The sequence below is a fragment of the Lelliottia nimipressuralis genome (assembly GCF_004402045.1).
In the GTDB taxonomy this organism is placed as follows: Bacteria; Pseudomonadota; Gammaproteobacteria; order Enterobacterales; family Enterobacteriaceae; genus Enterobacter; species Enterobacter chinensis.
The window spans coordinates 1-100,524 of sequence record NZ_SOMG01000001.1; the positions used below are offsets into that span (position 1 = coordinate 1).

Here is a 100,524-nt window from a genome sequence, read left to right on the forward strand (position 1 = left end):
TCCCTGATGCATCCGTAGCTCAGCTGGATAGAGTACTCGGCTACGAACCGAGCGGTCGGAGGTTCGAATCCTCCCGGATGCACCATTTACTATTTCTGAAAGCAGTTCCCTGATGCATCCGTAGCTCAGCTGGATAGAGTACTCGGCTACGAACCGAGCGGTCGGAGGTTCGAATCCTCCCGGATGCACCATTTACTGTTTCTAAAAGCATTTCCCGATGCATCCGTAGCTCAGCTGGATAGAGTACTCGGCTACGAACCGAGCGGTCGGAGGTTCGAATCCTCCCGGATGCACCATCTTCCCTTTCTTTGTTTATTCCTTCGACGTTCCGTCAGCAATCACACTCTCAATCAGCGACAAAAAAAACCTTTTGCGATAAAGTAATGCTTTGTTAATCGTTTAGCGAGAGCACGATGTACGCACAGTATGACGGTTTGATCTTCGATATGGATGGCACCATCCTGGATACCGAACCCACGCATCGTCAAGCCTGGACTGACGTCCTGGGCCGCTACGGTATGCGTTTCGACCTTCAGGCGATGATTGCCCTTAACGGATCCCCAACCTGGCGTATTGCGCAGGCCGTGATTGAAATGAATCAGGCCGATCTCGACCCGCACCTGCTCGCGCGTGAAAAAACCGATGCGGTAAAAGCCATGCTTTTAGATACCGTACGCCCGCTTCCGCTGATTGATGTCGTGAAAGAGTGGCACGGACGTCGCCCGATGTCAGTGGGGACGGGCAGCGAAAGCGCGATTGCAGAGGCTTTGCTCAACCATCTTGGCCTGCGCCACTATTTTTCTGCCGTGGTTGCCGCCGATCATGTTAAAAATCACAAGCCCGCACCAGACACCTTCCTGCTCTGTGCAGAATTAATGGGTGTCCCGGCGGAAAAATGCGTCGTGTTTGAAGATGCCGATTTCGGTATTCAGGCCGCGCGTGATGCCGGCATGGCCGCGGTGGATGTGCGCTTACTGTGAGTGACGCGCTGTCACTTGCCTCATTATTCGCCAGCAGTTTCTTAAGCGCCACGCTGTTACCGGGAAATTCGGAAGTGGTGCTGGTGGCGATGCTGTTGTCCGGCGTAAGTCAGCCCTGGTTGCTGGTATTAATAGCAACAATGGGTAATAGCCTTGGAGGGCTGACTAACGTTATTCTTGGACGTTTCTTTCCGCTACGCGAAAAATCGCGCTGGCAGGAAAAGGCAGTCGGCTGGCTAAAACGCTATGGCGCTGCCACGCTGTTATTAAGCTGGATGCCTGTAATAGGCGATTTGCTGTGTCTGCTGGCGGGATGGATGCGCATCTCCTGGGGACCGGTGCTCTTTTTTTTGTGCCTTGGCAAGGCGGTGCGTTATGTCCTCGTGGCATGGGCAACGCTGCAGGGTATGACGTGGTGGCACTAATTGGTGGAATGAATAAGCGACCTTCAATCGTCAACCATTACAATTATGCTGAGTAACATTACTTTGACAGGCGGGAGGTCAATTTGATCCCGGACGTATCTCAGGCGCTGGCCTGGCTGGAAAACCACCCTCAGGCATTGAAGGGTATTCAGCGTGGTCTTGAGCGTGAAACGCTGCGCGTTAACGCGGACGGTAGCTTAGCGACGACGGGTCACCCGAAGGCGTTAGGCTCGGCGCTGACACATAAATGGATCACAACCGATTTCGCTGAAGCGCTGCTGGAGTTCATCACCCCAGTAGAGGGTGATATTGATCATATGCTAACGATCATGCGCGATATCCATCGCTACACCGCGCGTAACATGGGCGACGAGCGTATGTGGCCCCTCAGCATGCCGTGTTATATCGAGCAGGGCCAGGAGATTGAGCTGGCGCAGTACGGCACGTCAAATATCGGCCGGCTGAAAACGCTCTATCGCGAAGGACTGAAAAACCGCTACGGCGCGTTGATGCAGACCATCTCTGGCGTGCATTACAACTTCTCGTTGCCGATGGCATTCTGGCAGGCGAAAGGGGGGGAAACCGATAAAGACGCGATCTCGGAAGGCTACTTCCGCCTGATCCGCAACTATTACCGTTTCGGTTGGGTGATCCCGTATCTGTTCGGCGCATCGCCTGCTATTTGCTCATCGTTCCTGCAGGGGAAACCGACCACGCTACCGTTCGAGAAGACAGAATGCGGGATGTACTACCTGCCGTATGCGACCTCTCTGCGCCTGAGCGATCTCGGTTATACCAATAAATCGCAAAGCAATCTCGGTATTACGTTTAACGAATTGCACGAATATGTGGCAGGATTGAAGCGGGCGATCAAAACCCCGTCGGAAGAGTACGAGAAAATCGGCCTCGAAAAAGACGGTAAACGTCTGCAGATCAACAGCAATGTCCTGCAGATTGAAAACGAGCTGTATGCGCCTATTCGTCCTAAGCGCGTGACGCGCAGCGGTGAAACGCCGTCGGATGCGCTGCAGCGCGGCGGGATTGAATACATTGAAGTGCGCTCGCTGGATATCAACCCGTTCTCACCGGTTGGCGTTGATGAACAGCAGATTCGCTTCCTGGATCTGTTTATGGTCTGGTGCGTGCTGGCGGATGCGCCGGAAATGAGTGCAGACGAACTGCTTTGTACCCGTACAAACTGGAACCGCGTGATTCTGGAAGGGCGTAAACCGGGTCTGACGCTGGGTATCGGCTGTGAAACGGCACAGTTCCCACTGACCAAAGTCGGTAAAGATCTGTTCCGTGACCTGAAGCGTGTTGCCAGGACGATGGACAGCATCGACGGTGGCGACGCGTATCAACAGATTTGCGACCAGCTGGTGGAATGCTTTGATAACCCGGAACTGACGTTCTCAGCACGCATTCTGCGTTCTATGATTGATCAGGGCATTGGCGGTACCGGACGATCGCTTGCGGCGGAATACCGTGAGATGCTGATGCAGGAGCCATTAGAAATCCTGAGCGAAGCGGATTTTGTAGCGGAACGCGATGCGTCCGTTGCGCGCCAGAAAGAGGTTGAAGCGGCGGATACGGAGTCGTTTGAGGCGTTTCTGGCGAGGCAGGCTTAAGCAGAAAAGAAAAAGGCCACATCGCTGTGGCCAAAATATACATCTCTGAATTCAGGGATGATGATAACAAATGCGCGTCTTTCATATACTCAGACGTGCATTCTGTAGAAGAGTTCAGTTTATTTTAAAAAAAATCACTATCGGAGGTGACGTATGCCGTTATTAGATAGCTTTACTGTCGACCATACCCGTATGGAAGCACCTGCAGTCCGCGTGGCGAAGACCATGCACACTCCGCACGGCGACACGATCACCGTATTCGATCTGCGTTTCTGCGTACCAAACAAAGAAGTGATGCCAGAGAAAGGCATTCATACGCTGGAGCACCTGTTCGCCGGTTTCATGCGTGACCACCTGAACGGCAACGGCGTTGAGATCATCGATATCTCTCCGATGGGCTGCCGTACCGGTTTCTACATGAGCCTGATTGGTGTGCCTGATGAGAAGCGCGTCGCGGATGCCTGGAAAGCGGCTATGGAAGACGTGCTGAAGGTGAAAGAGCAGAACCAGATCCCTGAGCTGAACGTTTACCAGTGCGGCACTTACCAGATGCACTCTCTGGAAGAAGCGCAGGAAATCGCGCGTCACATCATCGAGCGTGATGTTCGCGTGAACAGCAACGAAGAGCTGGCCCTGCCAAAAGAAAAACTGCAGGAACTGCACATCTAGTATTGTGCCTGTGGATGCCCGGTGGCGCTTCGCTTACCGGGCCTACATTGTGTTGGTGCCTCCTTTGACCACAACCGCAACCTTCTCCTTTACCCATCGCCCACTCGTTCCGTTTGCGCATGACTACCGTCATGGTGAAGGCGAGCCGTGGCACCAGCACGACTGCGCGCAGCTGTTGCATAGCCTGAGTGGGGTGGTGAGGGTGGATACCGCGTCTGGCTGTTGGGTGGTTCCGCCCGGGCGGGGCGTTTGGCTGCCTGCGGGCACCCGGCACTCCCTGCGTATTACCGGCAACGTGGCGGCGCGAACGCTGTTTATAGATCCGCTGGCCCGCGCCGATCTGCCCGCAACGTGTCAGATCGTGCAGATCTCACCGCTGTTACGCGAGCTGATCCTCGCGTCGCTTTCGCTTCCCGAATCGTATTCGCCAGGGAGCCGCGACGAACGGGTGTATGAGCTGATTCTTGATGAACTCCGCCTGATGCCGGTGCTGCCGTTTAATCTGCCAGAGCCGCAAAGCGAACCGTTACGCAGGCTTTGCCAGCAAATTCAGCAGGCCCCAGGGGAAAGCTGGAGCTGCTCCCTGTCAGCGAACCTTATCGGCATGAGTGAGCGTACCCTGAACCGTCACTTTCAGCAGCAGACAGGTTTGCATTATAGCGAGTGGGTGAGAAGGGCACGTTTACTGGAAGCGCTCCAGCGGCTGGCGCAGGGCCAGCCTGTGTTACGCGTGGCGCTGGAACTGGGCTACGGCAGCCACAGCGCCTTTACGGCAATGTTTCGTCGGGTGATGGGGACTTCCCCGAGCGATTATTTCAGGAACGACTGACCGCGTTGAACAGTGCCTGAATGGACGCGCGCGCCACATCGCTGTCAATCCCCACGCCCCAGCGGCTGCTGCCGTCCTGGAACAGACAGCGAATGTACGCCACAGAGCGGCTGTCGCTGCGTTCACCCAGCGTATGTTCGTGATAATCCTTAATCACGAACGGCATGTTAACCCAGCGGCTTACGCCACTCGCGGCGGCGGACAGCAGCCCGTTCCCCTGGCCATCAAGCTGACGCGTTCCGCCTTGCGTGGCTACGCTTGCCGTCAGGCGCAACTGACCGTCCTGCTGGCTATCGCTGCGGTACGACTGAAGGGCAAAATGGGGTGTTTCCACCAGTCCGTAGCGGCTGCGAAAAAGCTGCCACAGCGTATTCTGCGTCATCTCTTTACCGTGTTTGTCCGTTTCCTGCTGCACATGCTGGCTAAAATCTTGCTGCAGGGCGCGGGGTAATTTCAAACCGTGATTCTGCTCAATGAGCCAGGCGCTGCCGCTTTTTCCGGACTGACTGTTCACGCGGATGACCGCTTCGTAGGTACAGCCGATGTCCTGCGGATCGACGGGCAGATAGGGCATCTCCCAGCGTTCGCCGGGCTTGCGGGCATCAAATCCTTTTTTAATTGCATCCTGATGGGAACCGGAAAAAGCCGTGTAGGCCAGGCGTCCAGCCCACGGATGGCGCGGATGTACCGGCAGCTGATTACAGGCTTCCACCACGTCTACCACCCGATTCATATCGCTGAAGTCCAGTGCAGGGCTAATCCCCTGGCTGTAGAGATTCATCGCCAGCGTGACCAGACAAACGTTGCCCGTGCGCTCGCCGTTGCCAAACAGGCAGCCTTCCACGCGGTCGGCGCCAGCCATGATGGCTAACTCTGCGCTCGCCACGCCGGTGCCGCGATCGTTATGCGGATGCACGCTAATGCAAACATCCGCGCGGCGGCTAAAGCGGCGACAAAAATATTCAATCTGGTCGGCATACACGTTCGGTGTACTCACTTCGACGGTGGCCGGTAAGTTGATTACCATTGGGCGTTCGGCGCAGGGCTGCCAGATTTCCGCCACCGCTTCACAAATCTCCAGCGCGAATTCTGGCTCGGTAAAGCAGAAGGTTTCCGGCGAGTATTCGTATTGCCAGCGGGTTTCAGGATGCTCTTCACACAGCGTGCGGATAAAGCGCGTGGAGCGCGTTGCCAGCTCGATGATTTGCGCTTTCTCCATGCCAAATACCAGACGGCGGAACAGCGGGGCGGTCGCATTATAGAGGTGTACGGTGGCCTGTTTGGCACCGCGCAGGGACTCAAAGGTGCGGACGATCAGGTCTTCCCGTGCCTGGGTTAACACCTGAATGGTGACATCCTCCGGAATGCGGTTCTCTTCAATCAGTTGGCGAACAAAGTTGAAATCCGTCTGCGAGGCCGAAGGAAAGGCGACCTCGATCTCTTTAAACCCGCAGCTCAGCAGCAAGTCCCAGAACTGCAGCTTGCGCGCGCTGTCCATCGGCTCGGCAAGGGCCTGGTTGCCGTCGCGTAAGTCGGTGGAGAGCCAGCGCGGCGCGCGGGTGATGCGTTGCTCCGGCCAGCGACGGTCGGGCAGGGAAAGCGTGGGATAGGGCTGGTACTTGTCGGCGGGTGTGTTCAGCATGATGCGCTCCTGTTGTCTTTTCACTATCGTGAAGGGATTTCAGGAGCGCTGCTTTATCGGAACTGACAATCGCTGTCGCGTTCTGGACAACGGTCGCGATGGTTGCCGGGTGGCGGCTACGCCTTACCCGGCCTACAGGACTTGTAAGCGCAGCGCCACCCGGCAACCAGCGCAGAGGACTAGTGTGCGCCACCACCCCCGCCACCGGCACCGAACGGCGGTCTGGCAAACCACACCAGCCCCAGCAGGACGATAAAGATCCCTGCCGAAATCCAGAAAATCTCGTTGGCAGAGATAATCAGACCCTGGTTGGTGATCTGCTGGGCGATCCAGCCTGACGCCTGCTGCTCCGTCATCCCCATGCCCTCAAGCTGGCTATACATCTGTTGAGCATTGGGGTTGAACGGGTTCACCGCCTCGGTCAATTGCGCATGGTGCAATGATTCACGGTTGGTCCACAGCGTCGTAGTAATGGACGTCCCAATCGAGCCCGCCAGCGTTCGGGTAAAGTTCGACAGGCTTGATGCCGCCGCCATACGCTCAGGCGGTAAGCCGGAAAGCGTGATGGTGGTCAGTGGCATAAAGAAGCACGCCACGGCAAAGCCCTGAATAAACTGCGGCCACGCGGAGGCGCCAAAGTCCATTCCCGGTTCGAACGTGTACGCACGCCAGTAGAAGCAGACCGCGTACATGATGAAGCTGAACGTCACCAGCCTGCGCATGTCGAGCTTGTGGGCGAACCGGCCGATAATCGGCGACAGCAGGACGGGGATCACCCCGACAGGCGCGGAGGCAAGGCCTGCCCAGGTGGCGGTATAGCCATATACCTCCTGCAATAGCTGCGGCAGCAGAACGATCGCGCCGAAGTAGAGCATGTAGGCGAGGCTGATACACAGACAGCCAATGGTGAAGTTTCGCGACTTAAACAGCGACAGGTCGACTATCGGGTTGTCGTCCGTCAGCTCCCAGACAATCAGGAAACTAATGGCGACGACGGCGACCACCGTCAGGACGATGATTTCCGAAGAGGCAAACCAGTCGAGCTCTTTACCGCGGTCGAGCATGATCTGCAGGCTACCAATGCCGACAACCAGTAACGCCAGTCCCACACCGTCAATGCGCCGCTGTTCAGTACGCGTTTCGCGACCGCGCAGAGACTGCAGCGTCATCAGTACCACCAGCGCACCAATGGGAACGTTGATAAAGAAGATCCAGCCCCAGTGGTAGTTATCGCTGATATACCCGCCCAGAATTGGCCCGCAAATCGGCGCAACAATCACGGTCATCGACCACAACGCCAGCGCAATAGAGCGTTTTGCCGGTGGGTAGTTGTTCAGCAGTAAGCTCTGCGACAGCGGAATCAACGGCCCGGCAACAATCCCCTGGATGACGCGGAAGAAAATCAGCATCGTCAGGCTGCTGGACATGCCGCACGCCCAGGAGGCGAGAACGAACAGTACCGTTGACCAGAGGAACAGCTTCACTTCACCGACGCGCTTCGCCAGCCAGCCGGTGATCGGAATGGAGATGGCGTTTGCCACCCCAAACGAGGTAATAACCCAGGTCCCCTGGCTCAGCGACGAGCCAAGGTTCCCGGCGATCGTGGGGATCGCCACGTTTGCGATGGTGGAGTCCAGCACCTGCATGAATGTCGCCAGCGACAGCGCAATGGTCATAATGACCAGCTGTGCGCCTTCCAGCGGTTTTTGCGGCTTTTGCTGTTGCATAACGCTCACCTTCGGCTTAACCGGCGTTTGCCTTCACGATGTCATCGATCAGCTTGTTGACCGGATCGAGGCTAATTTCACGGGCGTTACTTTCATAAGCCGGGCTGCTACGCACCTGGCTTGCCAGGATCTGACCGTCGCGGTTGGCGGTGTCGACCGTCACAAGCGTTGAGAGGCCGATACGCAGCGGGTGATCCGCCAGCTGTTTGGCATCCAGTTCAATACGTACAGGCAGACGCTGAACCACTTTGATCCAGTTACCGGTGGCGTTCTGCGCCGGCAGCAGGGAGAAGGCGCTGCCGGTCCCCATATCCAGACCGACCACTTTCCCGGTGTACTTAACGTCATCGCCGTAGATGTCGCTGACGACCGTCGCGGTCTGGCCGATACGCATATGGGCAAGCTGCGTCTCTTTAAAGTTGGCATCTACCCACAGATTGTCCGCCGGCACGACTGCCATCAGCGGCGTGGTTGGGCTAATTTGTGCCCCTGGCTGGACGGAACGACGGGAGACATAGCCGGTCATCGGGCTGACGATTTTGGTACGCTGCAGGGCAAGCCATGCGTTGCGGACTTCGGTCGCCGCCTGCTGTACGGCTGGCTGGTTTTCCAGGCTGGTGCCCAGCACCATCGCCTGGTTAGCGTTGTACTGTTGAATAGCCACATCCAGCTGTGCCTGAGCGCTGGCAACGGCGTCGCGCGCGTGCTGCAGCTCTTCACGGCCAATCAGGTTGGCGGTGCCGAGCGGTACGCGACGGTTCAGGTCGCTCTGCGCCTGTGCGAGTGCGGTTTTCTGCACGTCGATGTTGGCCTGCAGCTGTTTACTGTTGATCATCAGCTGGCGGGTCTGACGGACGCTGGAGGCCAGCGCGGTCTGTGCTTTCTCAAACGCCTGCTGGGCGTCGGTTGGATCGAGGGTCACCAACACATCGCCTTTTTGCACAAAGTCGGTATTGTCAGCCCAGACTTTCGTCACGCTGCCCGACACCTGCGCCATAATTTGTACCTGGTTCCCTGCCACGTAGGCGTCGTCAGTCTCTTCAGCATGACGCAAGACTAAAAACCAATAGATCCCATATGCCACGGCAATAATGATAAAGAGCAAGGTCAACAGAAGAAGGGCGCTCTTACGTTTGCCTTTCTTGTTGGCCGGTTGCTGCGGGGTAGTGCTCTCCGCATTTGCGCTCATTGTAGTTCTCCACGATCTTCTTATTTTCACATCGGCTGAGCCGACCTGTTGTCAGAAAGGCCAGCAGTGTGACGTGCTGGCCTGTCGGTTTTCTTATAAATCTGGAATGTTGAGCGTGTCGTCGCGTTAGCGCAGCGCCTCAAGAACGGCGCCGTCTTCATCCATCTGATCCAGACGGGTGAGCAGCTTGCGAGTGATGTGCTCAAGCTGGTCGCGCTCGGCGGAGCTGAGGGCAGACCAGAGTTTGTGCAGGCAATTGTGCTGAGGTGGCAGCACCTCGCGCAGGAACTGGTGACCTTTATCGGTCAGTTGCAGATGCAGGCAGCGGCGATCGTTGTCGCTTTCACGGCGCTCGATCCAGCCACGCTTTTCAAGCTCATCGGCAATACGGGTCGCATTGGTACGGGAGGAGCCCAGCGCGCAGCTCAACTCGGAAGGCTGAATGCTGTGGTTTTCCTGAGACTCCAGCGTAATCAACGCCATAAACAACGTCTCGTTAATCCCTTGAGCTTTCAGCATTTTATTACGGTTTTCCAGTAGCTTACCCTGCATGTGCATGCACAGGCGAGTCAGCAGGATTTCCTGATACGGGAAGTCCTCATGGCGACTGGCGCGGAATTTAAGCATTTGTTCAATGGGCGTAAACGAACTATCCATTTGGGCATAACCTCATTAATTACAGCCGATATAGTAACGATGGTGACAAATAATGTAAATGAATTATTTGTGCGGTTATATCCGCCAAATTAATATCACCATCAGAAAGCGCCGGGTAAGTCCGTGACCCGGTGAGCACAGAAAGCGTAGGGTGTGAACCCGCTGGAGAGAGGATGTGAGGACGGGGGTCTGAACTATTCATGCCGATTGTAAATATGTCACCCACATTAAAATTTCTGGGATAAATGATTACGTTTACATTAACAGACTGAAGGGCCTCTTTACACCCTAAGAGGCCCAACGCAATGTAAAACTTAATGAATTGCATCCTGACGATGGTAGCCGCGCCACCATACAAGAAGGTTGAGCGCGGCGACGATGGCCCCTATTCCGCACACGCCGGACCAGCCGGCATGCTGCCACGCTGAGGCGGAAATGAGCGAACCCGCTGCGCCGCCAATAAAGTAGCTGGTCATGTATCCGGCCGTGAGGCGGTTACGCGCCTCAGGCTTCACGCGATAAATCACGGTCTGATTGGTGATGTGAACGCCCTGCACGGTGAGATCGAGCACCAGAATACCGACGATCAGCGCCAGCACCGAGACGTGTCCGTACCAGATCGCCGCCCAGGAGAGCAGGAGTAAAACCAGCCCTGCGGAGGTGGTCAGGTGGGATTTGCCCTTGTCGGCCAGCCCGCCTGCGGGACGTGCGCCCAGTGCACCTGCGGCACCGGCCAGACCGAACAGGCCAATCACCCCTTCGGAATAATTGAACGGCGGGGCGGCAAGCAAAAACGCCATCGACGTCCACAGAATGCTGAAGTTAGCGAAGGTGAAACAGCCCAACAAGGCGCGGGTGCGCAGGAGTTTATCCTGCGTGAACAGGCTGAACACGGAGGCCAGAAGCTGCGGATAGTTCAGGTGGTTTTCCTGCTTCACCTTCGGCAGGCCGCGCCACAGCGCCAGGGCCATAACCACCATCAATACACTTGCCACCCAGTAAACGGTGCGCCAGCCACCGAGGCTTGCCAGCAGCCCAGCAACGGTACGCGCCAGCAAAATCCCCAGCAGCAGGCCGCTCATAATGGTGCCCACTACCTTGCCGCGCTTTTCCGGAGAGGCGAGTGTCGCGGCGAGTGGTACCAGGATTTGCGCCACCACGGAGAACAGCCCCGTTAGCGCGGTACCGACGATCATCATCGTCAGCGACTGGCTGCTGGCGGTGATCAACATCCCGCCGGCGGCCAGCAAAGTCATGGAGACGATCAGCATTCGTCGTTCAAACATATCGCCAAGCGGCACCAGGAACAGCAGCCCTGCGGCATAGCCAAGCTGCGCGGCCGTAACGATAAAGCCTGCGGAGCTGGCAGAGAGGTTGAACGCGCGGGCGATGGTGTCGAGAAGAGGTTGCGCGTAATAGTTGCTGGCGACCGCCAGACCCGTTGCCACGGACATTAAAAGGATGAGTGAGGGGCTAAGCCCTTGAGTTGTTTTGGTCATGGGTTTCAGGAATCATTAGTTGAGTGATTATTTTTCCGGAAACCATAATAACCAATGATGGTGAATGTTGGGGGATTGTTATGTGTGTGTTTGTGCGGTTTAACCCCTCACCCTAACCCTCTCCCGAAGGGAGAGGGAACGCTAACACCCTCTCCCTTCGGGAGAGGGCTGGGGTGAGGGAAAATGTTTTACTTCTGCGCCTCAAGCGCCTCTTTCACCCAGCCATCAAACTGCTGCTGGTGGGCTTTTATCCAGCCGTCGACGTGACCTTTGACATCGGCCTCAGACGATTTGCCCGCATGCATCATCGCGTTCTGGGCGTTGATGTCCGCCAGCGGCAGCTTCATCACCGAGAACAGCTTCGCCGCCGCCGGGTTTTTCTCCGCCCAGGCTTTGTTCGCGACGATGTGCATCGTGTTCACCGGGAAGCCGTAGTTCATGCCGTTCGGCAGTTTGGTGTCGATATCTTTCTGCTCGCCCGGCAGGGAGGAGAACGGTACCTGTAGCCACACCACGTCTTTACCCGGCTTCAGCACGTCGCTGACCCAGTACGGCGTCCAGGTGTAGTAGATAACCGGTTTGCCCTCTTTGAAGCGGGCAATGGTGTCGGCCATCATCGCCGAATAGTTGCCGTGGCTCACGTCGACGGTCTTCGCCAGGTCGAAGGCTTTGTTCTGGTGGTTAATCACCGCTTCACAGCCCCAGCCCGGCGAGCAGCCCATCATGTCGGCTTTGCCGTCACCGTTGGTGTCGAACAGTTTGGCGATCTTCGGATCTTTCAGCTGTGCAATATTGGTGATGTGATACTGGTCGGCGGTTTTCTTGTCGATCAGATAACCCTGCGCCGCACCGGTCACGAAGGTGCCCTGACGGTAGAATTTCTTATCACCGCCCGCGGCGGCATACATATCGTCATGCAACGGCTGCCAGTTAACCGCGGTAAAGGTGGCATCACCGGAGGCAATCGAGGTGTAGCCCACGTTATAGTCCACTTCACTTGGCGTGTTGACCGTATAGCCCAGTTTTTCCAGCGCACGGCTGACGATCAGGGTCTGGAAGCTCTCTTCCGAAATGGTGCTCTGCACCGGCTGTACGGTAATGCCTTTGCCCGGCAGGTCCGCCGCAAACGCGCTGGTGGAGACAAGGGTCGCAAACGCTGTGGCAAAAAGTACGTTATGTCGCATCGTTGTTCCTTATTTTGTGAATGGACGGGTGAGTAACCCGATAGGGCCGGTGGTATACCAGCGACGATTGCCGCGACTGCGTGAATCACGACCGACAGCCTGGGTCAGGCGGTCAAGAATAATGGCGAGGATCACAATCCCGACGCCGCCGACGGTTGCCAGCCCCATGTCGAGACGGCCAATGCCGCGCAGCACCATCTGCCCCAGACCGCCTACGGCGATCATCGAGGCAATGACGACCATCGACAGCGCCAGCATCAGCGTCTGGTTAACCCCTGCCATGATGGTCGGCATCGCCAGCGGGAGCTGAACCTTAAACAGCAGCTGGCGCGGGCTGGCGCCGAACGAGCGTGACGCTTCGATCAGATCCGCAGGCACCTGGTTTATTCCCAGAATGGTCAGACGAATAATCGGCGGCAGGGCGAAGATAATGGTCACCACCACTCCCGGCACGTTACCGATGCCGAACAGCATCACGATCGGCACCAGATACACGAACGCCGGCGTGGTCTGCATCGCATCCAGCAGCGGACGAATAATCTTCGCCGCCCGCGGGCTGCGCGCCAGCCAGATCCCCATCGGCAGGCCGATCGCCACGCAGAAGAGCAGGGCGGTCAGCACCAGCGCCAGGGTGATCATCGCCTGCGACCAGGCGCCAATCGCGCCGATGGCAATCAGCGAGATCAGCGTGGCGATCCCCATCCCAGCGCTGCCAAACTGCCAGGCGATCAGGGAAAACAGCACGATGGCCACCGGGGCCGGCATGCCCAGCATCAGCTGCTGGAAACCGTTGAGGATGTAATCCACCGGGACGCGGATCCCCTGGAAGAGCGGACGAAAGTGCGTGACCACCCAGTCGATCCCCTCCGTGACCCAGCTGTCCAGCGGGATCAGCGTCTTGTGGAACGGATCCATAATATTGAAGTGTTCTGGCGCAGGCGCGGGTGCGCTGTTCAGCCAGTCTGCCGCACCGCCGCCGTCGGCAGGCGCTGGCGTGGAACCCCACGCGTCGGCAGATTGCGCAGCGCTGTCCGCTGCTTCAGGTGTACCCCACGGGTTAGATTGATCGGTCATTGTTTGCCCCCTCGCGATCTAAAGCCTGCAGCAGCATGCGTTTTGAGATGATGCCGACGTACTGTTGTTCCTCGCCCACGACCGGCACGGCGCACGGCGCCTGACCCACGTGAGAGAGCAACTCGCTGAGCGGCGTTTCGGCGTCCACGGCAAGCGGAGCGTCAATTAGGGCCGCATCGATTCCCTGGTTTTCGCTAAGGGCGGTTTTCAGAGAGTCGATGGAGACAATGCCAACAAATTTATTGCCGCGTTCAACCAGATAACCGTATTCACGGTCTTCGTCCTGCAGCAGCTTAAGGGCTGAGCGCGGGCCAAAACCTGGCGTTTTACGGATAATGCCGTTTGGCGTTCGACGGGCGATATCTTTGGCGCTAAAGACCTGGCTAATATCCACGCCGCGGAAGAAGGTGCGGACATAATCATTGGCCGGATTATTGAGAATTTCATCCGGTGTGCCGACCTGCACCACTTCACCATTTTGCATAATGGCAATACGGTCGCCAATACGCATGGCTTCATCCAGATCGTGGGAAATAAATACAATGGTTCGCTGATGTTTAGCCTGTAATTTTACCAGCTCATCCTGCATCTCGGTGCGAATTAATGGATCGAGAGCCGAGAAGGCTTCATCCATTAATAATATGTCCGGATTAATGGCTAATGCGCGGGCTAATCCTACGCGCTGGCGCATACCGCCGGAAAGTTCATCCGGGTACGCATGCGCATAATTCTCCAGCCCAACCTGACGCAGCGCATCAAGAGCTTTTTCCTGACGTTCCTGAGCGGGTGTGCCGGCTAATTCCATACCAAAGGCGGTATTATCCAGCACCGTCATGTGCGGCATTAGCGCAAATGACTGGAACACCATCGCAATCTTCTTTCTGCGCACCTCGCGAAGCTCTGCGTCTGAGATTCTGGCGATATCTACGCCGTCAATCAGCACCTGTCCGCGGGTGGGTTCAATCAGGCGATTGAGAAGGCGAACCATAGTGGATTTACCCGAACCGGATAATCCCATGATGACAAAAATCTCGCCTTCTTCAATGGCCAGACTGGCGTCTTTAACGCCAAGCGATAGCCCAGTTTTTTCCAGAATTTGCTCTTTCGAAAGGCCTTTCTCAATATATTTGAATGCGCGCTGCGGATGCTCGCCAAATACTTTATAAAGATTTTTCACTTCTAATTTAATTGCCATGCAATAGAGAGTGTCCTGTTATTTGTTTATGTCGATATGATTACCATGGTAAATTGTTAACGGGCATAACCCTAACATACTGAGAATCTGAGACAACCCTGGGTTTGCTTATGATGTGAATTTTCAGGGAAGCGAAACGGCTGAATTTCCCATGAGTAAAGGGCTGAGCGCGATTTGAATTTTTCTCAATTTTTTGCTGCAGCATCGGGAAATTTCGCCTGAATCGAACGGTTCAGGCGAATATGACGCGGAAATGACAGTGTAGTTGTTTTGTAAATATTAGAGAGAAAATTGTTGGGTTTATATTAAATTAACGAACGTTAGCGTTTATTAAAAATCCCAGTCTTCATCCTTCGTTTCCACCGCTTTGCCTATCACATACGATGAACCCGACCCGGAGAAGAAATCGTGGTTTTCGTCGGCGTTGGGCGACAGCGCGGCCAGAATTGCCGGGTTCACCTCCGCCATCTCAGGCGGGAATAGCGCGTCGTAACCGAGATTCATCAGCGCCTTGTTGGCGTTGTAGCAGAGGAAGGCTTTCACGTCTTCCTCCCAGCCGGTACCGGCGTACAGTTCCTCGGTATAGCTCAGCTCGTTGTCGTATAGATCCATCAGCAAATCGAGCGCAAACCCTTTGAGTTCCTCACGCTTTGCCTCGCTGACTTTCTCCAGTCCTTTCTGATACTTATAGCCGATGTAATACCCGTGTACCGCTTCATCGCGGATGATAAGCCGGATCAAATCGGCGGTGTTGGTGAGCTTACCCCGGCTCGACCAGTACATGGGAAGCCAGAAGCCGGAATAGAAGAGGAAGGATTCCAGAAACACGCTGGCGATCTTCTTCTTCAGCGGCTCGTCGGCCCGGTAATATTCCAGCACCAGATCCGCCTTTCGCTGCAATGACTCGCTCTCTTCACTCCAGGCGTAGGCGGCGTCCACGTCTTTGGTCTGACACAGCGTCGAAAAAATCGAGCTGTAGGAGCGGGCGTGCACCGCCTCCATAAAGCTGATGTTGGACATTACCGCCTCTTCGTGGGGTGTAAGCGCGTCACGCATTAGCGCGGGCGCCCCCACGGTATTCTGAACGGTGTCCAGCAGCGTCAGGCCGGTAAAGACGCGTATCGTCAGCTGCTGTTCGGCGTGGCTGAGCGTTTGCCAGGCCGGGATATCGTTAGAGAGCGGGACCTTTTCCGGCAGCCAGAAGTTGCTGGTCAGCCGGTTCCACACTTCCAGATCTTTGTCGTCCTGGATCTTGTTCCAGTTAACGGCGCTTACGCGTGACAGTTTCATCCTTTCTCCTTACAGCGCGCAGGACACGCAGCCTTCAATTTCGGTGCCTTCCAGCGCAAGCTGGCGCAGGCGAATGTAGTAGAGTGTTTTAATGCCTTTCTTCCAGGCGTAGATCTGCGCCCTGTTGATATCCCGTGTGGTGGCGGTATCCGGGAAAAACAGCGTCAGCGACAGCCCCTGATCCACATGTTTTGTCGCCTCGGCATAGGTATCGATAATTTTTTCCGGGCCGATCTCATACGCATCCTGATACAGCGCCAGATTTTCATTAGTCATAAACGGCGCTGGGTAGTAGACGCGCCCGGTTTTGCCTTCCTTACGAATTTCAATTTTTGACACTATCGGGTGAATGCTCGACGTGGCGTGATTGATGTAGGAAATCGAACCGGTCGGCGGTACGGCCTGCAGGTTCTGGTTGTAGATGCCGTAGTGCATCACGTCATCACGCAATTGCTGCCACATCTCGCGCGTGGGCAGAACGATCCCGACGCGGGTAAACAGCTCACGTACTCGCGCCGTTTTTGGCTGCCAGTCGCCTTCAAGGTATTGGCTGAAATACTCCCCGCTGGCGTAGCGGGACTGCTCAAAGCCCGCGAAGCGCTGGTTGCGCTCGCGCGCCAGCATCATCGAGGTGTGCAGCGCATGCCAGGTTATGGTGTAAAAATAGAGGTTGGTGAAATCCAGCCCTTCCGGGCTGCCGTAAGCAATACCTTCCCGCGCCAGATAGCCGTGCAGGTTCATCTGCCCGAGGCCGATGGCGTGCGACGCGGCATTACCCGCTTCAATAGACGGCACGCTGCGGATGTGGCTCATGTCCGACACCGCCGTCAGGCCGCGAATGGCCGTTTCCACCGTGCGGCCAAAGTCGGGGGAATCCATGGTATGGGCGATATTCAGCGACCCGAGGTTACAGGAGATATCTTTGCCGATATCCGCATAGTCCAGGTTCTCGTCATAGCTGGACGCGCTGTTGACCTGCAAAATCTCCGAACACAGGTTGCTCATGTTGATGCGCCCGGCAATCGGGTTCGCGCGGTTCACCGTGTCCTCGTACATGATATACGGATAGCCGGACTCAAACTGGATCTCCGCCAGCGTCTGGAAGAAATCGCGGGCGTTGATATATTTTTTGCGAATACGATCGTCGGCCACCAGTTCCTCGTAGAGTTCGCTGATGGCCACGTCGCCAAAGGCTTTGCCGTAAATCCGCTCAACGTCATACGGCGAGAAGAGCGCCATGTCGGCATTCTCTCTGGCGAGCTTAAAGGTGATATCCGGGATCACCACCCCCAGCGACAGAGTTTTGATGCGAATTTTTTCGTCGGCATTTTCGCGCCTGGTGTCCAGAAACCGCAGAATGTCCGGGTGGTGCGCATGCAGATAAACGGCGCCCGCGCCCTGGCGCGCGCCAAGCTGATTGGCATAGGAGAACGCATCTTCCAGCATCTTCATCACCGGGATCACGCCAGAGGACTGGTTTTCGATGCGCTTGATTGGCGCGCCCGCTTCACGCAGGTTGGAGAGCAAAAACGCCACGCCGCCGCCGCGTTTGGAAAGCTGCAGCGCAGAATTCACCGCACGGCCAATCGACTCCATATTGTCTTCGATGCGCAGCAGGAAGCAGGAGACCAGCTCGCCGCGCTGGGCTTTGCCGCAGTTGAGGAAGGTCGGCGTGGCGGGCTGGAAGCGCCCGGAGAGGATCTCATCGGTTAGCTGCTCCGCCAGCGCTTCATCACCCTGGGCCAGCGTCAGCGCCACCATCACCACGCGATCTTCAAAGCTTTCTAAGTAGCGTTTACCGTCGAAGGTCTTCAGGGTGTAGCTGGTATAGTACTTCCACGCGCCGAGGAAGGTCTGGAAACGAAAACCGCTGGCGTGGGCGCGTTCAAACAGTCTTACCACGAAGGAGCGATCGTAGCGGACCAGGACGCGCTCCTCGTAGTAGCCCTCTTTAACCAGATAGTCGAGACGCTCATTCTGGCTCGCGAAGGTCACGCTGTTGGGCCGCACATGGGCGGCGAAAAAGGCGTCCACCGCCTCTCTGTCTTTATCAAACTGAATGCGCCCCTGACGATCGTAGAGGTTAAGCATCGCGTTTAATGCGTGGTAATCCGGCGTCGCCTGAATTACCCGTTCTGCGGTTGTCGTTGCCAAAATTCGTTCACTCCTTTACGCACGTTTTCGACGTCCTGCTGTGTCCCCATCAGCTCAAAGCGATAGAGGTACGGCACGCCGCATTTTTGAGAGATGACGTCCCCGGCGCGGCCAAAGGCATCGCCGAAATTGCGATTGCCCGCCGCGATCACGCCGCGAATCAGCCCGCGGTTATGAGGATCGTTCAGAAAGCGGATCACCTGACGGGGGACGGCCCCCGCCGTACCGCCGCCGCCATAGCTGGGCACCACCAGAATGTAAGGTTCCTCTACCCGGATCCGCTCCCGCTCGTTCAGCGGAATGCGCACCGCAGGCAGCCCAACGCGCTCAATAAAACGGAGCGTGTTTTCCGAGCTGCTGGAGAAGAAAACCAGCCCACTCATGCCCGAGCGGCCTGAGCGCTCAGGCGGTTGATCATGTCCGGGCGGAAGCCAGACCAGCTGAGCTCCCCGGCGACAACAACCGGAAGCTGACGGAAACCCTGCGCACGTAGGGTATCGGCGGCCTCGGGCTGCTGGTCAATATTCACCATCTCAAAAGCCACTCCGCGGCTTTCCATCGCGCGTTTTGTGGCGTGGCACTGAACACAATCGTTACGAGTGTAAATAATAATGCTCATGATTCGTATTTCCATTTAAAATGAGAGAGCGGCGCGAATCATCGCGTCAGGTTGTGTGTATCTTGCTAAAAGGAATACTAGATGTAGTTGTCTTAAGTTTCAACCATACAAGATATGGGAAATTTAGATTGATGTCGCCTCTATGATGAGCTCAGCGGGGCAGGGCAGGCTGTACGGGTTTTTCAGGCCATCAGGCAAAGAAGAGCCCCGACAGCCACTGACCGCCGGGGCAGAAAAAACGTGTGAGGGGGCGTTATTTACGCAGGCTGAGCAGGGCACCTACGAAGATACCGACTGCCGCGACTGTGCCCAACGTACAGAGCGGTTTTTCACGCACGAACGTCGTTGCGCAGCTCACCGCATCGCAGGCCGCCTGAGTCGTCCGCGTGCGTCCGTTCAAACGCGCGCGGGTTTCACGGAGCAGAGACTGAGCCTTACGTTTTGCGGCATCCGCTTCGTCCTTTGCGTCGGTTCCCCAGGATTTCAGCACTTCTTCCAGCGTGTCCGCTAATTGGCTGACATCATTACGAATATCCTGAGCGTCGTCATTAATATCGTTTCGGTTCGGTCTGTTAAACATACGATCCTCCGTAATTTTGCGTTCCCGTTCAGTTTAGTTCAGAAATTTAATATCTGAAGCGCATCACGCGTTATCCGGCAGTTTATGGATTATTCTGAAAGCCCTGCTAATGCTGAATACTGTAAGGTTGCCGGGCAGGAAAAGATAACGAGGAAAAGATATGTATTTACGACCTGATGAGGTGGCGCGCGTTCTTGAAAAAGAGGGATTCACCATGGATGAGGTGACATCAAAAGCGTATGGATATCGCCGTGGCGAGAATTATGTTTACGTTAATCGTGAAGCAAGAATGGGACGTACCGCTCTCATTATTCACCCGACGCTGAAAGACAGAAGTCTGTCCTTTGCTGAGCCTGCCTCGGATATTAAAACCTGCGATCATTATCAGCAATTCCCGCTCTATTTAGGCGGAGAAACGCATGAGCATTATGGTATTCCGCATGGCTTCAGCTCGCGTATGGCGCTGGAGCGGTTTTTGAAGGGACTGTTTGGCGACGTACAGTAAATTTGCGACTGGCGTGCGCCAGTCGCTTCACATCACGCTTTTGCCTGGCTGTACTGGCTGACCTTAAACAGGCGGCGACAGTAGTCGAGGAAATAGCCGTATACCGCACCCATCAGCATTGAAATCACAATATTCGAACTGACCGCCGCAGCAATCTGGTGCCAGTCCGCACCTACCGTCAGCAGAATGGCCACGTAAACCGGAGACTGGAACGTTACATACGCCAGAACGTCCGCCAGGTTTTTCACCCAGCCTGCAGGGCTGATACGCCGCGCGATGCGCATTACCGCATCGCGGTATAAACCGTAAGGCCAGGCAATAATAATATTGACCGGGATCGCCACCAGGCGAGAAGAAAGTGACTGCTCGAAGGTCATTCCGGAGAGGAATATTTCAATCAGCATGTTCACGACGGAACAGTAGACAACCATCGCGAAAGTATCCGCTACCGCATGGCGAAGGCGTGATTGCGGTGAGAACATGTCTGAACTCCTTGAGAAGAACACAAAAGAAACGATTTTCCCTAAGCAGTTAGTGCTTTAGGTTGGTTTGTTTGACATGTATAGCGTATATCTCTGCGTTTGAACTAACAACTAGTGATTAATCTTTATTTAATCGCGTTTTGTCCACAAAACTCTCTAAAGTTGATTGTTTTTTGTTCGGTTCGTTATAATCTGTCTCGCTTAGCAATTTTTATATAAAAATCATATGCTTGATATTCACGGGGCTGAGGTGCGGATCGTCTTTCGTATGGGTAGCGAAGAATGCTGATATTTGGATTAAAGCTGACCATTTATATTGACGTCAGTATTGAATTCGCACGTATCCTACATGCGTCATAAGGTAATATTACTGGCGATATTTAAACATATTGACATTATTGGCGGGGCGGCCCCGCGGGTAGATATTTCGACAGAAATGAATTATTCTGTTGGGGATTTATCTATTTACCCTAAAGAAAAGGTTTTCAAATAATATGTCTTTGACGTTACAGAATCTTAATAATATCCGAACTCTGCGTGCCATGGCCCGCGAATTATCCCTGGACGTTCTTGAGGAAATGCTGGAAAAGGTCAGGGTCGTTGCCGAAGAGAAACGTAGTGAACTGGCGGAATTAGAGCAGCAACGCGCTGAGCAGCAGGAGAAAATTAATGCTCTGCTGGAACTGATGAAAGCCGATGGTATTTCACCGACAGACCTGTTGGGCTCTGAGCTGGTGCAGGCAGGCAAGCCAGCGAAAAAGCGCAAGCCGCGTGAAGCCAAATACCGCTTTATTGACCAGAACGGTGAAGAGAAAACGTGGACCGGCCAGGGCCGCACGCCGAAGCCTATTGCCAGCGCGCTGGCGAACGGTAAATCACTTGATGATTTTCTGATGTAATGCGTGAACCGGGCGGAACACTCCGCCCGGTTAACTGTTCAGCAGACGCCAAAATCACCGTCTTCGGTATACAGCGACAGATCGGTGGCTTTAAGGGTATATGTCTCACCTTGTTCATTGCTGGCCTGTACCGCCACAATGCTGTCACCATTCACTTCGAGCACTTTCAGCTTCGGGCCGCCTTTAAGCGGTTGCACATAATCACCGACAGAAAACATATTACCTCCTCATCGTTTTAGCGATCTTCACCTTAGCCCACGTACGACGGCGGGTACAGCGTATTTCATCGATTACTGCTTATGAGGTACGCCGGTTCCAGGGCATCACTTTGAGCAGTCGCGCCATACCGCAAAAACCCGTCACCCCCGCGAACATCAGCCCGGCACCCACGAAACCGCTGAGCAGGAAAAAGCCGCTTGAGACGCTATAGCCCAGCACCACACCGCAGAGAATGAGCAGCCCGGCGGCAATTTGCACCTGACGCATCAGCGGCAGCGGCTGGGATTTGTCTTCGACAGTCTGAAGCCCGGCCTGCTTCCAGCCCTGAATGCCACCTTCGACCACAAATGCCTCGGCGGGCGCGGCAGCCTGTGCAAGGCGATCGGCATTCCCCGACGTTCGGGCGCCGGACTGGCAGTGAAAAATTACCGTTTCACCCGCGTGCGCTTTAAGCCCGTCGGGTAGGGTAGCCAGCGGCACCGACTGCGCAACGGGAATATGCTCGCGTGCGTACTCGTCGGCATCGCGAATATCAATCAGTTTTGCGCCTTCAGCGACGCGGGCACTGGCCTGGTGCGGGGAAAGAAGAGGAAGTGACATGGCGGCTCCTTACGGGCAATAAAGGGTTTTCAGGGTGCTGATAAGCTGATGTACCGCATCGTTTTTAATGAAATAAAGAATGCGCTGCGCGTCGCGGGTGCTGTCGATAAGACCTTCCTCACGCATGCGCGCCAGATGCTGTGACGTAGCGGAAGGACTGAGCCCCGTCGCACGCGCCAGTTCCCCCGCGCTGGTGCCGGGGGCACCGCAGAGCGTGCAGAGGATCAGCAGCCGACGCGGGTTGCTCATCGCTTTTAAGAGTGCGGCGGCCTGCTCAGCGCTGGCCTGGAGTTGTTCAAGTTCAGTCATTGTAGTTTAGTATTTGCTTAATTAAGTAAATGCTAAACTAATTTGTGGCTTCGCGCCACAGGAGATCGCTATAGATGTGGGTCAGCACCCCTGCTGGGCCAAACTGCTGTTTGATCCAGCGCGTCACCTGGCCGGTCGCGGCATGCTGCGTGGCGAGCAGCATGCGCGAGTCCTGACGCGGGTTATTAATTCGTCGCGTCACCAGCAGCCCCGCCTCTACCGCCTCACGTGCCATATGCTCCGGTAAAAAACCTATCCCTTCCCCCAGGATCTGGCACTGACATTTGGTGTTAAAGTCCGGTACCAGAATCGCCTCCTGTCCGTGCAGCAGCCAGCCGACCTTCTTATTAATGGTGTGCGCGGTATCTTCCACCATAATGTTGGGGTACAGGCGCAGCTGGCTTTCCGCTATCGGTTCCGGGACGAAGGCCAGCGGATGTTCCGGCGCGATGGCGAACACCCAGCGGATGGCGCCGATCTCGGTGTAATCAATCCCGCCGCCGTCGAGCAGCGTGTCCGGCGCGCCAATGGCGATGTTGGCCTGGTTGTTAATGATGGAGTCCCAGACGCCGTTATACACCTCGGTGGTGACGGTGATCTGGCAGGTAGGGAACTGCTTTTTCAGCACCTGCAGCAGCCGCGCGGTATGGCGCGGCGTGTACAAAAGCTGATTGATACAGATGCGCACCCGCGCCTCGATGCCCTGAGAAATGGTATCTATGCCGCGCTTGATGGCATGAAAATCATTCAGCAGGTCGGTCGCTTTGCGATAAAAGTAAAACCCGGACTCGGTCAGCTCAATGCTGCGCGTGTTGCGGACAAACAGCACCACGTCCAGCCCGGTTTCCATCCGCTTGATGGTGTAACTGATGGCCGAGGTGGTAACCCCCAGCTCGGTTGCCGCCTTGCTGAAGCTGCCGAAGCGTGCGGCGGTGGTAAAGGCCAGCAGGTTCTCTTCGGTAAAGATGGAATTCATATCGCTGCTCCCGTGAGCCATCAGTTTTGAACATATTTTAACAGCGCCGTTACAATGCATTTGACGTCGATCACAGTTCTGACGTTTAACGCGAGGCCGCGAAATATAAGGCTTCGTCAGGCATAAGCAGAATGCAGCTCTGAGCGTAAAAAAGCCCGAAAACATAAGGAAAAGGTTGCACGGCCGCACGTTTTGGCTGAATTGTTGAATTTAACTCAATAATGAATTGACTGTCGATGAATCATTTTTAAGCGGATTCTTTTATGACCAGGCTGTTGCTATTCTCAGGTCAACAGAAATAAAAACATCGGGAGTCTGAATATGTCTGCAACTGAACTCGTTACTGAATTTCTGCTGGCGGCAGAAGAGGGCAATAGCGATGCGCTAAAAGCCTGTCTGGAGAAAGGCGTGGATATTAACGCCACCAACCGCCAGAAAAGAACGGCGGTTATTATTGCCAGCCTCAAAAAGCATTATGCCTGTGTGGAGTTATTAATTGCTGCCGGTGCGGATATTGATAAACAGGACCAGACCTGCTTTAACCCCTTCCTGATTAGCTGCCTGACCAACGATATCACCCTGCTGCGCCTTGTCCTTCCGGCAAATCCGGATCTTGACCGCCTGACGCGCTTTGGCGGCGTGGGCATTACGCCTGCCAGTGAAAAAGGACACGTGGAGATCGTGCGCGAGCTGCTGGAAAAAACCGACATTAACGTCAATCACACCAACTTTGTCGGCTGGACGCCGCTGCTGGAAGCCATCGTGTTAAACGACGGTGGCGCGAAGCAGCAGGCGATCGTGAAGCTGCTGCTGGATCACGGTGCGAACCCGCACATGACCGATAAATACGGCAAAACCCCGCTCGAGCTGGCGCGGGAAAAAGGCTTCGATGCGATAGCCGACCTGCTGCTGGCGGCGGGCGCGTAAAGCAATCGGTCAGCCGCCTCCGGCTGGCCGTTAATTTAAAAAGCGTATTTACCGACGTGCATTTTGCACGACGGCGGCCCCCTTTTATCCGCAAACAGGTGCAAATAATGCCAACGAAAATCGTGATTAAAAAGAACACCTATTTTGACTCCGTTTCATTAATGTCCGTTTCCACCAAAGCCAATAAATTACCGGGCGTCGAGCAAGCCTTTGTGGCTATGGCGACGGAGATGAATAAAGGCGTCTTAAAAAATCTCGGGCTATTAACGCCGGAATTAAATGAGGCTAAAAACGGCGACCTGATGATCGTTATTAAAGGCGACGCGGCCAATGATGAAACCCTGGCCGCTATTGAGGCGCTGTTCACCCGTAAAGAGAGCGCAGGCTCCCATGAAGCGCGTTACGCCACAATTGCCAGCGCCAAAGCCCATCGTCCTGACGCAAACCTCGCGGTCATTTCGGTCAACGGTACCTTCGCCGCGCGTGAAGCGCGTCAGGCGCTGGAAAACGACCTCAACGTGATGCTGTTCTCCGACAACGTGTCGCTCGACGACGAGCTGGCGCTGAAGCAGCTTGCGCACCAGAAAGGGCTGCTGATGATGGGGCCGGACTGCGGCACCGCCATTATCAACGGCGCGGGGCTGTGCTTTGCCAATGCGGTACGCCGCGGACCGATTGGTATTGTCGGCGCATCCGGCACCGGCAGCCAGGAGCTGAGCGTGCGCATTCATGAGTTCGGCGGCGGCGTGTCGCAGCTGATTGGCACCGGCGGGCGCGATCTCAGCGAGAAAATTGGCGGCCTGATGATGCTGGATGCCATCGGAATGCTGGAAGCCGACGAGGAGACTCAGGTCATTGCACTCATCTCCAAGCCGCCGGCCCCGGCGGTAGCTGAGAAAGTGCTGGCCCGCGCGCGCGCCTGCCGCAAGCCCGTCGTCGCGTGTTTCCTCGGCCGCAGCGAACCGCACGCCGATGAAGACGGCCTGCAGTTCGCACGCGGTACCAAAGAGGCGGCCCTGAAGGCCGTCCTGCTCACCGGCATCAAAAAAGAGTCCCTTGACCTGCATCCGCTCAACTGGCCGTTGATTGAAGAGGTGCGCGCCCGCCTGACCCCGCAGCAGAAGTACATTCGCGGCCTGTTCTGCGGCGGCACGCTGTGCGACGAGGCGATGTTCGCGGCACTGGAGAAGTTCGACGACGTCTACAGCAACATCCAGCCGGATCCGACTAAACGGCTGAAAGACATCAGCGTCAGCCAGGCCCATACCTTCCTCGACTTTGGCGATGACGATTTCACCAACGGCAAGCCGCACCCGATGATCGACCCGACCAACCGCATCAGCCGCCTGCTGCAGGAGGCCCGCGACCCGGAAGTCGGGGTAATTGTGATGGACTTCGTGCTGGGCTTTGGCGCGCACGAGGACCCTGTAGGGGTGATGCTCGACGCCATTAAAGAGGCGCAGGCGATTGCAAAAGCCGATAACCGCCCGCTGGAAATTCTCGGCTACGTGCTGGGTACCGATCAGGATCCACAGCAACTGGCGCAGCAGTGCCAGTTGCTCACCGACGCCGGCGTGATTTGGGCCAGCAGCAGCACCAACACCGGATTACTGGCCCGTGAATTTGTCTGCAAAGGGGAGAAAGCATAATGACGACCTTATTTAACCAGCCGCTGAACGTGATTAACGTGGGAATTGCGATGTTCAGTGACGATCTCAAAAAGCAGCACGTTCCCGTCGCCCAGCTCGACTGGACGCCGCCGGGGCAGGGCAACATGCAGGTTGTCGAGGCGCTCGACCAGCTGGCTGAAAAACCGCTGGCGGAGAAAATCGCCGCCGCCAACCAAATAGCCCTTGAGCGCATTATTCAGTCTCATCCGGTGCTGGTGGGCTATGACCAGGCCATTAACGTTGTGCCGGGGATGACCCGCACCACCATTCTGCACGCCGGTCCGCCCGTCTCCTGGGAGAACATGTGCGGGGCGATGAAGGGCGCGGTCACCGGGGCGCTGGTGTTTGAAGGGCTGGCGACGGATCTGGAGGACGCGGCAAGGCTGGCGGCTTCAGGCGACATCACCTTCTCGCCGTGCCACGAGCACGACTGCGTGGGCTCCATGGCGGGCGTCACCTCCGCGTCGATGTTTATGCACATCGTTGAGAACAAAACCTACGGCAACCGCGCGTTCACCAACCTCAGCGAGCAGATGGCGAAGATCCTGCGCATGGGCGCCAACGACCAGAGCGTTATCGACCGCCTGAACTGGATGCGCGACGTGCTTGGCCCGATGCTGCGCGACGCCATGAAGATTATCGGCGAAATCGACCTGCGCCTGATGCTGACCCAGGCGCTGCACATGGGTGACGAGTGCCACAACCGCAACAACGCGGGCACCACGCTGCTGATCCAGGCGCTGACGCCGGGGCTGATTCAGGCGGGCTACCCGGTGGAGCAGCAGCGCGAGGTGTTTGAGTTTGTCGCCAGCAGCGACTACTTCTCCGGCCCGACGTGGATGGCGATGTGTAAGGCCGCGCTGGATGCCGCTCACGGCATTGAGTACAGCACCGTGGTCACCACCATGGCGCGCAACGGCTACGAGTTCGGCCTGCGCATCTCCGGCCTGCCGGGGCAGTGGTTCACCGGCCCGGCGCAGCAGGTGATTGGCCCGATGTTCGCGGGCTATAAGCCGGAAGACTCCGGGCTGGATATCGGCGACAGCGCCATCACCGAAACCTACGGCATCGGCGGCTTTGCAATGGCAACGGCCCCGGCGATTGTCGCCCTGGTGGGCGGCACGGTTGAGGAAGCCATCGACTTCTCGCGCCAGATGCGCGAAATCACCCTCGGCGAAAACCCAAACGTCACCATTCCGCTGCTTTCGTTTATGGGGATACCGACCGCCATCGACATCACCAAAGTCGCCGGCACCGGCATTCTGCCGGTCATCAATACCGCCATTGCCCATAAAGATGCGGGCATCGGCATGATTGGGGCGGGCATCGTTCACCCGCCGTTTAGCTGTTTTGAAAAGGCGCTGTTGACCTTCCGCGATCGCTACTTTTTATAAGGCATGCATCCATGAAAAACATGAAACTGGAGTGGAAAAGAGGTGACTGGGCGGCCTATTTCGGGTTGATGACCAACAACCTGACCAATTTGCTGACCATGATGGGGCTGCTCATTTTTGTCGTCGGCATCCCGAAGGAGATTGTTTATGGACGTATCGCGCCGGCCTTCGGGCTGGCGGTGCTGGCCGCGAGTATTTGCTACGCGTGGTTCGGCATGCAGATGGCGCGTCAGACCGGGCGCACGGATGTGACCGCGCTGCCGTCCGGCCCCAGCGCGCCGTCGATTTTTACCGTGACCTTCCTGGTCCTGATGCCGGTATACCAGCAAACGGGCGATGCGGAGTTCGCCATTCAGATTGGCCTGGTGTGGTGCTTTGTTGAGGCGATGATCCTGGCGGGCGGTTCGTTCCTTGGGGAAACCATCCGCAAGATGATCCCGCGCACCGTGCTGCTGTCGTGCCTGTCCGGTTTGGGCCTGCTGCTGCTGGCGATGAACCCGATGCTGCAGGCGTTCGAAGCGCCCACCGTGTCGTTCATCGTCCTGCTGCTGATCTTCATTAACTGGTTCGGCAAAAAGCCGATTTTCGCCAGAATCCCGACCGGTCTGCTGCTGCTGATTGCCGGCACGGCCCTGGCGTGGATCTCCGGTCTGCAAAGCCCGGACGCCATCAAAGCCTCGATGTCGTCGTTCGGCTTTAACCCGCCGCAGGTGCATGTGGAAGGTTTCCTGCAGGGCCTGCCGCACGCGCTGCCGTATCTCGCCTCGGCGGTTCCGCTGGGCCTGGCAAACTACATCTTTGACCTGGAGAACATCGAAAGCGCCCACGCGGCGGGGGATGCCTACCCGACGCGTAAGGTGATGCTGGCGAACGGTCTGGCCTCCATGCTCGGCTGCCTGATGGGGAACCCGTTCCCGGTGACGGTCTACGTCGGCCACCCTGGCTGGAAAGCGATGGGCGCGAGCATCGGCTACACCCTGGCCTCCGGTTTGACCATGTTCATCGTGCCGCTGTTCGGGCTGGGGGCTTTTATGCTCGCCATCATTCCGATGACCGCCATCGTGCCGATTCTGGTGTTTATCGGCGTCGTCACCGCCAACCAGGTGGTAAGGGAAACGCCCAAAGTCGAGGTTCCCGTCATCTTCATCTGCCTGTTCCCGTGGATCGCCAACTGGGCGCTGACCATGATGAACAGCGTGATGGGCGCGGCGGGCACCAGCGCGGCGAAAATCGGCACCGACGTGCTGCACAGCAAAGGCATCTACTACGAAGGCCTGATGCATCTCGGCAACGGCGCGCCGCTCGCCAGCATGCTGTGGGGCTGTATCGCCATCTTTGCCATCATCAACAAACCGCTGCGAGGAGCTGTCGCCGCCGCCGTTGGGGCGCTGCTGGCGCTGTTTGGCGTGATCCACGCCCCGGTGGTCGGCTTTGCTGAAGGCAGCTCGCTGATGTTCGTCACGGCCTACCTGATGATGGGCGGCATGTTTGTGGTGAAGCATTTTCTCGATAGCCGGGAAGTTGCGAGCGCTGAATCTGGCACCGTTGCGAAGGAAAACGTATGAAAGAGCTTATGGTCGTCGCCATTGGCGGCAACAGCATTATCAAAGACAACGCCAGCCAGTCTGTTGAACATCAGGCGCAGGCGGTAAAAGCGGTGGCAGAGTCGGTGCTGGAGATGCTGGCATCTGACTATGACATTGTGCTCACGCACGGCAATGGCCCCCAGGTGGGGCTGGATCTGCGCCGCGCTGAAATTGCGCATGAGCAAGAAGGGCTCCCGCTGACGCCGCTGGCAAACTGCGTGGCGGACACGCAGGGCGGTATCGGCTACCTGATCCAGCAGGCGCTAAACAACCGCCTGGCCGCGCGCGGAGAGCAAAAAGCGGTCACGGTCGTCACGCAGGTAGAGGTGGATAAAAACGATCCCGGTTTCACACACCCGACGAAACCGATCGGCGCCTTCTTCAGCGAGGCGCAGCGCGATGAACTACAAATCGCCCACCCGGACTGGCGTTTTGTTGAGGATTCTGGCCGGGGCTATCGTCGCGTGGTGGCCTCACCCCAGCCGCTGCGGATTGTGGAATCGGAGGCCATCAAGACCCTGACGCAAAAAGGCTTTGTGGTGATCGGCGCGGGCGGCGGCGGGATCCCCGTTGTGCGCTCGGCGCAGGGCGATTACCAGAGCGTCGATGCGGTGATTGATAAAGATCTCTCCACCGCGCTGCTGGCGCGCGAGATCCGCGCCGACGTGCTGGTGATCACCACCGGGGTGGAGAAGGTGTGCGTCAACTTCGGCAAGCCGAACCAGCAGGCGCTGGACACCGTCACCGTGGCGCAGATGACGCGCTATAGGGAAGAGGGCCATTTCCCGGCGGGCAGCATGCTGCCCAAAATCGTCGCCTCGCTGGAGTTTTTACACCACGGCGGCAAGCGCGTGATTATCACCTCGCCGGACTGCCTGCCCGCGGCGCTGCGCGGGGAAACCGGTACCCATATTGTTAATGAAGGAAGATAAGATGAGTGAAAATAAAAGCCGCCGCGAATTCATCAGCCAGAGCGGCAAAATGGTCACCGCCTGCGCGCTGTTTGGCGCGACCGGATCCGTCGCGTATGCTGCTGACTCAGCAAAGCCAACCTGCGAGACCGGCAAACCGATGAACATCACCGCGAAAAATTACTATCTGGACAACGTGCTGCTCGAAGCCGGGTTTAACGTTGATGGCAGCGTGGCGACAAGCACTTGCACCGAGCTGAAAACGCTGGAAATCAAAGACGGGAAGATCGTCGCCCTGCGCGACAATAAAAGCCACGCGGACGCTACGCTGCCGCACTATGACGCCGGCGGTAAACTGATGCTTCCGGCGATGCGCGACATGCACATCCACCTGGATAAAACCTTTTACGGCGGTCCGTGGCGCTCCCTGAACCGCCCGGCGGGCACCACCATTCAGGACATGATCCGCCTCGAGCAAAAATTGCTGCCGGAGCTGCAGCCGTATACCCAGGAGCGGGCGGAAAAGCTGATCGACCTGATCCAGTCGAAAGGCTCCACCATTGCCCGCAGCCACTGCAATATCGAGCCGACCTCCGGCCTGAAGAATCTCGAAAATCTGCAGGCGGTTTTGTCGCGCCGTCAGCCCGGCTTTGACTGTGAAATCGTCGCTTTCCCGCAGCACGGGCTGCTGCTGTCAAACTCAGAAAAACTGATGCGCGAGGCGATGCAGGCCGGAGCGCACTACGTGGGCGGGCTGGATCCAACCAACGTTGACGGCGCGATGGAGAAATCCCTCGATCTGATGTTCCAGATTGCGCTGGACTACGACAAAGGCGTGGACATTCACCTGCACGAAACCAGCCCGGCGGGCGTGGCGGCGGTGAATTACATGGTGGAAACCGTGGAGAAAACGCCGGCGCTGAAGGGCAAACTGACCATCAGCCACGCCTTCGCGCTGGCGACGCTCAACGAGCAGCAGGTGGATGAGATCGCCACCCGCATGGCGGCGCAGCAGGTGACCATCGCCTCCACCGTGCCAATTGGCACGTTGCATATGCCGCTGAAGCAGCTGCGGGATAAAGGCGTGTTTGTGATGACGGGGACCGACAGCGTGATCGACCACTGGTCGCCGTACGGTCTGGGGGACATGCTGGAAAAAGCCAATCTTTATGCCCAGCTCTACATCCGCCCGAACGAGCAAACGCTTTCCCGCGCATTAGGTATTGCCACCGGCGACGTGCTGCCGCTGAACGACAAAGGTGAACGCGTGTGGCCGAAAGTGCAGGACGACGCCAGCTTTGTGCTGGTGGACGCCTCCTGTTCCGCCGAAGCCGTGGCGCGTATCTCCCCACGTACCGCGACGTTCCATAAGGGTAACCTTGTCTGGGGCTCGGTGGGCTAATGTGGTGCCGGGGGGGGGCTTCGCCTTACCCGGCCTACGGTTCGGAGATTTTGTAGGTCGGGTAAGGCGAAGCCGCCACCCGACAATGCAGTATACTGCTATGCACATTCTTAAAGAGGGATCTGCCATGGCACAAAACATCTACGACAACCCGGCGTTTTTCGAAGGCTACGCCCAGCTTCCGCGCTCGGTGCAGGGTCTGGACGGCGCGCCGGAGTGGCCCGCGCTGAAAAACATGCTGCCCGATCTAACCGGCACATCGGTTGCCGATCTCGGCTGTGGCTACGGCTGGTTCTGCCGCGCCGCGCGTGAACTGGGCGCGTCTGAAGTGACCGGCGTGGATATCTCGGAAAAGATGCTCGCCCGCGCCGCTGAGCTAACTCATGACGCCCGGATCCACTACCAGCGTAGCGATCTCGAATCGCTGACGCTTAACGAGAACAGCCTCGATCTGGTCTATAGCTCCCTGGCGCTGCACTACCTGCCAGAGCTGGACACCCTGTTTGCAAAGGTTCAGCGCGCGCTCAAGCCCGGCGGTAGCCTGGTCTTTTCGATGGAACACCCGATTTACACCAGCGCCACGCGCCAGGGCTGGCTGACCGACGATAACGGCGAGCGGTTCTGGGGGGTGAATCACTATCAGGACGAAGGCAAGCGCGTCAGCAACTGGCTGGCAGACGGGGTGATCAAGTACCACCGCACGCTGGGCACCACGCTTAACGCGCTCATCAGGGCCGGATTAACGATAAGCGAAGTCAACGAGTGGGGACCAACGCAGGCGCAGATTGACGCCTGGCCCGCGCTGGCTGAAGAGGCGGAACGCCCGATGCTGGCGTTGATCGCCGCGCGTAAGGCTTAATACCCGACCTTATACACCCGTCCGCTCTGCACGCCCTCCACGCTGCGGCGATAGGCTTGCGCCACGGTCGCCGCGGGGACGCTTTCAAAGCCCGGGAAGAAGCCGTCGTAGGTTTCGACGGATTCGGTGAGCACAGTCGGGCTAATCAGGTTGATGCGGATCCCGCGCGGCAGTTCACAGGCCGCGGCGCGAACAAACCCTTCCAGCGCGGCATTCACCGTGGTGGCATTCACGCCCTGGGCAATCGGCTCGTGCGCCACGATGCCGCTAATCAGGGTGATCGAGCCGCCTTCGTTCAGATAATGCTGGCCGGTCAGTGCCAGGCGCACCTGCCCGAGCAGTTTATCCTGCAGGCCCTGATTGAAATCGCTGTCCTTCATGGTCGCGAGTGGGCCAAAGTAGAGGCCACCGCTGGCGGACACAATGGCATCCACCGGGCCGATTTTCTCAAACAGCGCCTGGACGCTCGCCTGCGACGTGATATCCACCTGATAGTCGCCCTGCGTGCGGCCGACGCGGATGACCTCGTGACGACGACCCAACTCTTCCGCTACTGCACGACCGACCGTACCGCTGGCACCAATAATGACGATTTTCATAGCCGACTCCTTATGTTGTGAGCCTTCATTCTTTAATAAATTAAAATGCAGATAAACTGGGCTAAAGTTAGAAGATTACTAACCAGGGGTTTGGAATATGGATAAGCTTCGCAGCATGGAGACCTTTATTGCGGTAGTGGAAAGCGGCAGTTTCACCGGCGCGGCGGCACGGCTGGAGATGTCGGCGGTGATGGTGGGGAAGTACGTTGCGCTACTGGAATCTCAGCTCGGCACCCGCCTGCTGGAGCGTAACACGCGTCGCCAGAGCCTGACCGACGCCGGACGGGTCTATTTCGACGAGGCGAAGCGGGTGCTGGAGCAGGTGGCGATTGCCGAAAGCGCGGTTGAACGCCTGCGTGTCGCACCGTCTGGTACCCTGCGGGTGACGGCGCCCACCTCGTTTGGCGGCAGCGCCATCGCGCCGTTGACGGCCACCTTTTTGCAACGCTACCCGGACGTGCGCGTTGAGCTGGATCTGACCAACCGGATGGTGGATCTGGTGGAGGAGGGCATTGATCTGGCCATTCGTATTGGCGATATTCACAACGACGATCTGGTGGCGAAATACCTCTGCCCCTACCGGATGGTGATCTGCGCCGCCCCGGACTATCTGGCGCGCTACGGTACGCCGCAAAACCCTGCCGACCTGGTGGATCATCTTTGCCTGTCCCACAGCGTGTGGACCGCACGCAACGAGTGGCGACTGCCGGGTGTTGAAGGTGAGGTGCGCTGGAAGCGGGATGCGGTCTTAAGATGCAACGACGGCTACGGTCTGCGGATGGCCGCAAGAGCCGGGGCGGGGCTGCTTCTGCAGCCGGAAGTGCTGGTGGCGGAAGATCTGGAAAGCGGCAGGCTGGTGCGGGTGCTGGAGGAGTACATTCCGGCGCCGAGACCCGTGCACCTGCTGTGGCGCCAGGATTTACGGCCACTCCCTAAGCTTACGGAATTTATCGCCCATATTCTGCTAAGATTGGGCACAATATAAAAAAAGAAGGTAAGCAAAGAATGTCTGTGAATAAACTCGCCAGCAGCGCGCAGGGCCTGCAATCATCTGCCATCCGTGAATTATTAAAACATAGCAAAATGGCCGGCGTCATTTCGCTGGGTGGGGGGATTCCTAACCCAGCTTTGTTCGATCGCGAAGGCCTGAAAATTGCCGCTGATGCCGTATTATCACAGCATTTTGGTGAGGCCTTTCAGTACGGCCTGACCGAAGGTGTGCCTGGGCTGCGTGAAGAAATTCAGCGCATCTGTGAAGGGCGCGGCATCCGCTGCAAGGCGGATGAGGTGGTTGTGACCTCTGGTTCGCAGCAATCGCTCGACGTGCTGGCGCGCGCATTGATTAACCCGGGCGATATCGTTGTCGTTGAGCGTCCAACCTATCTTGCCGCGCTGCAGGTATTTGGCCTGGCGCAGGCGAATTTTGAATCCGTTGGCACCGATGGCGACGGAATGAACGTCGACGAGCTCGAAGCGCTGGTGGCCAAAAAAGCCATTAAAGCGGTTTATATCGTTCCAACCTTTGGTAACCCTGGCGGCGTGACGCTTTCTGAAGCGCGTCGTAAAAAGCTGGTGGAACTCTCGAAGCGCCATGATTTCGTGATTATCGAAGACGATCCGTACAGCGAAATTAACTATACCGATGAAGTCTTCCGCCCGTTAATTGCCCATGCCAAAGATATCGGCAACGAAGAGAACGTGGTGTATACCTCGACCTTCTCTAAAATTCTTGCGCCGGGCACCCGCGTAGGCTGGGTGCTGGTGCCGGAGTGGCTGAAGCGCGCGGTGGTGAACCTTAAGCAAACCACCGATCTGCACACCAGCACGCTGTCGCAGCTGATGACGTACGAATACCTGAAAACCGGCCGTCTGGCCGATCAGATCAAAACGATCCGCGAAGCCTATCGCCAGAAATACCAGACGTTCGCAACAGAACTGGAGGCGGAACTGGGCGATGTGATGTCGTTCCACAAGCCGAAGGGCGGCATGTTCCTGTGGGCGAAGATGAAAAATGGTAGTAATACCACTCGCTGGCTGGAAAAAACGTTAAGTAACGGCGTAGTATTTGTGCCGGGCGAATTTTTCTACTGCAATGAGCCAGACCATTCGACGCTGCGTATGTCGTTTGTTACGCCAACGGATGAAGAGCTGAAAGAAGCAGTTCGTCGCCTGAAAAAATCGCTGTAAAAGACCTGCGCATAATGGCGTTCCTGCCGTTATGCGCAATACGCGTTCAGGGCGGCAGGGGCCGCGATCGTCCATGGAGATCTCCATGTTTGAATTTCTGCTCGGTGTCGTTACGCACACGCCCGCCTGGGTGTGGGTGCTGTTTATCTTCCTTATCTCCCGCGGCATTAAAGCCCGCAAGCCCGCCACCGTTACGCTGGAGCGGCTTGCCATCATTCCGGGTATCTTTCTTATCTGGGATATCTACGATCTTGTGGTCTATCGCACGCTGACTCCCGAAACTGTCGCATTGTGGACGGCGGGGATCCTTGCCGGTGCAGCGCTGGGGTATTTCCTGATTAAGCAGGCGCTTATCACCCGCGCAGAGGCGCCACGCAGCCTTTACCGCCAGGCAGACTACACCGCACTGCCGTTTATGATGCTGGCATTCGGGGTGAAGTATGTGCTGGGCGTGATGAGCGCGATCTCTCCCCAGACGATGCAGCAGCCCGCTATGAGCGCGCTGGCGATCGTCTCCGGCGGCGTGTTTGCCGGCGTGTTTCTTGGGAAGTTTGCGCGCTATGTTGGGGTGTATAACAGTGCCGCGCCGCGCCCGGCGGAGTGAGATCTCCGCGCCTGTTCGGGTCAGGCAACATCCGGCTGGCCAGATTTTCGCTTAGCCATGACTTCCGCAACGGTCTTTATACGGCTTAACTCCTCCTGCGTCCGGGAGTTAGATTGCGCTTCCCAGATATCAACGTTCAGCTGTAAGTTCAGCCAAAATTCAATAGTGGTATCAAAGGCTTTTGCCAGTTTTATCGCCATATCGGCAGTAAGCTTGCGATTGTTATTGACCAGCGCACTGATGGTATTGCGGTGTACATTAAGCATCTCCGCCAGATCGCTGATTTTCAGATTGAGCGGTTCAAGATACTCGTACTGCAACACGTCGCCCGGCGTGGTGGGTTTGCGGAGTGCCTGTTGAAGTGTCATAGGTGATGCCTCACTTGTGTTGCGTGTACCTGTGTGGAGAGAGGTAGAGATCTTCTGCTTTACCCTCTTTCCAGAGAAATACGAGCCTGTATTGCCTGTTTACCCGGATTGAGGAATATTCCTTCAGCGGAGGATTCAATGCTTCATACATATTGCCCGGTGGCGATCGCAAATCCCGGTGCGAGGTAGCTGCGTTGATGATGTCGAGCTTTCTCGCAAGCGCTGTCTCCAGATTTGAAGGAATAACATTGCTCGATCTACCGTAAAGAAAAAAATCCTCAAGCCATTGATCCCGAAAATGATTAATCATAATACTGGTAAGCTCCAGTCCATGAAGCTGAGTGAATAGTAATGCACTCTTGCACTGTGCGCAAGTGCATTTTGTCTGCGGGTAATATTACCCAGGTGATGGCTGAAGGGAAGTGGGATGCATGACTAAAGGTTAATTCTTCGAGGTGGATTCCACTTCTTGCGTGCGGTTTAATGCCCGGCGGCGCTGTGCTTGCGCGGGCCTACGGGCATGTAGGCCGGGTAAGGCGAAGTCGCCACCCGGCAATCCATGCTCACCGTTCCCTCAGCGCCTCCTTCGCCCGGTTAAACGGCTTAATCAGATAATCCAGCACCGTTTTCTCCCCGGTCTTAATGTCCACCGTCGCTATCATCCCCGGCACAATCGAGAAGTGCCTGCCCGCCTTATTCACCAGGTAGTCCTGGCCGGTGCGGATAAACACCCGGTAATAGAACACCTCCGGCTTGGCTTCGTCCTGGATGGTATCCGGGGATATCGTCTCGACCACGCCGTGCAGCCCGCCGTAAATGGCGTAATCGTAGGCGGTGATTTTGACCAGCGCCTCCTGGTTCGGATGGATAAAGGCGATGTCGCGCGGCGACAGGCGGGTTTCAATCAGCAGGTGATCGTCCACCGGGACAATTTCCATCAGCTCGCCGTTGGGTGGGATCACGCCGCCGATGGTGGTGACCTTGATGTTTTTCACGATCCCACGCACCGGGGATTTTACCGTCAGACGGGTGACGGAATCCTGGCGGCCTTTGAGGATGGCGGAGACCATATCCACCTCCGCGTTGGCTTTGGAAAGCGCCTCGCGTGCCTGAACGTAATACTGTGAACGCACGTCGGTGAGCTTCAGCTCCAGGTCACTTTTCTGTCGCTGCAGGCGGAGGACCTCCACGTGGCTGGCGGCGCCGGTTTTCACCAGCCGCTGGGTGATGGCCAGCTCTTTATTGGCGAGATCGAGCGCGGCGCGCAGCTCCCGCTGCGTATCCTCCAGCTGCGCGCGGCGGGAGTTGTAGAGCCGCGTTTCGGCGGCGATCAGATCCGGCCACTGCGCCAGCGAAGGGGGGAACTTCAGCGGCAGATCGTTCACCTCGGCATTCAGACGTGCGCTGGAGGCCAAAGACGCGCGGTAGCGCGCCGCGCTTTCGCCGACGTTCGACTCGGAACGCGTCGGATCGAGCCGCGCCAGCACCTGCCCGGCCTGCACCTGATCGCCCTCGTGGACGTTCAGCTCGGTGAGGATCCCGCCGTCCAGCGACTGTAACACCTGCTCGCGCGAGCTAGGAATCACCTTCCCGGAACCGGTTGATACCTCATCCAGCACGCCAAACCACGCCCAGACGCCCAGCACCACAAACATCAGCAGCGAGAAGATCACGATCCGTCGCGCGCCGGTGTAGCCGCTTTCGGAGTCGAGGGCGTTATCCAGATCGTCCATTGCGGCAACGTCACGCTGACTGATTTTCATTTTTCCACTCCCGTCCGGTTGCTGCCTGCTGCTGCTGTTGCATGCGGCTGTTGTTCAGCGCCTGAGCTTTTGGCGCGTCCATCACCAGCATGCCCTCCTTGAGCACCACGACCCGTTCCACCAGTTCCAGCACCGGTACGCGGTGGGTGGCGACGATCAGGGTGCGGTGGCCGAGCCAGTCGCCCAGCCGCTGGATAAATTCCCGCTCGGTGTGCTCGTCCAGCGAGGCGGTGGGTTCATCCATCAGCACGATATTCGGATCGCGCAGGAGCATACGCGCCAGCAGAATCGACTGGCGCTGACCGCCTGAGAGCCCCACGCCGTTTTCCATGATCGGGTAGTCCAGCCCCTTGGGCAGCTTCTGCACGAAGCCCGCCGCGCCGGTCAGTTCCAGCGCTTCGAAAATCTCTTCGTCGGTGGCGCGCGGCATGCCGAGGGTGATGTTTTCGCGCAGGGTGCCGTAAAACAGCCGCGCGTTCTGAGTCATAAAGCCGACGTTGCGCCGGACGTCGGCGACGTCGAGGTGCGGCAGGCTGAAGCCGTCGAGCCGCAGTTCGCCGGCCGCCAGATCCATCCCGCCCGCCATGGCCTGCAGCAGGGTCGATTTCCCGGCGCCGTTGCGCCCGAGGATCGCCACTTTTTCGCCCGGCCTGATCTCCAGACGGTTAATGCGCAGCGCCATGCGCGGATCCTCCGGGTGATAGCGGAACTGCGCCTGTTCAAAAAGATAGTGCCCGCGCAGCACGTCCTGGCGAATTGGCGTCTCTTCGCGCTGGTTCTCGGTGGGAAGCTGCATGATGCTGTCCAGCCCCTCTTTTGCCGCTTTGACCTGCTGCCAGCGGGCCAGCACGCCGCACAGCGTCGCCATCGGGGCAATCATGCGGGAGGCCAGCATCGACGCGGCAACCACCGAACCGGTGGTCAGGGTGCCGTCGATCACCATCGGCGCGCCGACCACGATCACGGCGGCGTAAACCAGGCTCTGGATGGTCATCCCCCAGCTGATCAGGTTCTGCGTCAGTTCGCGGGTGCGCAGGCCGGATTCCGCGGTGATCTGGATATAGCTGTTCCACTGCTGCAAAAAGCGGTTTTCCGCCTGCATCAGCTTGATGTCCTCCAGCCCCTGCACGCTCTCCACCAGCACCGCGTTGCGCAGGGTCGATTCATGGGCTGACTGCTTCGCCAGCTCTGCCAGCTTCTTCTGCAGCAGCAGGCCGGGCAGAACCATGATCACCGCCGCGACCGGCGCGATCCACGCCAGCTGCGGAGCGATGATCGCCAGCACCACCACGAACAGTAAAAAGAAGGGCAGGTCGACAATCGTCGAGATGGTGGACGAGGTCACCATCTCGCGGATCTGCTCCAGCTCGCGCAGCTGGGAAATAAAGCTGCCGGTGGAGCGGGGAATAGCGCTGTTGCGCAGCCGCAGGGCGTGGCCGAAGACGCGATCTGAAACGCGCATGTCCGAGCGTTTGCCCAGCAGATCCATAATGTGCCCGCGCGCCACGCGCAGCACGAAGCCAAACAGGGTGGCAATCAGCACCCCGATGGTCAGGACGTAAAGCGTCGGGTAAGACTGGGCGGGGATCACCCGGTCGTACACCTGCATGGAAAAGACGATCCCGGAGAGCGACAGCACGTTGATAAACAGCGCGGCGAGCATCACCCAGCTGTAGGGCCGCAGGTCGCGCATCACCAGCCGGTAGAGCCAGTCCGGGCGATATTTTGAGATGTAGGCGTCCACGCGGCTGTCCTTCAGCGCGGCGAGAGGTCGCAGGGCAATAACGTGGCGGATGGCGGGCAGCATCGCTGTCATCGACAGCCGGTTGGTGTAGGTCTCATCGCCGAAAAAGCTGACCTCCAGCGTATCGTCTCCGTCGAAATGCTCGATCACGCCGACCCTGCCGTCGTCCATCGCCACCACTACCGGCAAACGCCAGCTGTTGATCGCCTCCTGGCCGCCGGTAAGCAGCTGAAACGACAGCCCCGCCTCGCGTGCCAGCTGGGTGAGGGCGGGTACCATCGGTTTGCCCTTCAGCCACGGCGCACCCGCCAGCAGCGCGCCGGGAGAGCAGGCGACGCGGTAGCGCGTGGCGACAAAGCCAAAGGCCTGTGCCCACTGGGCCAGGGCCTCATCCGTCATGTTTTCACCTTGCGGGATATCACGCTGCTTCATGGCTGGATCTCCACGGTCTGGATGGTGCGGTTATCAAGGTCAAACGCATGACGCAATTGTCCGGTGTTATATAAGCAGTTGAGCTGGAGCTGGTGCAGTTGACCAAGGGTCTGCTGCTGGGTGAAGCGCGCCTGGTAGACCTCCTGCTCGGCGTTGAGCACGTCGAGCAGCGGGCGCGAGCCGAGATCGAGATACTGCTGCTGGTACAGCTCGCGGGTGCGGGCGCTGAGCGCTTCCTGGCGGCCCTGAATTTGCAGCGTACTTTGCAGGCTCATCACCTGGCTGCGGGCTTCAAGCAGTTTCTGGCGGACATCAAGACGCGTGCGCTGAATGGTGGACTGCGCCGCTTCCACCGCGTGTCCGGCGGCGTTACGCCGGGCGGTGAGGCCGCCGCCCTGATAGAGCGGCATCTGCACTTTTACCCATGCGGAATACTGGGTGCGATCCCGCGTGTCGCTGCCCGCATAGCGATCGTTCATGTAGTGGCGCACCTCCGGCTCCAGCGAGACGGTTGGCGTCATCTGCGCGTCAGCGTAGTCGAGGTTAGCCTGCGCGACGTTAGCCTGCGCCCAGGCGGCGAGTACCGCGGGAACCAGACGGTCGTCCGGCTCGGCGATGTTGCAGCTCCGGCCCAGCTTTTGCGGGAAATCATTGCTGATCGCGTTCAGGCTGTTCCAGCCGAGAAAGCTCATCAGCGTGGCGCGGGCGCTGTCCAGGCTGGCCTGGTACTGCATCAGCTGGGCGCGCGCGCCTTCGATACGGGCATCGGTTTGCACAACGTCAGAGAGCGAGGTGGCCCCTTCGTCATTACGCTGGCGGGTCAGCGTGCCGATGGAGGAGAGGGCCTCAAGCTGCTCTTTGGCGGTATCCACCATCTGCTGCCACGTTTGCACCTGCACCATGGCGATGGCGGTATCGTGGGCGATGGTGTCGATGCTCACCAGCACGTTGGCCTGCTGCTGGGCAACGCCGGCGCTCTCGGCGCGCACCTGGCTTGCCACCTTGCCGAAATCGTAGAGCATTTGTGAGAGAGAAAGCACCAGCGACGGCGTAAAGCCGTTCTGGTCGCCGTCGTGGGAGTAACCGTTGTCCACGCCGGCATTAATCTGCGGATAGTATTTTGATTTAGCGACGTCGACCTCTTCGCTCTGCTCGTAGAGTTTTCCCACCGCTTCGCTGATGGCCGGGTGCCAGGTGACGGCACGGTTGACGGCGTCGCCAAGCTGTAACGAACCGGGAGCGGCTTTGCCAGCCACCGGGGCCACACGGCCGTTGAGCGAGGGGAGTTCCTGCGTTTCGCGAAGCTGTCCGGTATTGATCGTTGCCGCCGGATTCGCGCACAGAGCGGGCACAGATATCAGGCAGCACGAGAGCCACCAGTAAGGCATCTTCATTCCCATGTCATGTCCCTAATAAAATAAGTACAGCTTTATTGTTATGCCCGGGCGCTGCGCGCCCGGGTCAACTGTTGCAGGTGCTATCAGGTAATGATGTGTTGCTGGTTAACAAGCTCGTCGTAGGTGGTCTGAACGCCATCAAGCGTAACGAGTGCAGTATTAGTGTAGGTGCCCCCTGCACCGTCACGGTCGATGGAGATCACGGTATTGCCATTACTATTAGTGACATGGAGATAATTTCCGAGCGTCGAGGCGCTACCGTTCCAGCCCACCAGCAGATCGCCGATGTCGATTTTGTCCCCCTGCGCCAGCGAGAAGCCGTTCCAGTGATCGCCCACGGTGCTGCTGACGTTACCCGCCGTGGCATTCCCCACCGTACTGTTCAGCACCTGGTAAATCAGCGTATCGCCGTAGGCCGTGCCGGTGATGGCGTCGTTATGCTCCGAGCTGATGAACTGCGGCGCCATATTGATGGTCAGCGTGGCGGTATCCGTGTTGCCGTTGGCATCGGTCAGGGTGTAGTTGAAGGTCTCCTTCGTGGTCATGGTTGAGAGCGATACCCCGCTGTTGAGGGTATAGGTGTAATGGCCGTCCGCGCCGATCGCCAGGATGCCGTAATGGCCGGTGATGTTCACCGTTGCGCTGCCGGTGTACGGATCCAGCGTGGTGGCCACGCCGTTGTAGTCGGTCACGCTCAGGCGGGTATCCACCGAGTGCAGCTGATCCAGCACGCCGCCAGAGTCTGTTCCGTCGAAGATATTGCCGTTAACGGTATGGCTGCCGGTGACGTCGAAATCACTCAGCGAGTAGGTGGTGCCGTTTACGCTCGGGGTAATGGTGATGTTCCCGACGCTGAGCCCCGGTACGCTGCCTGTATAGCTCAGCGTATAGGTCCCGGCGTTGAGATCCAGCCCGGTCAGCGGGACGTCGATACTGCCGCCTACCAGAGGAATAAGTGCCAGAGAGCCACCGCTGAAGGAGCCTGAGCGCACAACATTGGTACCGTCGCTGATTGACCAGTTCACCGTGAGTCCGCCCAGCGCCAGCACCGAGGCCACGTCAAAGTGCAGCGACGCGTTATGCAACGCAGTGTTTGGATCCACCACGAAGGTCCCGTTCCCGTTGCCCTGGGTGGGCGAGAACAGCGCCGTCGTCCAACTGGCGGTACCCACGGTAGTATCCGAATAGGCAGACGTGTGGTGCACCGAGGTGAGGTCCATTGTGGTGCTGACATCGTTAACCGCATTCATCGCCTGCGCGGTTGGGGTGATGTTAAGCGATGCCGTATCCTTCGAGCCGTCAGGCGCGGTAACGGTATAGACGAAGGTGTCCGGCGTGCTGATATGGTCCGCACCCACGCCGCTTCTCAGGGTATAGGTGTACTGACCGGACGAATTAATGGTCAGCGTGCCGTATTCCCCCTGAATGTCGGTTGTTCCACTGCTGTTGACCGTCACGCCGTTCACTTCCGTGACCACGGTACCCGCCGGAACAGGGTCATTCGCCAGTACATCGCCCGTGGTCGCCTCGCTGATACTCGCCACGCTGTAGACATGATCCTGCAGGACGCTCAGCGTGTAGCCCGTCAGGACGGCGATCCCCGAGGCGGTATTGAGTAAGAACAGGTACTCCCCGGCAGGTAGGTTAAGCGTCAGCTGAGGCGAGGTGCCTCCCAGCAGCGGGGCGCGCAGCCAGCCCGACTCGACGCGGACCTGCTCGAAGGTCTGGGTCGCATTGTTGAACTTATAGACGTACAGATCGAACACCGATGCCAGCGCCACGCCGCCCACGGAGGCCTGGATGGTCATGGTGCGGGTGGTGCCTTCCTCCACGTTATAGATAATGGGGTTGGTCATGTCGTCCAGCAGATTCAGCCCCAGCGTGTTGCCGAGATTAATGCCCACCAGAGTAAAGCCGCCCTGAGATGACGCACCGTTATTAATCTCGCTTACGGTAGTGTCAAAGGTCAGCGAGGCCGTGTCGTCCACCGCCACAATACCGTTGACTACCGTACCGGCACCGAGCGACAGCACCAGGTTCGCCGACGCGCTCACGCCGTTGTGGGTGATGGTGTAGGTGAAGCTCTCCGTGCGGCCAATGATCGCGGCGCTGGTGTCGGTCAGGCTGTAGGTGTAGCTGCCGTCGCGGTTAATGGTCAGCGTACCGTACTGGCCCTGGATCACCGTGCCGTCGGCGTTCACGCTGGTGGTCACGCCCAGCGCGTTAGTGACCGCAGAGATAGTGGTTCCTGCTGGAGCGTTGTCGCTGCCGGCGGTCGGATCCGTATCCAGGATCACGTTGCCGTTGAGGCTGGTTTCACCTGTGACCGTACCCGGACCGGTCTCTTTCACCGCCACATCAAGGCTGGTGTAGGAGCCGGTTGCAAGTAGGTTGGTGTTATAGCTGAGCACGCGATAGTCGCCGTCGGCCAGCCCGCTCAGGTTCAGCGACACGCCGGTGGCGCCCAGCGTCAGCAGATCGGCAAACTGCGGTTGGCCGGTATCTACCACGGTGGTCCAGGCGCCGTTGACGTAATGCTGAACCACCAGCTCAAGGGTGTTGAGCAGGGAGAGCACCGCCCCCGTGGCGTTGGCATTCACTACGATATCGGCGCTGCCGCCGCTGACCACCGTGAAGTTCACCTGCGCGGTGTCATTTCCCAACAGCGTCAGGACGTTGCCCACGGCGCCGACCAGCAGGAAACCGTAATCGCTGTACTGGCTGTTGGTCACGGTCGCCGTGGTGCTGAGGTTCAGCTCTTCGACGTTATTGCTGGCGGAGAGCGGCACCACCGGCGCAAGGGCGGAGCCGGGCAGCGAGGTGTTGCCCGCGACGTCGGTGGCGGTGATCTGCAGCGTCTGGCCTTCGGTCTGCTTGTTGGTGAAGGTGTAGCTGTACGTACCGTTGCTGCCCGCGGTGGCAGTCACCGTCGAACCATCCGCAAGGCGAATAGCGACGGTGCTGCCTGCTTCAGCATTCCCGGTCAGTACGCTACCGTCGGCATTAAAGGTCCCGGTAGGTGCCGTTGGGGCGGTCGTATCGACAATAATCGTCGTTACGGCTGAAGCCACGCTGGTGTTGCCCGCCGCATCGGTGGCCGTGGCGGTGAAGTTATGCGTGCCTTCTGCCAGCGTGGTGCTGGTTTGCGGCAGGGTCCAGTTGCCGCTGGAATCGGCGGTGACCGTGCCCACCAGCGTAATGCCATCGTAAATCCGGACCGTGGCATTCGCTTCGGCGGTGCCGTTCAGCGTTGGACGCGTGTCGTTGGTCGGGTTCGTGCCGGTTATCGGTCCGGTAACGCTGCCGACATCATCAATCACTGAACTGATGACCGGTGCGCCCGGCGCGAGGGTATCGACGTTAATGACATACCCGGTGGTGGGCGCGCTGGCGTTGCCCACCGCATCGGTGGCGGTAAAGGTCAAATTGTGCGGACCGTTGCCCAGCGCCGGTGATGGCGTAAAGCTCCACGCCCCGCCGGTCGCCGTCACGCTGCCGATTTGCACGCCGTTATCAAAGATTTTCACCGTGGCCCCGGCTTCCGCCGTGCCGGTGAGAGTAGGCTGTGCGTCGTTGGTCACGCCGCCGTTGGCGATCGGCGTGGCGGCATTGCCCACGTCATCCACAATGCTGGTCAGTACCGGCAGCGCCGGCGGCGTGGTGTCGACAGTGAGGCTAAAGTTTGCCGACGACACGCTGGTGTTCCCTGCTGCATCCGTGGCCTGCGCGGTGAAGCTGTGCGGACCACTCGCCAGCGTGGTGGTGAGCAAGATACTCCAGCTCCCGCTGCCGTCCGCGGTGCCCGTTCCGACAAGCGTGGTTCCTTCATAGATCTTCACGGTGGCAAACGGTTCGCTGGTCCCGACAAGCCGCGGTAAGTTGTCGTCGGTTGTCTGCCCTGACGTGAGCGGGCCGGTAATGCTGCCCACGTCGTCTATTGCCTGGCTGATGACCGGCGCGTTTGGCGCCGTGGTATCAACAACCAGGGTAAAGTTCGGCGAGGTCGGGCTGACGTTGCCCGCTGCATCGGTGACCGTGGCGGTCCAGGTATGGCTGCCACTCGCCAGCGGCGTTGACGGCGTAAAGCTCCATGCGCCGCTGCCGTCCGCCTGAACGGTTCCTACAGGCTGCCCGTTTTCATACACGGTAACCGTGGCGTTGGCCGTTGCGGTGCCGTTCAGCGTCGGGGTGGTGTCGTCGGTGCTCTGCCCGGAAGAGAGCGGGTTTTGAATGCTGCCCGCGTTGTCACCCGCAGTCGAAATGACGGGCGCTGACGGTGCGACCGTATCCACCGTCAGGTTAAACGGCGCAGTCGTGCTGCCAGTGTTGCCTGCCGGGTCGGTGGCGTTGAAGGTGATAGCGTGCGGCCCTTCGCCCAGATCGGTGCCCGGGGTGAAGGTCCAGCTGCCCAGGGCATTTACCACTGCAGTACCGATTTCGCTGCCGTCGACAATGACATGTACCGTGGCACCTACGTCGCCCGTACCGTTGAAGGTCGGACGCGCGTCGTTAGTGGTGTTGCCCGACGTGAGCGTCCCGGTCACTGGACCGACATCGTCAATCACGCTGGTAACGACCGGCACTGCAGGGGCTGCGGTATCGACGGTAAAGGCGAAGACCGGCGAGTTAGCCGAGGCGTTGCCTGCCGCATCCGTTGCATACGCGCGCAGGGAGTAGCTCCCGTCGCCCAGCGGCGTGGTTGGGATAAAGGACCAGTTCCCGCTTCCGTCAACGGTCGCAAGACCAATCTCCGTCCCGTTATTCATGATGTGGATAGTGCTGCCTGCCTGTCCGGTACCGCCGATCGTTGGGGTATTGTCGTTGGTCACCTGCCCGCTGGTGAGGTTGCCCATGACGCCGCCAGGGACGTTGTCATTCACCGTATCCAGGGTTGGAACCGTCGGTGCCGTCAGGTCAACTACTATGCTCCAGGCGTTTGACACCAGGCTGAGGTTGCCCTGCGGATCGGTCGCCTGCACGGTAAAGCTGTGCGGGCCTTCGCCGAGGGCGGTGTCAGGGGTAAACGTCCACGCGCCAGAGCTATCAGCCGTCACCACGGCAATCTGCGTGCCGCCGTCGAAAATGGTCACTACGCTGTTTGCGTCCGCTGTCCCTGAAAGGGTTGGCGTGGCGTCGTTGGTTGGGCCACCGCTGACGACCGTAGTGGCGGCATTACCCACATTATCCGTTACGCTGGTGATGACCGGCGTGGTGGAAATTGTATCTACAACAATAGTGAAGTCCGCTGAAGGACCGCTCTGATTCCCCGCCGGATCGGTCTCGCGGATGGTCAGGACATTATTGCCTTCCGCCAGGGCGGACGTTGTGTAGCTCCAGTTACCGGTATTGCCAACGACCACGCTGCCCAGCAGCGTCCCGTTGCTGTAGACGGAAATGGTATCGCCCACCGCGCCGGTGCCGGTAAGGGTCGGCTGGTTGTCGTTGGTGGTCTGGCCGCTGGTCAGCGGACCGGTACCGGGGCCGACGTCGTCAATCACCGCACCAATGGACGGCGTGCCAGGTGCAGTGAGGTCGACGGTGACGCTGGCGGCCGGAGAGCGGCCGCTGGTCTGGCTATTGAGGGTCGCGGTGACCTCAAAGGTGTGCAGCCCTTCGCCAAGGGCGGCTGGCGTATAACTCCAGTTGCCACTGCCGTCGGCGGTGACCGTCGACACGGGCGTCACGCCACCGTCCTGATAGATGGTGATCAGGCTTCCCGCCTGAGCCGTGCCGGTGAGGGTAGGGGTGGTGTCGTTGGTGGTTTTGTCTTTCACATCGCCGGTGATCGGAGCGACGTCATCAACGATCGCCGTGATAACGGGCACCTGCGGCAGGTCGAGCGGTGAATCGGTAACGTTAAACGTCGCGCCAGGGCTGGTATTGCCTGCGGCATCGGTGGCGGTCACGGTCAGCGTGGTCGGATCCAGCTGCGCCGGACTCAGCGCAATAGAGAAACTGCCGTCGCTGGCGACAACGCCGGTACCAATGACGACGCTAACGTCTTTCACGGTAATGGTACTTCCTGCCTCGGCGGTACCGGTCAGCGGTGTCCCTTCCTGAGCCAGGGCCATATTGATCGGGTCAGCCGGCGCGGCGGTATCCACCGTCACGCTCAGCGGTGCTGAACTTCCTGACGTGTTACCGGCAGGATCGACAGACGAGACGGTGAAGGTATGCGGGCCATCCGACAGCGTTGTGCCGGCGGTCCAGCTCCAGCTGCCGTCCGGTTGTATCGTGACCGGCACCACGGACGGGGTGCCGTCGACGGAGACGATAACGCTGGTGCCGGGTTCGCTGGTCCCGGTAAGGGTCGGCGTGTTGTCCTTCGTGTAGAGCACATTGCCTGAAAGCGTGCTGGGGGTGATGGAGTCGATCTGCGGGATCTCAGGCGCAACGGTATCCAGTGTGACGGTAAAGACCGAACTCGGCGCACTGACGTTGCCCGCCGCGTCCACGCCCGCTACGGTGATGTTCAGCGGGCCGTCCGTTTGTGTCGGCAGAATGAGGCTCCATTCGCCGTTAACCACATCGACACGCCCCAGCTCTACGCCGTTGTTATAGACGATTACCGTCTCGCCGTTGACGCCGGTTCCGCCCACTGTTGGCGTGGTATCCGTGGTGTAGCCACCGTTTGGCTCGCCGCCCACGGCGCTAATCACCGGCGTAGCCGGTGCCACAGTATCGACGGTAATCGTAATCGCCGGAGACGGGTCAGAGACGTTACCCGCCTCATCGGTGGCGGTGGCGGTATAGACGTGGCTGCCCTCCGCAATGTCGCTGCCAGGGCGCCAGCTCCAGTTGCCGTTGCTGTCCACCGTGACGGTGCCAACGATGGACGGTGTGCCGCCGTTGACGGTGTCAGTGATGTTGATTACGTCGTTCGGCGTGCCGGTGCCGCTCAGGACCGGGCGTGGATCGTTGGTGGTTCCGCCGTCGGGAACGGGGCCGGTGATCTGGGTGACGCTGTCGGTAATAACCGGTGCCGCAGGCGTAGCCGGCGCGTCGGTATCAATGGTGATGGTTACCGGCTGCGACGGGGCGCTTTCGTTACCCGTGCCGTCCGTGTTGGTGACGGTCAGTGTAATGTCATAGGTGCCGCTGGCTAACGGGGTGGCTGGCGTCCAGCTCCAGTTGCCGGTGCCGTCCACGACGACATCGTCAAGTTTGACGCCGCCGTTGTAGATCGTCACGGTATCGCCCGGATTGCCGGAACCGCTCAGGGTCGGCGTGGTGTCGCGGGTCGTTTCTCCCGGGTTCAGCGAGATTACTGTGCCATCAGGATTGACGGTAATTGCCGGGATATCCGGCGTGGCCGGCGCGACGGTATCTATCGTCAGGTTAAACGGGCTGGAGATGGTGGTATTGCCGGCGGCATCCGTGGCGTGAACCGTCAGCGAATGCGGGCCGTCGGTGAGCGGAGTAACGGGCGTAAAGCTCCAGCCGCCGCTGCCGTCGAGGGTGGCGGTGCCGAGCAGGGTGGCACCGTCATAAACGGTGATCACCGCATCAGCCGGGGCGGAGCCCTGCAGCAGCGGTTGGGTGTCATCCGTGGTATCACCGCTGCTGAGCGTGCCCTGAACGCCGCCGACATCATCGGTGACGGTGGCGATGGTTGCTGCTGTTGGCGGTGTGGTATCGACGGTAAGGGTGAAGCCGGTTGACGGTAGGCTGGTGTTACCCGCCGCGTCGGTGGCGACGGCGGTAAAGCTATGAGGACCCTCACCAAGCGGTGCGGTGAGGGTATAGGTCCACGTGCCGCTGCTGTCGACCGGGAGCGTAACAAGATTTGTGCCATCCAGGCGAATGGTGACCATTGAGCCCGGTTCAGCGGTGCCGTTGACCGTTGGCAGGGTGTCGTTGGTGCTGTCGTTAGGGTTGAGCGCACCGAGGCGCTCCGGCACATCATCCACCACCTGGGTAATGACCGGGGCAGCAGGCGCGACGCTGTCAATCGTCAGAGTCCAGGTGTTGGAGACGCCGCTGGTGTTACCTGCCGCGTCGGTCGCGACGGCGGTCAGGGCGTGCGGACCCTCACCGATCGGCGAAGAAGGCGTAAAGATCCATACGCCAAGGCCATTGGCGACGGTCGTACCAATATCAACGCCGTCCACGCGGAGGGTGACCGTCGCGTTTGCTTCAGCGGTACCGCTGAGCGTCGGGGTGGAATCATTGGTGGTTTCATTAATGTCGAGCGAGCCGGTGCGCCCGGGAACATCATCCACGACCTGCGAAATCACCGGAGCGGCAGGCGCGGTTCCGTCAACGTTTATCGTCCACGCGCTTGAGATGCCGCTCTGGTTACCGGCGGCATCCGACGCGGTTGCCGTCAGCACGTGGGCGCCATCGCCCAGCGGTGAGGGCGGCGTAAAGCTCCACAGGCCGGATGAGGGGACAACCACCGTACCAAGGATATCGCTGCCGCTGGAAATCGTGATGGTCGAACCCGCCTCGCCTGTGCCGTTCAGGGTCGGGGCCCGGTCGTTGGTGATCCCGTTCTGGCCCACGGGCCCGATGGTGGCCTGCACGTCATCAGTAACCGCAATGATGACTGGGGTCTGCGGCGGGGTAATGTCCGGAGCCGCAGCGGCGGTTGCGGGTCCCGTGTTGCCTGCCGCATCGGTGGCGTCTGCGGTCAGGACTTCGCCGTTGAGCTTCGGTGGGGTTAGCGTCAGGCTGAAGTTACCCTGGCTATCGGCAACGGGCGTGCCAAGGATAACGTCGCCTTCACGGATAGTCACCGTGCTGCCCGGCTCTGCGATGCCGCTGATGGTACCGCCATCATTCGATACGACGAGATTACCCGGGGCAGTCGGCGGCGTGGTGTCTACAGTGAAATTAACAGGCGTTGATGCCGCGCTCTGGTTTCCGGCGGCATCGGTTTCAGTGACGGTTATCGAATGTGCCCCGTCCGGGAGCGGGCCGTTCGGTGTGACGCTCCAGGTGCCGTTGGGCTGCACCGTCGTTGTGCCAACTACCACGCCGTTATCGTAAATGGTGATGGTTCCGCCGGGCTCGCCGGTTCCCGCCAGGAGCGGCAGTGAAGCATCGGTAGGCATACCCGACGTAATGGTCCCCCTGACTTGGCCCGTATCGTCGGTAAGTACAATCGCGGTCGGCGCGTCCGGCGGGGTAAGATCCACCGTAAGGGTGAACACCGGTGAGGCTGGCCCGGTATTGCCGGCGGTGTCAGTTGCCCGCACGGTAATCTGGTGACTGCTTTCACTCAGATCGACTGTCGGGGTAAAGGTCCAGGTGCCGTTGCTGGCGACGACTGCCGTACCAATGGCGACTCCGCTGTCATAAATTGTCACGGTCGAGCCCGCTTCGCCGGTGCCGGTAAGCTGCGGACGCTGATCGTTGGTGCTGCCGCCGTTACTGACTGTTCCCGTCTGCGGGTCAATATCGTCCGTTACGCTGGTGATTGCCGGCGCATCGGGCGCGGTGGTGTCCGGCGCGGTAAGGTTTGTGCCCGGGCTGGTATTCCCGGCGTTATCCGTCGCGGTGGCAGTCACCTGCTCGCCGTTGGTCAACGGTGTTTCGAGAGAGACGGTAAAATTGCCGTCGCTGCCGGTTTTCCCCGTACCAATGACATTGCCGTTTGTGTCTTTCAGCGTGATGGTACTGCCGGGTTCGGCGGTACCGGAGACGGTTTTGCCATCCGAAGAGAACTGAAGACCAGTTGGGGCATTCGGCGGTGTCGTATCCGGATCGGTAGGGTCTGTAGGCGTGTTGGGGTTAGTGCCGTTGTTATTATCGTCATTGCCGCCACCACCACCTCCTCCGCCGCCACTCGCCGCAGCCGCGATCCCGCCCGCGGCGACAATGCCTCCCAGCGCCCATGGCCAGATGGCCGCGCCACCGGCATCACTCCCTGACGCGGCAAGCAACACGTCCGTAGAGGCAATCGATTCATACGTGGCGGCCCCGGTAGGATCTTCAATCCACCATAATGCACCGTCGCTGTCCTGCAGAACCAGCTGGCTCACGCCCTGCGCGTCAGTCACGTAGAAATTTTTAAGGGTAATCACCTCGCCGGAGTGCAGCGTGACGACCAGATCGTTACCACTTCGCGCGAAGTGGGAGACGCTCGCTCGCTCGACATGTAGCTCAACGATAGAGGAATGGCTCAGGGTAACCTGTGTGCCTTCCGTGGTCGTTTCCACGCCAGTAAGTTTCGATATAACAGAGATTTGGCTCATTTAGGCATTACTCCAGCAGAAGTGTCATGAACGGCGAGCAAGACGAGCCATCTCTGCAGAAGGTAAAGGGCGCCCCCGGCGCAGTTGCTGTTATAACGCAGCACTGACCGTTATTTTTAGCGCGCACGATGCCCGCCAGGATTCAGAGTGGCAACATCAGAGCGAATCTAATTACATATGAAAGAGAACAGTTTTTATTTGTGTTTTGTGTCTTATAAAACCCTGTAATTAATGGAGGAATTAGTTTTTGAGGATATAAAAATGATATAGACAGAAAACTCTGGTTGTGCAACTTAAGCTTTCTTAAATAGAGAGGTAAACAATGAAGAGGGCATTAATGAATTGAGGTGGTTTATAATTTTGTTTTCTTATCTTGTTGTTTTGAATGGTGTTGTTTTTTACCTTTCACGGCTGCGTATTAATGCTATTGATGCAGTGTGATAATTGGTAGGGGCCACTTTGAATATAATTTAAAATGGTATTGTTTATGCGTGCTTAATACGTATTTAAGTTAGGGTAACGTTTTTGATGTAAGATATATTATGTTACTTGTGAAGTGAAATATATTCTTATGCAGGATTAAAACTCTGCTATCACGCGAGAGATAATAACAACGAGCAGGCAAGGATAAAATAACTTCATTCTTTTTCAATGTGATTACGACATAAGCATGATTTTTGCACTGCAAAAACTTCACCGGAGAACGAATAAAAATCATCAGTCGGGCGTTTACTGACGTCACTTCCTTTTACCCTGGAGTTTTATATGAACACGACCTCGCTTCGTTTGATTCCGGTGCTGATTTTTTCCCTGCTCTCTCCACTGGCGCTGGCCATGGGCAATAATAGTACCGAGAGCAAAACGCCTGACTGTCCTTCCGGACAGGTGTATGACAGCGCAACCCAGAAATGCGTGCCGGACAAGAGCAGCAGCCTCAGCGACCAGGACAAAACCAACTATGCGTACCATCTCGCGAAGAAAGGGGAGTACCAGTCGGCGCTGAATCTGCTTGATTCGCTGAAAAATGGCAATACGGCTGAAGCGTGGAACTATCGCGGGTTCGCCACGCGCAAGCTTGGCCGCACGGACGAAGGCATTGGTTACTACCAGCGCGCGCTGGCTATCGCTCCGGATTATGCCAAAGCCCGGGAATATCTTGGTGAAGCGTGGATGGTGAAAGGACGACCTGACCTCGCGAAAGAACAGCTGAAGGTGATTGCCGGTATTTGTGGCCAGTCCTGCGAGGAGTACCGTGACCTGCAGGCCGCCATCAACGGACATCCGGAATCCTGATTTTCTCGTGGAGGGAAAACACATCGCTACCCGTGAGGTTCGTCAACAGTTAGCCGAACATCTGCCGCGTCTCTGGCGCTATGGGCTGGTGTTGTCGCGAAACAGGGATATCGCCGAAGAGCTGGTTCAGTCCACCTGCGTGCGTGCGCTTGAAAGAAGTAGCCAGTATACGCCGGGCACCCGCATCGACAGGTGGCTGTTTGCGATCCTGCACTCCATCTGGATCTCTGAGCTTCGGGCACGACACGTTCGTCAGGGGCAGGGGTTTGTGGCCAGCGACGAGCTTCTGGCGCCGGACACCCGTGAACAGGATGAAACGCGTCTGCATTACCTGAAGGTGATGCAGCGCGTCAATGCGCTGCCTGAAGCCCAGCGCAACGCTGTATTTTTGGTTTATGTCGAAGGCTTTACCTACCAGGAGGCGGCGGAGACTCTGGCGGTGCCGATCGGTACCGTGATGAGCCGACTGGCGACGGCGCGGGCAACGCTTGCCAGGTCCGTCGACGCATTGCCTCCGGTAAAGGAGAAACGCTCTTGAACTCGCACCGTTTTACACCGCCCTATAACGACGATGCTATCGTGGCATGGATAGATGGCGAGATGTGCCGCGCCGACGCGCAGCAGTTTGAAGAACAGTTGAAACGTGACGAACGCCTCGCTGGGCGAACCGACGAGCTGATGAAAAGCAGCCAGGATTACGCCGGAGCGTTTGCCTCTCTGCTGGATGACGCTCCCCTCGGGGCGATGCAGGCGCGTCTCGCGACACTTCCCGATCCGCAGGTCTCCACGTCGGTTGGCGTCAGCAGACGGTCGCTGATTGCAGCCTCGGTCAGCTTTTTGATGGTCGGTTCCGGGTTGGGGTATCTTCTGCGGCCCGCTTCGGCACCTGACGATGAAAATGCCCATATTCGCGACCTCGAGGCGCAATACATGTCCCTCTATAGCGTCGAGACGCTGCTGGATATGGACAGCGCAGCGCCTGTGCTGCAGCGCGGGCTGGAACGGGCTGCGCAGGATATCGGCATGAAGCTGAACATGTCGCAACTTACCCTGCAGGGCGCAGAGCTTAAAATGGTGCGAATGCTGCGCTATGAAACTACCTCGATCGCGCAAGTTGCGTGGATCAATGCCGACTACGGCCCGATGGCGCTCTGTATCTCTCCTGTTGATGAGAAGACGACGGCCTCTCTGCGTCAGGAGCAGCGGCACAGCATGAACCTGGCGTGGTGGCACGATGCGGGCTATCAGTTTGTGCTGATTGGCCGCAACCCGCCGTCTCACCTGCGGGGAAACGCGGAGCAGCTACAGCGCCTGATCTCAGGATGAGGGCACGCCGTGAGCCTGAATCGCAATGGCGATGGCAATACGATCGTCAACGACCAGCGCAAATTTATCCATCCCATAGGCCGCGCGTGAAATCGCCGTGGTGGCATCAAGCGTGATGGCCTGCGCATGCGGGTCTTTCACGGTGGCCTCCAGGATCACCGGGCGGGCAATGTTGCGAACGGTCAGCGTGCCGAACACCCTGAACCGCCCGGAACCCACGTCGACCACGCGAGAGCTGATGAACTCGATAGTTGGGTAGCGCTCAGATTCAAAAAACATGTCGCTTTTCAGCTGCCAGGTGAGCAGCTTGTTTGAGGCCACCAGGGTTGCCACGGGGATGGTGACGTGGATATGGTCGTCAACATCGTTATCCGGATTGAGCGTCACGGCACCCGTTATGCCGCTGAACGTCGCCCAGGAGAGGATGCCGCCGAAGGCATGCCACGATAGCCGAATGGCAGTGTTATCGGTGTCGATAATGTAGCTTTTCGGGGCGGCAAACGCCCACGGACAAACCAAAATCAGCAATATCACCAGGCGTCGTAGCATCTCAGGATCTCTTTTAGGGGGCAGGGAGTAAACGCGTCACCCCCGGGATCTATTCGGCTTTTCTACGTCAGGCTGTGTTAACGATATCCACCGAGATTTCGACGGCGGTAACCGGCCCCCGGTTTTCCAGCCAGTGGACCGTGTTATGGTCTTCCGGCCAGCCGACGCCAGGGCCGTAGTCGGTGGCGATACCGTTACGATGATCGGTAATTGTGCCTTCAAGGATAAAAACGGTACCGGGGCGATCGATATGATCGTGCACCGGACCAAAGACCGCGCCGGGGGCGAGCGTTACCCTGCGCATACGAAGCTGACGTCCGTCCATGCCTGCGATCTCCGGGCCGAGATCGACAATGGAAAGTAATTCAACGGTAACGCCCTGAGTAGCTGGTGCGGTTTCTTCGTGGCTCATGATGGTGCCCTCCTGAGACAAGTTTAGCCTTCAGGAAGCAGAGCGGGAGGGAATAAAAAAGGCCGCTTGCGCGGCCTTTCGAAGGGATTACTCAGTGACTTTCTTTTCCAGCTCGCTGGCACCTTCTTTGGTTTTGTTCCAGCCTTTCTCAGCGCCTTCTTTGGTGGCATCCCACCCTTTCTCGGTGCCTTGTTTGGTTTTATGCCAGGCTTTCTGGGAATCTTCGCTGACCTTGCTGCCAAAGCTTTCGCTTTTACCTTCCGCAGCGTGCTTCTGTTTCAGCTTCAGCTCTTCACCTTTGTTCTGCTCTTCATGCAGTTTTTGCTTCGCCTCGTTGGCGTTTGCTTTCGCCGCCGCGACGGTATCGTCAGTTGCATGTGTGGTCGCAGCAAATACTGGGGAAGCCAGCAGAACGGCAGATAATGCGATAATTGTTTTTTTCATAATATCCTCATTTAACGTTATCGGTTATGAGCGTGATTCAGCATGGCACAGACGAAGCGGGGTGGCTTTAGGAAAAAACTGTAATGAGATCAATGTGCCCTGATGAGGGATATTTCGCCTGAGGATTATCCAAAGGATAAAATACCTGTTTCAGCGAGGGCGGCAAGGGTCAGGAGAATGAAGATTATGACGGTTATGGGTTTGTACATGTTGGGGTTCCTTCCGGGTTGGGGTGGCTAATCCGTAGCGCTGGGTGGTGTGGGTAATTTTGCACAGGAGAGGGAAGAGGGTGTTGATGTTTGTCAATGTCAGTGGAGTACAACATAAACTACCAGCCAGTGGGGCGGTATTTTATTAAAGATCGAGGTATAGTGGCTTTGATTAGGAGGAGGGGAATGGCATGGCGATAACGGAAGATGCGTTGATTAGAGCGGGTTTTACACAAGAAGAGCTGAAAAAGCTTAAACGCTATGCAGATTCTCAACGTTCGACACTGGATATTTTGCTTCCTGCCCTTTCAAATCGTTTTAAAGGAACGGTTATTCTCTTAGTTATCCTGATGGTTTTGTTCATTCTGGCTGTGTGCTTCGCTTCCCGAGAAAATATCATCTCATCAGGTGTTGCTGTACTGTTTATCTTTGGCATCTTCTGTTGGGTTACGCCCCTGAAATTAGCGTATAAAGCCTGGCGTTTAATAAGCGTTTATTAGTCCGTTATATTCCTCATTTAATGGGATAAATTACAGATACAACTAAGTTCGCGGGGCTTTTGCCATCCGTGTCCTTAACAATGAATGCAGTGGATACATCCACAACTCCAAACATTAATTGGCCTGGTTTGGCGATATAGGTCCTTCGACCGTTAGCTGTTGGCGTATTACCCGCCTCTTTCAGTGTGATGAGACTGCGGTAAAAGTTCACAATGTAATCATAATATGGTTAAGTTAATCACAGCGTAACATCAGGCTGAAACCAGAATGGACAAGTATAAATGGATATATATCTGAACCAGAAGAGATCTATTAATTACTATGCTGCCATGGCGCAGATAGAAGCAAATTCCTTGTGGAACGTAGCAACGCAGGTCGCCAGCGCACACTTTAAAGATGGGCTGACCCGTATCAGGTTTCTTGATGAAATTAAAGGATTTATTAATGCGCAGCGTAACGGTATCCGTCAGGCTAGTAATGATGATGTATGCAAAGAGTGCATCGCGAATTTAAAAGCCGAATGCGATAACCTTAAGATTCAGGACAGAATGTTGCGCACGGGCGAGGCTTATCTGGCGGCTGCCGTAAAATTTTATGAAGAAAATGGGAAAATAGTAGGGTACGCAATTAGCGTTGTTGGAATTGTCCTTGGCGCCATTCAGATTGTGGGCGGTGCAACTATGGCTGTTGGTTCAGCGAGCACCGGGAATGTCCTCGGGGTAATTGCTGGGGCAACGCTGATCTTTCATGGAACCAGTAATCTAATGGAAAATATTGATAAGCTAACCGGAGTGCCAAATCCAGGGAATATTGCTAAGGATGCGTATATGGGGCTGCAGAGTTTCTGGGATTTGAGCGTAAGACAGGCATGTTAGCCTGGCAAGGGATGAACATGGTTACGTCAATGTACGGAATATTTCGCCCAATGCTTAAGCTGGAAAGTTGGAGGCTGTACGACTGGTTATCTACTGACTTTTACCGCAAAGTTTCAACGATGACACGTCCGGCGCTGGCTATTGAAGTTGGACAATCAGCCCATAAACTTTATACGATGGGCAAAACCTATAATACCGATGAAAAAGAGTTTGCTCGCTAGTCAGAAAGGAGGGTTATCCCTCCTTGCGTAAAAATTTCACAGCCTTCCATGAAACAGACAACGGTGCCATTCCTAATATAAAAAAACATAAAACGATAATTACTGCAAAATAAATCAAACCATTACCATAATCTCTTGTGATAGTGGCATAGGTGGCAAAAAGCAGTAAACCAATGACAATTACCCAGGACGTGTAGAAACGTCTTTTAAGCTCAACTAATAGTGAATGCAGAGTCCGATCCTTACGTTTCGGGTCTTCAAGTGCGGCGCGCAAAGCCGTAATGTTTTTATCAGTAAAACCGTATAACCGCAGTTTCGTTTCCTGTTGTGCGTCTATCACTCTTCACTCCTGAACTTTGAATGCTCCTGCCTGATTATATAAAACAATAACAGTTATGGATGAACAAAAACAGATTCATAAATCACTGAGGTCGTGAGCTACTCTATTGTGCCTGTAGTCAGAAAAAGCCCGCTACGTGCCTGACAGCCTGAACATAAGTATACCCCTCGTCCAGGAGAGATTGCTTTATGGCTAAGAATTACCCCTACGGGGTGCGTGTCGTTGCGGGCAACGACAGAATCCGTCCTATTACCGCTATATGTGGCTAAGCGAGCAAACTCCTCAGGGGCATTACTGTTCCTTCAAAAATATCTGGCCTGAATATAAATGACTCGATATTCTGTAATGCTTTGTCTTTTTTGTGAACAGGAAAAAGTATGCTAAGTACGCTACCCGATTTACACAGAAGTTTTGCAGAGCAACTAAAGCTTAAGTTTCAGTCTGACTCGCGGATTCACTCCCTTCTCGCTGGCGGCTCGCTTGTTCATGGCGGGTTCGATAAATATTCCGATCTCGATTTTGTCGTTGTGGTAGACCCTCTCTACTATGACGAAATCATGGCACAACGTATTGTGCTCGCCGGAACACTGGGCCATCTGCTCCATGCTTTCACCGGAGAACATGTCGGAGAGCCTCGTCTGCTTATCTGCCTGTATGGCCCTGAACTCCTTCACGTCGATCTGAAATTTGTCACCATGGAAATGCTCACTCAACGCGTTGAGGAACCAGCAGTGCTGTTTACCCGTGATAACCTGGCTTTGGAGCGTCAACTGGCAAAATTTAGTGCTCATTGGCCTAATATGACGCCGGAGTGGTTTGAGTCCCGAGCCTGGATCTGGCTTCATTATGCGGTGGTGAAACTGGGAAGGGGCGAACTCTTTGAAGCGATTGGCATGCTGTCGTTCTTCCGGGAGCAAGTGCTGGGTCCTATGCTGTTCCGTCGTGCAAATCTTCCGCAACGTGGGGTTCGCCGCATTGAATCCCATGGCATTGATCCTGATGATCTGCTGACTTCCACGCTGGCAACACACGATAGTGACTCCGTCAGCATGGCCATCAGAAAGGCTGTTGACGCTTATATCAATCTGCGGGCTGATGCGTTGCCGGAAAATATCGCAGACGATGCGGCACGCTGGGCGGTTCTTGCCATGCTGAAAGCCGGAACCCGAACCTGAAAGGTTTCGGTCTGGTTCGTCCCCCGAGTTCAGACGACATTTGCTTAAAAATGGTCGTCTGAATTTCGGTTGTGACGGTCTTACTGAATGCTTAGATTCATTTTCAATCTATCGAGAGGATATGGATATGAACTTTGCAGAGCTCCACAACCAGCATGAACCTCTTCTTATCGCTAACGTCTGGGATGCCGCCAGTGCTGTCGCAGTGCAAGAAGCAGGTTATCAGGCATTGGGAACGTCCAGCGCAGCAATTGCGTCCACACTGGGATATGAAGACGGGCAGGGAATGCCGTTTGATGAGTTATTTTACATGGTCACCCGTATCCGGGCAGTCAGCAACCTGCCTTTGAGCGTTGACATGGAAGCAGGGTATGGTGATTCAGCCGAAGAGATAACAGCCAATCTTAGGCGCCTTACTCATACAGGCGTAGCAGGCGTTAACATTGAAGACAGCAGAGTCATAAACGGGGTGCGTCAGCTTGACGATGCCTCTGATTTTTCCTGTACCCTGAAAACAGTATGCGATGCGTTGAAAAGCGAAAATCATTGCCTGTTTCTGAACATCCGGACTGATACTTACCTGCTCGGGCATGAAGACGCGTTGCAGGAGACGATATTACGGGGTCAGAGCTATAAAGCTGCAGGTGCTGACGGCCTTTTTGTTCCCTGCCTGACGTCAGAGAAAGACATCAGCCTCGTTGCAGAGGCAACGGGCCTGCCTCTGAATGTCATGTGTATGCCCGATCTTCCGTCGTTCGACAGGCTGAAACGGGCCGGGGTAAGCCGCATTTCAATGGGCAATTTTGTTCATTCAGCCATGCAGTCAACGCTGACTGATGTCATGCATGCGATCCGATCTCGTCAGACGTTTGAAGGACTTTTTGGTGATGAAAATAACCGATAAGAATTTATGTGATATCTGGTATCAGGCATTACTGGAACGTGCTTCAGAATATACTGGCGTGTTTTTTGTTGGCGTCAAAACCACTGGCGTATTCTGTATTTCGGTATGCCGGGCACGAAAGCCTAAACGTGAAAATGTCGAATTTTATAAAGATGCCAAATCTGCCCTTGCGGCCGGCTTTCGTCCCTGTAAGGTCTGCAGGCCTGCTGAAAATGCGCATAGCGCGCCATTATTTGTTGAACAGGCGCTTGCGCTTGTCAGGCGCGATATAAAATCCCGCGTAACAGACGCGGAGCTTCGTCAGCATGGAATCAGTCCGGAGCGGGTAAGACGCTGGTTCCTGCAACATCATGGCATCACTTTTCAGGCTTTCCAGAGAATGCAGCGGGTGAACGTTGCCTTGCAGGAGCTGAAAAGCGGCCGAGCTGCGACTGACGTTGCGCTGGACAATGGCTATGAATCCCTGAGCGGGTTTGGTTATACCTACAAGCGACTTACTGGCGCAGCGCCGACTCAGACAACCCAGGTGATTGTCATTCACCGTTTTACCACGACGCTTGGGCCTATGTTTGTCTGCGCAACAGAGCGGGGAGTCTGTCTGCTGGAGTTTACCGATCGCCGGATGTTAGAAACAGAATTTCGCGATATTCAGCGTTTATTTAACGCCAGAATAGTCACCGGAGAAAACAGCCATACCCGGCAGACGGTAAAGGATATCAGCGAGTATTTTGCCGGAACGCGCCGACAGTTTGATCTCTCTGTAGATGCCCCGGGGAGTGATTTTCAAAAATCCGTCTGGCACGAGCTGCGTGCAGTTCCCTATGGACAGACTTCACACTATCAGGCCATTTCACAACGGATGAATAAGCCAAATGCTGTGCGTGCCGTCGCTGCTGCTAATGGTGCAAACCGGATTGCGATCGTGATCCCCTGTCATAGGATAATTGGGAAAGATGGCGCGATGACAGGTTACGGAGGGGGTATTTCTAGAAAAGAATGGCTCATTGAGCATGAGAGAAACAATGTTTAATGGCGTAAGGCTACAGTGTAGCCGGAAAATTTTACGGGCTTTCATGACTTCATCCGTCGCTGAGTCTGCATACTTCTCAGGAGCATTTATCCATTTCAGCGGAAAGCCTTTTCATTATGTTAAATAATGACTTCAGCTTACGTTTTCCGACGCCGGTGCGGCAGATATCGTTATATTCTTTTTCAGACCTGACTCCCGTTTAACCCCTTTTGGATCGGAAGCAAAAGGAAGCCGCAGGCGAGGTGAATCTGATACTTTCAGTGTCCAGATATAATCCCCAATAAACCTGAAACCCACGCTATCGTCAGTGACCTGGAGATCCGCAAAACTCCCTGTCGAGTACTCATTTCCTAAACGAACAATTTCTTTAAGCCCGTCATGAACGTCAATAAGGGCAATCGTCAGAGATTCCTCGAAAATAATGTCATCCGTCAGAAACAGGAGGTAACGCTGCTCATTAACCTGAACCGCTGCTTCAAGCACTTGCCCCGGTACAATAATGCCGGTGCTTTTACCATTGAGCACAACGTCAGATTGAGCCTGGGATACATCGGTAGCGTCGCGAACCTTAACCAATGATATTGAATTAACCTGTTGCATAATCAATTCCACAAACGTCCCATTTCCCATGCGGCAAGAGCGCCCACCGATAGTTGTGCCAACCGCGCCAGCAGTACCACTTGCCCCGACTTCCTCCATTGAATGATAAGACCTTCTGGCAATTTCTGGTATCCATTGATGCTTAAAGACGTGCAAAGTTGTTCATACCGGGAACCTGGTTTGCATCCTTCCCCAACATTTCTTGTAGTGGCATCGTCTAAACCCAAAATTAGGATAACGTTAAGGCGTATGTTCTGGACGATACCAAAGGCCGGTATTAGGATTTAGTTCGTCAGCTTAAACAGGGAAAGGCGATGGATACGACCGAACAGTTAAACGGAACATACTTCTTTGATGGAATGAGCGTCGATAAAGAGGAGCTACTTTACTGGCTTATTCTGGATGAATTTAAAAAGCAGTTTAGTGATGTGATTGATTTGTTGGCAATTGCTTCCATGTTAGTCAGCTTGCCGGTAATCCCTGTCAGCGGGAAACTGGGGGCTGGTGCTGCAACCAGGGGGACAAGCCCGCTTTCTCTTGGGCTTCGTACCCTTATTCGACAGCGTTTTAAGCAGGGCCGTAGAACTATTACCTGGGCAAAACTTTTACGTGGCGAATGGGCATACACAACCAGTATAGGAGCATACATCGGGAGATGGCTCCCTTGGGTTGGTGCCGTACTGACGGCCTATAACCTTGCCATGATCACCCATAACGTTATCCACCGTTATCAGCTTATCGTTGGGCCAGGAGAAAGGTAATGACAGACAAAGCAGCACTCGTCAGGGAACTCATTAAAAAACACTTCTGGGAAATGTCTGACGATACTTCTGTAAGTACAGGTAAACAAAGTGTACTCCCGGAAGATATGACGGATTTTCTTGAGGAGTATTCAGAAAGTCTGGATGTAGATATGTCTGGCTTTGTCTTTAATCGATATTTCCCTAATGAGGGGATTCGATTTCTGCCGAATGCCATATTACCCCGCTATCTTAGAACAGATCATCATGCACCCGAACCATTGACGGTAAGCATGCTTATTGATTCGGCAAATGCAGGTCGCTGGCTTTTTTAATAGTAAGGTAAAATGAACTGCGGCAATATCCGCCCTTTTTAGGGCTGATAATAGGCTGGTAGGTTATTTTTGTGAGTGACGACTACGGCCGCCGGAGCCTGCAAACGCTGTGCGAGATTATTGACGTGAAAAAGGAAATGAAACAGGCTGCCGGTTGCTACATTCGCTAGCCTGAGGAGGTGTAGCGCTTCAGCATCAATAATAAACTGAACGATTTTATGTAGACGCACGGCGGGAACACTCCAGGATAGAGGTTCGGATTTAATGAGTTGCCTTCAGACTTCACGGGACAAATTGCAGGCACAAAAAAGCCCGCAGGGCTTGCGCCGTGCGGGCTCTTAGGACTTCATCGGATGACACTGGTAATCACCGATGGAGAGTTTTGGTGGAGCTGGCGGAGTCTGAATCGGTGCTGTAATTGGTTGAAATATTTAAATTCAACTTTGTGATGGTGCCTAATGTAGTGCCTAAAAATATTTTTACTTTTTTGCCCAGTTAAGAGATGGGGGGGAAGAAGACTGCACAGCATAAGTTCTCGTTTCCCTCATAGTTCGTTTGGTTTTTAAAATGTCTACCAGTTCACAATGAGTTTGAGTCGTCATGGATTATCTCCGTCAATAAAAAGCGCCAGCGGCGATGGCTCGCGTATTGGGAGAGATCAACAAGGATCATAACGCGCTCGCCCACTTGCAGGCTAAGTCGCAAGAGGACGCATGTGCACACGACCACATCGCTAACTGGTGAAACCATACTGGTAAAGAGGGCATTGCACAACGACGATTTTCCTGCCCCAGTTTTATCCATAATGCCGATTACTGGCTCGTAGTAAGTAAGCTGGTTTATCTGATGCAGAATACACTCTGATGCCCAGAGTGGCAGACCGGAAAGCGATTTCTACAGTGACTTCAAACCGTCAAATTGTTTCATTACTGCTCCTCTGAAAAGGAATACAAAAAAGGCAGAATTGTGAGGCTCTGCCGTTAAGGGGGATGTTCAGGAAGATGATATCTGTCTGAAATTTTTTATAATGCTGGTGTGCGTTTCCACTCGTTGAACTCACAGCAAGAAGCGGACCGTCTGAAGGAATGAGGGGGCTGCTATGAGCGATATATAGTCATTCGAACCCTGAGGATTACACTTTGAAGTGATTCAGGGTATCCCCAAAAGTTTAAAGTCATTGAACCCGACACCGCAGACACCTGCATAACTTCTATCGCACCTTACAGAAAGGTAGCACTGACCACTGGCATGCTACTCAATTTATATTTTATCAAGAAATTATCAGCGCTGTAAGCCGCAAATAATCATAAAAAACGTTTATTTCTTACTGCAAGATGAAATCAAGCTCCCTATAAAACCCTTGCTAATTCAGTTAGCATATCCGATATTTTTTTAAGGCAGAAAATGCAATAAGGAAAATCTGGATGCTCAGAAGGTTCCGGTTAGAGCGGAAGTCTGATTATGAGAAGCTGGTGATTGCTCAACGTCTGGCAGATATGCTTGAAAATTTCTTGATCGGCAGGCTTACACCTCTTGCAATCGGTGCCGAACAGGGAAGCATTGAGGAGTGGGACGATGTGGTGATTATGTACTCAACAGACCACTACGAGCATTTACAGATTAAACGTCAGTCAACTGACTTTTGTACTAAAAATCCTGATCAGACTAAACAGCCCAAAAGGAAACCCAGAAACGGCTCTGTAGACACCGAACCAACCCCCTCTGTTCTAGACACTGCATTCTCGAGCCTAGCCCGCAACGCTGCATCGGGTAAACTTGACGAAACACCAGACCGCAAGTTCAAACTTATTCTCGTCGGTCTACACCTTCTTATAAAAAACAGTCTCTCCGTTAATCACCTCGAAGAACTTTGTGAACTTTGCCGTCGCCCGGGGCTGAGACTTGAGGATCTTGCCAGCAGACAGGATATTCCAACTCAGAATGCATACTTATGGCTAACGACTTGGTGTGGATTTAAAGACTGGGACCAGATAAGAGATGTGCTTCGCCGAGTTGAGATCGTTTGCGTAGGTAACGATGCAACACTAAAAGAACGAACGCTTCATTCGCTTGGGCGTAACTTCAGCAATCCGGAACGCACACTGCAGCGTCTGATTAACTACATTGCAACCGAGACAACTGACGTTTCGGCGATAAGATGCCATGACGTTGTCAATGCACTGCGAAGCGAACTTCGGCCTGATACCGAAACTTGGGCTCAGTATCAGTTAAGTGACGGTTCTTCAGCGTCCAGCGGCCCTTGGTCATTAGCTGGTACGCTCGATCTTGCCAATACTACAGTCAGTCCAGCAAAGGCCATTGTCGAACACATGTGGGGGATTAATTCTGCCCCCCGAAAACTCAGAGTCTATGCTGCATACTCCCATCCTCCCGTAGCTAATCTCTCTCTTTCTTCAGCGATTGTGCGTATGGCTTTGCACCTGCCAAATGGCATTCAGGTCCTGATGTTAGGTGAATCCATATGGCGAAGCAGCATTGCCCAGGAAATCGGTCACACACTTGGTGGGGCCGAGGATGATTTCAGCGGCTTGCCATGGATTGAGAATACAGAATGTCTGACATGCGCGCAGGATCATGAATTCAATACGTTGAGCAGCGTCAGGGAAGAAGCTGAAGCACTCGCTAGAGCTATGGACGATGTGCTATGGCAGCGCCTGCTTCAGCATGTGGCGGACAAACTCGGCACTATCTCCGATCCAGCACTCGCCGATGCTATGGACGCAGTCTGGAATTCATGGTTAGTTGGATTCACGGCTGTACCTGAAAGCCGCCGCAGATTTCTGAACAGGCTTTTGTATCCGAAAACGGAGAATAAAAATGAAAAACATGCGCTTCGCTTGGGACCCCGAACGTTAAGCCTGATCGTTGATGCTGTGGAAATTTTGTTGTTGGTATCTGTGGGTTTTTCAACTCGTAACAACCACTGGGAATTCTTTGAGGATGGAGGGACAGTAATGAGCATCGCTCTTCAATACTGGTCTGGCCCAGCTAGCGGTCGAACTGGGGTCCGTGAGTTGTCTGATGATCCGTTAATCGACGTGATCGGTCCTGACCCTGATCCTATCGTCATCCTGTCTGGCGTGCGGGCACCATCATTAATGTTATTAAATGCAGGAATGGCTGACGACGCTGAGACAGCGACTAGCATGGCGGCAGAGCGTCAGCCACATCTGCTCGTGACCCGATCTGAAATGTATCGCCATTTGAGTAGGGGGACACTTGAGTCCGTACGCAAATACTTCGGCCAGCAAAGGATAGAAAGGCAGCGCGCGCGTGAAGCTGCAATTGATAAGACGACAAAGGGCTCCTGACATGCCGACAATTCAAGAACTCATTACCGCGATAACTCAGCGCGCTGAAGGTCGCTATGAAGTTCATGTACCAGATATGAACGACATGGTTTCACCCTCCATTGATTTCGGCACGGCTGCAGTACGGCTCAAACGTCTCAAACTAGTCAAAGCCGGTTGGCGGACTGTGTTGATTACAGAGTGCTCATGTGATGTTGAATATATCCAGAGCGCCTTCCGATGGGCCGCGGATATCCGAGACATGCTCGCAGAGCCGCAAACGGTAGATCTTTATATGTTTATGCTCATCAAAGGTATTGAATCTGAAGATGCATCCCGCTTCGAAACAGACGATCGTTTCTGCAGGAAGGTAGTGCTCAGAGAGGGGGAAGATATCGACTCCTTCCTTGACCGGAGCTTTCTGGCGTCGTTAACACCCGCGAGTGTGGGGAATGAAATCAACGATCCGCTGCTGGCATCCCTGAGCTCGTTGTGTCAGGTGCACTCTTGGGTTAAACCTCATATTGAACAATGGCGTGAGCTGCTGCTCTCTGAAAAAACAGGCGATGAAGTAGTTCAATCCCTGAAAACTGTGACGTTTGGAGACAAGGGCCGCCAATGAAACAGCTCAAATCTATTACCCTCTCCAATATCCGCCGTTATGGTGCCAACACCAAAATCGAACTCAGCCCGGGAGCAACAATTCTTCTTGCCCCAAATGGCACAGGGAAAACCGCGTTCTTCGAAGCGATTGAATTTAGCCTAACAGGTGGTATCTCGAGACTGGGGGCAAATCTTTCACCCATCATCAGGGACAATCAGTCCTTGGCTAAAGTTATTCTGGATTTCGGTGATGTAAGCGCCTCTGCCCAGGTAAGCCCCCAGGGAAATGTCGAAAGGACGGGTGATCTCAGCCCCATTTTCCCGGAAACGAACGCGGAAGATATCCCTTTTTTACTGAGACTGACACATTTATTGGATCAGCGCGAGGGAGAATGGCTTGTCAAAGCAGAGGCCAAAATTGCGGGCTCGCAGCTTGAACGCTTGCCAATCGGTAAGGACGGATCCCAGGTCAGCACGGCTCTGGGCAGTATTCGCCGAGTCCTGAATGATAAGCTTAAGCATGCAAAGGAGGCAGTTGAGCTTCTCGAAACAGAATATGCGGAATGGCAAAGCCTAGTGCTTGAGCGGGATATGGCCGCAACCCAATCTCAGGGCGGTCTGCGCAGTAAAGAAAGCATCGCAGAATCCATCTCGAACATCGCGAAGCAGACTCAGGGCTCAGAGGCATTACCTGCAGGACTATTGATGCCGCCAGTGGGAGTGGATAGCCTGGAAACCATGCGCGATGCGTTAGAGCAAACAGTACAAGTCAGTCTGAAAAGACTCAGGGAGCAAATTGAAGGGCTTGTGGAGGTGGATGGACTGATTGGCCGTTTCATTGCTGAGCAGACGCGATCAGAACAGCTTGGTCATGAACTTATAGCGGCCAGACAGGCTTTAACGCAAAAACAGCAGGAACGAGCACTTATCGTCGGGACACAAGAGCGGCTTCAGCGTGAGTTGCTGCAGGCAGAAGGCGAGCGGGATTTAATTATCCAGCAGCTTAACCGGCTTGACTGGGAGGCGCAAACCAAAGAGGCCCTTAAACAACGCAAGCAGGCCTTGGAAGTGGCTGATAAAGCGTTAAGCGATGCCGAATCTCTAGCCTCAACCTTCCGGAATATACATGAAGTGAGTGAACGGCTCAGTGCCGAGCATGAACTCATCAATAAACAGCATAAGGCTCTGCAGATTATTGATACTGAGCTTTTAGCCGCTCGACAGCTCATCAGGCGCTGGGAGGATAACCTTCAGCACCTTATCTCCATTACCTCAGCCATTACACACGAAGAATCACAAGAAAAATTACTGCAGGAGCGAGTTGGGCAAGCAACTGTATTAAAGACAAACGCTGAAGCAGAGCTACTGACGTTGAAGCAGGCTCACGAAACGTTAACGTCAACGGCTGATACCATAAGGCAATCCGTTGCATCCATTGCGGCATATTTGCCTAAAGATCGAGGGGACTGTCCTGTCTGTGGCGTAGATCACGGTGCTGCAAGCCTCCATGAAAGAATTACCAAATCATTGGAGGCTATCGATCCGAAAGTTGTCGAGGCTGAACGACGCGTTAAGATTGTATTGGATCAGTTACGCCAGCACGCGGAGGCGGTTACTCATGCCAAAGCTGAACTAGATACGTGCCAGCGTAACATGACTGAGTTGAGCTCCCAACAATCTCTTTTAACATCCGAAATCAACCAAATCAAAACGGACATACTTTTAGAAGGTGATACAATTGAATTAGCAAAAGCAGCTATTCAGCGTCGTGACGAGTCAAATGCTTCAGCCAAGCTTCAGCTCGACGAAAAACAGCATAACCTCGCATCTCCTCCTACACCTGAAATGCTTGAAGCGTCAAAAGCAACTCACCAATCGGCGATCCATTCTGTGGATACGGCTCGGGAGGCTCGAGCGGGGGCCCTGGCAAGCCTTGAGCAATCAACAGCCGCATTAGCAGCAATCACTGCAGATGCGTGCCCCTTGAGGACACTGGATGAATTGTCGGCGGCGCAAAGCAAAAATATAGCCCAGCTCAGTGAACTCGAAACGAAAGCTGCGGCAGAGCAATCTGCTTTAAACCGACAACAAATTCAGTTAACCGAAACTAATGACCGACTGACTGGCGTCGAAGAACAGTTTACTGACGCCCAAGCTAAGCTGGCAGCGATCCGCTTCTCATGGCGACAGCTGTCTTTCTCCGGCGATCCCGCGGTCGACGTGGCGAAGAGTAAAGAGACTCAATTACAGTCATCTGTTGCCGAGTTATCACGCCAAACAGAACAGTTACAAACGCTCAAAGTCGAAATTGGAGCCTGGAGCATGCTGGAGCAGACACGTATAGCGCAAGGCATCATAGATCGTCGTCGCGGCTCCTCATCAGAGGAAGAGTTTGTTGCCAGCCTGCGCCAGCGCATTGAAAACGAAAATTCGAGCCGAATGCAGTTGTTGCAATTATCTCAAGCAATTGAGACGCTCAATATTAAACTGTCTGCCGAAATATCGAACGTGCAAAAACATGTACTGTCGGTCATTCCAAGGTGGCAGTCGCTCCTGAAGCGCGTCGTCAGAGAGCAGCGTTTTACGGGTACCAAACTAGGTTTTCGCAGTATTTACAAAAAGGGGCATGCTGAAGTTTCCGTGCCTTTACATGGAGGAGTTGCTCCGGTCCCGGCGATTGCAAGCGAAGCTCAGTTGACAGATCTGCAGTTGACATTTCTGCTTTCAATGGCGCTTGAACATCAGTGGTCCTCATGGCGCGGCCTGCTGCTGGACGATCCTACGCAGCACCATGATCTAGTCCACGCCGCGTCCGTATTCGACTTGCTGCGTGATTACATCGTTGACCATGGTTTTCAGGTTGTCATCGCAACGCATGATGCCCTTCAGGCGCGTTATTTCATGCGCAAACTGCAAAATGATGGCATTGATGCACGCTTGTGGTCACTCGTTCCAACACCTGAAGGGGTGACGGCATCTGAGATGCGGGTAACCAGGTAACCTACATAGCGCTGGGCCAGGTGATAAAGCCGGGCTGTTGGGCTCTCAACCTGTGAAAACTCGAGGGCTGTTCATTTTCGGAGGAAAGGATGGAATCTGCTCGTGACAAACGCACCGGAGAAAAAGTGGATGCTGAAGAGCTCTGGTTGTTGGAAATCGTTGATACCAGTGGTTATGTCTGCTGGGGATGCGGAATCGAAATGTATCCTTCCGCCTGGCAAAAAGGCAGTAAGAAAAGACCGTCGTTTAATAAAATGCCAGGAAAAGAACACATTAACTGCGATGCTGATGCTGAGAGCACTGTTGTTAAGCAGGGCCAGAAGAAAAGTGTCCGCCATCTCTTGGACAGTGCACCGGGTTTGATGCCAGCAGGGTTAAAGTTGATTGAAAAACGTCCAGTTGTTGATCCTGACGCAACGGGTGGTGAAAACAATTCGAGCACAACACGTTCTGCATCATCAACATCCAGTAAAGACGATGCGCCAACACGGCAATCGCGTCGGCCGGTTAATGCTATTCGTCAGATTTGTAGAGCGTTTATTCGCTTCCCGTATGATCGAGGTATGTCACTACATATACCGGATATTGATGCCGATACTTACATGACTGTCTTTAAAAAACTTAAAGATCCGATTCAGCCCTATCCGGAACTGCGAGTTTTCTACTCACAGTTGTTGTGGCAGAAATTTGAGCAAGATGAGAATCGGATTGTCATTCCGCTTTCGGGTGAATGGGTTAAAGATGAATCCGGAAAGCTCAAGCCTTCTCGAAGTTACAAACTCCATGTGGAATGGAGCGGCTGGTCCCAAGCTAAACGCACAGCACTTAGAAACGAGTTGGAGGCCGCCATGGAAGAAGCGAAGGATGCGGGGAAGAAAAAGCTAAAAGACAGGGCTCAGATTTTCTTCATCGGTGAGCAAAGTACTGAGGACCATGAGGTCTTCTACGTAGCCGATTACAGGCTGATTTGTGCAATCATTGGGCATATCACTTATCCGAGAATTTAAGGTAAAATCAGATAGTTGAGTTGTACCCCTCTAACAGGTTGAGAACCGAAAACATACATCTTTAATAAACTTTGCCCTAGTTAATTTGAAACTTGCATCAGTCGAGAGAAATAAAGGATTGAATCTTCCGGTTCACTTTATTTTTAAACGGCACAAACCCAGTTGGGTGGCAGAGTTACGTCAGAACACTGTACTGCACAAAGCAAAAACATAAGGAGTAATATGACTCAGAGTAAAATAAACACTTGGGATGAGAGACGAGGCTCCAATAATCCTCGAAAGGAAGAGATCCGATCTGAAGCTCAGCGCGACCTTTCCCGGTTGATTCACTCTTCTCCTTTCCGACGTTTGCAATCCAAAACGCAAGTTCTTGGTCTGGGAGAAAGTGACTTCTACCGAACGCGACTGACCCACTCAATGGAAGTCGCGCAAATCGGTTCAGGTCTTCTTGCTAAGCTTAAAATCAAATATAAAGGTAAAGAGGAAGAGCAGTATTTACCAGATAACGATCTGATGCAGGCAGTATGCCTCGCGCATGATATTGGCCATCCCCCATTTGGTCACGGCGGTGAGGTAGCTCTTAACTACTGCATGCTGAATCATGGTGGTTTTGAAGGAAATGGTCAGACGCTGCGCATTCTCTCGAAACTAGATAAGTACACTCAGGAACACGGCCTAGATCCTACCCGCAGACTTCTGCTGGGCGTGCTGAAATATCCGGTTAATTACTCAGCTCTCATGGGTAAAAAAGCCAGTAGCCAGCCCCCTGCCAAAGGGCCGAACTGGCTCTTTAAGTCATCTGATTTTAAACCTCCAAAATGCTACTTAGATTCAGAGAGAGACATCGTTGAATTTGCTCTTTCACCATTTACTAAAGAGGATCGGAAGCTGTTTACTTCCTTTAAACTTGGTAAAACCGAATCCGATCATAAAATAGCTTCTTATAAAGCGCTCGATACCACCATCATGGATCTTGCCGATGAAATTTCCTATTCACTGCACGACTTGGAAGACGCTATTTCTCTCGGAATGGTGACACGAGCTATGTGGATGGAGCATTTCAGTGGACATGAAAACTTATTTACTGACTGCCACGGCATTACATTCTCCGGAACATGCGAATCTGTTTCGGACAGCCTATTTGGTGAAAGTTACAGGCGAAAAGAGTGCATCGGCATGCTGGTTCACCTGATGATCACAAGCGTTGAGCTCAATGTAAAAGATGGAGCATTCGAATGTGGCATGCTCAAATATAATGCGGTTCTTCCGGAAGCAGTCGAAGCACTGCGGTTGAAAATTTTCATGCTGGTCAAGGATAAAGTGATTAAGCATGAAAATGTACAGCTGCTTGAATTCAAGGGACAAAAGTTGATTGTCGAGCTGTTCAGTGTGCTTGCGAGCGATCCGTGTCGGTTTTTACCTACCTCAACAAGAGAAGTTTACGAGCGTCAGAGTAGCTTAGGTCAGCAGGAAGGAATGCGAGTCATTTGCGACTACGTTTCCGGGATGACGGATGACTATGCGACCAAGCTTTATGAGAAAATCCTTATTCCACGTAAAGGGTCTATTTTTGACCACCTCTGATGTGCCAAGAATGATGCCTTGAACTCAATTTACGTATTAACAGCAGCCAAGGCATCTGTCGGGGGGATGTCCAATACGCCCCCATTCGCAATTTGTTCGTACGGCATCAGCAAACGCCCTCATCTGGCTGTTATCAGCCCTTTTGCGTGGAGTGTAATGCAGCGCTGAATGTGGGGTGCGAGTTCTCTGCTGGTCAGTATGAGCTCCATCAGTACCGGAAATGCCTGGTCCAGATGGCGTAAATCTGTGTCATTAAATGTCCCGGCAATGCTGGCAGGTCACCCCGGTTATTCCCCGGTATTTCCCCAGATATAATTGCCAATAAAAAACAGCCATAAGAGACTGGTTCTCAATGTGTTTTTGGTCGGCACGAGAGGATTTGAACCTCCGACCCCCGACGCTTCATGAAGGATATGATGGTAGTTCTAAAGCTATCTTGAATTAACACCCCAACTCTCAATCTTAAGTAAAAATAGCCAATCGAAAATATCTCAGGATTAAGTGTCTTTTTTAGGTCTCTTAGCTTTGGGGGGGATTTTTTCAATTATATGCTCAAGTGATTTTTTACCTAAAAGAGTTCTTTGAACAAAACTTTCAAGAGCTTCTAACATTTGTTCAAATTCGCTTTTGTTTGGACTCCAACCTCGATGTGCGGCTGCATTACCAGCATTAATTACTGACATTAAAACAAGTGCTTCAGTTTCTCCGATAAATCCATCCAGCTTTAATTTTTCAACTTTTTCGCCAAGAGGCAGGCCCGGATGGATTTGTAATAGTTCAGCTGTACGATCGAAGATCGTGCGCAAACCAATAGAGGATAGAATGAAATGACTAGAGTTATAAGAGGAATACATTTCATTGAATATTTGGAATAGTTGACCATCGACTGATTCAAGTTTGGATAGCCAAGCTGGTGGTTGGAATGTTTCACTTGAGGGGTAGGTAGTGACCATATCAATCGGCGTTTCTATAAGCTCACCATTGCGGTACTCATGAGTAGTATGTTCGCTAAAGTGCTCATTATGATGATAAAAAACCGTTTCACAGCCATTGCATTGAAGAAGGTGATGGTAATGATATCCATACACTGGATATTTTTGATCTTCCCAACTAGTGGTCAACTCTCCGTGTATGGTGCAGTTACGTAGACCTCCACAAGTGGGACATAGGGCTTTAATCAGTTCCTTAGTCATAAAAATTCCTGACCCTTGATTCAACAAAAAGTTACAGACCAAGTTATCAATCGTGTTCAGATATAAAAAAGCCCGCATAAGCGGGCTTTCATGTCACTCAGGAGCCGCGGCTCCTTTGCGTATCCTTTTTGTCCCCTCACCGTCTGGTCGGTGTCCTGCTGAGACTGCTAACTTCCTGTTATTGCTAGTGATGTCCTATCACTGTCCAATCATGATTGGTGGAGCTGGCGGGAGTTGAACCCGCGTCCGAAATTTCTACATCCTCGGTACTACATGCTTAGTTTGTCTTTACATTCGCACGCCAGCTGCGGACAAACACGCCACTAACGAACTAGCCTGATTAGTTTTAACGCTTCAACCCCAGGCAGGGCTTCCACGCGATCTCTTTTGGGTTTGACCTCTCTTTGATCCCCGTCTTAAGAGCGGAAGCTAGGGAGAGAGGGCTCTTAGCAGGTTATTAAGCTGCTAAAGCGTAGTTTTCGTCGTTTGCGACTATTTTTTTGCGGCTTTTAACGAGGCAAACCGCCCCTCGGCATGCACCTTGGGTTTCGCAAATCCCGTCGAATCCAGAATCAGCCCCAATAGTGTTGAACTAAGTATACCAGATTTCACTTCCTGGATACCAGCCCGAAACGCTAACTTATTGAATAGTACAATAAGTGCGCAGAATCAACGTCCTGCGTTTTTCATGATACGCGCTTTGTCCAACTGCCATTCGCGCTCTTTCAGGTCAGTACGTTTGTCGTGCTGTTTTTTACCTTTCGCGACGCCGATTTTCACTTTGCACCAGGCATTTTTCCAGTACATAGAGAGCGCAACAACGGTAAAGCCTTCACGGTTGATACGCCCGTAAAGAGATTCAAGCTCACGCTTGTTCAGCAGCAGTTTACGCGTGCGCGTTGGGTCGCATACGTAGTGTGAAGAGGCGACGGTCAGCGGCGTAAAGTTCGCGCCGAACAGGAAAGCTTCGCCATCTTTCAGGATCACGTAGCTGTCGCCGATGTTGGCTTTCCCGGCGCGCAGCGATTTTACTTCCCAGCCCTGCAACGCAAGGCCAGCTTCGAATTCTTCTTCAATGAAATACTCGTGGCGAGCACGCTTGTTGAGCGCAATGGTCGCCGAGCCTGGTTTATGTGCTTTTTTCTTCGTCATAAGTGTCGTAAAGCCGTCGGTAATCTGATTTCAAAAAGTCACCTCATTGCGTCCTGTGAGGTCTAACGCGCTATCTTAGCACGAGATGAGGCTTAGCGTTTTTTTAACAGGTGATAAATGTTATTATTTGTCCGTTGTGTGACCATGGGAAATGCTATGCCTCAGATTAGCCGTACTGCGCTTGTGCCTTACAGCGCGGAACAAATGTATCAGTTAGTGAACGATGTTCAGTCTTATCCAGAGTTTATTCCGGGGTGCACCGGGAGCCGCGTTCTGGAGTCCGGCCCAACGCAGATGACTGCGGCGGTGGATGTCTCCAAAGCGGGGATCAGCAAGACGTTCACCACCCGCAATACGCTGACCAGCAATCAGAGTATTTTGATGCATCTGGTGGATGGTCCGTTTAAAACCCTGATGGGGGGCTGGAAGTTTACGCCGCTGAGCGAAGACGCCTGTCGCATTGAGTTCCAGCTGGACTTTGAATTCACCAATAAGCTGATTGAGCTGGCGTTTGGGCGCATTTTTAAAGAGCTGGCGTCGAATATGGTTCAGGCGTTCACCACCCGCGCCAAAGAGGTTTACAGTGTCGCATAAGATTGCTGTAGAAGTGGTGTACGCGCTGCCGGAGAAGCAGTATCTGCAGCGCGTAATGCTGGAAGAGGGCGCGACCGTCGAGGCGGCGATCCGAGCTTCCGGCATTCTTGAGCTTCGCAGCGATATCGACCTGGCGAAGAATAAGGTCGGGATTTACAGTCGTCCGGTGAAGCTGGGTGATGTGCTGAAAGAGGGCGACCGGGTGGAGATTTATCGTCCACTGATTGCCGACCCGAAAGAGCTGCGTCGTCAGCGTGCGGAGAAAGCGGGTAAGTAGCGCTTTCTTTCCCCGGTGGCGCTGCGCTTACCGGGCTACGATTCAGCACAAGAGTTCAGACACAAAAAAGGTGCTCAATGAGCACCTTTTTGCATTTCTGACGCCTGATTATTTGGTCAGGGCAGGTTTGTTGTCGATGTTGGTCAACACGCCGGCGCTGCTGAAGGTCAGCGTCAGGGTCTGCTGGGTCGCATCTTCATGGCCCGGCTTCTGACGGAATACATAGAACCAGGTGTTAGTGCCGAACGGATCGGACATCATGGGGGTTCCCAGTGTATAAGCGACCTGCTGTTGTGTCATCCCCACACGGATTTTGGACACATCGTTAGGGGTAAGGTAGTTCCCCTGGTTGATGTCAGGACGGTAAACCACTTTCTCCAGAGTGGAACAGCCTGCGGTCAACATCAGAAGAACCGCTGCGGCAGCGGTCAGCATTTTACAACGCATAATGATTTGATTCCTTTTCGGGCCCGAGCAGAACGCGGCTCATATGTAATATGCCGATGATAATAGACCTTGCCCCACTTTGAAACCGGTCTGGCGGCGTTTTTGTTGTTCTGTATGACCCTGAGATCCCGAAAAAGTTTATGCCGCCAGCAGTTCTTTCGCGTTCGCAAGCGTGTTACGCGTGACTTCGCTGCCGCCGAGCAGGCGTGCCAGCTCCTGCAGACGCGCGCGTTTATCCAGCGCCTTCATGTGCGTTTCGGTCATTTCACCGTCGGTTTCTTTGCTGACGATAAAGTGATGATGGCCACAGCCCGCGACCTGAGGCAGGTGAGTAACACACATCACCTGCGTTGATTCGCCTAGCTGGCGCAGCAGTTTACCCACCACCGCCGCCGTCGGGCCGCTGATCCCAACATCCACTTCATCGAAAATCAGCGCCGGAGTTTCCATTTTACGCGCGGTGATCACCTGAATTGCCAGCGCAATACGCGACAGCTCACCGCCGGATGCCACTTTGGAAATTGCCTGCAGCGGTTGCCCCGGGTTGGTGGTGACGCGGAACTCGATGCGATCCGCACCTTCTGCCGTCAGGTGGTTCTCTTCAAAGCGCACATCAATGGTGAATACGCCGTGCGGCATCGCCAGCGTATGCATGCTGTCAGTGATGTGTTGGCTTAACTCCAGAGCGTAATGCTGACGGATTTCATGCAGCTTTTGCGCTGTCGCCAGCGCCTGTTCATGGTGCAGGTTCACCGCCAGAGAGAGGGTTTCCAGCGAGTCAGCTTGGTCGTCAAGCTGCTGCTGTTCTTCCAGCAGAGACTGATAGTAGCCCGGTAGCTCTTCCGGCGTGACGTGGTGCTTGCGCGCCAGCGAAATCTGACGAGAAATGCGTTGTTCCAGCTCAAACAGGCGGTTCGGGTCGAGCTCGAGACGTTCACAGTAGTGGCGCAGTTCGTCGCTGGCTTCGGAGATCTGAATAGCCGCTTCTTCCAGCATATCCAGGACGCCAGAGAGTTTGCTGTCCATGCCGGTCAGCTCGGTAATCAGCTGACGAACGCTATACAGCTGGCTCTGCAGGTTCACGTCTTCGCCATCCGCCAGCAGGTTGAGCGCATTCTGGCTGGTTGAGAGCAGGTGCCCGCTGTTCGCCAGGCGCTTGTACTCTTCGTCAATTTGCTCAAACTCACCCGCCTGCGGGTTAAATTCGTTCAGCTCTTTAAGCTGGTACTCAAGCAGCTCCGCTCGTGCGGCGCGTTCCTGGCTCTGCTGCTGGTGCTGGGCGAGCTCGCGGCAGCTCTGATGCCACTGGCGATAGTGCTCTGCCATAAGCTGAGTAAGCGCATACTCACCCGCATAGCCATCAAGCAGCGCTTTTTGCTGTTCTGGTTTGACGAGTTGCTGATGCGCATGCTGACCGTGGATCTGGATAAGCAGCTGGCCGAGTTCGCGCAGCTGGGAGAGCGGCACCGCCGTACCGTTGATGAAGCCACGTGAACGACCGTCGCTGCTGATCACGCGACGAAGTAAACACTCACGACCATCTTCGAGCTGGTTCTGTTCCAGCCAGCGCTGGGCAGCAGGGGTGTCTTTCAGGGAGAAGCGGGCGCACAGGTCGGCACGGTTTGCGCCCATGCGCACCATATCGCCCTCTGCACGGCCGCCAAGGCACAAGCCGAGGGCATCAATGGCAATGGATTTACCTGCACCGGTTTCCCCGGTGATCGCCGTCATGCCGCTGTGGAAATCGATCTCAAGCTCACGAACAATGGCAAAGTTGCTGATGGTCAGTTGTGCCAGCATAATTGTTTTCCTGTATGAAAAACCATAACTGTGTTTTCATACAGTATAAACTGGTTTTATATACAGTAAAGTCCTGGATGCAAAATCAGAACAATTTTTTTGACCAGCCAAGCTTCGAGCTTAATGTGTTGAAATAGCTGTAATCTTTCGGGTGAATAAGATTCAGGTGGTAATCACACCGGCGAATAAGGACATCTTCACCTTCCTGGATCGGCAGCGCTATCTGGCTGTCGCAGCTGATCTCCAGGTCGTTACGGCGGTGCGAGAAGCGCAGACGTATCGTGCTGTCGCCGTTGATAACCAGCGGGCGAGCGGAGAGCGTGTGCGGGAACATCGGCACCAGGGTAATGGCGTCCAGAGAGGGGGTCAGGATCGGGCCGCCGGCAGAAAGCGAATAGGCAGTTGAGCCGGTCGGGGTGGAGATAATCAGCCCGTCAGAACGCTGGGAGAAGGCAAAGATTTCGTCGATATAGACTTCGAACTCGATCATATGCGCCACTTTACCGGGGTGAAGAACCACCTCGTTAATCGCGGTACTGATGCGTTTCTGGCAGTCCTGCTGGCACACCTGCGCTTCCAGTAGAAAGCGTTTTTCACTGATATAGTGACCTTCCAGCACGTCGGCCAGCTGCTGTTGCGCATTGTCCGGGTCGAGGTCGGTTAAAAAGCCGAGGTTGCCACGGTTGATGCCGATGACCTTGATGTCATATCGCGCCAGCGTTCGGGCCGCGCCGAGCATGTTGCCGTCGCCGCCCACCACCACGGCGAGATCGGCCTGTTGGCCAATTTCCGCCAGCGTGCCGGTTTTGACGCTCTTCAGCTGCAGCTCCTGAGCAATCTGCTGCTCGACCATCACTTCATAGCCTTTGCTACACAACCAGCGATACAACATTTCATGTGTCGTCAATGCGGTAGGGTGACGCGGATGCCCGACGATCCCAATACACCTGAAATGATTATTCATTTTCTGGAGGTCCTTGTGCCTGATGAATGATGACAATCTGTCTTGTTCCCTTGAATCCCGGAAACTGATCCCCATAATAAGCGAAGTTAGCGAGATGAATGCAGAAAAACGCGGAGAAATTCATGAGTAGTAAAGAACAGAAAACGCCTGAGGGGCAAGCCCCTGAAGAAATTATCACGGAGCAGCACGATGAAGTTGAGGCTGTAGAGCCAGAAGCATCTGCTGAGCAGGTGGACCCGCGCGATGAAAAAATTGCGAATCTGGAAGCTCAACTGGTAGAAGCACAGAATCGCGAACGTGACGGTGTTCTGCGCATTAAGGCGGAAATGGAAAACCTGCGTCGTCGTACCGAGCAGGACGTTGAGAAGGCGCATAAATTTGCGCTGGAGAAATTCGTCAACGAACTGCTGCCGGTGATTGATAGCCTCGATCGCGCGCTGGAAGTGGCTGACAAAGCGAATCCGGACAACGCGGCAATGATCGAAGGTATCGAACTGACGCTGAAATCCATGCTCGACGTGGTGCGTAAGTTTGGCGTGGAAGTGATTGCTGATACCAACGTTCCGCTGGATCCAAACGTTCACCAGGCGATTGCAATGGTGGAGTCAGAAGAAGTGGAAGCCGGCAAAGTGTTGGGCGTGATGCAGAAAGGTTACACCCTGAACGGCCGTACCATTCGCGCTGCGATGGTGACCGTGGCGAAAGCGAAAGCGTAATTTGCCTTTCGTAGTGCCGGGTGGCGGCGTTCGCCTCACCCGGCCTACAGCCTTACTCAGCGATACTTTCGCGCAGTGGTTTCACGGGCAGGACTTTGACCTGCTTAATCATATTGTCCTGCACGTCCAGGATATCAATATCGTACTGCTCAATACGCACTCGCGTGCCCGCCGCCGGGATCTCTTCCAGCGCTTCCAGAATCATCCCGTTAATCGTGCGAGCCTCATCTTCCGGTAAATGCCAGTTAAACGCTTTGTTGAGTTCACGAATGTTCGCGCTTCCGTCAATCAGCACCGAACCGTCGTTTTGCGGGGTGACCTCTTCCGCGAGGGAAGGAGACATTGAGGTGGTAAAGTCCCCGACAATCTCTTCCAGAATATCTTCGACCGTCACCAGGCCCTGAATATCGCCGTACTCGTTAACCACCAGGCCGACTTTCTTCTTGTTGCGCTGGAATTTCACCAGCTGCGTGCTGAGCGGGGTTCCTTCTGGCACATAGTAAATCTCGTCGGCGGCGCGCAGCATCACCTCTTTGGTGAACTCTTTTTTCTCGGTCATCAGACGGTACGCTTCACGCACGCGCAGCATGCTGATGGCGTCATCCAGCGAGTCGCGGTACAGCACAATGCGCCCGTGCGGGGAGTGCGTCAGCTGGCGAACGATGGCTTTCCAGTCGTCATTGATGTCGATACCCACGATTTCGTTACGTGGCACCATGATGTCGTTCACGCTCACCTTTTCCAGATCCAACACCGACAGAAGCATGTCCTGATTGCGTCGGGAGATCTGCGAGCGGGATTCGTTCACGATGGTGCGAAGCTCGTCTTTGCTGAGCGCGCTGCTGATGGTGACATCGGCTTTGATTCCCACCATCCGCATCAGTAAGCGCGTCACCATATTCAGCAGCCAGACCAGCGGCATCATCAGGATTTGCAGCGGTGCCAGCAGAAAGCTGCTCGGGTAGGCGACTTTCTCAGGGTAAAGCGCAGCGATGGTTTTCGGCAGCACTTCGGCAAACACCAGCACCACGAACGTCAGCACGCCGGTGGCAATCGCCACCCCAGCGTTGCCGTACAGGCGCATCCCGACGATGGTGCCGAGGGCAGAGGCCAGAATGTTGACGAGGTTGTTGCCGATGAGCACCAGGCTTATCAGGCGATCCGGCTTGCGGAGCAGTTTTTCAACGCGACGTGCGGCACGGTTGCCCTGTTTAGCACGATGACGTAACCGGTAGCGGTTTAAGGTCATCATGCCGGTTTCCGAGCCTGAGAAATAGGCGGAGATGACCACCATGACGATCAGCGTAACGATCAGCGTGGTGGTAGAGATGTGTTCCAGGGGGAACTCCTTTGTTTCTTAGCCAGCAAATTGCTGTATGAAGCGGCTGCCAAAATAGGCAAGGGTGAGAATGCCCGCCCCCGCGACGTTGAACCAGACCACGCGGCGACCGCGCCAGCCTTCATGATAATGGCCCCATAACAGGACAATATAGACAAACCACGCGATGATAGAGAGCACCGCTTTATCGATATTCTCCACGCTGAACAGGTTCTTCATATAAAACAGACCCGTGCAGAGCGTGAGCGTCAGCAGCACCACGCCCACCTGGGTGATGTGGAACATTTTACGCTCAATAACCATCAGCGGCGGCATCTCATGGTTAAACGCCAGCTTTTTGTTTTTTAGCTGGTAGTCAATCCAGGCGAGCTGCATAGCGTAAAGCGCGGCGATGATCAGCGTCGCGTAGGCAAAGAGTGACAGGCCGATATGCACCAGCATCCCCGGGGTGGCCTCCAGATGCGTAATGAACTCATTAGGCATAAAGGTGGCCAGGGCCAGATTGATCAGCGCGAAGGCGTATACAATCGGCAGCAGCAGCCAGCCTCGATTTTTAGACGCCACGATGGTCATCACCGTACAGATCATCAGGCTGACCAGCGAGCCGACGTTGAGGACGCTCAGGTTTTGCACGCTGCCGTCGCCGGGGATGATGCGTGATTCCAGCGCAAACGCGTGGCTAATCAGTGCGATCACCGCGGAAAGAATAGCCATGCGCCGCCAGCCGCTGTTTTTTTGCAGCAGTCCGGGAACGATCAGCGCGAGGCTGACAGAGTAGGCAACAAGGGCGATCAGTGCGAAAACAGGCATATAGGCATCGACAGTTGTCTTAATAAGAAAGAGAAGCAGTATAACGTTACGTGACGCCTGCTCCAACCGTTGCATAACAACAAAGGCGCCTTCATGTTATACTCCGGCAAAATTCTGTGTATGTGTCGCTCATGGCGGCCCAACGTTTCTACTCAGGCGAGAGACAATGTTTGATAATTTAACCGATCGTTTGTCGCGCACGCTGCGCAACATCAGCGGCCGCGGACGCCTTACTGAAGAGAACATCAAGGAAACGCTGCGCGAAGTGCGCATGGCGCTGCTGGAAGCAGACGTGGCGTTGCCGGTTGTTCGTGATTTTATCAACCGCGTAAAAGAGAAGGCGGTTGGTCATGAAGTTAACAAGAGCCTGACCCCGGGTCAGGAGTTCGTCAAAATCGTTCGTAACGAACTGGTTTCGGCGATGGGCGAAGAGAACCAGGTGCTTAACCTGGCGGCTCAGCCGCCGGCCGTGGTGCTGATGGCGGGCCTGCAGGGTGCGGGTAAAACCACCAGCGTCGGTAAGCTGGGTAAATTCCTACGCGAGAAGCACAAGAAAAAAGTGCTGGTGGTGTCTGCGGACGTTTATCGCCCGGCGGCGATCAAACAGCTGGAAACTCTGGCAGAGCAGGTCGGCGTGGATTTCTTCCCGTCAGACGTGGCCCAGAAACCTGTCGATATCGTTAATGCGGCGCTGAAAGAAGCGAAGCTGAAATTCTACGACGTGCTGCTGGTGGATACCGCCGGTCGTTTGCACGTTGACGAAGCAATGATGGACGAGATCAAGCAGGTGCATGCCTCTATCAACCCGGTAGAGACCCTGTTTGTTGTCGATGCCATGACCGGTCAGGATGCGGCGAATACCGCGAAAGCGTTTAACGAAGCGCTGCCGTTAACCGGCGTGGTGCTGACTAAAGTGGACGGTGACGCCCGCGGCGGTGCGGCGCTCTCCATTCGTCACATCACCGGTAAGCCGATCAAATTCCTCGGCGTGGGTGAAAAAACTGAAGCGCTGGAGCCGTTCCACCCGGATCGTATTGCCTCCCGTATCCTCGGCATGGGCGATGTGCTGTCGCTGATCGAAGATATCGAGAGCAAGGTTGACCGCGCGCAGGCCGAGAAGCTGGCCAGCAAGCTGAAAAAAGGCGACGGTTTCGATCTGACCGACTTCCTTGAGCAGCTGCGTCAGATGAAAAACATGGGCGGCATGGCGAGCCTGATGGGCAAACTGCCGGGCATGGGCCAGATCCCTGACAACGTTAAATCGCAAATGGATGACAAAGTGCTGGTGCGTATGGAAGCGATCATCAACTCGATGACGCTGAAGGAACGTGCGAAGCCAGAAATCATCAAAGGTTCCCGTAAACGCCGTATCGCAGCCGGTTGCGGCATGCAGGTGCAGGACGTTAACCGCCTTTTGAAACAGTTCGACGACATGCAGCGCATGATGAAGAAAATGAAGAAAGGCGGCATGGCGAAGATGATGCGCGGCATGAAAGGCATGATGCCGCCAGGATTCCCTGGCCGATAAACCGTGTTTAATGCTCAGTATCCAAGATGCTGATTGCATTTTCCCCAGAAATCAGTAAAATTTTCGGGCTTTTAATATGACACCCGGGCTCCGTTCCTCGATGGGGCCCGGTTGTTTTATTCACACAAGAGGATGTTATGGTTACTATTCGTTTAGCTCGTCACGGCGCTAAAAAGCGTCCGTTCTACCAGGTTGTTGTTACTGACAGCCGTAATGCACGCAACGGTCGCTTCATCGAGCGCGTTGGTTTCTTCAACCCACTGGCCTCTGGCGCAGAAGAAGAAACTCGTCTGGATCTGGATCGTATCGCTCACTGGGTTGGCCAGGGCGCTACTGTTTCCGATCGCGTTGCTACGCTGATCAAAGCAGCAAACAAAGCAGCTTAATCTGTCACGGTGGTCATGATGAGCAATAAAGCACCTGTTGAACCGATCGTATTGGGAAAAATGGGTTCTTGCTACGGGATCCGTGGTTGGCTCAGAGTGTTTTCCTCCACTGAAGACGCTGAAAGCATTTTTAATTATCAGCCCTGGTTTATCCAGAAGGCAGGTAAGTGGGAAGAGGTCGAGCTGGAAAGCTGGCGTCACCACAATCAGGATATCGTCATCAAGCTGAAAGGCGTTGACGATCGCGATGCCGCGAATGCGCTGACGAATTGTGAAATTGTCGTGGATTCGTCGCAGTTGCCACAGCTGGAAGCGGGTGACTACTACTGGAAAGACCTTATGGGTTGCCAGGTGGTCACTACCGACGGCTACAGCCTGGGGAAAGTCATCGATATGATGGAAACCGGGTCAAATGACGTTCTCGTCATTAAGGCAAACCTGAAAGATGCATTTGGCATCAAGGAGCGGTTGGTTCCGTTCCTCGATGGACAGGTTATCAAGAAAGTCGATCTCGCTACTCAAACCATTGAAGTAGATTGGGATCCTGGTTTTTAAATTCTCCGGATAAACGGTAAAAGACGGCGCTATGTGGATTGGCATAATTAGCCTGTTTCCTGAAATGTTCCGCGCAATTACCGATTACGGGGTAACTGGCCGGGCAGTAAAGAATGGCCTGCTGAGCATCCAGAGCTGGAGTCCTCGTGACTTCACGCATGACCGGCACCGTACCGTGGACGAACGTCCTTACGGCGGCGGACCGGGGATGTTAATGATGGTGCAACCCTTACGGGACGCCATTCACACAGCAAAAGCCGCGGCAGGTGAAGGCGCAAAGGTGATTTATCTGTCACCTCAGGGACGCAAGCTTGATCAAGCGGGCGTCAGCGAACTGGCGACGAATCAAAAGCTGATTCTGGTCTGTGGTCGCTACGAAGGGATAGATGAGCGCGTAATTCAAACCGAGATTGACGAAGAATGGTCTATCGGCGATTACGTTCTCAGCGGTGGTGAGTTACCAGCGATGACGCTGATTGACTCCGTCGCCCGGTTCATTCCGGGGGTACTGGGCCATGAAGCTTCGGCAACAGAAGATTCTTTTGCCGATGGGTTGCTGGACTGTCCACACTATACTCGTCCTGAAGTGTTAGAAGGGATGGAAGTACCGGCAGTGTTACTGTCTGGAAACCATGCCGAGATACGTCGCTGGCGTTTGAAGCAGTCGCTGGGCCGAACCTGGCTTAGAAGACCTGAACTTCTGGAAAACCTGGCTCTGACTGAAGAGCAAGCAAAGTTGCTGGCCGAGTTCAAAACTGAACACGCGCACCAGCAGCATGAACATGATGGGAATGCGTAATACGCTCCCGAATATCAGTTTACCCAGGATAAGAGATTAAATTATGAGCAACATCATTAAACAAATTGAACAAGAGCAGATGAAGCAGGACGTACCTTCCTTCCGTCCAGGTGACACCGTGGAAGTGAAAGTATGGGTTGTTGAAGGTTCCAAAAAACGTCTGCAGGCATTCGAGGGCGTGGTTATCGCTATTCGTAACCGCGGTCTGCACTCTGCATTCACTGTTCGTAAAATTTCCAACGGCGAAGGCGTTGAGCGTGTCTTCCAGACTCACTCTCCGGTAGTTGACAGCATTGCTGTTAAACGTCGTGGTGCTGTACGTAAAGCTAAACTGTACTACCTGCGTGAGCGTACTGGTAAGTCTGCTCGTATTAAAGAGCGTCTGAACTAAGATTCGCTTAAGCGACATCCTGTTAGAAAGGGCTGGCCGAAAGGCTGGCCCTTTTTTTATCTCTGCGCACCTCTCACGTTAACCCTTTTGTCATAAATCATTTACAATGCTTGCCTCTTGAGTGGAGGGGAAGTGGATAACGTACTGCATCAGCATAACCGGAAACGCACAGCGGCCTTGACCGCGCTGTTTGCGATCCTGCTGATCGTGGTGGCGCCGCTTATCTCCGTCTCGCTGCAGAAAGATCCCATGAGCGCCATGCCGGGCATGCATCATGACATGAGCATGATGTCGATGGATGAGCATCAGGGTGATATGCCTCACACGATGCCTGTCGACCATGCGGAAGCGTGCGGCTACTGTGTGCTGTTAGCCCATGTTCCTGGCGTGATGCTGGCGCTGATCGTCCTGCTCAGCGTGGTACTGCAAAGGCTTCGTGTCAAACCGCCGCGTCAGGTGGTCAGCCACTGGCATTTTTTCCCCTGGCTTTACCCTGATACCCGCGCGCCGCCGCGGCAGTCTGCTTTTTCCCTTTAAAAAATATCGATAACTTTTTGCCTTAAAAAGGAAAAGTATGACTACCTGCACTCCGCGCGCGGCATGGGGAAACCTGCTGCGTCGCCTTCATTTCTACATTGGGCTGTTTGTCGGCCCGTTTATATTCTTTGCCGCGCTGACCGGTACGCTGTATGTGGCGACCCCGCAGCTGGAAAATGCGCTCTACCGGCATACGCTCCACACTGATTCCGTGGGTGAGCCGCTGCCTCTGGCGGAGCAAATCGCCGTGGCGGAAAAAACCGTTGGCACCGATTTGCGTTTGCACGCCGTTCGTCCGGGTCTGGTTGATGGTGAAACCACCCGCGTGATGTTTGCTGACCCGGCGCTTGGGCCATCGGAAAACCGGGCTATCTTTGTGGATCCGGTAAGCCTGGCGGTGCTGGGGGATATGACGGTATACGGCACCAGCGGGATTTTACCGCTGCGTCAGACCATTGATTACCTGCATACGTCTCTGATGTTGGGCGACGTTGGTCGACTGTATAGCGAACTGGCCGCCTCCTGGATGTGGGTCGCCGCGCTGGGGGGCATTGCCCTGTGGTTTTATACCCGACCCAAACGGCGGATCAACAATCGCTTCCAGAACCGACGTCGCGTGCATGTGACGTTGGGCTGGTCTCTGCTGGGTGGAATGCTGCTGTTCTCAGCAACCGGCCTGACCTGGTCCCAGTGGGCTGGGGGGAACGTTGATAAGCTGCGGGCAGAGATGGACTGGCTAACCCCGCAGGTGAATACGACGCTTTCCGGTCAACAGGAGATCGTGGATGAACATGCCGAACACCGCGGCCATCACGGTGGAATGGTGATGCCTGAAATGGCGGCGGATTTGACGCGGTTTGATGGGGTGTTAAGCGCGGCACGCAAAGCGGGAATTGATGCCCAAAAGCTGGAGATCCGCCCGGCGAAAACGGCGGATCGCGCCTGGACCGTGACGGAAATCGATCGCAGCTGGCCGACCCAGGTGGATGCCGTTGCGGTTGATCCCTCTACGATGCAGGTTCTGGACAGAACCCGATTCGAGGATTTCCCGTTAATGGCAAAACTGACCCGCTGGGGCGTGGATTTCCATATGGGGATCTTATTTGGGCTGGTGAATCAGCTTCTGCTCGTGGCCTTCGGACTTGCCCTGTGCGTGCTCATCATCTGGGGGTATCGGATGTGGTGGATGCGTCGTCCGGCGCAGTCGGCAGTGAATCCGGTGCAGACGCTTTGCCAGAGCTGGCTGGCGCTTTCGGGATGGGGAAGGGGCGTTACGGCGATGATTAGCCTGTTGCTGGGGCTGGCCTTGCCTGTTATGGGCGTGAGTCTGGCGCTGTTTGTTCTGGTGGACTGGCTGCGCTGGCGAGCGGCAACCAGGATGGCGCTCGCCGAATCCTCCGCTAAATAACCCTATGGCGTGCTGATAACCACTGCGACGCGGCGGTTTTCAGCGCGCCCTTGTGGTGTACTGTTGCTCGCAACCGGGTATTTTTGACCTAATCCCTGCGTGGTGAGATTGCTGCGCGGGATATTCGCTCCCTTCGCCCAGGCGTCGGCCACGGCATTCGCGCGTTTTAACGACAGCGCTTCGTTGTAGCTTTCTTCACCGTAATTATCCGTGTGGCCGTCCATTCGCGCGTGGTTCAGGCCGGTTTTCGCCAGGCGAGAGGCCATGGACTGGATCTGTGTGTCACTTTGCGGGCGCAGTCTGGCGTCATTTTTATCAAAGAGGATGGTATCCGACATACCAAGTGACCAGTCACCGTTCAGTTCGTTAAAACCGTAAGACTTCATCGCCGCAATTTGCTCTGGAGTGAATTTGCCTTCAGGCGGCGACTGACAGCCTGCCAGAACCAGTGAGGCCAGTACTAACGGCGCGAAGTATCGTTTTAACATAGTGTATCCTTTCTAACTTATTGTTTTGGTACGCTGGTTTTTAACCTGGTACATATTGCGGTCAGCCCTCTCCAGTAATGCTTCCACGGAAGCATTTTCCCACGCCAGAGCAAAGCCAATGCTGAGTGACATTGATGCTTTTTGTCCGTTATGAAGATCAAACGGACGGATAAACTGCTGCGATAGCGCAGCACAAATGTGTTGAACCTCAAGTTCGGAGTGCACGCCGTAGAGCACCATGGCAAACTCGTCACCGCCAAGGCGGTATGACTGATGACGTTTGTCGCCAAACTCCGTCATCCTGCTTGCGACTTCAATCAGCACGCAGTCTCCTGCCGCGTGTCCCCAGGTGTCGTTGATAAACTTAAAGTTGTCACCGTCGAGGAAAAGCAGGGCCGAGTTTGTTTTGGCAGAGGGGTCGTTCATTAAGGCCGCAATGCTGTTACGAAACGCAGCACGGTTGGCAAGGCCGGTGAGCGGGTCGTGCATGGCGGTACGCAACAGCTGGGCGTTTTTCGCCTGGAGTTTCAGCTGCCACTCTTCCATCTCGTCCAGAAGACTGTTGAAGTCTTCACCAAACTGGTGAAATTCTTCGATACGGCCGTCTTTCACCCGGCGGGAGAAGTTACGGTTAGTGCGAACGTCATGCACGACGTCGGTAATGTTTTGCAGGGCCGTTACCATGCCGTGATGCAAAGACTGAGTAATGGTGAGCGCGACGACGGTAGCAAAAAGAATGCAGCCGGTCAGGACGGCAAACGACATCCAGATAAAATGACTGATGAGACTGTCGCGCGCGGTAAGGTGAATTTCGCCGATCATCGCGCCGTTATGCATGATGGGCTGCGCAACCGGTACGGGGAAAAGCCAGCGACTGACCAGTGCGCCCAGCGTGTCGTTATTATCCTCCGGGTTCCAGGACCAGTAAGCAAACCGCTTTTTATGGGCGTTGGTAACCTCAGCCACGGCAAACTGGCCCTGTTTGCCCAGGGCTGCAAGCGTTTCATTGGCCGCCAGCGAATCGTTGAAAACCAGCGAGGCTTCCAGGCTATGGCTCATTGTTGCACCGGTTAATTCAAGATTCTTTTGCGCGTATTGTTTTAGCGTCACGACGGAAGCAAAACAGAGCAACAGCCATATTAACGTCATCGTAATGATGACGCTTATCATGCTGTTTCGCCTCAATGTTCTTTTAAACGTTGGACGTGGCGTTGAAGTGAAATCTTTATCCATGCTGCTTATTCCGTGCCAGCATTAATACATCCGGATTGACTCTTACGCCACTGCGCGTCAATGCATCCAGATTGACGGAAAACCGTACCTGGCCGCGATCGATTATCAGGCAAAAGGCACTGCCAATTACACATTCCGGATTTTGCTCTGAGATTAATAGCAATGCTCTGCCCTGATATTGACTAATTAATTCAAGTTGTTTTGCCGGTGATTCAGACCCGAAATATATCGCATCGCACGTCGCGGCCAGGGCTTCCCGATCGTTACGTACAATAACGGGAGTATAAGGTAACTCGCTATGCCCCTCATCGCCGCTGAGGGCATGTGTATAGTGAGAAGTGGCATAGACGCAGAGTTTAGGCTGCCCGGAAAGTGATGGCCATCGCGTATAGCTCACAATGCCTGAGACAATCGAGCGTACCGATTTATCCGTTTCCGTGAGCGTGCCTGCCGTCGCTGGGCCCACCATCAGGAACAGCATTAGCACCAGAGTGAGTCGGAAAAAAGAGATCAAGAATGAATTTCTCACCAGAATCCGCCACATCGCTCCGGAAATAGATGTCCTTAAGAGTTGCGGGCAGAATACCATTGTTTATCAGAGCCGTCATTATGTCAGAAATAGCATGAGGCCGACCTAAGCTAAATCCTACTGTTGCTTATATTCCGGTGGATAAAACGGAATTAATTCAGTCTGCTGGAACGCATACTTTCATCCATCCCTTTTTGCCATGACGCGCGCAGTTTTGCTGCGTTTTCGGCAGTATCGCAACTGGCAGGGAAAGATTTGCCTGCTAATCCCCAGGCGTGAATAAACCCTTCTTCGCAGACTTTCTTCTGGCCATCGGCATAGCCGCGAAGATATTCACTACGATCGACGTGTGTGTCGTTAAAACTATCGGCCAGAATTTGGTTATCTTTAACCGGCAGGCCATTCATGGCGTCTTCTTTACCTGCATCAAACCAGGATGGGCTGGTCCAGTCGGGCTGGAAGGTGTAAGGATTGATCTGGCAACCCGATAAAAACAGCGACAACAGCACAAGAGCAATTGAACGCATAGCCATTCTCCTTTTTTCTTCAGCATAGCCTGGCTAAATAAAATCTGTGTGTAATTTAAACTTTACATTTTTATCGGCTGATTTTTGCGATAAATTGGCTTCTGTAAACTAATGTGTACGTATTTTGGATTGAAATGTTTACTTTTTATGGTATCGTTGTTTCACCTCTTTGAGGAAAACAACTATCGCAAACGAGCTTTACAGGATCGCCATCATGCAAAAAGACGCGCTGAACAACGTACATATCACTGACGAACAGGTTTTAATCACTCCGGATCAACTGAAAGCGGAATTTCCGCTGAGCGTCGCGCAGGAGGCTCAGATTGAGCACTCTCGCCAGACCATTTCTGACATCATCGCTGGCCGCGATCCGCGCCTGCTGGTGGTATGTGGTCCTTGCTCCATTCACGATCCTGAAACCGCCATTGAGTACGCTCATCGATTTAAAGCATTAGCGGAGGAGGTCAGCGATAGCCTCTATCTGGTGATGCGCGTCTATTTTGAGAAGCCACGGACTACCGTTGGCTGGAAAGGGTTGATTAACGATCCGCACATGGATGGCTCGTTTGATGTGGAAGCTGGCCTGAAGATTGCGCGTCGCCTGCTGGTGGAACTGGTTAGCATGGGGCTGCCGCTGGCAACCGAAGCACTGGATCCGAACAGTCCGCAGTACCTGGGCGATCTGTTCAGCTGGTCCGCGATTGGCGCGCGTACTACGGAATCGCAAACTCACCGCGAGATGGCGTCTGGCCTGTCGATGCCGGTTGGCTTTAAAAACGGTACTGATGGCAGCCTGGCGACGGCGATCAACGCCATGCGCGCTGCCGCCATGCCGCACCGTTTCGTTGGTATCAACCAGGCGGGCCAGGTATGTCTTCTGCAAACGCAGGGCAACCCGGACGGTCATGTGATCCTGCGCGGCGGTAAAGCCCCGAACTACAGCCCGGCGGACGTGGCTCAATGTGAAAAAGAGATGGAGCAGGCGGGACTGCGCCCGGCACTGATGGTAGATTGCAGTCATGGTAATTCGAATAAAGATTACCGTCGCCAGCCTGCGGTTGCGGAATCCGTGGTCGCACAGATCAAAGATGGCAACCGTTCGATTATCGGTCTGATGATTGAGAGCAATATTCACGAAGGCAATCAATCATCTGAACAACCGCGCAGTGCGATGAAGCATGGCGTATCCGTGACGGATGCCTGCATCAGTTGGGAAACCACCGATGCCCTGCTGCGTGAGATCCATAAAGATTTAAACGGCCAGCTGGCGACGCGTCTGGCTTAAGAGGTTAGTTATGGTTGCTGAATTGACCGCGTTACGCGATCAAATTGATGAAGTGGATAAGGCGCTGCTGGACCTGCTGGCGCGCCGCATGGCACTGGTTGCTGAAGTCGGTGAGGTGAAAAGCAAATACGGCCTGCCGATTTACGTTCCGGAGCGCGAAGCCTCAATGCTGGCCTCACGTCGTAAAGAGGCGCAGGCGCTGGGTGTTTCACCGGATTTGATAGAAGATGTTCTGCGTCGCGTGATGCGGGAATCCTATTCCAGCGAAAACGACAAGGGCTTCAAAACGCTTTGTCCGTCCCTGCGTCCGGTGGTGATTGTCGGCGGGGCAGGACAGATGGGGCGTCTGTTTGAAAAAATGCTGACGCTTTCTGGCTATCAGGTACGCATTCTGGAAAAAGAGGACTGGGCGCAGGCACCGGAACTCATGAAAGATGCCGGGATGGTTATCGTCAGCGTGCCAATCCACGTGACGGAGCAGATCATCGGGAAGCTTCCTCCTTTACCAAAGGATTGCATCCTGGTAGACCTGGCCTCCGTCAAAAATGGTCCGCTGCAGGCAATGCTGGCTGCGCATACCGGCCCGGTGCTGGGCCTGCACCCGATGTTTGGCCCGGACAGCGGCAGCCTGGCTAAGCAGGTGGTGGTTTACTGTGACGGCCGTCAGCCGGAAGCCTATCAGTGGTTCCTGGAACAGATTCAGGTCTGGGGCGCGCGGCTGCATCGCATCAGCGCGGTCGAGCACGATCAGAATATGGCGTTCATTCAGGCGCTGCGCCACTTCGCCACGTTTGCCTACGGTCTGCATCTGGCGGAAGAGAACGTGCAGCTTGAACAGCTGCTGGCGCTCTCTTCACCTATTTATCGTCTGGAGCTGGCGATGGTTGGGCGTCTGTTTGCACAGGATCCGCAGCTTTACGCGGATATTATTATGTCGTCCGAAAACAACCTGGCGCTCATCAAGCGCTACTATCAGCGGTTTGGTGAAGCCATCACGCTGCTGGAGCACGGAGACAAGCAGGCGTTTATCGACAGCTTCCGCAAGGTCGAACACTGGTTTGGCGATTACGCGCAGCGTTTCCAGAGTGAGAGCCGCACGCTGTTGCGCCAGGCAAATGACAGTCGCCAGTAATGCGATGATGTATATACTAAAAGCCAGCATCGCTGGCTTTTTTCATTTTGGGGAACTGTCATGGCCGAACCGCAGCTGCTGTTGAATTACACCGGGCATCTGCCTGAATGCCCGACGTGGAGCGCAGAAGAGCACGCGCTCTACTGGGCCGATATTCTGGAAGGGGAGATCCACCGATACCATCTGCCGACGGCGGAACACACCGTGCTCTCTTTCCATGAGGAGGTGGGCTGTTTCGCGCTGCGCGAGCGCGGCGGGTTTATCGTCGCCATGCGTAATGGCATCTGGCTTGCCGATAAGCATGGCCTCCTGCAGCGCAAGGTGTGTGATAACCCCTCAAACCCGCAGCTCGCACGTTTTAATGATGGCGGAACCGATCCTCAGGGGCGATTCTACGCGGGCACGTTTTGGGGGCCGGGAGATTACAACGGTGCCCTGCTGATGCGCATCGACAACGACCTGACGCCGAAAGTGATCCAGTGTGATATTCACGGGCACAACGGTTTAGCGTTTAGCCCGGATAATCAGTGGATGTTTACTTCAGACACGCCAAATGGCGTGATTTACCGTACGCCGCTTGATGAGCAGGGCGAACCGGGAAGGCGCGAAGTGTTTCGTCAGTTTAAAGAGGGTGAGGGGATACCGGACGGCGCGGCAATGGATGTGGAGGGCTGCTACTGGAGCGCGCTGTTTGACGGCTGGCGTATTGCGCGTTTTTCTCCGCAAGGGGAGCAGCTGGAAGCATATCAAATGCCGGTACGTTGTCCGACGATGGTCTGCTTTGGCGGCGATGATATGAAAACGCTGTTTATTACCACCACGCGGGAAAATATGGATGCGGAGGAGGTGGCGAAGTATCCGCTCTCCGGCGCCATCTTCACCCTGCCCGTTAACGTGGCAGGGATGAAGAAAAGCCGCTTTATTGAACGTTAGCTCGGATCGACCGGCACGACGTTTTCGCTCGGGTAGCAGCCCAGCACTTTCATGGAGCGGGTGATTTCGCCCAGTTCGCGCAGGGCTTTCTGCATGGAAGCTGACTCCAGGTTGGCCTGGATATCGAGGTAAAACATCTCTTCCCACGGGTTACCGTGGATTGGACGTGATTCCAGCCTGGTCATGATCAGGTTGTGGTTACGCAGCACCAGCAGGGCTTCAACCAGCGCGCCGGCCTGCTGGCCGGTTGCCATCAGCAGCGTGGTTTTGGCCGGTACCTGGTCAGAGACGTTAATTGCTTTACGGGCCAGCACCACGAAGCGGGTGATATTTTGCGTCTGGTTTGCCAGATTGCGTTCCAGAACCTGTAAACCATACAGCGCACCGCCCGCTTCGCTGCCGAGCGCAGCGACGGTTGGGGAGTTAGCCTGAACCACTTTTTCCATCGCCGCTGAGGTGCTTTCGGTGTACTCAATTTTCCAGTTCGGATAGCGGTTCAGGAACTGGCTGCACTGCTGGAACGGCTGTGGATGGCTGTAGACCGTTTCGATCTTGCTCAGGTCCGTTGTGCCGGAGACCAGCACGCAGTGATCGATAGGGATCGTCAGCTCACCTACCAGCGACAGGCTGGTGTGCTGCAGCAAATCGTAGACGTCATTGATGGCGCCGGAACTGGTGTTTTCAATCGGCACCACGGCGTAATCCGCCTGGCCGGTCTCGACCTGATTGAAAATATCGGCGAACTTTGCGCAGCCGCTCTCAATAAATTCTTCGAAATGGCGTGCGGCATACTGACGTGCGGCCAGGTGAGAATAAGAGCCCTTTGGACCGAGGAAGGCGATACGCGCAGAGTGCGGATTGGTTTTATTGAGATGCTGCTGGAGTAGCGCTTGCTGGGTCAGAACGGAGTCTTCAATGATGAGCTGGAACAACCGGGTGATGTAGTGGGCATCGAGGTGATGCGCTTTGCCGAGCTGAATGAGTCGTTCCAGCAGATCGCGCTCGCGGTCGATATCACGGACCGGGCGATGCGAGTCCAGTTTGGCTTTGCCCACTTCAACGGCAAGGGCGCGGCGTTCGGCCAGCAGTGCCAGTAATTTCTCATCCAGCGCGCTGATTTTTACTCGCAGATCCAGTAAAGGGTTTTCCGGTGTCATAGTGTTGCCTGTCTCATATTATCGTTATCAATAAAAAAGGCCCCCCGGTGTGGGAGGCCTTATTGTTCGTCTTCGCATTCTTTATCACACGACGAAACGCCTCCCGTTCAGGGGAAGGTAAAAAAGAATGCGAAGAAGAACGGCGTAAGTTTCATAAAGTCATCCTGTGATTGATACCGTTAAAGTACCCGCACTGTTTTCACCCTGTCAATAAAAAACAAAAAACGCGCCCGAAGGCGCGTTGGCGGTACACTCAATTTAAAGGATTACTCTTCTTCAACTTCTTCCGCGAAGCTGGCGTCTTTCACCGATGTTGTGGCGCGACGGGCTTCACCTTTGTGTTGCACTTTATTGAGCTGCCGTTCCAGCTTGTTGATCAAATCGTTAATTGCAGTGTACATATCCTCATGTTTTGCGCTGGCGACCAGATGGCCGTTTGGAGTATTGATAGTTGCGTCAGCGATGAAACCCTGCGGCTCCTTGGACAGGATGATATGTGGATTAATCAAATGAGTTTGCCATTTATCCAGTTTGGCGAGACGGTCTGCGACGTGCTGGCGAATTGCCGGAGTAATTTCCATTTGTTTACTGGTAATGTTCATTGTCATAAATTTTACCTCTTGTCTTTCCGTCTTGGTGATTCCAGCATACCCGACCTAATGTCAAAATGTGTGATTTAGATCACGTTATTTTGTCGGTTTTTGTCAGGGAATCTTTTTTGTGAGGCAGGGCAGGAAGAGGTGAGATTTACCTTGTGGAAGGCAAAAATTGGAGCCATAGTTGACTGGATGTGTTGGGGCTAACGCGCTTCAGCCACGCTCTGAAATGAATAAAAAAACGGCAGCCTTCGGCTGCCGTTTTGCATTGAGGCAATATCAGGTATTGCTACTGTTCGCGGCGATGATTTTCGCCACTTTTTCAGCCTGAGCGGTCATCTGCATCTGACGGTAAGCATTTTCCATCAGCTTCAGGCCGTCGCGCGTTGCCTGAGTATCCGGATAATCACGCAGCATACCTTCTACGCGGTTAACCACGGCAACCCATGCGCCACGGCGGGTATAGTATTCGGCCACGGAGTATTCATATTTCGCCAGACGATCTTTCAGGAACACCAGACGTTTGGTCGCGTCGGTCACGTACTGACTGTTTGGATAGCCGCGAACCAGTTTGGAGAAGTCATTGAAGGCGTCACGCGCATGCTGCGGGTCACGGTCGGAACGATCCACGCCGAAGAAGCCCTGCAGAGCACTGTCATCCAGCGCCATGTTGGTGAGACCGCGCATGTACATTACATAGTCGATGTTAGGATGAGTCGGGTTCAGACGCATGAAACGATCGATGGTTGCCTGAGCCAGCGGCAGATCGGCATTTTTATAGTATGCGTAGATGAGATCTAACTGTACCTGCTGTGAATACGGACCAAATGGATAGCGATTATCCAACGCTTCCAGTTGCGTTATCGCCTGTTTCCAGTTACCGTCCTGCAACTTTTGTTGTGCAGTCGCATAGATTTCATTCGGCGGATTGTCAGGGACCTGTTCATTTGAACCGGAGCAGCCCACCAAAGCCAGGCTCAACGTGGCCGCTGCCACCAGATATTTCATGCGCGTCATGACGTTTTGACTTTCCTCAAATGTTTGTCCGGGAGAAACTCTGTTCCTGCTCCCGATTAAGACCAGCTACAATAGCACACTATATTAAACGGCAAAGCCGTAAAACCCAACGTTAAACGAAGAAGCAGTTTATGGCACAACGAGTAGAACTCACCGCAACAGTCTCCGAAAATCAGCTCGGTCAACGCTTAGATCAGGCTTTGGCCGAATTGTTCCCTGATTATTCGCGTTCACGCATAAAAGAATGGATCCTTGACCAGCGCGTACTGGTAAACGGCAAGATCTGGGACAAACCAAAAGAGAAAGTGTTAGGTGGGGAAGCTGTCGCCATCAATGCTGAAATCGAAGAGGAAATCCGCTTCGAGCCGCAGGATATCCCACTGGACATCGTCTATGAAGATGATGACATTCTGGTTATCAACAAGCCGCGCGACCTGGTTGTTCATCCGGGCGCGGGGAACCCTGACGGTACGGTACTTAACGCACTTCTCCATTATTATCCGCCGATCGCGGATGTCCCGCGCGCGGGCATCGTGCACCGTCTGGATAAAGATACTACCGGTCTGATGGTGGTCGCGAAGACCGTTCCTGCTCAGACCCGTCTGGTGGAATCACTGCAGCTGCGCGAAATTACCCGTGAGTATGAAGCGGTAGCCATTGGCCATATGACCTCTGGCGGTACGGTGGAAGAGCCAATCAGCCGTCACCCAACCAAACGTACCCATATGTCGGTGCATCCGATGGGTAAACCGGCGGTGACTCACTATCGCATTATGGAACATTTCCGCATTCATACGCGCCTGCGTCTGCGTCTGGAAACCGGGCGTACTCACCAGATCCGTGTGCATATGGCACACATTACCCATCCGCTGGTGGGGGATCAGGTCTACGGTGGTCGTCCACGTCCGCCTAAAGGCGCGTCGGATGAGTTCATCAGCGTATTGCGTAAATTTGATCGTCAGGCACTGCACGCGACTATGCTGCGCCTTTACCACCCTATCACCGGTATTCAGATGGAGTGGCACGCGCCTATCCCGCAGGATATGGTGGACCTTATTGACGCTATGCGTGCTGATTTTGAAGAACATAAGGATCAAGTGGACTGGTTATGACCAAACTGATTGTCCCGGAGTGGCCATTGCCTGAAGGCGTGGCTGCCTGCAGTTCAACCCGTATTGGCGGCGTTAGCCAGGGGGCGTGGGAGTCTTTGAATCTCGGCGCGCACTGTGGCGACAACCTGGAACACGTTGAAGAGAACCGCAGGCGTCTGTTTGCTGCGGGGAACTTGCCGTCGAAGCCGGTCTGGCTGGAACAGGTTCACGGTAAAGCGGTGCTGAAGTTAACGGGGGAACCCTATGCTTCTAAACGCGCCGATGCCTCTTACAGCAATACTCCGGGAACCGTTTGTGCCGTAATGACCGCCGATTGCCTGCCCGTTCTGTTTTGTAACCGTGCAGGTACCGAGGTTGCAGCCGCACATGCGGGTTGGCGTGGCCTGTGTGAAGGCGTGCTGGAAGAGACAGTTGCCTGCTTTAACGCTGAGCCAGCCAATATCATGGCCTGGCTTGGCCCGGCTATTGGTCCTCGCGCATTTGAAGTTGGGGCTGAGGTCCGCGAAGCCTTTATGGAAAAGGATCCGCAAGCAGTGGAAGCCTTCCTGCCTTCGGGGGATAAATATCTGGCCGATATTTATCAGCTCGCTCGCCAGCGTTTGAATAACATGGGCGTGACGCAGATCTCCGGCGGCGATCGCTGTACCTTCACCGAAAAGGGTGATTTTTTCTCTTATCGCCGCGACAAGACGACGGGTCGTATGGCAAGTTTTATTTGGCTGATATAACCTAAAGAATCAAGACGATCCGGTACGTGCCGTTTTCTTTTCACATAATTCAGGTCATTAACCTTGAATAATTGAGGGATGACCTCATTTAATCTCCAGTAGCAAATTTGACCTGTTATGGGAGGAGTTATGCGTCTGGATCGTCTTACTAATAAATTCCAGCTTGCTCTCGCCGATGCCCAGTCCCTTGCACTGGGGCACGACAACCAATTTATCGAACCTCTTCATTTAATGAGCGCCTTGCTGAATCAGGAAGGGGGATCGGTACGTCCTTTATTAACGTCTGCTGGCATTAATGCTGGCCAGTTACGCACTGCTATCGATCAGGCGCTGAGCCGTTTACCGCAGGTCGAAGGGACCGGCGGCGACGTTCAGCCTTCGCAGGACCTGGTGCGTGTGCTGAACCTTTGCGACAAGCTGGCGCAAAAACGTGGGGACAACTTTATTTCGTCGGAACTGTTTGTTCTGGCGGCACTTGAATCACGCGGTACCTTGACCGACCTGCTGAAATCTGCCGGTGCAACCACCGCCAATGTGACTCAGGCGATTGAGAAAATGCGCGGAGGTGAAAGCGTGAACGATCAGGGAGCCGAAGACCAACGTCAGGCTTTGAAGAAATTTACGGTCGATCTGACCGAACGAGCTGAACAGGGCAAACTTGACCCGGTGATCGGCCGTGACGAAGAGATTCGCCGTACTATTCAGGTATTGCAACGTCGTACCAAGAACAACCCGGTACTTATTGGTGAGCCGGGTGTCGGTAAAACCGCCATTGTTGAAGGCCTGGCGCAGCGTATCGTGAACGGTGAAGTGCCGGAAGGTCTGAAAGGACGCCGCGTACTGGCGCTGGATATGGGCGCGCTGGTGGCCGGTGCGAAGTACCGCGGTGAGTTCGAAGAGCGTCTGAAAGGCGTGCTTAACGATCTGGCAAAACAGGAAGGCAACGTCATTCTGTTTATTGATGAATTGCACACCATGGTCGGCGCCGGTAAAGCTGACGGCGCGATGGATGCCGGGAACATGCTGAAACCAGCGCTGGCGCGTGGTGAACTTCACTGTGTCGGTGCCACTACACTTGATGAGTATCGTCAGTACATTGAGAAAGATGCTGCTCTGGAACGTCGTTTCCAGAAAGTGTTTGTTGCTGAGCCAAGCGTTGAAGATACCATTGCGATTTTGCGTGGACTGAAAGAGCGCTATGAACTGCACCACCATGTGCAGATCACTGACCCGGCCATCGTTGCGGCAGCGACGCTTTCGCATCGTTATATCGCTGACCGTCAGCTGCCAGATAAAGCTATCGACCTGATCGATGAAGCGGCATCAAGCATTCGTATGCAGATTGACTCGAAACCGGAAGAGCTGGACCGACTCGACCGACGAATCATTCAGCTCAAGCTGGAACAGCAGGCGCTGAAGAAAGAGTCTGATGAAGCCAGTAAGAAACGCCTGGATATGCTCAATGAAGAACTGGACGATAAAGAGCGTCAGTATTCTGAATTAGAAGAAGAGTGGAAAGCCGAGAAAGCCTCGCTTTCTGGCACTCAGACCATTAAGGCTGAACTCGAACAGGCAAAAATTGCCATTGAGCAGGCTCGTCGTGTGGGCGATTTGGCGCGCATGTCTGAACTGCAGTACGGCAAAATTCCTGAGCTGGAAAAACAGCTTGAGATTGCGACGCAATCGGAAGGTAAAACGATGCGTCTGTTACGTAATAAAGTGACGGATGCTGAAATCGCGGAAGTTCTGGCTCGCTGGACCGGTATTCCCGTAGCGCGCATGCTTGAAGGTGAGCGTGAAAAACTGCTGCGCATGGAGCAAGATCTCCACAACCGGGTGATCGGCCAGAACGAAGCAGTTGAAGCGGTATCGAATGCTATTCGTCGTAGCCGTGCAGGGCTGTCCGATCCGAATCGTCCGATTGGTTCGTTCCTGTTCCTGGGGCCGACCGGTGTTGGTAAAACCGAGCTGTGCAAAGCGCTGGCTAACTTTATGTTCGACAGCGACGATGCGATGGTGCGTATCGACATGTCCGAGTTTATGGAGAAACATTCCGTCTCGCGTCTGGTCGGTGCGCCTCCGGGATACGTTGGTTATGAGGAAGGGGGGTATCTGACTGAAGCGGTGCGCCGCCGTCCTTATTCCGTCATCCTGCTGGATGAAGTGGAAAAAGCGCATCCGGATGTGTTCAACATTCTGCTTCAGGTCCTGGATGATGGCCGTCTGACCGACGGGCAGGGGAGAACGGTCGACTTCCGTAATACGGTTGTCATTATGACCTCGAACCTGGGTTCCGATTTGATTCAGGAACGTTTCGGCGAACTGGACTATAGCCATATGAAGGATCTGGTGCTCGGTGTGGTCAGCCAAAACTTCCGTCCGGAGTTTATCAACCGTATTGATGAAGTGGTGGTCTTCCATCCTCTGGGTGAGAAACACATTGCGTCGATTGCGCAGATCCAGCTGCAGCGTCTGTATAAACGTCTGGAAGAGCGTGGATATGAAATTCACATCTCCGACGATGCGCTGAAACTGTTGAGCGAGAATGGTTACGATCCGGTGTACGGTGCGCGTCCATTAAAACGCGCTATCCAGCAGCAGATCGAAAACCCGCTGGCGCAGCAGATCCTCTCCGGAGAGTTGATTCCAGGCAAAGTTATCCGTCTGGAAGCCAACGACGATCGCATTGTGGCAGTGCAGTAAGTCACAAAACGCAAAAACGAGCCGCTTGCGGCTCGTTTTTGTTTAAAAACCAGGCGAAAATTGAGGTCTGGAACAAGGTTTGCCTGGAAAGTGAGCAATCAGTAAATAATTTTCACTTTATCCTTGCAGGTTCGGAATTACTCCCTATAATGCGCCTCCACTGACACGGAACAACGGCACACACGCCGCCGGGTCAGCAGAGAAAAGCGAAAATAAACGCTTGACTCTGAAGCGGGAAAGCGTAATATGCACACCCCGCGCCGCTGCGAAAAGCGAAGCGGCACTGCTCTTTAACAATTTATCAGACAATCTGTGTGGGCACTCAAAGTGACATGGATTCTTAACGTCGCAAGACGA

General features: G+C 54.9%; 92 protein-coding genes, 3 tRNA genes, 1 other RNA gene, 3 pseudogenes and 1 other annotated feature. Of the genes and pseudogenes, 51 read left to right on the plus strand and 48 right to left on the minus strand.

What is annotated here, in order from left to right; translation table 11 throughout:
• Positions 1 to 8: 8 nt before the first annotated feature.
• From E3U32_RS00005 to E3U32_RS00040, 8 genes are all read left to right on the plus strand, one after another.
• Positions 9 to 85: transfer RNA gene (locus tag E3U32_RS00005), tRNA-Arg, on the plus strand.
• Positions 86 to 114: 29 nt separating this feature from the next.
• Positions 115 to 191, plus strand: a tRNA-Arg gene (locus tag E3U32_RS00010).
• Between the two features lie 28 nt (positions 192 to 219).
• Positions 220 to 296: transfer RNA gene (locus tag E3U32_RS00015), tRNA-Arg, on the plus strand.
• A gap of 117 nt (positions 297 to 413) precedes the next feature.
• Positions 414 to 980, plus strand: coding sequence for a fructose-1-phosphate/6-phosphogluconate phosphatase (gene yqaB / locus E3U32_RS00020; protein ID WP_134347201.1), 567 nt, complete (start codon positions 414 to 416; stop codon positions 978 to 980).
• Positions 977 to 1,405, plus strand: coding sequence for a YqaA family protein (locus tag E3U32_RS00025; RefSeq protein WP_134347202.1), 429 nt, complete (start codon positions 977 to 979; stop codon positions 1,403 to 1,405). Before yqaB ends, E3U32_RS00025 begins: the two co-directional genes overlap by 4 nt.
• Positions 1,406 to 1,488: 83 nt before the next feature.
• Positions 1,489 to 3,033, plus strand: a complete 1,545-nt coding sequence (gshA, locus tag E3U32_RS00030) for a glutamate--cysteine ligase (protein ID WP_134347203.1) — start codon at positions 1,489 to 1,491, stop codon at positions 3,031 to 3,033.
• Positions 3,034 to 3,186: 153 nt separating this feature from the next.
• Complete coding sequence (gene luxS / locus E3U32_RS00035) at positions 3,187 to 3,702, plus strand: S-ribosylhomocysteine lyase (RefSeq protein WP_047646219.1); 516 nt, start codon at positions 3,187 to 3,189, stop codon at positions 3,700 to 3,702.
• A gap of 64 nt (positions 3,703 to 3,766) precedes the next feature.
• Positions 3,767 to 4,531, plus strand: a complete 765-nt coding sequence (locus E3U32_RS00040) for an AraC family transcriptional regulator (protein WP_134347204.1) — start codon at positions 3,767 to 3,769, stop codon at positions 4,529 to 4,531.
• Here E3U32_RS00040 and leuA read toward each other — a convergent pair.
• From leuA to E3U32_RS00105, 13 genes are all read right to left on the minus strand, one after another.
• Positions 4,518 to 6,173: a 2-isopropylmalate synthase gene (gene leuA / locus E3U32_RS00045; RefSeq protein ID WP_134347205.1), complete on the minus strand. Its 1,656-nt coding sequence runs from the start codon at positions 6,171 to 6,173 to the stop codon at positions 4,518 to 4,520. The two genes, E3U32_RS00040 and leuA, sit on opposite strands and share 14 nt — an antisense overlap.
• A gap of 179 nt (positions 6,174 to 6,352) precedes the next feature.
• A complete protein-coding gene (emrB, locus tag E3U32_RS00050) occupies positions 6,353 to 7,900 on the minus strand; it encodes a multidrug efflux MFS transporter permease subunit EmrB (protein WP_134347206.1) in 1,548 nt (515 codons plus the stop codon).
• A 16-nt stretch (positions 7,901 to 7,916) separates the two neighbouring features.
• Positions 7,917 to 9,089 (minus strand): multidrug efflux MFS transporter periplasmic adaptor subunit EmrA, encoded by a 1,173-nt coding sequence (emrA, locus tag E3U32_RS00055; RefSeq protein ID WP_045909303.1) that lies wholly within the window; start codon positions 9,087 to 9,089, stop codon positions 7,917 to 7,919.
• Between the two features lie 126 nt (positions 9,090 to 9,215).
• Positions 9,216 to 9,746 carry a transcriptional repressor MprA gene (gene mprA / locus E3U32_RS00060; RefSeq protein WP_134347207.1) on the minus strand — a complete coding sequence of 177 codons (531 nt, stop codon included), beginning with the start codon at positions 9,744 to 9,746 and terminating at the stop codon, positions 9,216 to 9,218.
• 314 nt (positions 9,747 to 10,060) lie between these two features.
• Entirely contained in the window at positions 10,061 to 11,245 is a 1,185-nt protein-coding gene (locus tag E3U32_RS00065; RefSeq protein ID WP_134347208.1) for an MFS transporter, read from the minus strand.
• Between the two features lie 188 nt (positions 11,246 to 11,433).
• Positions 11,434 to 12,429, minus strand: coding sequence for a glycine betaine/L-proline ABC transporter substrate-binding protein ProX (proX, locus tag E3U32_RS00070; protein WP_134347209.1), 996 nt, complete (start codon positions 12,427 to 12,429; stop codon positions 11,434 to 11,436).
• Between the two features lie 9 nt (positions 12,430 to 12,438).
• On the minus strand, positions 12,439 to 13,503 hold the full coding sequence (gene proW / locus E3U32_RS00075) for a glycine betaine/L-proline ABC transporter permease ProW (protein WP_134347210.1): 1,065 nt from the start codon (positions 13,501 to 13,503) through the stop codon (positions 12,439 to 12,441).
• Positions 13,487 to 14,698 carry a glycine betaine/L-proline ABC transporter ATP-binding protein ProV gene (gene proV / locus E3U32_RS00080; RefSeq protein ID WP_134347211.1) on the minus strand — a complete coding sequence of 404 codons (1,212 nt, stop codon included), beginning with the start codon at positions 14,696 to 14,698 and terminating at the stop codon, positions 13,487 to 13,489. Before proV ends, proW begins: the two co-directional genes overlap by 17 nt.
• A gap of 330 nt (positions 14,699 to 15,028) precedes the next feature.
• Positions 15,029 to 15,988 carry a class 1b ribonucleoside-diphosphate reductase subunit beta gene (gene nrdF, locus E3U32_RS00085; RefSeq protein WP_134347212.1) on the minus strand — a complete coding sequence of 320 codons (960 nt, stop codon included), beginning with the start codon at positions 15,986 to 15,988 and terminating at the stop codon, positions 15,029 to 15,031.
• A 9-nt stretch (positions 15,989 to 15,997) separates the two neighbouring features.
• Positions 15,998 to 18,142 (minus strand): class 1b ribonucleoside-diphosphate reductase subunit alpha, encoded by a 2,145-nt coding sequence (gene nrdE / locus E3U32_RS00090; protein WP_134347213.1) that lies wholly within the window; start codon positions 18,140 to 18,142, stop codon positions 15,998 to 16,000.
• The gene (nrdI, locus tag E3U32_RS00095) at positions 18,115 to 18,525 is read right to left on the minus strand and encodes a class Ib ribonucleoside-diphosphate reductase assembly flavoprotein NrdI (RefSeq protein WP_021241965.1); all 411 of its coding nucleotides are present in this window, start codon (positions 18,523 to 18,525) and stop codon (positions 18,115 to 18,117) included. Before nrdI ends, nrdE begins: the two co-directional genes overlap by 28 nt.
• Entirely contained in the window at positions 18,522 to 18,761 is a 240-nt protein-coding gene (gene nrdH, locus E3U32_RS00100; RefSeq protein ID WP_025759730.1) for a glutaredoxin-like protein NrdH, read from the minus strand. The genes nrdI and nrdH overlap by 4 nt, the downstream gene beginning before the upstream one ends.
• A gap of 253 nt (positions 18,762 to 19,014) precedes the next feature.
• On the minus strand, positions 19,015 to 19,341 hold the full coding sequence (locus tag E3U32_RS00105) for a DUF883 domain-containing protein (RefSeq protein WP_023333166.1): 327 nt from the start codon (positions 19,339 to 19,341) through the stop codon (positions 19,015 to 19,017).
• A 160-nt stretch (positions 19,342 to 19,501) separates the two neighbouring features.
• On the opposite strand from E3U32_RS00105, the gene E3U32_RS00110 reads away from it, so the two are divergent.
• On the plus strand, positions 19,502 to 19,846 hold the full coding sequence (locus E3U32_RS00110; protein ID WP_006811693.1) for a DUF2002 family protein: 345 nt from the start codon (positions 19,502 to 19,504) through the stop codon (positions 19,844 to 19,846).
• Between the two features lie 32 nt (positions 19,847 to 19,878).
• Here the strand turns inward: E3U32_RS00110 and alaE are convergent, their stop codons facing one another.
• The gene (gene alaE / locus E3U32_RS00115) at positions 19,879 to 20,328 is read right to left on the minus strand and encodes an L-alanine exporter AlaE (RefSeq protein ID WP_134347214.1); all 450 of its coding nucleotides are present in this window, start codon (positions 20,326 to 20,328) and stop codon (positions 19,879 to 19,881) included.
• Between the two features lie 494 nt (positions 20,329 to 20,822).
• On the opposite strand from alaE, the gene stpA reads away from it, so the two are divergent.
• On the plus strand, positions 20,823 to 21,227 hold the full coding sequence (gene stpA / locus E3U32_RS00120; RefSeq protein ID WP_134347215.1) for a DNA-binding protein StpA: 405 nt from the start codon (positions 20,823 to 20,825) through the stop codon (positions 21,225 to 21,227).
• Between the two features lie 38 nt (positions 21,228 to 21,265).
• On the opposite strand, the gene E3U32_RS00125 is transcribed toward stpA, so the two are convergent.
• The 4 genes from E3U32_RS00125 to E3U32_RS00140 form a co-directional block, all read right to left on the minus strand.
• Entirely contained in the window at positions 21,266 to 21,445 is a 180-nt protein-coding gene (locus E3U32_RS00125) for a hypothetical protein (protein ID WP_134347216.1), read from the minus strand.
• Between the two features lie 79 nt (positions 21,446 to 21,524).
• Positions 21,525 to 22,046 (minus strand): rhodanese family protein, encoded by a 522-nt coding sequence (locus E3U32_RS00130; RefSeq protein ID WP_134347217.1) that lies wholly within the window; start codon positions 22,044 to 22,046, stop codon positions 21,525 to 21,527.
• 9 nt (positions 22,047 to 22,055) lie between these two features.
• Positions 22,056 to 22,355: an ArsR/SmtB family transcription factor gene (locus E3U32_RS00135; RefSeq protein ID WP_134347218.1), complete on the minus strand. Its 300-nt coding sequence runs from the start codon at positions 22,353 to 22,355 to the stop codon at positions 22,056 to 22,058.
• Between the two features lie 37 nt (positions 22,356 to 22,392).
• Positions 22,393 to 23,331 carry a LysR substrate-binding domain-containing protein gene (locus E3U32_RS00140; RefSeq protein WP_134347219.1) on the minus strand — a complete coding sequence of 313 codons (939 nt, stop codon included), beginning with the start codon at positions 23,329 to 23,331 and terminating at the stop codon, positions 22,393 to 22,395.
• Between the two features lie 321 nt (positions 23,332 to 23,652).
• Between E3U32_RS00140 and E3U32_RS00145 the strand changes: the two genes are divergently transcribed.
• From E3U32_RS00145 to E3U32_RS00175, 7 genes are all read left to right on the plus strand, one after another.
• The gene (locus E3U32_RS00145) at positions 23,653 to 24,258 is read left to right on the plus strand and encodes an ankyrin repeat domain-containing protein (protein WP_134347220.1); all 606 of its coding nucleotides are present in this window, start codon (positions 23,653 to 23,655) and stop codon (positions 24,256 to 24,258) included.
• A gap of 107 nt (positions 24,259 to 24,365) precedes the next feature.
• Positions 24,366 to 25,907, plus strand: a complete 1,542-nt coding sequence (gene fdrA / locus E3U32_RS00150) for an acyl-CoA synthetase FdrA (RefSeq protein WP_134347221.1) — start codon at positions 24,366 to 24,368, stop codon at positions 25,905 to 25,907.
• Positions 25,907 to 27,322, plus strand: a complete 1,416-nt coding sequence (locus E3U32_RS00155) for a DUF1116 domain-containing protein (protein WP_208527893.1) — start codon at positions 25,907 to 25,909, stop codon at positions 27,320 to 27,322. Before fdrA ends, E3U32_RS00155 begins: the two co-directional genes overlap by 1 nt.
• 11 nt (positions 27,323 to 27,333) lie before the next feature.
• Positions 27,334 to 28,887 (plus strand): xanthine permease, encoded by a 1,554-nt coding sequence (locus E3U32_RS00160; protein ID WP_134347223.1) that lies wholly within the window; start codon positions 27,334 to 27,336, stop codon positions 28,885 to 28,887.
• Positions 28,884 to 29,840, plus strand: a complete 957-nt coding sequence (locus E3U32_RS00165) for a carbamate kinase family protein (protein WP_134347224.1) — start codon at positions 28,884 to 28,886, stop codon at positions 29,838 to 29,840. The genes E3U32_RS00160 and E3U32_RS00165 overlap by 4 nt, the downstream gene beginning before the upstream one ends.
• A 1-nt stretch (position 29,841) precedes the next feature.
• Positions 29,842 to 31,221: an amidohydrolase family protein gene (locus tag E3U32_RS00170; protein ID WP_134347225.1), complete on the plus strand. Its 1,380-nt coding sequence runs from the start codon at positions 29,842 to 29,844 to the stop codon at positions 31,219 to 31,221.
• 127 nt (positions 31,222 to 31,348) lie between these two features.
• Positions 31,349 to 32,080, plus strand: a complete 732-nt coding sequence (locus tag E3U32_RS00175; protein WP_134347226.1) for a class I SAM-dependent methyltransferase — start codon at positions 31,349 to 31,351, stop codon at positions 32,078 to 32,080.
• Here the strand turns inward: E3U32_RS00175 and E3U32_RS00180 are convergent.
• On the minus strand, positions 32,077 to 32,679 hold the full coding sequence (locus E3U32_RS00180; protein ID WP_134347227.1) for a short chain dehydrogenase: 603 nt from the start codon (positions 32,677 to 32,679) through the stop codon (positions 32,077 to 32,079). The genes E3U32_RS00175 and E3U32_RS00180 overlap by 4 nt on opposite strands.
• Before the next feature lie 97 nt (positions 32,680 to 32,776).
• Between E3U32_RS00180 and E3U32_RS00185 the strand changes: the two genes are divergently transcribed.
• The 3 genes from E3U32_RS00185 (at position 32,777) to E3U32_RS00195 (ending at position 35,470) form a co-directional block, all read left to right on the plus strand.
• Positions 32,777 to 33,664 (plus strand): LysR family transcriptional regulator, encoded by an 888-nt coding sequence (locus E3U32_RS00185; protein ID WP_134347228.1) that lies wholly within the window; start codon positions 32,777 to 32,779, stop codon positions 33,662 to 33,664.
• A 20-nt stretch (positions 33,665 to 33,684) separates the two neighbouring features.
• A complete protein-coding gene (locus E3U32_RS00190) occupies positions 33,685 to 34,866 on the plus strand; it encodes a PLP-dependent aminotransferase family protein (protein WP_134347229.1) in 1,182 nt (393 codons plus the stop codon).
• 85 nt (positions 34,867 to 34,951) lie between these two features.
• Positions 34,952 to 35,470 carry a DUF6622 family protein gene (locus E3U32_RS00195; RefSeq protein WP_134347230.1) on the plus strand — a complete coding sequence of 173 codons (519 nt, stop codon included), beginning with the start codon at positions 34,952 to 34,954 and terminating at the stop codon, positions 35,468 to 35,470.
• Between the two features lie 20 nt (positions 35,471 to 35,490).
• Here E3U32_RS00195 and E3U32_RS00200 read toward each other — a convergent pair whose 3' ends face one another.
• The 6 genes from E3U32_RS00200 to E3U32_RS00225 form a co-directional block, all read right to left on the minus strand.
• Entirely contained in the window at positions 35,491 to 35,838 is a 348-nt protein-coding gene (locus tag E3U32_RS00200; RefSeq protein ID WP_047650330.1) for a HigA family addiction module antitoxin, read from the minus strand.
• 10 nt (positions 35,839 to 35,848) lie between these two features.
• A complete protein-coding gene (locus E3U32_RS00205) occupies positions 35,849 to 36,148 on the minus strand; it encodes a type II toxin-antitoxin system RelE/ParE family toxin (protein WP_134347231.1) in 300 nt (99 codons plus the stop codon).
• Positions 36,149 to 36,401: 253 nt separating this feature from the next.
• The gene (locus tag E3U32_RS00210) at positions 36,402 to 37,571 is read right to left on the minus strand and encodes an HlyD family efflux transporter periplasmic adaptor subunit (RefSeq protein WP_134347271.1); all 1,170 of its coding nucleotides are present in this window, start codon (positions 37,569 to 37,571) and stop codon (positions 36,402 to 36,404) included.
• A 10-nt stretch (positions 37,572 to 37,581) separates the two neighbouring features.
• Positions 37,582 to 39,777, minus strand: a complete 2,196-nt coding sequence (locus E3U32_RS00215; protein ID WP_134347232.1) for a type I secretion system permease/ATPase — start codon at positions 39,775 to 39,777, stop codon at positions 37,582 to 37,584.
• On the minus strand, positions 39,774 to 41,177 hold the full coding sequence (locus tag E3U32_RS00220) for a TolC family outer membrane protein (protein WP_134347233.1): 1,404 nt from the start codon (positions 41,175 to 41,177) through the stop codon (positions 39,774 to 39,776). Before E3U32_RS00220 ends, E3U32_RS00215 begins: the two co-directional genes overlap by 4 nt.
• 80 nt (positions 41,178 to 41,257) lie before the next feature.
• Positions 41,258 to 51,373: a BapA/Bap/LapF family large adhesin gene (locus tag E3U32_RS00225; protein ID WP_134347234.1), complete on the minus strand. Its 10,116-nt coding sequence runs from the start codon at positions 51,371 to 51,373 to the stop codon at positions 41,258 to 41,260.
• Between the two features lie 765 nt (positions 51,374 to 52,138).
• On the opposite strand from E3U32_RS00225, the gene E3U32_RS00230 reads away from it, so the two are divergent.
• Genes E3U32_RS00230 through E3U32_RS00240 form a run of 3 tightly spaced genes read left to right on the plus strand, consistent with a single transcriptional unit; the run spans position 52,139 to position 53,992 of the window.
• Positions 52,139 to 52,666: a tetratricopeptide repeat protein gene (locus tag E3U32_RS00230; protein ID WP_134347235.1), complete on the plus strand. Its 528-nt coding sequence runs from the start codon at positions 52,139 to 52,141 to the stop codon at positions 52,664 to 52,666.
• Between the two features lie 7 nt (positions 52,667 to 52,673).
• Positions 52,674 to 53,204, plus strand: coding sequence for an RNA polymerase sigma factor (locus tag E3U32_RS00235; RefSeq protein WP_134347236.1), 531 nt, complete (start codon positions 52,674 to 52,676; stop codon positions 53,202 to 53,204).
• Positions 53,201 to 53,992: an anti-sigma factor family protein gene (locus E3U32_RS00240; RefSeq protein WP_134347237.1), complete on the plus strand. Its 792-nt coding sequence runs from the start codon at positions 53,201 to 53,203 to the stop codon at positions 53,990 to 53,992. The genes E3U32_RS00235 and E3U32_RS00240 overlap by 4 nt, the downstream gene beginning before the upstream one ends.
• Here E3U32_RS00240 and E3U32_RS00245 read toward each other — a convergent pair.
• The 3 genes from E3U32_RS00245 to E3U32_RS00255 form a co-directional block, all read right to left on the minus strand.
• Entirely contained in the window at positions 53,984 to 54,541 is a 558-nt protein-coding gene (locus tag E3U32_RS00245; protein ID WP_134347238.1) for a YceI family protein, read from the minus strand. The genes E3U32_RS00240 and E3U32_RS00245 overlap by 9 nt on opposite strands.
• Before the next feature lie 67 nt (positions 54,542 to 54,608).
• The gene (locus E3U32_RS00250; protein ID WP_134347239.1) at positions 54,609 to 54,953 is read right to left on the minus strand and encodes a cupin domain-containing protein; all 345 of its coding nucleotides are present in this window, start codon (positions 54,951 to 54,953) and stop codon (positions 54,609 to 54,611) included.
• Between the two features lie 87 nt (positions 54,954 to 55,040).
• The gene (locus E3U32_RS00255; RefSeq protein WP_134347240.1) at positions 55,041 to 55,397 is read right to left on the minus strand and encodes a hypothetical protein; all 357 of its coding nucleotides are present in this window, start codon (positions 55,395 to 55,397) and stop codon (positions 55,041 to 55,043) included.
• Between the two features lie 400 nt (positions 55,398 to 55,797).
• Here E3U32_RS00255 and E3U32_RS00260 point away from each other — a divergent pair, with 400 nt between their 5' ends.
• Positions 55,798 to 56,106, plus strand: a complete 309-nt coding sequence (locus tag E3U32_RS00260) for a hypothetical protein (protein WP_134347241.1) — start codon at positions 55,798 to 55,800, stop codon at positions 56,104 to 56,106.
• A gap of 548 nt (positions 56,107 to 56,654) precedes the next feature.
• Positions 56,655 to 57,202 (plus strand): annotated as a pseudogene (locus E3U32_RS23710) (DUF4225 domain-containing protein).
• A 13-nt stretch (positions 57,203 to 57,215) separates the two neighbouring features.
• On the opposite strand, the gene E3U32_RS00275 reads toward E3U32_RS23710, so the two are convergent.
• Positions 57,216 to 57,542 (minus strand): hypothetical protein, encoded by a 327-nt coding sequence (locus E3U32_RS00275; protein ID WP_134347244.1) that lies wholly within the window; start codon positions 57,540 to 57,542, stop codon positions 57,216 to 57,218.
• 377 nt (positions 57,543 to 57,919) lie between these two features.
• Between E3U32_RS00275 and E3U32_RS00280 the strand changes: the two genes are divergently transcribed.
• The 3 genes from E3U32_RS00280 to E3U32_RS00290 all read left to right on the plus strand — a co-directional run bounded on the left by E3U32_RS00280 (position 57,920) and on the right by E3U32_RS00290 (position 60,651).
• Complete coding sequence (locus E3U32_RS00280; RefSeq protein WP_134347245.1) at positions 57,920 to 58,717, plus strand: nucleotidyltransferase domain-containing protein; 798 nt, start codon at positions 57,920 to 57,922, stop codon at positions 58,715 to 58,717.
• Between the two features lie 127 nt (positions 58,718 to 58,844).
• Entirely contained in the window at positions 58,845 to 59,621 is a 777-nt protein-coding gene (locus E3U32_RS00285; protein ID WP_134347246.1) for an isocitrate lyase/PEP mutase family protein, read from the plus strand.
• On the plus strand, positions 59,605 to 60,651 hold the full coding sequence (locus E3U32_RS00290) for a bifunctional transcriptional activator/DNA repair enzyme AdaA (protein ID WP_134347247.1): 1,047 nt from the start codon (positions 59,605 to 59,607) through the stop codon (positions 60,649 to 60,651). Before E3U32_RS00285 ends, E3U32_RS00290 begins: the two co-directional genes overlap by 17 nt.
• Positions 60,652 to 60,783: 132 nt before the next feature.
• Here the strand turns inward: E3U32_RS00290 and E3U32_RS00295 are convergent, their stop codons facing one another.
• The gene (locus E3U32_RS00295; protein WP_134347248.1) at positions 60,784 to 61,251 is read right to left on the minus strand and encodes a hypothetical protein; all 468 of its coding nucleotides are present in this window, start codon (positions 61,249 to 61,251) and stop codon (positions 60,784 to 60,786) included.
• A 314-nt stretch (positions 61,252 to 61,565) separates the two neighbouring features.
• Between E3U32_RS00295 and E3U32_RS00300 the strand changes: the two genes are divergently transcribed.
• Positions 61,566 to 62,012: an STM2901 family protein gene (locus tag E3U32_RS00300; protein ID WP_134347249.1), complete on the plus strand. Its 447-nt coding sequence runs from the start codon at positions 61,566 to 61,568 to the stop codon at positions 62,010 to 62,012.
• A complete protein-coding gene (locus E3U32_RS00305; protein ID WP_047348120.1) occupies positions 62,012 to 62,326 on the plus strand; it encodes a DUF1493 family protein in 315 nt (104 codons plus the stop codon). Before E3U32_RS00300 ends, E3U32_RS00305 begins: the two co-directional genes overlap by 1 nt.
• Before the next feature lie 654 nt (positions 62,327 to 62,980).
• On the opposite strand, the pseudogene E3U32_RS23715 reads toward E3U32_RS00305, so the two are convergent.
• Positions 62,981 to 63,205 (minus strand): annotated as a pseudogene (locus tag E3U32_RS23715) (GTPase); the annotation flags it as partial.
• 545 nt (positions 63,206 to 63,750) lie between these two features.
• Here E3U32_RS23715 and E3U32_RS00320 point away from each other — a divergent pair.
• From E3U32_RS00320 to E3U32_RS00340, 5 genes are all read left to right on the plus strand, one after another.
• Entirely contained in the window at positions 63,751 to 65,658 is a 1,908-nt protein-coding gene (locus tag E3U32_RS00320; protein WP_134347250.1) for an ABC-three component system protein, read from the plus strand.
• A 1-nt stretch (position 65,659) separates the two neighbouring features.
• Positions 65,660 to 66,259 carry an ABC-three component system middle component 1 gene (locus tag E3U32_RS00325; RefSeq protein ID WP_134347251.1) on the plus strand — a complete coding sequence of 200 codons (600 nt, stop codon included), beginning with the start codon at positions 65,660 to 65,662 and terminating at the stop codon, positions 66,257 to 66,259.
• A complete protein-coding gene (locus tag E3U32_RS00330; RefSeq protein ID WP_134347252.1) occupies positions 66,256 to 69,240 on the plus strand; it encodes an AAA family ATPase in 2,985 nt (994 codons plus the stop codon). Before E3U32_RS00325 ends, E3U32_RS00330 begins: the two co-directional genes overlap by 4 nt.
• A gap of 89 nt (positions 69,241 to 69,329) precedes the next feature.
• On the plus strand, positions 69,330 to 70,247 hold the full coding sequence (locus E3U32_RS00335; protein ID WP_134347253.1) for a hypothetical protein: 918 nt from the start codon (positions 69,330 to 69,332) through the stop codon (positions 70,245 to 70,247).
• A gap of 222 nt (positions 70,248 to 70,469) precedes the next feature.
• The gene (locus E3U32_RS00340) at positions 70,470 to 71,831 is read left to right on the plus strand and encodes an anti-phage deoxyguanosine triphosphatase (RefSeq protein ID WP_134347254.1); all 1,362 of its coding nucleotides are present in this window, start codon (positions 70,470 to 70,472) and stop codon (positions 71,829 to 71,831) included.
• Between the two features lie 131 nt (positions 71,832 to 71,962).
• Here E3U32_RS00340 and E3U32_RS00345 read toward each other — a convergent pair.
• The 4 genes and pseudogenes from E3U32_RS00345 to smpB form a co-directional block, all read right to left on the minus strand.
• Positions 71,963 to 72,106, minus strand: a pseudogene (locus E3U32_RS00345) (type IV toxin-antitoxin system YeeU family antitoxin); the annotation flags it as partial.
• Positions 72,107 to 72,328: 222 nt separating this feature from the next.
• A complete protein-coding gene (locus E3U32_RS00350; RefSeq protein WP_134347255.1) occupies positions 72,329 to 73,024 on the minus strand; it encodes a DUF4145 domain-containing protein in 696 nt (231 codons plus the stop codon).
• Positions 73,025 to 73,240: 216 nt separating this feature from the next.
• Positions 73,241 to 73,604: a transfer-messenger RNA gene (ssrA, locus tag E3U32_RS00355) on the minus strand.
• 89 nt (positions 73,605 to 73,693) lie between these two features.
• Complete coding sequence (smpB, locus tag E3U32_RS00360; protein WP_063956759.1) at positions 73,694 to 74,176, minus strand: SsrA-binding protein SmpB; 483 nt, start codon at positions 74,174 to 74,176, stop codon at positions 73,694 to 73,696.
• A gap of 156 nt (positions 74,177 to 74,332) precedes the next feature.
• Here smpB and E3U32_RS00365 point away from each other — a divergent pair, with 156 nt between their 5' ends.
• Positions 74,333 to 74,770 (plus strand): type II toxin-antitoxin system RatA family toxin, encoded by a 438-nt coding sequence (locus tag E3U32_RS00365; RefSeq protein WP_208527894.1) that lies wholly within the window; start codon positions 74,333 to 74,335, stop codon positions 74,768 to 74,770.
• Positions 74,760 to 75,047, plus strand: a complete 288-nt coding sequence (locus E3U32_RS00370) for an RnfH family protein (protein WP_134347257.1) — start codon at positions 74,760 to 74,762, stop codon at positions 75,045 to 75,047. The genes E3U32_RS00365 and E3U32_RS00370 overlap by 11 nt, the downstream gene beginning before the upstream one ends.
• A gap of 108 nt (positions 75,048 to 75,155) precedes the next feature.
• Here E3U32_RS00370 and bamE read toward each other — a convergent pair whose 3' ends face one another.
• From bamE to nadK, 3 genes are all read right to left on the minus strand, one after another.
• The gene (gene bamE, locus E3U32_RS00375) at positions 75,156 to 75,494 is read right to left on the minus strand and encodes an outer membrane protein assembly factor BamE (protein ID WP_023308883.1); all 339 of its coding nucleotides are present in this window, start codon (positions 75,492 to 75,494) and stop codon (positions 75,156 to 75,158) included.
• A gap of 138 nt (positions 75,495 to 75,632) precedes the next feature.
• Positions 75,633 to 77,294 (minus strand): DNA repair protein RecN, encoded by a 1,662-nt coding sequence (gene recN / locus E3U32_RS00385; RefSeq protein WP_134347258.1) that lies wholly within the window; start codon positions 77,292 to 77,294, stop codon positions 75,633 to 75,635.
• An 85-nt stretch (positions 77,295 to 77,379) separates the two neighbouring features.
• On the minus strand, positions 77,380 to 78,258 hold the full coding sequence (nadK, locus tag E3U32_RS00390) for an NAD(+) kinase (protein ID WP_008502500.1): 879 nt from the start codon (positions 78,256 to 78,258) through the stop codon (positions 77,380 to 77,382).
• Positions 78,259 to 78,380: 122 nt separating this feature from the next.
• Between nadK and grpE the strand changes: the two genes are divergently transcribed.
• Entirely contained in the window at positions 78,381 to 78,974 is a 594-nt protein-coding gene (gene grpE / locus E3U32_RS00395; RefSeq protein WP_166790896.1) for a nucleotide exchange factor GrpE, read from the plus strand.
• A 52-nt stretch (positions 78,975 to 79,026) separates the two neighbouring features.
• Here the strand turns inward: grpE and E3U32_RS00400 are convergent, their stop codons facing one another.
• A complete protein-coding gene (locus E3U32_RS00400; RefSeq protein WP_047348141.1) occupies positions 79,027 to 80,313 on the minus strand; it encodes an HlyC/CorC family transporter in 1,287 nt (428 codons plus the stop codon).
• Between the two features lie 18 nt (positions 80,314 to 80,331).
• Positions 80,332 to 81,123, minus strand: a complete 792-nt coding sequence (locus tag E3U32_RS00405) for a cytochrome C assembly family protein (protein WP_047348200.1) — start codon at positions 81,121 to 81,123, stop codon at positions 80,332 to 80,334.
• Positions 81,124 to 81,289: 166 nt separating this feature from the next.
• Here E3U32_RS00405 and ffh point away from each other — a divergent pair, with 166 nt between their 5' ends.
• The 7 genes from ffh to E3U32_RS00440 all read left to right on the plus strand — a co-directional run bounded on the left by ffh (position 81,290) and on the right by E3U32_RS00440 (position 86,727).
• Positions 81,290 to 82,651, plus strand: coding sequence for a signal recognition particle protein (ffh, locus tag E3U32_RS00410; RefSeq protein WP_003863132.1), 1,362 nt, complete (start codon positions 81,290 to 81,292; stop codon positions 82,649 to 82,651).
• 137 nt (positions 82,652 to 82,788) lie between these two features.
• On the plus strand, positions 82,789 to 83,037 hold the full coding sequence (gene rpsP, locus E3U32_RS00415) for a 30S ribosomal protein S16 (RefSeq protein ID WP_022649067.1): 249 nt from the start codon (positions 82,789 to 82,791) through the stop codon (positions 83,035 to 83,037).
• 15 nt (positions 83,038 to 83,052) lie between these two features.
• Positions 83,053 to 83,592: a ribosome maturation factor RimM gene (gene rimM / locus E3U32_RS00420; RefSeq protein ID WP_134347260.1), complete on the plus strand. Its 540-nt coding sequence runs from the start codon at positions 83,053 to 83,055 to the stop codon at positions 83,590 to 83,592.
• A gap of 31 nt (positions 83,593 to 83,623) precedes the next feature.
• Positions 83,624 to 84,391 carry a tRNA (guanosine(37)-N1)-methyltransferase TrmD gene (trmD, locus tag E3U32_RS00425; RefSeq protein WP_134347261.1) on the plus strand — a complete coding sequence of 256 codons (768 nt, stop codon included), beginning with the start codon at positions 83,624 to 83,626 and terminating at the stop codon, positions 84,389 to 84,391.
• A 43-nt stretch (positions 84,392 to 84,434) separates the two neighbouring features.
• Positions 84,435 to 84,782 carry a 50S ribosomal protein L19 gene (gene rplS / locus E3U32_RS00430; RefSeq protein ID WP_006178051.1) on the plus strand — a complete coding sequence of 116 codons (348 nt, stop codon included), beginning with the start codon at positions 84,435 to 84,437 and terminating at the stop codon, positions 84,780 to 84,782.
• A 132-nt stretch (positions 84,783 to 84,914) separates the two neighbouring features.
• Positions 84,915 to 85,319, plus strand: a complete 405-nt coding sequence (locus E3U32_RS00435; RefSeq protein WP_134347262.1) for a DUF2946 domain-containing protein — start codon at positions 84,915 to 84,917, stop codon at positions 85,317 to 85,319.
• Between the two features lie 37 nt (positions 85,320 to 85,356).
• A complete protein-coding gene (locus E3U32_RS00440; RefSeq protein WP_134347263.1) occupies positions 85,357 to 86,727 on the plus strand; it encodes a PepSY-associated TM helix domain-containing protein in 1,371 nt (456 codons plus the stop codon).
• A 2-nt stretch (positions 86,728 to 86,729) separates the two neighbouring features.
• Here the strand turns inward: E3U32_RS00440 and E3U32_RS00445 are convergent, their stop codons facing one another.
• The 4 genes from E3U32_RS00445 to E3U32_RS00460 form a co-directional block, all read right to left on the minus strand.
• Entirely contained in the window at positions 86,730 to 87,215 is a 486-nt protein-coding gene (locus E3U32_RS00445; protein ID WP_134347264.1) for an OmpA family protein, read from the minus strand.
• A 12-nt stretch (positions 87,216 to 87,227) separates the two neighbouring features.
• Positions 87,228 to 88,448, minus strand: coding sequence for a diguanylate cyclase DgcN (gene dgcN / locus E3U32_RS00450; protein ID WP_134347265.1), 1,221 nt, complete (start codon positions 88,446 to 88,448; stop codon positions 87,228 to 87,230).
• Positions 88,441 to 88,992 carry a YfiR family protein gene (locus tag E3U32_RS00455; protein WP_286164084.1) on the minus strand — a complete coding sequence of 184 codons (552 nt, stop codon included), beginning with the start codon at positions 88,990 to 88,992 and terminating at the stop codon, positions 88,441 to 88,443. The genes dgcN and E3U32_RS00455 overlap by 8 nt, the downstream gene beginning before the upstream one ends.
• Before the next feature lie 137 nt (positions 88,993 to 89,129).
• Positions 89,130 to 89,504 (minus strand): DUF2799 domain-containing protein, encoded by a 375-nt coding sequence (locus E3U32_RS00460; protein ID WP_134347267.1) that lies wholly within the window; start codon positions 89,502 to 89,504, stop codon positions 89,130 to 89,132.
• A 214-nt stretch (positions 89,505 to 89,718) separates the two neighbouring features.
• On the opposite strand from E3U32_RS00460, the gene aroF reads away from it, so the two are divergent.
• The 3 genes from aroF to E3U32_RS00475 are packed head-to-tail and all read left to right on the plus strand — an operon-like array spanning position 89,719 to position 92,854.
• On the plus strand, positions 89,719 to 90,789 hold the full coding sequence (aroF, locus tag E3U32_RS00465) for a 3-deoxy-7-phosphoheptulonate synthase AroF (RefSeq protein ID WP_028016727.1): 1,071 nt from the start codon (positions 89,719 to 89,721) through the stop codon (positions 90,787 to 90,789).
• A 10-nt stretch (positions 90,790 to 90,799) separates the two neighbouring features.
• Positions 90,800 to 91,921, plus strand: coding sequence for a bifunctional chorismate mutase/prephenate dehydrogenase (tyrA, locus tag E3U32_RS00470; protein WP_025759253.1), 1,122 nt, complete (start codon positions 90,800 to 90,802; stop codon positions 91,919 to 91,921).
• A 60-nt stretch (positions 91,922 to 91,981) separates the two neighbouring features.
• The gene (locus E3U32_RS00475; protein ID WP_134347268.1) at positions 91,982 to 92,854 is read left to right on the plus strand and encodes an SMP-30/gluconolactonase/LRE family protein; all 873 of its coding nucleotides are present in this window, start codon (positions 91,982 to 91,984) and stop codon (positions 92,852 to 92,854) included.
• Here the strand turns inward: E3U32_RS00475 and pheA are convergent.
• The 4 genes from pheA to bamD all read right to left on the minus strand — a co-directional run bounded on the left by pheA (position 92,851) and on the right by bamD (position 95,624).
• Positions 92,851 to 94,011, minus strand: coding sequence for a bifunctional chorismate mutase/prephenate dehydratase (gene pheA / locus E3U32_RS00480; protein WP_134347269.1), 1,161 nt, complete (start codon positions 94,009 to 94,011; stop codon positions 92,851 to 92,853). The two genes, E3U32_RS00475 and pheA, sit on opposite strands and share 4 nt — an antisense overlap.
• Before the next feature lie 30 nt (positions 94,012 to 94,041).
• Positions 94,042 to 94,167, minus strand: a sequence feature (Phe leader region).
• Complete coding sequence (gene pheL, locus E3U32_RS00485; protein ID WP_100249759.1) at positions 94,119 to 94,166, minus strand: pheA operon leader peptide PheL; 48 nt, start codon at positions 94,164 to 94,166, stop codon at positions 94,119 to 94,121. Its footprint overlaps the feature before it by 48 nt.
• Before the next feature lie 110 nt (positions 94,168 to 94,277).
• A complete protein-coding gene (gene raiA / locus E3U32_RS00490; RefSeq protein ID WP_008502470.1) occupies positions 94,278 to 94,619 on the minus strand; it encodes a ribosome-associated translation inhibitor RaiA in 342 nt (113 codons plus the stop codon).
• Positions 94,620 to 94,886: 267 nt separating this feature from the next.
• The gene (bamD, locus tag E3U32_RS00495) at positions 94,887 to 95,624 is read right to left on the minus strand and encodes an outer membrane protein assembly factor BamD (protein WP_023308867.1); all 738 of its coding nucleotides are present in this window, start codon (positions 95,622 to 95,624) and stop codon (positions 94,887 to 94,889) included.
• Between the two features lie 131 nt (positions 95,625 to 95,755).
• Between bamD and rluD the strand changes: the two genes are divergently transcribed.
• From rluD to clpB, 3 genes are all read left to right on the plus strand, one after another.
• Positions 95,756 to 96,736 carry a 23S rRNA pseudouridine(1911/1915/1917) synthase RluD gene (gene rluD, locus E3U32_RS00500; RefSeq protein WP_023308866.1) on the plus strand — a complete coding sequence of 327 codons (981 nt, stop codon included), beginning with the start codon at positions 95,756 to 95,758 and terminating at the stop codon, positions 96,734 to 96,736.
• Positions 96,733 to 97,464: a purine nucleoside phosphorylase YfiH gene (gene yfiH, locus E3U32_RS00505; protein WP_134347270.1), complete on the plus strand. Its 732-nt coding sequence runs from the start codon at positions 96,733 to 96,735 to the stop codon at positions 97,462 to 97,464. The genes rluD and yfiH overlap by 4 nt, the downstream gene beginning before the upstream one ends.
• Positions 97,465 to 97,593: 129 nt before the next feature.
• Positions 97,594 to 100,167, plus strand: a complete 2,574-nt coding sequence (clpB, locus tag E3U32_RS00510) for an ATP-dependent chaperone ClpB (protein WP_059312524.1) — start codon at positions 97,594 to 97,596, stop codon at positions 100,165 to 100,167.
• The last annotated feature ends 357 nt before the right edge of the window (positions 100,168 to 100,524 follow it).

What these genes read in the sequence shown, in the direction of transcription:
- yqaB (WP_134347201.1), top strand. Translation starts at nt 414, where the DNA reads ATGTACGCACAGTATGACGGTTTGATCTTCGATATGGATGGCACCATC.
- luxS (WP_047646219.1), top strand. Translation starts at nt 3,187, where the DNA reads ATGCCGTTATTAGATAGCTTTACTGTCGACCATACCCGTATGGAAGCA.
- leuA (WP_134347205.1), bottom strand. Translation starts at nt 6,173, where the DNA reads ATGCTGAACACACCCGCCGACAAGTACCAGCCCTATCCCACGCTTTCC.
- emrB (WP_134347206.1), bottom strand. Translation starts at nt 7,900, where the DNA reads ATGCAACAGCAAAAGCCGCAAAAACCGCTGGAAGGCGCACAGCTGGTC.
- emrA (WP_045909303.1), bottom strand. Translation starts at nt 9,089, where the DNA reads ATGAGCGCAAATGCGGAGAGCACTACCCCGCAGCAACCGGCCAACAAG.
- mprA (WP_134347207.1), bottom strand. Translation starts at nt 9,746, where the DNA reads ATGGATAGTTCGTTTACGCCCATTGAACAAATGCTTAAATTCCGCGCC.
- E3U32_RS00065 (WP_134347208.1), bottom strand. Translation starts at nt 11,245, where the DNA reads ATGACCAAAACAACTCAAGGGCTTAGCCCCTCACTCATCCTTTTAATG.
- proX (WP_134347209.1), bottom strand. Translation starts at nt 12,429, where the DNA reads ATGCGACATAACGTACTTTTTGCCACAGCGTTTGCGACCCTTGTCTCC.
- proW (WP_134347210.1), bottom strand. Translation starts at nt 13,503, where the DNA reads ATGACCGATCAATCTAACCCGTGGGGTACACCTGAAGCAGCGGACAGC.
- proV (WP_134347211.1), bottom strand. Translation starts at nt 14,698, where the DNA reads ATGGCAATTAAATTAGAAGTGAAAAATCTTTATAAAGTATTTGGCGAG.
- nrdF (WP_134347212.1), bottom strand. Translation starts at nt 15,988, where the DNA reads ATGAAACTGTCACGCGTAAGCGCCGTTAACTGGAACAAGATCCAGGAC.
- nrdI (WP_021241965.1), bottom strand. Translation starts at nt 18,525, where the DNA reads ATGAGTGGGCTGGTTTTCTTCTCCAGCAGCTCGGAAAACACGCTCCGT.
- nrdH (WP_025759730.1), bottom strand. Translation starts at nt 18,761, where the DNA reads ATGAGCATTATTATTTACACTCGTAACGATTGTGTTCAGTGCCACGCC.
- E3U32_RS00105 (WP_023333166.1), bottom strand. Translation starts at nt 19,341, where the DNA reads ATGTTTAACAGACCGAACCGAAACGATATTAATGACGACGCTCAGGAT.
- E3U32_RS00110 (WP_006811693.1), top strand. Translation starts at nt 19,502, where the DNA reads ATGTATTTACGACCTGATGAGGTGGCGCGCGTTCTTGAAAAAGAGGGA.
- alaE (WP_134347214.1), bottom strand. Translation starts at nt 20,328, where the DNA reads ATGTTCTCACCGCAATCACGCCTTCGCCATGCGGTAGCGGATACTTTC.
- stpA (WP_134347215.1), top strand. Translation starts at nt 20,823, where the DNA reads ATGTCTTTGACGTTACAGAATCTTAATAATATCCGAACTCTGCGTGCC.
- E3U32_RS00125 (WP_134347216.1), bottom strand. Translation starts at nt 21,445, where the DNA reads ATGTTTTCTGTCGGTGATTATGTGCAACCGCTTAAAGGCGGCCCGAAG.
- E3U32_RS00130 (WP_134347217.1), bottom strand. Translation starts at nt 22,046, where the DNA reads ATGTCACTTCCTCTTCTTTCCCCGCACCAGGCCAGTGCCCGCGTCGCT.
- E3U32_RS00135 (WP_134347218.1), bottom strand. Translation starts at nt 22,355, where the DNA reads ATGACTGAACTTGAACAACTCCAGGCCAGCGCTGAGCAGGCCGCCGCA.
- E3U32_RS00140 (WP_134347219.1), bottom strand. Translation starts at nt 23,331, where the DNA reads ATGAATTCCATCTTTACCGAAGAGAACCTGCTGGCCTTTACCACCGCC.
- E3U32_RS00145 (WP_134347220.1), top strand. Translation starts at nt 23,653, where the DNA reads ATGTCTGCAACTGAACTCGTTACTGAATTTCTGCTGGCGGCAGAAGAG.
- fdrA (WP_134347221.1), top strand. Translation starts at nt 24,366, where the DNA reads ATGCCAACGAAAATCGTGATTAAAAAGAACACCTATTTTGACTCCGTT.
- E3U32_RS00155 (WP_208527893.1), top strand. Translation starts at nt 25,907, where the DNA reads ATGACGACCTTATTTAACCAGCCGCTGAACGTGATTAACGTGGGAATT.
- E3U32_RS00160 (WP_134347223.1), top strand. Translation starts at nt 27,334, where the DNA reads ATGAAAAACATGAAACTGGAGTGGAAAAGAGGTGACTGGGCGGCCTAT.
- E3U32_RS00165 (WP_134347224.1), top strand. Translation starts at nt 28,884, where the DNA reads ATGAAAGAGCTTATGGTCGTCGCCATTGGCGGCAACAGCATTATCAAA.
- E3U32_RS00170 (WP_134347225.1), top strand. Translation starts at nt 29,842, where the DNA reads ATGAGTGAAAATAAAAGCCGCCGCGAATTCATCAGCCAGAGCGGCAAA.
- E3U32_RS00175 (WP_134347226.1), top strand. Translation starts at nt 31,349, where the DNA reads ATGGCACAAAACATCTACGACAACCCGGCGTTTTTCGAAGGCTACGCC.
- E3U32_RS00180 (WP_134347227.1), bottom strand. Translation starts at nt 32,679, where the DNA reads ATGAAAATCGTCATTATTGGTGCCAGCGGTACGGTCGGTCGTGCAGTA.
- E3U32_RS00185 (WP_134347228.1), top strand. Translation starts at nt 32,777, where the DNA reads ATGGATAAGCTTCGCAGCATGGAGACCTTTATTGCGGTAGTGGAAAGC.
- E3U32_RS00190 (WP_134347229.1), top strand. Translation starts at nt 33,685, where the DNA reads ATGTCTGTGAATAAACTCGCCAGCAGCGCGCAGGGCCTGCAATCATCT.
- E3U32_RS00195 (WP_134347230.1), top strand. Translation starts at nt 34,952, where the DNA reads ATGTTTGAATTTCTGCTCGGTGTCGTTACGCACACGCCCGCCTGGGTG.
- E3U32_RS00200 (WP_047650330.1), bottom strand. Translation starts at nt 35,838, where the DNA reads ATGACACTTCAACAGGCACTCCGCAAACCCACCACGCCGGGCGACGTG.
- E3U32_RS00205 (WP_134347231.1), bottom strand. Translation starts at nt 36,148, where the DNA reads ATGATTAATCATTTTCGGGATCAATGGCTTGAGGATTTTTTTCTTTAC.
- E3U32_RS00210 (WP_134347271.1), bottom strand. Translation starts at nt 37,571, where the DNA reads ATGGACGATCTGGATAACGCCCTCGACTCCGAAAGCGGCTACACCGGC.
- E3U32_RS00215 (WP_134347232.1), bottom strand. Translation starts at nt 39,777, where the DNA reads ATGAAGCAGCGTGATATCCCGCAAGGTGAAAACATGACGGATGAGGCC.
- E3U32_RS00220 (WP_134347233.1), bottom strand. Translation starts at nt 41,177, where the DNA reads ATGGGAATGAAGATGCCTTACTGGTGGCTCTCGTGCTGCCTGATATCT.
- E3U32_RS00225 (WP_134347234.1), bottom strand. Translation starts at nt 51,373, where the DNA reads ATGAGCCAAATCTCTGTTATATCGAAACTTACTGGCGTGGAAACGACC.
- E3U32_RS00230 (WP_134347235.1), top strand. Translation starts at nt 52,139, where the DNA reads ATGAACACGACCTCGCTTCGTTTGATTCCGGTGCTGATTTTTTCCCTG.
- E3U32_RS00245 (WP_134347238.1), bottom strand. Translation starts at nt 54,541, where the DNA reads ATGCTACGACGCCTGGTGATATTGCTGATTTTGGTTTGTCCGTGGGCG.
- E3U32_RS00250 (WP_134347239.1), bottom strand. Translation starts at nt 54,953, where the DNA reads ATGAGCCACGAAGAAACCGCACCAGCTACTCAGGGCGTTACCGTTGAA.
- E3U32_RS00255 (WP_134347240.1), bottom strand. Translation starts at nt 55,397, where the DNA reads ATGAAAAAAACAATTATCGCATTATCTGCCGTTCTGCTGGCTTCCCCA.
- E3U32_RS00260 (WP_134347241.1), top strand. Translation starts at nt 55,798, where the DNA reads ATGGCGATAACGGAAGATGCGTTGATTAGAGCGGGTTTTACACAAGAA.
- E3U32_RS00280 (WP_134347245.1), top strand. Translation starts at nt 57,920, where the DNA reads ATGCTAAGTACGCTACCCGATTTACACAGAAGTTTTGCAGAGCAACTA.
- E3U32_RS00285 (WP_134347246.1), top strand. Translation starts at nt 58,845, where the DNA reads ATGAACTTTGCAGAGCTCCACAACCAGCATGAACCTCTTCTTATCGCT.
- E3U32_RS00290 (WP_134347247.1), top strand. Translation starts at nt 59,605, where the DNA reads ATGAAAATAACCGATAAGAATTTATGTGATATCTGGTATCAGGCATTA.
- E3U32_RS00295 (WP_134347248.1), bottom strand. Translation starts at nt 61,251, where the DNA reads ATGCAACAGGTTAATTCAATATCATTGGTTAAGGTTCGCGACGCTACC.
- E3U32_RS00300 (WP_134347249.1), top strand. Translation starts at nt 61,566, where the DNA reads ATGGATACGACCGAACAGTTAAACGGAACATACTTCTTTGATGGAATG.
- E3U32_RS00305 (WP_047348120.1), top strand. Translation starts at nt 62,012, where the DNA reads ATGACAGACAAAGCAGCACTCGTCAGGGAACTCATTAAAAAACACTTC.
- E3U32_RS00320 (WP_134347250.1), top strand. Translation starts at nt 63,751, where the DNA reads ATGCTCAGAAGGTTCCGGTTAGAGCGGAAGTCTGATTATGAGAAGCTG.
- E3U32_RS00325 (WP_134347251.1), top strand. Translation starts at nt 65,660, where the DNA reads ATGCCGACAATTCAAGAACTCATTACCGCGATAACTCAGCGCGCTGAA.
- E3U32_RS00330 (WP_134347252.1), top strand. Translation starts at nt 66,256, where the DNA reads ATGAAACAGCTCAAATCTATTACCCTCTCCAATATCCGCCGTTATGGT.
- E3U32_RS00335 (WP_134347253.1), top strand. Translation starts at nt 69,330, where the DNA reads ATGGAATCTGCTCGTGACAAACGCACCGGAGAAAAAGTGGATGCTGAA.
- E3U32_RS00340 (WP_134347254.1), top strand. Translation starts at nt 70,470, where the DNA reads ATGACTCAGAGTAAAATAAACACTTGGGATGAGAGACGAGGCTCCAAT.
- E3U32_RS00350 (WP_134347255.1), bottom strand. Translation starts at nt 73,024, where the DNA reads ATGACTAAGGAACTGATTAAAGCCCTATGTCCCACTTGTGGAGGTCTA.
- smpB (WP_063956759.1), bottom strand. Translation starts at nt 74,176, where the DNA reads ATGACGAAGAAAAAAGCACATAAACCAGGCTCGGCGACCATTGCGCTC.
- E3U32_RS00365 (WP_208527894.1), top strand. Translation starts at nt 74,333, where the DNA reads ATGCCTCAGATTAGCCGTACTGCGCTTGTGCCTTACAGCGCGGAACAA.
- bamE (WP_023308883.1), bottom strand. Translation starts at nt 75,494, where the DNA reads ATGCGTTGTAAAATGCTGACCGCTGCCGCAGCGGTTCTTCTGATGTTG.
- recN (WP_134347258.1), bottom strand. Translation starts at nt 77,294, where the DNA reads ATGCTGGCACAACTGACCATCAGCAACTTTGCCATTGTTCGTGAGCTT.
- nadK (WP_008502500.1), bottom strand. Translation starts at nt 78,258, where the DNA reads ATGAATAATCATTTCAGGTGTATTGGGATCGTCGGGCATCCGCGTCAC.
- grpE (WP_166790896.1), top strand. Translation starts at nt 78,381, where the DNA reads ATGAGTAGTAAAGAACAGAAAACGCCTGAGGGGCAAGCCCCTGAAGAA.
- E3U32_RS00405 (WP_047348200.1), bottom strand. Translation starts at nt 81,123, where the DNA reads ATGCCTGTTTTCGCACTGATCGCCCTTGTTGCCTACTCTGTCAGCCTC.
- ffh (WP_003863132.1), top strand. Translation starts at nt 81,290, where the DNA reads ATGTTTGATAATTTAACCGATCGTTTGTCGCGCACGCTGCGCAACATC.
- rpsP (WP_022649067.1), top strand. Translation starts at nt 82,789, where the DNA reads ATGGTTACTATTCGTTTAGCTCGTCACGGCGCTAAAAAGCGTCCGTTC.
- rimM (WP_134347260.1), top strand. Translation starts at nt 83,053, where the DNA reads ATGATGAGCAATAAAGCACCTGTTGAACCGATCGTATTGGGAAAAATG.
- trmD (WP_134347261.1), top strand. Translation starts at nt 83,624, where the DNA reads ATGTGGATTGGCATAATTAGCCTGTTTCCTGAAATGTTCCGCGCAATT.
- rplS (WP_006178051.1), top strand. Translation starts at nt 84,435, where the DNA reads ATGAGCAACATCATTAAACAAATTGAACAAGAGCAGATGAAGCAGGAC.
- E3U32_RS00440 (WP_134347263.1), top strand. Translation starts at nt 85,357, where the DNA reads ATGACTACCTGCACTCCGCGCGCGGCATGGGGAAACCTGCTGCGTCGC.
- E3U32_RS00445 (WP_134347264.1), bottom strand. Translation starts at nt 87,215, where the DNA reads ATGTTAAAACGATACTTCGCGCCGTTAGTACTGGCCTCACTGGTTCTG.
- dgcN (WP_134347265.1), bottom strand. Translation starts at nt 88,448, where the DNA reads ATGGATAAAGATTTCACTTCAACGCCACGTCCAACGTTTAAAAGAACA.
- E3U32_RS00455 (WP_286164084.1), bottom strand. Translation starts at nt 88,992, where the DNA reads ATGTGGCGGATTCTGGTGAGAAATTCATTCTTGATCTCTTTTTTCCGA.
- E3U32_RS00460 (WP_134347267.1), bottom strand. Translation starts at nt 89,504, where the DNA reads ATGCGTTCAATTGCTCTTGTGCTGTTGTCGCTGTTTTTATCGGGTTGC.
- aroF (WP_028016727.1), top strand. Translation starts at nt 89,719, where the DNA reads ATGCAAAAAGACGCGCTGAACAACGTACATATCACTGACGAACAGGTT.
- tyrA (WP_025759253.1), top strand. Translation starts at nt 90,800, where the DNA reads ATGGTTGCTGAATTGACCGCGTTACGCGATCAAATTGATGAAGTGGAT.
- E3U32_RS00475 (WP_134347268.1), top strand. Translation starts at nt 91,982, where the DNA reads ATGGCCGAACCGCAGCTGCTGTTGAATTACACCGGGCATCTGCCTGAA.
- pheA (WP_134347269.1), bottom strand. Translation starts at nt 94,011, where the DNA reads ATGACACCGGAAAACCCTTTACTGGATCTGCGAGTAAAAATCAGCGCG.
- raiA (WP_008502470.1), bottom strand. Translation starts at nt 94,619, where the DNA reads ATGACAATGAACATTACCAGTAAACAAATGGAAATTACTCCGGCAATT.
- bamD (WP_023308867.1), bottom strand. Translation starts at nt 95,624, where the DNA reads ATGACGCGCATGAAATATCTGGTGGCAGCGGCCACGTTGAGCCTGGCT.
- rluD (WP_023308866.1), top strand. Translation starts at nt 95,756, where the DNA reads ATGGCACAACGAGTAGAACTCACCGCAACAGTCTCCGAAAATCAGCTC.
- yfiH (WP_134347270.1), top strand. Translation starts at nt 96,733, where the DNA reads ATGACCAAACTGATTGTCCCGGAGTGGCCATTGCCTGAAGGCGTGGCT.
- clpB (WP_059312524.1), top strand. Translation starts at nt 97,594, where the DNA reads ATGCGTCTGGATCGTCTTACTAATAAATTCCAGCTTGCTCTCGCCGAT.